This is a genomic window from Streptomyces rubellomurinus (genome assembly GCF_000961885.1).
In the GTDB taxonomy this organism is placed as follows: Bacteria; Actinomycetota; Actinomycetes; order Streptomycetales; family Streptomycetaceae; genus Kitasatospora; species Kitasatospora rubellomurina.
On sequence record NZ_JZKH01000013.1, the window covers coordinates 1 to 112461 of the forward strand.

General features: G+C 73.6%; 105 protein-coding genes and 4 pseudogenes (1 of these 109 only partly in view). 46 read left to right on the forward strand and 63 right to left on the reverse strand.

The window, feature by feature from the left end; all coding sequences use genetic code 11:
* The 3 genes and pseudogenes from VM95_RS44215 to VM95_RS08975 form a co-directional block, all read left to right on the forward strand.
* Positions 1-97 (forward strand): annotated as a pseudogene (locus tag VM95_RS44215) (peptidase); the annotation flags it as partial.
* Positions 98-239: 142 nt separating this feature from the next.
* Entirely contained in the window at positions 240-1640 is a 1401-nt protein-coding gene (locus tag VM95_RS08970; protein WP_052707227.1) for a serine hydrolase domain-containing protein, read from the forward strand.
* A 59-nt stretch (positions 1641-1699) separates the two neighbouring features.
* On the forward strand, positions 1700-2230 hold the full coding sequence (locus VM95_RS08975; protein ID WP_045693843.1) for a gamma carbonic anhydrase family protein: 531 nt from the start codon (positions 1700-1702) through the stop codon (positions 2228-2230).
* Positions 2231-2262: 32 nt separating this feature from the next.
* Here the strand turns inward: VM95_RS08975 and VM95_RS08980 are convergent, their stop codons facing one another.
* On the reverse strand, positions 2263-3252 hold the full coding sequence (locus VM95_RS08980) for an MFS transporter (protein WP_341845995.1): 990 nt from the start codon (positions 3250-3252) through the stop codon (positions 2263-2265).
* 380 nt (positions 3253-3632) lie between these two features.
* Here VM95_RS08980 and VM95_RS08985 point away from each other — a divergent pair, with 380 nt between their 5' ends.
* Positions 3633-3920, forward strand: coding sequence for a DUF2277 domain-containing protein (locus tag VM95_RS08985; RefSeq protein WP_045693845.1), 288 nt, complete (start codon positions 3633-3635; stop codon positions 3918-3920).
* Between the two features lie 56 nt (positions 3921-3976).
* A complete protein-coding gene (locus VM95_RS08990) occupies positions 3977-4213 on the forward strand; it encodes a DUF6296 family protein (protein ID WP_045693847.1) in 237 nt (78 codons plus the stop codon).
* A gap of 15 nt (positions 4214-4228) precedes the next feature.
* Here VM95_RS08990 and VM95_RS08995 read toward each other — a convergent pair whose 3' ends face one another.
* From VM95_RS08995 to VM95_RS09005, 4 genes are all read right to left on the reverse strand, one after another.
* Complete coding sequence (locus tag VM95_RS08995) at positions 4229-4567, reverse strand: hypothetical protein (RefSeq protein ID WP_045693849.1); 339 nt, start codon at positions 4565-4567, stop codon at positions 4229-4231.
* A gap of 100 nt (positions 4568-4667) precedes the next feature.
* Positions 4668-4832 (reverse strand): hypothetical protein, encoded by a 165-nt coding sequence (locus VM95_RS42315; protein ID WP_157882018.1) that lies wholly within the window; start codon positions 4830-4832, stop codon positions 4668-4670.
* A gap of 131 nt (positions 4833-4963) precedes the next feature.
* Positions 4964-6184 (reverse strand): cytochrome P450, encoded by a 1221-nt coding sequence (locus VM95_RS09000; protein ID WP_107072894.1) that lies wholly within the window; start codon positions 6182-6184, stop codon positions 4964-4966.
* An 89-nt stretch (positions 6185-6273) separates the two neighbouring features.
* On the reverse strand, positions 6274-6498 hold the full coding sequence (locus tag VM95_RS09005; RefSeq protein WP_063773472.1) for a ferredoxin: 225 nt from the start codon (positions 6496-6498) through the stop codon (positions 6274-6276).
* A 506-nt stretch (positions 6499-7004) separates the two neighbouring features.
* Here VM95_RS09005 and VM95_RS09010 point away from each other — a divergent pair.
* Together VM95_RS09010 and VM95_RS09015 are read left to right on the forward strand one after the other, a co-directional pair.
* Positions 7005-7535 (forward strand): hypothetical protein, encoded by a 531-nt coding sequence (locus VM95_RS09010; protein WP_045694016.1) that lies wholly within the window; start codon positions 7005-7007, stop codon positions 7533-7535.
* Between the two features lie 224 nt (positions 7536-7759).
* Positions 7760-8401 carry a nucleotidyltransferase domain-containing protein gene (locus VM95_RS09015; protein ID WP_045693850.1) on the forward strand — a complete coding sequence of 214 codons (642 nt, stop codon included), beginning with the start codon at positions 7760-7762 and terminating at the stop codon, positions 8399-8401.
* A gap of 21 nt (positions 8402-8422) precedes the next feature.
* Here the strand turns inward: VM95_RS09015 and VM95_RS45580 are convergent.
* Positions 8423-8731 (reverse strand): annotated as a pseudogene (locus tag VM95_RS45580) (DUF4158 domain-containing protein); the annotation flags it as partial.
* Positions 8732-9012: 281 nt separating this feature from the next.
* On the opposite strand from VM95_RS45580, the gene VM95_RS09025 reads away from it, so the two are divergent.
* Positions 9013-10113, forward strand: a complete 1101-nt coding sequence (locus VM95_RS09025) for a hypothetical protein (RefSeq protein ID WP_045693851.1) — start codon at positions 9013-9015, stop codon at positions 10111-10113.
* Between the two features lie 12 nt (positions 10114-10125).
* On the opposite strand, the gene VM95_RS09030 is transcribed toward VM95_RS09025, so the two are convergent.
* Positions 10126-10554, reverse strand: coding sequence for a DUF6262 family protein (locus VM95_RS09030; RefSeq protein ID WP_045693854.1), 429 nt, complete (start codon positions 10552-10554; stop codon positions 10126-10128).
* Entirely contained in the window at positions 10544-11086 is a 543-nt protein-coding gene (locus VM95_RS45120; protein WP_425265292.1) for a tyrosine-type recombinase/integrase, read from the reverse strand. The genes VM95_RS09030 and VM95_RS45120 overlap by 11 nt, the downstream gene beginning before the upstream one ends.
* 83 nt (positions 11087-11169) lie before the next feature.
* Between VM95_RS45120 and VM95_RS41320 the strand changes: the two genes are divergently transcribed.
* Positions 11170-12002 (forward strand): IS5 family transposase gene (locus VM95_RS41320; protein ID WP_167352906.1). Its coding sequence is split into 2 segments (ribosomal slippage): positions 11170-11527 and positions 11527-12002, totalling 834 coding nucleotides; the frame shifts between segments, so codons are not numbered across the junction.
* Here VM95_RS41320 and VM95_RS09045 read toward each other — a convergent pair.
* The 11 genes from VM95_RS09045 to VM95_RS09100 form a co-directional block, all read right to left on the reverse strand.
* Positions 11994-12476 (reverse strand): hypothetical protein, encoded by a 483-nt coding sequence (locus tag VM95_RS09045; protein ID WP_045693859.1) that lies wholly within the window; start codon positions 12474-12476, stop codon positions 11994-11996. The genes VM95_RS41320 and VM95_RS09045 overlap by 9 nt on opposite strands.
* 284 nt (positions 12477-12760) lie before the next feature.
* Entirely contained in the window at positions 12761-14101 is a 1341-nt protein-coding gene (locus tag VM95_RS42320) for a hypothetical protein (RefSeq protein WP_157882019.1), read from the reverse strand.
* 235 nt (positions 14102-14336) lie between these two features.
* On the reverse strand, positions 14337-14969 hold the full coding sequence (locus VM95_RS09060; protein WP_045693866.1) for an HAD-IA family hydrolase: 633 nt from the start codon (positions 14967-14969) through the stop codon (positions 14337-14339).
* Complete coding sequence (locus tag VM95_RS09065) at positions 14966-15250, reverse strand: hypothetical protein (protein WP_045694020.1); 285 nt, start codon at positions 15248-15250, stop codon at positions 14966-14968. Before VM95_RS09065 ends, VM95_RS09060 begins: the two co-directional genes overlap by 4 nt.
* A 220-nt stretch (positions 15251-15470) precedes the next feature.
* Entirely contained in the window at positions 15471-16628 is a 1158-nt protein-coding gene (locus tag VM95_RS09070) for a serine/threonine-protein kinase (protein WP_078859720.1), read from the reverse strand.
* Positions 16629-16750: 122 nt separating this feature from the next.
* Complete coding sequence (locus tag VM95_RS09075; protein ID WP_078859721.1) at positions 16751-17554, reverse strand: tyrosine-type recombinase/integrase; 804 nt, start codon at positions 17552-17554, stop codon at positions 16751-16753.
* Positions 17555-17897: 343 nt separating this feature from the next.
* Positions 17898-18467, reverse strand: a complete 570-nt coding sequence (locus VM95_RS09080) for a YrhB domain-containing protein (RefSeq protein ID WP_045694028.1) — start codon at positions 18465-18467, stop codon at positions 17898-17900.
* 78 nt (positions 18468-18545) lie between these two features.
* Positions 18546-18986, reverse strand: a complete 441-nt coding sequence (locus VM95_RS09085; protein ID WP_045693867.1) for a hypothetical protein — start codon at positions 18984-18986, stop codon at positions 18546-18548.
* Positions 18973-19518, reverse strand: coding sequence for a hypothetical protein (locus tag VM95_RS09090; protein ID WP_244178686.1), 546 nt, complete (start codon positions 19516-19518; stop codon positions 18973-18975). The genes VM95_RS09085 and VM95_RS09090 overlap by 14 nt, the downstream gene beginning before the upstream one ends.
* 306 nt (positions 19519-19824) lie before the next feature.
* Positions 19825-20112: a helix-turn-helix domain-containing protein gene (locus VM95_RS44225; protein WP_244178687.1), complete on the reverse strand. Its 288-nt coding sequence runs from the start codon at positions 20110-20112 to the stop codon at positions 19825-19827.
* A 360-nt stretch (positions 20113-20472) separates the two neighbouring features.
* Positions 20473-20952 carry a DUF6194 family protein gene (locus VM95_RS09100; RefSeq protein WP_045693870.1) on the reverse strand — a complete coding sequence of 160 codons (480 nt, stop codon included), beginning with the start codon at positions 20950-20952 and terminating at the stop codon, positions 20473-20475.
* 87 nt (positions 20953-21039) lie between these two features.
* Here VM95_RS09100 and VM95_RS09105 point away from each other — a divergent pair, with 87 nt between their 5' ends.
* A complete protein-coding gene (locus tag VM95_RS09105; RefSeq protein ID WP_045693872.1) occupies positions 21040-21777 on the forward strand; it encodes a MerR family transcriptional regulator in 738 nt (245 codons plus the stop codon).
* Here the strand turns inward: VM95_RS09105 and VM95_RS39630 are convergent.
* From VM95_RS39630 to VM95_RS09120, 3 genes are all read right to left on the reverse strand, one after another.
* Positions 21765-22796 (reverse strand): Tn3 family transposase, encoded by a 1032-nt coding sequence (locus VM95_RS39630; protein ID WP_063773473.1) that lies wholly within the window; start codon positions 22794-22796, stop codon positions 21765-21767. The two genes, VM95_RS09105 and VM95_RS39630, sit on opposite strands and share 13 nt — an antisense overlap.
* Before the next feature lie 16 nt (positions 22797-22812).
* Complete coding sequence (locus VM95_RS09115) at positions 22813-24354, reverse strand: ATP-dependent DNA ligase (protein ID WP_045694034.1); 1542 nt, start codon at positions 24352-24354, stop codon at positions 22813-22815.
* Positions 24355-24584: 230 nt separating this feature from the next.
* The gene (locus VM95_RS09120; protein WP_045693874.1) at positions 24585-25496 is read right to left on the reverse strand and encodes an alpha/beta hydrolase; all 912 of its coding nucleotides are present in this window, start codon (positions 25494-25496) and stop codon (positions 24585-24587) included.
* A 67-nt stretch (positions 25497-25563) separates the two neighbouring features.
* Here VM95_RS09120 and VM95_RS09125 point away from each other — a divergent pair, with 67 nt between their 5' ends.
* The 3 genes from VM95_RS09125 (at position 25564) to VM95_RS09135 (ending at position 29349) form a co-directional block, all read left to right on the forward strand.
* A complete protein-coding gene (locus tag VM95_RS09125; RefSeq protein ID WP_045693877.1) occupies positions 25564-26040 on the forward strand; it encodes a MarR family winged helix-turn-helix transcriptional regulator in 477 nt (158 codons plus the stop codon).
* Positions 26041-26480: 440 nt separating this feature from the next.
* Positions 26481-27485 (forward strand): CAP domain-containing protein, encoded by a 1005-nt coding sequence (locus VM95_RS09130; RefSeq protein WP_052707228.1) that lies wholly within the window; start codon positions 26481-26483, stop codon positions 27483-27485.
* Between the two features lie 166 nt (positions 27486-27651).
* Entirely contained in the window at positions 27652-29349 is a 1698-nt protein-coding gene (locus VM95_RS09135; RefSeq protein ID WP_045694038.1) for a sigma-70 family RNA polymerase sigma factor, read from the forward strand.
* Between the two features lie 34 nt (positions 29350-29383).
* Here the strand turns inward: VM95_RS09135 and VM95_RS09140 are convergent, their stop codons facing one another.
* From VM95_RS09140 to VM95_RS09160, 4 genes are all read right to left on the reverse strand, one after another.
* The gene (locus VM95_RS09140) at positions 29384-29620 is read right to left on the reverse strand and encodes a hypothetical protein (protein WP_045693879.1); all 237 of its coding nucleotides are present in this window, start codon (positions 29618-29620) and stop codon (positions 29384-29386) included.
* 410 nt (positions 29621-30030) lie between these two features.
* On the reverse strand, positions 30031-30906 hold the full coding sequence (locus VM95_RS09145) for a hypothetical protein (RefSeq protein WP_045693881.1): 876 nt from the start codon (positions 30904-30906) through the stop codon (positions 30031-30033).
* The gene (locus tag VM95_RS09150) at positions 30893-31414 is read right to left on the reverse strand and encodes a SigE family RNA polymerase sigma factor (protein ID WP_045693882.1); all 522 of its coding nucleotides are present in this window, start codon (positions 31412-31414) and stop codon (positions 30893-30895) included. Before VM95_RS09150 ends, VM95_RS09145 begins: the two co-directional genes overlap by 14 nt.
* 303 nt (positions 31415-31717) lie before the next feature.
* Positions 31718-33340, reverse strand: coding sequence for a M1 family metallopeptidase (locus VM95_RS09160; protein ID WP_063773474.1), 1623 nt, complete (start codon positions 33338-33340; stop codon positions 31718-31720).
* A gap of 292 nt (positions 33341-33632) precedes the next feature.
* Here VM95_RS09160 and VM95_RS09165 point away from each other — a divergent pair, with 292 nt between their 5' ends.
* Entirely contained in the window at positions 33633-34580 is a 948-nt protein-coding gene (locus VM95_RS09165; RefSeq protein ID WP_045693884.1) for a carbohydrate kinase family protein, read from the forward strand.
* A 179-nt stretch (positions 34581-34759) separates the two neighbouring features.
* On the opposite strand, the gene VM95_RS09170 is transcribed toward VM95_RS09165, so the two are convergent.
* The gene (locus tag VM95_RS09170) at positions 34760-35290 is read right to left on the reverse strand and encodes a GNAT family N-acetyltransferase (protein ID WP_045693887.1); all 531 of its coding nucleotides are present in this window, start codon (positions 35288-35290) and stop codon (positions 34760-34762) included.
* Between the two features lie 127 nt (positions 35291-35417).
* Positions 35418-35666, reverse strand: a pseudogene (locus VM95_RS09175) (response regulator transcription factor); the annotation flags it as partial.
* Positions 35667-35772: 106 nt separating this feature from the next.
* Here VM95_RS09175 and VM95_RS09180 point away from each other — a divergent pair.
* Together VM95_RS09180 and VM95_RS09185 are read left to right on the forward strand one after the other, a co-directional pair.
* Entirely contained in the window at positions 35773-35958 is a 186-nt protein-coding gene (locus VM95_RS09180) for a hypothetical protein (protein WP_045693889.1), read from the forward strand.
* A gap of 145 nt (positions 35959-36103) precedes the next feature.
* Positions 36104-37156: a polysaccharide deacetylase family protein gene (locus VM95_RS09185; RefSeq protein ID WP_244178688.1), complete on the forward strand. Its 1053-nt coding sequence runs from the start codon at positions 36104-36106 to the stop codon at positions 37154-37156.
* Positions 37157-37183: 27 nt separating this feature from the next.
* Here VM95_RS09185 and VM95_RS09190 read toward each other — a convergent pair whose 3' ends face one another.
* The 4 genes from VM95_RS09190 to VM95_RS09205 form a co-directional block, all read right to left on the reverse strand.
* The gene (locus VM95_RS09190; RefSeq protein ID WP_045693893.1) at positions 37184-37630 is read right to left on the reverse strand and encodes a YchJ family protein; all 447 of its coding nucleotides are present in this window, start codon (positions 37628-37630) and stop codon (positions 37184-37186) included.
* Positions 37631-37719: 89 nt separating this feature from the next.
* Positions 37720-38376, reverse strand: a complete 657-nt coding sequence (locus tag VM95_RS09195; RefSeq protein WP_045693896.1) for an NADPH-dependent F420 reductase — start codon at positions 38374-38376, stop codon at positions 37720-37722.
* A gap of 176 nt (positions 38377-38552) precedes the next feature.
* Positions 38553-40154: an FAD-dependent monooxygenase gene (locus VM95_RS09200; RefSeq protein ID WP_078859724.1), complete on the reverse strand. Its 1602-nt coding sequence runs from the start codon at positions 40152-40154 to the stop codon at positions 38553-38555.
* A gap of 28 nt (positions 40155-40182) precedes the next feature.
* The gene (locus VM95_RS09205; protein ID WP_045693899.1) at positions 40183-40797 is read right to left on the reverse strand and encodes an acyl-CoA-like ligand-binding transcription factor; all 615 of its coding nucleotides are present in this window, start codon (positions 40795-40797) and stop codon (positions 40183-40185) included.
* 311 nt (positions 40798-41108) lie between these two features.
* Between VM95_RS09205 and VM95_RS09210 the strand changes: the two genes are divergently transcribed.
* On the forward strand, positions 41109-41426 hold the full coding sequence (locus tag VM95_RS09210) for a hypothetical protein (protein WP_045693902.1): 318 nt from the start codon (positions 41109-41111) through the stop codon (positions 41424-41426).
* A 76-nt stretch (positions 41427-41502) separates the two neighbouring features.
* Here VM95_RS09210 and qcrB read toward each other — a convergent pair whose 3' ends face one another.
* Complete coding sequence (gene qcrB, locus VM95_RS09215; RefSeq protein ID WP_045693905.1) at positions 41503-43158, reverse strand: cytochrome bc1 complex cytochrome b subunit; 1656 nt, start codon at positions 43156-43158, stop codon at positions 41503-41505.
* Positions 43159-43533: 375 nt separating this feature from the next.
* Between qcrB and VM95_RS09220 the strand changes: the two genes are divergently transcribed.
* The 4 genes from VM95_RS09220 to VM95_RS09235 all read left to right on the forward strand — a co-directional run bounded on the left by VM95_RS09220 (position 43534) and on the right by VM95_RS09235 (position 48098).
* A complete protein-coding gene (locus VM95_RS09220; RefSeq protein ID WP_045693907.1) occupies positions 43534-43854 on the forward strand; it encodes a hypothetical protein in 321 nt (106 codons plus the stop codon).
* A 254-nt stretch (positions 43855-44108) separates the two neighbouring features.
* Complete coding sequence (gene efeU / locus VM95_RS09225; RefSeq protein ID WP_045693908.1) at positions 44109-46157, forward strand: iron uptake transporter permease EfeU; 2049 nt, start codon at positions 44109-44111, stop codon at positions 46155-46157.
* Positions 46157-47488 carry an iron uptake transporter deferrochelatase/peroxidase subunit gene (gene efeB / locus VM95_RS09230; RefSeq protein WP_045693909.1) on the forward strand — a complete coding sequence of 444 codons (1332 nt, stop codon included), beginning with the start codon at positions 46157-46159 and terminating at the stop codon, positions 47486-47488. Before efeU ends, efeB begins: the two co-directional genes overlap by 1 nt.
* A 148-nt stretch (positions 47489-47636) precedes the next feature.
* Positions 47637-48098, forward strand: coding sequence for a hypothetical protein (locus VM95_RS09235; RefSeq protein ID WP_052707229.1), 462 nt, complete (start codon positions 47637-47639; stop codon positions 48096-48098).
* A 26-nt stretch (positions 48099-48124) separates the two neighbouring features.
* Here VM95_RS09235 and VM95_RS09240 read toward each other — a convergent pair whose 3' ends face one another.
* Positions 48125-49504 (reverse strand): sensor histidine kinase, encoded by a 1380-nt coding sequence (locus VM95_RS09240; protein WP_045693910.1) that lies wholly within the window; start codon positions 49502-49504, stop codon positions 48125-48127.
* Positions 49501-50181 (reverse strand): response regulator transcription factor, encoded by a 681-nt coding sequence (locus VM95_RS09245; RefSeq protein ID WP_045693912.1) that lies wholly within the window; start codon positions 50179-50181, stop codon positions 49501-49503. Before VM95_RS09245 ends, VM95_RS09240 begins: the two co-directional genes overlap by 4 nt.
* Positions 50182-50430: 249 nt before the next feature.
* Between VM95_RS09245 and VM95_RS09250 the strand changes: the two genes are divergently transcribed.
* Positions 50431-51909: a glutamate synthase subunit beta gene (locus VM95_RS09250; protein WP_045693914.1), complete on the forward strand. Its 1479-nt coding sequence runs from the start codon at positions 50431-50433 to the stop codon at positions 51907-51909.
* A 25-nt stretch (positions 51910-51934) separates the two neighbouring features.
* Here the strand turns inward: VM95_RS09250 and VM95_RS09255 are convergent, their stop codons facing one another.
* Positions 51935-52501 carry a hypothetical protein gene (locus VM95_RS09255; protein WP_045693916.1) on the reverse strand — a complete coding sequence of 189 codons (567 nt, stop codon included), beginning with the start codon at positions 52499-52501 and terminating at the stop codon, positions 51935-51937.
* A 234-nt stretch (positions 52502-52735) separates the two neighbouring features.
* Positions 52736-53995, reverse strand: a complete 1260-nt coding sequence (locus VM95_RS09260) for an MFS transporter (protein ID WP_045693919.1) — start codon at positions 53993-53995, stop codon at positions 52736-52738.
* Positions 53996-54153: 158 nt separating this feature from the next.
* Between VM95_RS09260 and VM95_RS09265 the strand changes: the two genes are divergently transcribed.
* Positions 54154-54795, forward strand: coding sequence for a TetR/AcrR family transcriptional regulator C-terminal domain-containing protein (locus tag VM95_RS09265; RefSeq protein WP_045693922.1), 642 nt, complete (start codon positions 54154-54156; stop codon positions 54793-54795).
* Between the two features lie 45 nt (positions 54796-54840).
* On the opposite strand, the gene VM95_RS09270 is transcribed toward VM95_RS09265, so the two are convergent.
* Positions 54841-55440, reverse strand: a complete 600-nt coding sequence (locus VM95_RS09270; RefSeq protein ID WP_045693924.1) for a DUF3995 domain-containing protein — start codon at positions 55438-55440, stop codon at positions 54841-54843.
* Between the two features lie 137 nt (positions 55441-55577).
* Here VM95_RS09270 and VM95_RS09275 point away from each other — a divergent pair, with 137 nt between their 5' ends.
* A complete protein-coding gene (locus VM95_RS09275) occupies positions 55578-56090 on the forward strand; it encodes an isochorismatase family protein (protein WP_107072902.1) in 513 nt (170 codons plus the stop codon).
* A gap of 6 nt (positions 56091-56096) precedes the next feature.
* On the opposite strand, the gene murQ is transcribed toward VM95_RS09275, so the two are convergent.
* The gene (gene murQ, locus VM95_RS09280; protein ID WP_045693929.1) at positions 56097-57023 is read right to left on the reverse strand and encodes an N-acetylmuramic acid 6-phosphate etherase; all 927 of its coding nucleotides are present in this window, start codon (positions 57021-57023) and stop codon (positions 56097-56099) included.
* 44 nt (positions 57024-57067) lie between these two features.
* Positions 57068-58651, reverse strand: coding sequence for an FAD-dependent monooxygenase (locus VM95_RS09285; protein ID WP_045693931.1), 1584 nt, complete (start codon positions 58649-58651; stop codon positions 57068-57070).
* Positions 58652-58755: 104 nt separating this feature from the next.
* On the opposite strand from VM95_RS09285, the gene VM95_RS09290 reads away from it, so the two are divergent.
* Complete coding sequence (locus tag VM95_RS09290; protein WP_045693934.1) at positions 58756-59295, forward strand: CGNR zinc finger domain-containing protein; 540 nt, start codon at positions 58756-58758, stop codon at positions 59293-59295.
* A gap of 191 nt (positions 59296-59486) precedes the next feature.
* On the opposite strand, the pseudogene VM95_RS45585 reads toward VM95_RS09290, so the two are convergent.
* The 3 genes and pseudogenes from VM95_RS45585 to VM95_RS09300 form a co-directional block, all read right to left on the reverse strand.
* Positions 59487-59817 (reverse strand): annotated as a pseudogene (locus VM95_RS45585) (aldo/keto reductase); the annotation flags it as partial.
* Between the two features lie 579 nt (positions 59818-60396).
* On the reverse strand, positions 60397-61077 hold the full coding sequence (locus VM95_RS09295) for a DUF6445 family protein (protein WP_045693937.1): 681 nt from the start codon (positions 61075-61077) through the stop codon (positions 60397-60399).
* Positions 61078-61170: 93 nt separating this feature from the next.
* Positions 61171-61896: a TetR/AcrR family transcriptional regulator gene (locus VM95_RS09300; RefSeq protein ID WP_045693939.1), complete on the reverse strand. Its 726-nt coding sequence runs from the start codon at positions 61894-61896 to the stop codon at positions 61171-61173.
* Between the two features lie 171 nt (positions 61897-62067).
* Here VM95_RS09300 and mca point away from each other — a divergent pair, with 171 nt between their 5' ends.
* From mca to VM95_RS09315, 5 genes are all read left to right on the forward strand, one after another.
* Positions 62068-62964, forward strand: a complete 897-nt coding sequence (gene mca / locus VM95_RS09305) for a mycothiol conjugate amidase Mca (RefSeq protein WP_045693941.1) — start codon at positions 62068-62070, stop codon at positions 62962-62964.
* Positions 62965-63110: 146 nt separating this feature from the next.
* Positions 63111-63335, forward strand: a complete 225-nt coding sequence (locus VM95_RS42325; RefSeq protein ID WP_157882020.1) for a hypothetical protein — start codon at positions 63111-63113, stop codon at positions 63333-63335.
* A gap of 87 nt (positions 63336-63422) precedes the next feature.
* On the forward strand, positions 63423-63686 hold the full coding sequence (locus tag VM95_RS41335; protein ID WP_107072898.1) for a hypothetical protein: 264 nt from the start codon (positions 63423-63425) through the stop codon (positions 63684-63686).
* A complete protein-coding gene (locus tag VM95_RS09310; RefSeq protein WP_045693943.1) occupies positions 63677-63892 on the forward strand; it encodes a hypothetical protein in 216 nt (71 codons plus the stop codon). The genes VM95_RS41335 and VM95_RS09310 overlap by 10 nt, the downstream gene beginning before the upstream one ends.
* A gap of 14 nt (positions 63893-63906) precedes the next feature.
* Positions 63907-64575 carry an adenylate kinase family protein gene (locus VM95_RS09315; RefSeq protein ID WP_045694051.1) on the forward strand — a complete coding sequence of 223 codons (669 nt, stop codon included), beginning with the start codon at positions 63907-63909 and terminating at the stop codon, positions 64573-64575.
* Between the two features lie 590 nt (positions 64576-65165).
* On the opposite strand, the gene VM95_RS09320 is transcribed toward VM95_RS09315, so the two are convergent.
* The 3 genes from VM95_RS09320 to VM95_RS09330 all read right to left on the reverse strand — a co-directional run bounded on the left by VM95_RS09320 (position 65166) and on the right by VM95_RS09330 (position 67273).
* On the reverse strand, positions 65166-65903 hold the full coding sequence (locus tag VM95_RS09320) for a VOC family protein (protein WP_045693945.1): 738 nt from the start codon (positions 65901-65903) through the stop codon (positions 65166-65168).
* Between the two features lie 173 nt (positions 65904-66076).
* Positions 66077-66541 (reverse strand): DUF6228 family protein, encoded by a 465-nt coding sequence (locus VM95_RS09325; protein ID WP_208615427.1) that lies wholly within the window; start codon positions 66539-66541, stop codon positions 66077-66079.
* 195 nt (positions 66542-66736) lie between these two features.
* On the reverse strand, positions 66737-67273 hold the full coding sequence (locus VM95_RS09330) for a winged helix-turn-helix transcriptional regulator (RefSeq protein ID WP_208615429.1): 537 nt from the start codon (positions 67271-67273) through the stop codon (positions 66737-66739).
* A 98-nt stretch (positions 67274-67371) separates the two neighbouring features.
* Here VM95_RS09330 and VM95_RS09335 point away from each other — a divergent pair, with 98 nt between their 5' ends.
* Entirely contained in the window at positions 67372-68157 is a 786-nt protein-coding gene (locus tag VM95_RS09335; RefSeq protein WP_045693947.1) for an SDR family oxidoreductase, read from the forward strand.
* 26 nt (positions 68158-68183) lie between these two features.
* Positions 68184-68543 (forward strand): nuclear transport factor 2 family protein, encoded by a 360-nt coding sequence (locus tag VM95_RS09340; protein WP_045693949.1) that lies wholly within the window; start codon positions 68184-68186, stop codon positions 68541-68543.
* A 48-nt stretch (positions 68544-68591) separates the two neighbouring features.
* Here VM95_RS09340 and VM95_RS09345 read toward each other — a convergent pair whose 3' ends face one another.
* The 11 genes from VM95_RS09345 to VM95_RS09395 all read right to left on the reverse strand — a co-directional run bounded on the left by VM95_RS09345 (position 68592) and on the right by VM95_RS09395 (position 82976).
* The gene (locus VM95_RS09345) at positions 68592-69590 is read right to left on the reverse strand and encodes a YdcF family protein (RefSeq protein ID WP_045693951.1); all 999 of its coding nucleotides are present in this window, start codon (positions 69588-69590) and stop codon (positions 68592-68594) included.
* Between the two features lie 111 nt (positions 69591-69701).
* Complete coding sequence (locus tag VM95_RS09350) at positions 69702-70175, reverse strand: hypothetical protein (protein WP_045693953.1); 474 nt, start codon at positions 70173-70175, stop codon at positions 69702-69704.
* A gap of 184 nt (positions 70176-70359) precedes the next feature.
* Positions 70360-71559 (reverse strand): beta-ketoacyl-[acyl-carrier-protein] synthase family protein, encoded by a 1200-nt coding sequence (locus VM95_RS09355; RefSeq protein ID WP_244178689.1) that lies wholly within the window; start codon positions 71557-71559, stop codon positions 70360-70362.
* A gap of 255 nt (positions 71560-71814) precedes the next feature.
* Positions 71815-72657 carry a lysophospholipid acyltransferase family protein gene (locus VM95_RS09360; protein WP_045693957.1) on the reverse strand — a complete coding sequence of 281 codons (843 nt, stop codon included), beginning with the start codon at positions 72655-72657 and terminating at the stop codon, positions 71815-71817.
* On the reverse strand, positions 72654-73538 hold the full coding sequence (locus VM95_RS09365) for a GNAT family N-acetyltransferase (RefSeq protein ID WP_045693959.1): 885 nt from the start codon (positions 73536-73538) through the stop codon (positions 72654-72656). Before VM95_RS09365 ends, VM95_RS09360 begins: the two co-directional genes overlap by 4 nt.
* A gap of 293 nt (positions 73539-73831) precedes the next feature.
* Complete coding sequence (locus tag VM95_RS09370) at positions 73832-75211, reverse strand: serine hydrolase domain-containing protein (protein ID WP_045693961.1); 1380 nt, start codon at positions 75209-75211, stop codon at positions 73832-73834.
* Positions 75212-75312: 101 nt separating this feature from the next.
* A complete protein-coding gene (locus VM95_RS09375) occupies positions 75313-76656 on the reverse strand; it encodes a M1 family metallopeptidase (RefSeq protein WP_045694057.1) in 1344 nt (447 codons plus the stop codon).
* Positions 76657-76703: 47 nt separating this feature from the next.
* On the reverse strand, positions 76704-80576 hold the full coding sequence (locus tag VM95_RS09380; RefSeq protein ID WP_045693963.1) for a Pls/PosA family non-ribosomal peptide synthetase: 3873 nt from the start codon (positions 80574-80576) through the stop codon (positions 76704-76706).
* A gap of 371 nt (positions 80577-80947) precedes the next feature.
* The gene (locus tag VM95_RS09385) at positions 80948-81814 is read right to left on the reverse strand and encodes an NmrA family NAD(P)-binding protein (protein ID WP_045693965.1); all 867 of its coding nucleotides are present in this window, start codon (positions 81812-81814) and stop codon (positions 80948-80950) included.
* On the reverse strand, positions 81811-82335 hold the full coding sequence (locus VM95_RS09390; RefSeq protein ID WP_052707232.1) for a hypothetical protein: 525 nt from the start codon (positions 82333-82335) through the stop codon (positions 81811-81813). The genes VM95_RS09385 and VM95_RS09390 overlap by 4 nt, the downstream gene beginning before the upstream one ends.
* Before the next feature lie 119 nt (positions 82336-82454).
* Positions 82455-82976, reverse strand: coding sequence for a MarR family winged helix-turn-helix transcriptional regulator (locus VM95_RS09395; RefSeq protein WP_045693967.1), 522 nt, complete (start codon positions 82974-82976; stop codon positions 82455-82457).
* A 135-nt stretch (positions 82977-83111) separates the two neighbouring features.
* On the opposite strand from VM95_RS09395, the gene VM95_RS09400 reads away from it, so the two are divergent.
* A complete protein-coding gene (locus VM95_RS09400; RefSeq protein WP_045694061.1) occupies positions 83112-83879 on the forward strand; it encodes a class I SAM-dependent methyltransferase in 768 nt (255 codons plus the stop codon).
* A 108-nt stretch (positions 83880-83987) separates the two neighbouring features.
* Here VM95_RS09400 and VM95_RS09405 read toward each other — a convergent pair whose 3' ends face one another.
* On the reverse strand, positions 83988-85160 hold the full coding sequence (locus VM95_RS09405; RefSeq protein WP_045693969.1) for an FAD-dependent monooxygenase: 1173 nt from the start codon (positions 85158-85160) through the stop codon (positions 83988-83990).
* A gap of 175 nt (positions 85161-85335) precedes the next feature.
* Between VM95_RS09405 and VM95_RS09410 the strand changes: the two genes are divergently transcribed.
* Positions 85336-85917 carry a TetR/AcrR family transcriptional regulator gene (locus VM95_RS09410; protein WP_045693971.1) on the forward strand — a complete coding sequence of 194 codons (582 nt, stop codon included), beginning with the start codon at positions 85336-85338 and terminating at the stop codon, positions 85915-85917.
* A gap of 39 nt (positions 85918-85956) precedes the next feature.
* Here VM95_RS09410 and VM95_RS09415 read toward each other — a convergent pair whose 3' ends face one another.
* A complete protein-coding gene (locus tag VM95_RS09415; protein WP_045693974.1) occupies positions 85957-86631 on the reverse strand; it encodes a TetR/AcrR family transcriptional regulator C-terminal domain-containing protein in 675 nt (224 codons plus the stop codon).
* A gap of 136 nt (positions 86632-86767) precedes the next feature.
* Here VM95_RS09415 and VM95_RS43200 point away from each other — a divergent pair, with 136 nt between their 5' ends.
* Together VM95_RS43200 and VM95_RS09425 are read left to right on the forward strand one after the other, a co-directional pair.
* Positions 86768-87100 (forward strand): hypothetical protein, encoded by a 333-nt coding sequence (locus tag VM95_RS43200; protein ID WP_045693976.1) that lies wholly within the window; start codon positions 86768-86770, stop codon positions 87098-87100.
* Between the two features lie 214 nt (positions 87101-87314).
* Positions 87315-88928: an alpha/beta hydrolase gene (locus VM95_RS09425; protein ID WP_045693977.1), complete on the forward strand. Its 1614-nt coding sequence runs from the start codon at positions 87315-87317 to the stop codon at positions 88926-88928.
* A 420-nt stretch (positions 88929-89348) separates the two neighbouring features.
* Here the strand turns inward: VM95_RS09425 and VM95_RS09430 are convergent, their stop codons facing one another.
* Positions 89349-90077, reverse strand: coding sequence for an ABC transporter ATP-binding protein (locus VM95_RS09430; RefSeq protein WP_045693979.1), 729 nt, complete (start codon positions 90075-90077; stop codon positions 89349-89351).
* 392 nt (positions 90078-90469) lie between these two features.
* Here VM95_RS09430 and VM95_RS09435 point away from each other — a divergent pair, with 392 nt between their 5' ends.
* From VM95_RS09435 to VM95_RS09445, 3 genes are all read left to right on the forward strand, one after another.
* Positions 90470-93832, forward strand: coding sequence for an ABC transporter permease (locus VM95_RS09435; RefSeq protein ID WP_045693982.1), 3363 nt, complete (start codon positions 90470-90472; stop codon positions 93830-93832).
* Positions 93829-96627 (forward strand): hypothetical protein, encoded by a 2799-nt coding sequence (locus VM95_RS09440; protein WP_045693985.1) that lies wholly within the window; start codon positions 93829-93831, stop codon positions 96625-96627. Before VM95_RS09435 ends, VM95_RS09440 begins: the two co-directional genes overlap by 4 nt.
* Before the next feature lie 127 nt (positions 96628-96754).
* Entirely contained in the window at positions 96755-97747 is a 993-nt protein-coding gene (locus VM95_RS09445) for an ABC transporter ATP-binding protein (protein ID WP_045693987.1), read from the forward strand.
* 10 nt (positions 97748-97757) lie between these two features.
* Here the strand turns inward: VM95_RS09445 and VM95_RS09450 are convergent, their stop codons facing one another.
* Entirely contained in the window at positions 97758-98084 is a 327-nt protein-coding gene (locus VM95_RS09450) for a hypothetical protein (protein WP_045693989.1), read from the reverse strand.
* Positions 98085-98154: 70 nt separating this feature from the next.
* Positions 98155-99699, reverse strand: coding sequence for an AMP-binding protein (locus VM95_RS09455; RefSeq protein WP_045693992.1), 1545 nt, complete (start codon positions 99697-99699; stop codon positions 98155-98157).
* Between the two features lie 155 nt (positions 99700-99854).
* Between VM95_RS09455 and VM95_RS09460 the strand changes: the two genes are divergently transcribed.
* From VM95_RS09460 to VM95_RS09490, 7 genes are all read left to right on the forward strand, one after another.
* Entirely contained in the window at positions 99855-100538 is a 684-nt protein-coding gene (locus VM95_RS09460; protein WP_045693994.1) for an AAA family ATPase, read from the forward strand.
* Between the two features lie 34 nt (positions 100539-100572).
* Positions 100573-101133: an O-methyltransferase gene (locus tag VM95_RS09465; RefSeq protein ID WP_045694064.1), complete on the forward strand. Its 561-nt coding sequence runs from the start codon at positions 100573-100575 to the stop codon at positions 101131-101133.
* An 87-nt stretch (positions 101134-101220) separates the two neighbouring features.
* Complete coding sequence (locus VM95_RS09470) at positions 101221-102459, forward strand: serpin family protein (protein WP_045693996.1); 1239 nt, start codon at positions 101221-101223, stop codon at positions 102457-102459.
* A 107-nt stretch (positions 102460-102566) separates the two neighbouring features.
* Positions 102567-103322 (forward strand): thioesterase II family protein, encoded by a 756-nt coding sequence (locus VM95_RS09475; RefSeq protein WP_045693999.1) that lies wholly within the window; start codon positions 102567-102569, stop codon positions 103320-103322.
* Positions 103323-103427: 105 nt separating this feature from the next.
* Positions 103428-104666 (forward strand): styrene monooxygenase/indole monooxygenase family protein, encoded by a 1239-nt coding sequence (locus tag VM95_RS09480; protein ID WP_045694001.1) that lies wholly within the window; start codon positions 103428-103430, stop codon positions 104664-104666.
* Between the two features lie 79 nt (positions 104667-104745).
* Positions 104746-105195: an archease gene (locus tag VM95_RS09485; RefSeq protein WP_045694003.1), complete on the forward strand. Its 450-nt coding sequence runs from the start codon at positions 104746-104748 to the stop codon at positions 105193-105195.
* Between the two features lie 24 nt (positions 105196-105219).
* On the forward strand, positions 105220-106647 hold the full coding sequence (locus VM95_RS09490) for an RtcB family protein (RefSeq protein WP_045694006.1): 1428 nt from the start codon (positions 105220-105222) through the stop codon (positions 106645-106647).
* Between the two features lie 77 nt (positions 106648-106724).
* Here the strand turns inward: VM95_RS09490 and VM95_RS09495 are convergent, their stop codons facing one another.
* Positions 106725-112461: the 3' portion of an RHS repeat-associated core domain-containing protein gene (locus VM95_RS09495; protein WP_157882021.1), read on the reverse strand. 1025 nt of this gene lie beyond the right edge of the window; the window shows 5737 of its 6762 coding nt (coding positions 1026-6762); its start codon lies off the right edge, out of view; its stop codon occupies positions 106725-106727.

Consider the following 112461-nt stretch of genomic DNA (forward strand, 5'->3'; position numbering starts at 1 on the left):
CGACGGCCTGGTCGTCTCGGCCCGCGCCTGGCCCGACCACCCGGCCTGGCTGCGCGCCTTCCTCGACATCCTGCGCGACAAGGCCCCGCTGTCCTGACCGCCCGGCGGACCGTACCCCGAGAGGCCTCGGGGTACGGCCCCGGAGGCCGATCGGGGTCGTCCCCCTCCCCAGGGCGGAGACCGGCCCGCCCGCACGGTTGACGACCGCGCGAGGGCGGCCTGCCATGGTGTCAACGGCCATGGAAATCGCCGTAGTCGACACCTCCGGCGACCGCACCAGGGAGAACGGCATGACCGTCGCCGACTCGACCACCCGATTCCACCCACCGGGCCTGCGCGCCGCCGTCGCGGCCGTCCTGGGCGCCGTCCTGCTCGTCGCCCTCGCCCCGGCCGCCGCCGCCCGGCCCGCCGAACGTCCGGCCGCCGCCGGCTGCCATACCGTCCACTACTCCCTCAACGGCCTGCACATCGACGACAGTTACGAGACGGACCCGGACGACGACACCGCCGGGGACGACGCGGCCCCGACACACGGCGTCGACCGGCCGGCCGCCGACGCCGCCCTGGCCGGAATGACCGACACCGGCCACGCGACCTCCGCCCTCGCCGCCGTCCGCGACAACGGCCGCCTGGTCTGGCGCAACGCCGGCGGCGTCGCCGACCTCGACACCCTGGCCCCCGCCGACCCCGGGGGCCGCTTCCGGATCGGCGGCGCCACCGAGACCTTCGTCGCCACCGTCCTGCTCCAACTGGTCGGCGAAGGCCGGCTCGGCCTCGACGACCGGCTGGAGTGCCTGCTGCCCGGCGTCGTCCCGAACAGCACCCTGATCACGGTCCGGAACCTGCTCGACCACACCAGCGGCGTCGCCGACTACGCGAAGGACCCGGCCTTCGCGTTCCACGAGCCGGACTGGCTGACCACCCGCCGCTACACGTCCTACCGCCTGCGGGACCTCGTGGACATCGCGAACGGGTACCCGCCCGCGTTCGCCCCGGGGCAGGACTGGAAGCCCTCCGGCACCGACGACGTCCTGGTCGCGATGATCATCGAGAAGCTCACCGGCCACCCCTGGACCGACGAGGTCACCCGCCGGATCGTCCGCCCGCTGCGCCTCACCGGCACCTCCGCCCCCGGCGACTTCCCGCTCGTCCCCGGGCCGCACGCCCACGGCTACGTCGAACTGGCCACCGGCCCGGTCGACGTCACCGTCCTCAACCCCTCGATGGCCGGCCCCTCCGGCGGCCTCGTCTCCACCACCGCGGACCTCACCACCTTCCTCCGGGCCCTGCTCGGCGGCCGCCTGCTGCACCCCGCCGAACTCGCCGCGATGCGGCAGACCACCCCCCACGGCGAGGGCCGGACGTACGGCCTCGGCCTGCAACGCGTGGACACCCCGTGTGGACCCTTCTGGGGCCACACCGGGGACATCCCCGGCTACCGGACGACGATGCTGTCCTCCCCGGACGGGCAGCGCCAGGTCGCCGCCGCCACCTCCCCGTACGACGTGCCGGACGCGACGCCGGGCCCGACCCCGGACGCGACCGCGGCCCGGGCTGCCATGGACCGGGTGACCGTCACCGCCCTGTGCGGCGCCCAGCCCGCCGCGGCCGTACCCGACCTCGGCCGCACGGCGCCGTAGCCGGAGCCCTACGCTGACCGGCGGCAGGTACGGCACACCGTCACCAGGAGGACGAGACCATGGCAGAACCGCTGATCGCCGGCATCGGGGGCCTCACGCCCAGCGTCGACCCCACCGCCTTCCTGGCGCCGAACGCCGTGGTGGTCGGCGACGTGACCATCGGCGCCGGCGCGAGCGTCTGGTACGGCGCGGTACTGCGCGCCGACGCCGGGCCGATCACGGTCGGGGCGGGCAGCAACATCCAGGACAACTGCAGCCTGCACGCCGACCCGGGCTTCCCGCTGGTCGTCGGCGAGCGGATCACCGTCGGGCACAACGCCGTGCTGCACGGCTGCACGGTCGAGGATGACGTCCTGGTCGGGATGAGCGCCACGGTGCTCAACGGCGCCCGGATCGGCACCGGTTCGCTGATCGCGGCCGGCGCCGTCGTCCCGCAGGGCACCGTCGTGCCGCCCGGCTCGCTGGTCGCCGGCGTCCCGGCCAAGGTCCGCCGGGAGCTGACCGAGGAGGAGAAGGCCGGCATCAAGGCCAACGGCGAGGGCTACCTGCTGCTCGCCGAGGCCCACCGGGCCGCCTTTCATAACGACTAGAACGACGAGACGAGCTGGGCCGGCTGGCCCGGTTAGAGCGGCGCGCCCGCCAGGACGGCCGGCTCCGCCTCGCGCACCGCGGGCGCGGCGGGCCGGCGCCGGTCGGCCGCCCAGGCGAGCACCGCGATCAGCGCGCCCGAGGCGGCCAGGACCGCGCCCACCAGCGTCGGGGCCGTCCAGCCGAGGCCGGCGTCCAGCGCCAGCCCGCCGAGGTACGCCCCCTGCGCGTTCGCCAGGTTGAACGCGCCCTGCACCGTCGCCGAGGCCAGCGTCGGCGCGCTGCGGGCCTTCCGCATCACCAGGGTCTGCACCGCCGGGACGATCGCGAAGCCGAACAGCCCGATCAGCACCACCGTGACGGCCGCCGACCAGCGGGCGTGCGCGGTCACCGCGAACAGCGCGAGCGTGGCGGAGAGCAGCACGAAGGACGCGCAGACGGTCGGGCGCAGCGCCCGGTCGGCGGCGAATCCGCCGAGCACGTTGCCGATCGTCATGCCCACCCCGAACAGCGCCAGCACCACGGTCACCGAGCCGGTGGCGTAGCCGGAGACCTCGGTGAGCAGCGGCGCGATGTAGCTGTAGCAGGCGAACATGCCGCCGCAGCCGAACACCACGGTGGCCAGCGCCAGCCACAGCTGCCCGCTGCGGAAGGTCCGCAGCTCGTGCCGGAGCCCGGTGTGGCCGGGGGAGGGCAGCGTGGGCACCAGCCGGGCGATGGCGAGCGTCCCGGCGGCGGCGATCAGCACCACCACCAGCATGGTGGCCCGCCAGCCCAGGTGCTGGCCGAGCAGGGTGGCGGCCGGGACGCCGACGATGTTGGCGACGGTCAGCCCGGAGAACATCACGGCCACCGCCCGGGCCCGCCGGTCCGGCGCGACCAGTTCGGCCGCGGCCACCGCCCCGGCCCCGAAGAAGGCGCCGTGCGGCAGCCCGGTGACCAGCCGCGCGGCCGCCAGCGTCCAGAAGTCGGGGGCCAGCGCGCACAGCAGGTTCCCGGTGGCGAACAGGCCGGCCAGCGCCACCAGCACCGCCTTGCGGGCCGCCCGGCGGCCAGCGCGGTGAGCAGCGGCGCGCCCACCACCACTCCGAGCGCGTAGGCGGAGATCAGCCAGCCGGCTTGCGGGATGGAGACGTGCAGGCTGTCGGCGACCTGGGGGAGCAGCCCCATGGCGGCGAATTCGGTGGTGCCGATGGCGAACGCGGTGACGGCCAGCGCGACCAGCGCGAGAGGCAAGGCGGTGCTCCGGGGTGCTGCCCGCGCCGGGGGCGCGCGTCGGGGCGCGCGCGGGGCGGGTGGGGAATTGGTTCGACCGGCATCCTAATCCGCCCGGGTGATGCCCTCGTGAGACGGAGGTGACGGGAGGGGGTCGCCTGCGCGGCGTCCGCGCGCGAGACTGGGGTCATGTGCCGCAACATCAAGACGCTGCGACCGCCCGTCACGCCGGACGCGGGGGAGGAGGACTTCCACGCCGCCGCGCTGCAGTACGTCCGGAAGGTCTCCGGCTTCCGCGCCCCGGCGGCGCACAACCGGGAGGCCTTCGACCGGGCCGTGGCGGCGGTCACCGAGGCCACCGCCCGGCTGCTCGGCGAGCTGGAGGTGCGCGGCTCGCACGCCCGGGCCGCCGTCGAGCCGGTCGCCGTCGACGGCGTCATGGCCGAGCCCGTCGTGGTCGAGGCCGCCGCCCGCTAGGGCGCGGGAGCCAGGGAACCGGGGATCCGGGGAACCGAGAGAGCAGGAGACCAGTGATGGGACCAGTCGACCGCTACGCGCTCACCTTCCCCGGCACCCCCGGCACCCAGGCCCCGCAGGACGTGGTCGTGGTGGTGCGCACCAGCGCGACCGGCCCGGGCGGCCACCCCGTCTACGAGGACGAGAGCGGCATCGTCCGGGCCGAGATCAGCGATGCGGGCGAGGTCCGGATGCTGGCCAGCGGCGGCCACCAGAGCCCGCACCTGCCGGTCCACGCGCACCCGCTGCCCTGAGCGGACGGCCCCTGCTCAGCCGGCCGGCGGCGCCGGGGCCGTCGCGCCCCTGCCCGCCTTGACGCCGTTCACCATCGCCTGGTGGATCGCCCGCGCGGTCGTCTCGTCGGCGGCCGGCACCGGGCTGCCGGCGACCGTGTACCAGTCCAGCGCGCCGGTGTACTGGACGGTCAGCCGGGTCTCGCCGTCCACCCAGGTGGTGTGCACGGTGAGGTCGCCGGAGATGGGGCCGACCTCGCTGGTGGTCACCCCGCCCGGGCCGCTGATGATCGACTGGGTGGTCCAGGTCGCCCACGAGGTGCGCGGGTCCGCCGGGGGTCGGGCGTGCGGGCCGTTCTGGTCGTGTGGGGTCATGCGCCAGTCCTTCCTCGCCGGTGCGCCCCGCCAGGGCGGCGGCACCCGCGGTCGCGGCGACCGCCCGGTCGGGCCCGGGCGGTCGTGGTCTCGGCGAACCTCAGCCGTTGCGGCCGGGTTCCTCCAGCATGTCCTCGCCCTCGGCCTGGGAGGTTTCCTGGGCGTGCAGGTTCTGCATCGAGGTGATGCCCTCCTCCGGGTCGGCGGCGCGGACGTCCTCGTCGCGGTCGGTGCTCGGCTCGAACCGTCCGCTCATGTCGGTCATCGCGGGCTCCGTCTCCTCGGCCGGTCCCGGGCGCGCCCGAACGGAGGCACGGCGGGGCCGGATCCTTTGTGCCCCTCAAGCCTGCCTCCGCCCCGCCGCCCCGGCCAGCCGGGTGAGGTGCGCGCCGCCCGTCACCAGGCCACGGGCAGCGACGGCATGCCGTGGATCAGCGTGTCGGCGCGGAACTCCAGCTCCTCGGCGGGCACGGCCAGCCGCAGCCCGGGCAGTCGCCGGAACAGCGCGGCGAGCGCGATCTGCAGCTCGGCCCGGGCCAGCGGCTGGCCGAGGCACTGGTGCACGCCGAAGCCGAAGGCCAGGTGCCGGCGGGCGTCCCGGGAGAGGTCGACCTCGTCGAGCGGCCGCCGGTCGGGGCCGCCGAAGACCGCCGCGTCCCGGTTGGCCGTGGAGAGCAGCGCGAGCACGCCCTCGCCGGCCCGGATCAAGGTGCCGGCCAGCTCGACGTCCTCCAGCGCCACCCGGGGCAGCCCGCTGTGCACGATGGTGAGGTGGCGCAGCAGCTCCTCGACGGCCCCGGGCAGTGCGGCCGGGTCAGCGAGCCGGGCGATCTGCGCGGGCCGGCCGAGCAGCAGCGCGGTGGACAGGGCGAGCATGTTCGCGGTGGTCTCGTGCCCGGCGATCAGCAGCAGGAGGCCGGTCCGGGCGGCCTGGCGCGGGGTGAGGTCGTCCCGGGCGGCGAGCCGACTGAGGATGTCGTCCTCGGGCCGCTCCCGCTTGCGGTCGGCGAGGTCGCCCAGGTAGTCCAGCAGCTCCTGCTGGGCGGCGGCGACGTCCGCCACCGCGCTGTCGCTGCTGAGCAGCGTGCGGCTGAGCCGCTGGAAGTGCTCGCGATCCTCGTACGGGACGCCGAGCAGCAGGCAGATCACCAGCGAGGGGACGGGCAGCGCGAACTCGGCGACCAGGTCGGCCGAGCTGCGGCCCTCGGTCATCCGGTCCAGGGCCGTCTCCACGATCTGCTGGATGCCGGGGCGCAGCGCCTCGATCCGCTTGACCAGGAAGTCGCCGGTGACCATGCGGCGCAGCCGGGCGTGCTCGGGGTCGTCGAGGCGCAGGAAGGTGGGGTTGGAGGCGAGGATCTCGCGCCGCCCGGGCAGCAGGAGCGGGAGGGCCGGGTGGCGGATGTCCGCGCTGAAGCGGTGGTCGGACAGCACGGCGCGGACCTCGGCGTAGCCGGTGACCAGCCAGCAGGTGTCGCCGCCGGGCAGTTCGGCGCGGGTGACGGGGCCGTCCGCGGCGGCCTCCAGGTAGGCGGGCGGCGGGTCGAACGGGCAGCGGGCGGAGTGGGGGGACGGCATCGGCACGGCAGGGCGGGCGGGTGCGGGTGAAGTGGTCACGGTGGGGCCTCCTTGGTCGGCGGGGTCCTCGGAGTGGGTGGTCGGTGGAGCGGGGGACGGGTGGCTCGGGGCGCGGGACGGACGGCCGCTCAGCGGCGCGCGGCGTCGTCCTCGACGGCGTCCTCGACGACGCTGATCGCGCCACCCGGGCACAGGTCGGCCGCCAGCCTCAGCTCGGCGAACTGCTCGGGACGGAAGGTGGATTGACGCAGCATCACCAGACCGTCGCGGTCGTCCTGGTCGAAGATCTCGGGGGAGTTCGTGACGCACATGCCGGAGCTGCAGCACAGCTCCCGGTCGACCTTGACCTGCACGGGTGGAATCCTCTCGACAGCGCGGCGCCGACAGCCCGGCGGCCGCGTCTCGTTGTCATTGCCAACTTTGTAGCCAACCTGACCGCCGATATTCCGCCCCCGCACGGCGTGTTGGCCGGATCGTCGAGAATGGCCGATTCGTCCCGCTCCGAAGTGGACGGACGCGCGGGGGATTTGACTTCACGCTCCTCCACGGAGCAGCGGGCGGTTGGGTCGAGGACCGGCCAGCGGCCGTGATGAGGACGGGTCTGCAGCCGGGTGATCCGGTGTTCGTCTCGCCGGATTCCAGGGTGGATCCGGATCCTCACCCTCGGCATCCACACCGACGTCGCCGTCGCCTGGCAACGTCTCTCCGCCGGCGACTGGGCCAACTACGCCGCCGAAATCAGCCGACGCACGACCTCGTGAACTATGCGTTCTCCCAGCCCTGAACATGGTGACTGTCAGGGAAAGCTGCTGGTCAGCCCAAAGATCGCAGACGGATCGAAGACATGGCGCGACCTACGATGACGAGCATCGAACCAGTGCCCACCCTCGTCCACCTGGACAGCCCCTTCATCAACTTCCGAGACTTCGACTTCTGCGAGGGTTCCCATGGCTACCGCTGGGTCGATGCCAAGCAGTTCCAGCTGCCGTCCGAGGTGCTGGACGACCGAGAAGTACTGGCGGCCCTGATCTCACACCCTCGGTTTCGGGACACGTACGACGGAGCCGGCGTTCAAGACTGGCCGCGGCACGGCCAGTGGTGGCTTGACCGCATCACCCCTGACACCTACGAGGCCGTCGATGCCACGACAGCGGTCGACGTCATCCGCTCCTGGGCCAACCAGCACGGAAACGTCCCAGAGCCGCTCGCATCACGCCTGTACCAGGAGATTTACACGCCAATGTGCAAGGCAACCAGCACATATCTGCTGGGACAGCTTCCGGAGGACGCGCTCCACGACTACGGGCCCATCCACATCGACTACCACGAACTCGTCCTCATCGACCGCTCTGCGGGGACGCTCACTCTCCTCGTCGCAGCCGACGACTGACGCCACCGGCGCTCGAGGAAGGGGCATTCGGATGGTGCCAAGACCCGACGTCACCATGACGGCTTCGGTACTGGTGGGCTCTCGTATTCAACTGTCGCCAGTTCCCCGTGGAGTCCAACTGCCGGTGACCTCGTGTGATCGTCAGCGGCGTACGGCCCCAGGTCCCGCTGGTCTCCTTCGTCGGACGCGGCCGGGGGCCTTCGAGACGCTGATAGATTCCTGCGGTGAGCGAGCAACTGCCCAGCGGCGGCATCGAGCTGTCACCCGACGAGATCGAAGCCCTCCAAGCCAGGTGGTCGTCCTGCTGGACCCCGAGTGAGGTCGCGCAGCAGTTGGCCGGGATCAGCACGCCCTGGTACGTGGCCGCGGGCTGGGCCCTGGACCTGTTCCGCGGCAGGCAGACACGCGCTCACGGGGACATCGAGATCGCGATTCCGGCCGCGAGCTTTCCCGAGATCCGCTACCGCTTCCCGGGGCACGTCTTCGACGCGACAGGCAGCGGCCGGATCTGGGAGGACGTCACACCGGAGGTGCTGGCCGCCGTACACCAGACATGGCTTCGCGATCCGGACACCGGAAACTACCTGCTCGACGTGTTCCGCGAACCACACGACGGCGACACCTGGATCTGCCGACGCGACGAGAGGATCCGGCTTCCCTACAGCGACATCATCCTCCGCACGCAGGACGGCATCCCGTATCTGGCACCCGAACTGGTCCTACTGTTCAAGGCCAAGCATGTCCGCGGAAAGGATCAGTCAGACTTCGATGCGACCGTCCCGCACATGACCCTGGCCCAGCGCGAGACCCTGACCGAACTACTCGCCCGCGTGCATCCGGGGCATCCGTGGAGTGCGGGCCTGTAGCAGCCCCTCTACCGGTGGGTCGACCGCCTGGTTGAACAGCGCCACCGGCCCTTCGGCGTGCGTCCAGGCCCGCCCGTGCAGTAACGTGCGGAACTTCCGGCCCCACTCGTGGTCCTCGAACTGGTGGTAACCGTAGGCGTCCCGGATCTCTCAGGCGTGGTCGTACGCGGTCTGCCGACGCTCGGCGTACCGCTTCACCACCGAGGGATCCTCGATCCCCAGCTGCACGGCCAAGTGCTCGACCACCGACCACGGCACGTCCAACGGATCGGCCACCAGGAACCGGCCCACATACCGGACAGTGCACATCTGCACCGCGAAGCTTATCTTCAGTCGCAGGCCGGGAAAGGGCTGCGACCTGGTCCTTTGCCTGATGTCCGGTGTCGCTGACGGACTCGATCAGGAGGGGCTGATGGGCTTCGTCAGTCGGTGGCCGGTGCCGCTCCTTTCACTCGAAGAGGTGGCTTCACACGCGAGTCGTAGTGCTTGCTCAACTTCTGCGGGCTGCACACGCTGAGTGTTGGGTGACCGCCTCTCAGGCCATTCTGGAAACCGATTGGCTGGCCGCTGCCGAGCTGCGAGGATGCCTCTGTTTCCCAGACGGAGGGCACTTGTTCGTTTTTGTGTGCAAGGGGTGCGGTGCCGAGCTGACCACCTCGCTGTCTCAGGTCGCCCTTCCGGTCCATGCCCATCAGAAGTATGGAAACGGGATTCAGCTGCCCGTGCTGATGGAACCGGGGACGTTCGCCGTGGACCCGGAGCCCTGGGGGCCGCCGTGGCGAAGGTGGGATGAGATCCATCCGGACGAGGCGGCCGCTCGCGGTGTCTACGCGCCGGTCTATGGTCTGTCCGACGGCGCGCCGGGCGCGATCGTGATCGCGCCCGGCGACGTCCGCAGCACCCTGCTGATCCCGGAGAAACGTGGCGGCGCCTGTTGCGGCCTCGACGGGGGAGATGGCCCCAACATGGCCTGCGAGGCGTGCGGCCTGCCCGTGGCGAGCCGGATCGACGACTGCTCGCTCTGGCAGGCGGTGTGGCTCGCCCCGGACGCCGTGCGGCGTGTTCCCGTCAGCGGCGCCGAGAGCGCACCGCGGTCCTGGCCGGAGCTGATGGCAGATGGGAAGGGCGCGCCTCCATTCGAGCCGATCGCGACGTGGGGGTCGCGGCTGGGGTCCAACTACTTTTGGTCGTGGAGCCCGCAGTGGGAGGCTGCTGCCGGCCGGGCACTCGCCCATCTACTGGTGGCCTCGGAGGGCCAGCCGGTGACGGTCCCGGACGGGCTGATCGGGGAGGTGTTCCAACGTGCGCTCGACGCCCTCCTTCCCGCCGGCCCGCTGGCTCGGCATGCCGTCCTCGCCGGACCGGGACTGCCCGCCCCCGACACCGACATCCTCCTCGTGCCGACCCATCCGCAGACGGGGGAAGCCTGGGCTCCGACCGGCACTGCCGCCTCGGTACACCTGGTGCCGTTGCCGCTCGGGGTGTGGCTGTGGCTGGCCTTCCCCGAGCCGCACCTGCCCGTCCCCGCGTCGGGCGGCATGCCCGACGGCGTCCTCCGCGATGACCCACCCGCTCCGCGCGCCCACCACCTGTTCCGGGCCGACTCGGGAGCGTTCCAGCACACGCTCGTCCGGCTGCCGGCCGTCCGCAGCCGGTGGCTGAGAGAAATCCTCGAGAACCTCACGCAGCACATGCGCGCCGGCCTCTTTTAGCAAGCGCCCCGGTCACCTCGTCGGCCAGGCCGACGCCTCCGGGGCAGCCGAAGAAGTGATTGCGGCGGCCCGCTGCCGACCGAGCGCACGGGCGAGCTGGTCCCTCAGCTCGCGCACTTCTGCCTCAAGTTGGCGGTTGCGGGCCGTCGCGGCCTCCAGGCGCCGGAGCAAGGACGCGTCCGAGGCGCGCTGCCGGGCGGGGATCTGGGGTGTTGAGGCCGTCGGACCGTGCCGCTCGCGCAGGATGGCGATCTCGGCCCGAAGGTCGGGCTGGCTGTAGAGCCAGGACCGTGAGACGCCCGCCTCGCGGGCGACGGCGTCGAAGGTGACGGGTTGTCCGGCGGTGTCCATGCGCCGCAGGGCAGCAATGGCCCGCTCCCTGGTCGCTGCGGCCCGCTGCCGGGCGGCGGCGATGATGTGCGGGGAGTTGTCAGCTCGCACCAGCGGCCTCCTGCGGCCCGTCGGCTTCGAGTTCGGTGATCATCCGGTCGAGGTTGGTCAGGACCTGTTCGTTCATCTCGGCCACCCGCTGGTGGCCGCAGCATTTGGCGTTGTCGATGAGCGTCAGCGTCCGCCCCGGCTGGGCCTGGAGCTCGGGCAGGAACTCTGGTCCGGTGAGGAAGACAGGGCAGGTCAGGCAGGCGTTGGCGTGCGGGCAGGTCTTCTGAACGGGCAGTCCGCAGTAGCCGTTGGCGAGGGTCTGGGTGGCGAGGCTGTAGCGGGTTTTGGCCCACTCAGCCTGGGCCAGCGGTCCGTCTGGGGCGATGGTCACCCGCTCGCCCGTGATGTTGACCTTGGTGGCGGCCTCCCAGCGGCGCCGAACGGTCTGGTCGGTGATCCGCGCGTAATGGGCCGTCATCTGGTGCGAGTCGTGGTCGAGGAGGACCCGGACGACCTCCTGCGGGACGTCGCGGTTGATCAGCCGAGTGGCGAAGGTGTGCCGCCACTGGTGCGGAGTCAGGTGGACGGGCAGCCCGTTCTCGTCCCGGACATCGCACTCGGTGAGCCAGCGCTTAAGACATCGTTTCTTTTGGTGCCAGCGGTCGTTGAGCGGTCGTGGAGAACCTTGTTGAGCGCCTGGTTCCGGATGAGCTGTGGGAGTTGTTTCGACGGGTGGTGCCGCCGACGGTCGTTCACCGTCCGCAGGGCGGCGGTCGGCGGCGGGCCGGTGACCGTGAAGTGCTGGCCGCGATCGTCTTCGTGGCGACCTCAGGCTGCACCTGGCGCCAGCTCCCGCCGACCTTCGGTGCCTGCTGGCAGACGGTGTACCGGCGTTTCGCGAAGTGGAGCCACGAGCGGGTCTGGGCCCGGCTCTACCGGGTCATCCTGGATGAACTCGGCGCCCAGGGTGAGCTGGACTGGTCGCGGTGTGCCATCGACTCGGTGAGCATCCGCGCCCTCAAAGGGGGCCACTGACCGGACCGAATCCGACCGACCGCGGAAAGAACGGGTCGAAGATCCACCTGATCTGCGACCGCAACGGGCTGCCGATCTCGCTCGCCATCTCCGGAGCGAACCTGCACGACAGCCAGGCCCTGGAGCCCTTGGTGCTCGGCATCCCGCCCATCCGCTCCCGCCGAGGACCACGCCGGCGCCGACCGGCCAAGCTCCACGGGGACAAGGGCTACGACTACGACCACCTGCGGCGGTGGCTGCGGTCACGCGGAATTGTCCCGCGCATCGCTCGTCGTGGAGTCGAGTCCTCCCAACGTCTGGGCCGCCACCGCTGGGTCATCGAACGCACGATGTCCTGGCTCAGCGGGTGCCGTCGCCTGCACCGACGCTACGAGCGCAGAGCCGAGCATTTCCTTGCCTTCGCCGGCATCGCGGTTGCCCTGATCTGCTACCGCCGCCTGGGCCGCGCCAGCGGGCGGGACCGGTCAGCGTGAGACCGGTCCGACGCTGCAAACCCACACGGGAAAAGGTGCGGCCTCCGGCCCGGGCACGCTCTGCTCAGACTGATCGTGCACCTCCTCAAGATCCGACCAGGCGACCATGCCAGGCTCCTGGGCACTCAGGAAGCCCTCGATCACAGCACCGAGATCGCCGGAAGGCGCGTAGGCACCGCCAAAGGGCAGCTCGTCTGCAGCCACCGACCCGGTTGAGCACCGGAGCTGCCCAGCCTGCTCGTCGTGCCACACGTAGAACGTCGCCACGCCTGCGAAGCCCAGCTCGCGGATGCGGAGTCGGATGCCTTCGGCGGTGCGCTCAAAGGCTGCGGCCACCTCGGACACGGACAAGGCCCGCCGGTCCTCATCCTCCGCACCCAGCCACCAGGTGTTGGTCTCCCACTCCGCCCGCCGGTCGGTCGGCTCCAGCACCAGCGGTTCGTCCGCTACCTCGGCAATCCACGTCAACAACACCCCAGAAGTATCCGACACACCTCAGGTACCAGGAACCGCCAAAAGAAACGTGGTCTAAGCATCTGCCGGTAGCTGTCCGGAGGGAAGTGGTGCTTCCCGCTGGCGTTGCCCTTCGGCCGGGGGAAGAGGTGCGGGTTGCCGCCCGGCCAGCGCTGAAGGACGGCTGCTGCTGGTTGCGGATCTCAGCCTCGATCTCCTCGTTGATGGGGACGGCGGCCTCCCGGCTCATCTTGTTGTTGAAGTAGCGCAGGCAGGGGGCGCGTTGGCCGTCGTGGAGCAGGCAGTCAAACTGGATGGTGCAGGCGTCGGAGACCCGAAGGCCGCAGCGGATCAGGATGAGGGTGATCAGCCGGGCGGACGGATCGGACCACCGGTCGAGGTTCGCCGGCTGCTCGACCTGGGTCATGATGTGCTCGGCCAGGTGGCGGGCCAGCCGCGTGCGGCGCCGGGGGCCGTCGCCGGTGAAGAACGCGGCACTGGTCGGCAGCGAGGTGTCCCAGCCGTGCTGGCGGATGGCCTGGAAGAACAAGTGCAGGCCGTTGACGCGGCCCTCGTTCGCGCTGAGCCCGCCCTGGAGGTCGGTGAGCCAGGCCAGGTAGCGCTCCAGCAGGGGCCGCTCGACGTCGCCCAGGCCGCGAATCCGGACCGACTGCGCTGAGGAACTCGCTGAACCGGGTCAGGGCATGCATGTCGCCGGTGACCGTGTTGACGTTCCGGCCGGACGACAGCCGCAGCCGGATCCAGCGCTTCGCCAGAACACGCAGCCAGGGCTGGGCTATGCGGTCGAACCGCAGCTCGCTGCGGGGACAGGGCCGGCTGGCGCTGCGGTTGAGCCCGGCGAGCTTGCCCAGCCGCCATACGTCGCGGGCGTACTCGACCTCCCACCCCGCGCCGTCGCGCAGGGTCTCGACCGTGTCCCGGGCGTAGAGCAGGAACGCCACCAGGCGCTTGCCGTAGCCGCCGGAGGCGCCGCGGTGCTGGTAGGGGTCGGCGATCCGTTGCCACCGCTCGGTGGAGTAGTCCAGCAGAGAGGCGACCTTCTCGTGCTGGGCCCTGAGGATGGCGGCCTGGATCAGGCGGGCCGGGGCGGTGACGGTCTGCTCGTCACGGCGGGCTTGGACCGCGTACTGGAACTCCAGCTTGAGCTGCGGCGCGGGAGCGCGGAAGTCCACGCGGGGCCGGCCGAAGGAACGGCACTCGACGATGAAGTCCTCGATGGGCGGATCGCCGTGCTGCCGCCACCGGATGTAATGGCTCTTGCAGAATGCGTTCGCCAGGTTCTCCGACCACAAGGTGCACCAGGGCAGGGCGCATTCGGCGCGGTCGGTGCCCGGCAGGGGCGGGGCCAGGGCCGCCCAGGCGGCGGGGTCGGTGCTGCCGGAGCGGGACCACTTGTCGCGGTGCCGCGCGCACAGTCCTTTGCCGGACGCCCCGAAACGGCAGTCTGGGACGGTGCAGTGGGTGAGCTCGGCCAGCCCGCGCAGCGGCGGTCCCGGGTCGGCCAGGAACACGGCGATCTGCGGGCGTCCGATCCGGCGCCACCGCTGGGCGTGACCGGTGCACATACCCTGCTCGTGCGCGGCGCGGTCGCAGCCCGGCACCGGGCAGCGCTTCCAGCCGAGCACCAGGTCCTCCGGGGCGGGGACCAGCGCGTCGACGCGGACTCCGGACGGACTTCGGCCTGTAGCTTCCCCAACAGGCCGGGCCCACCGATCGGGCCTGTACGCAAGGGCGTGATGGTCACAGCCGCACCTCCCGCCCGGTGAACCAGCCCGGGGCCTCCAGCGTGCGGCGGGAGTCCTCGACGGTGAGGTGTAATGGTGACGTCGGGTATTGGAACTGTCCGAATGCCTCTGGATGTCACGTGTGCTGTGCGTCTGGTGCTGTGAGGAGGGGCGCCAGGGCTGTGCGGAGATCTTCGATCTGCTGGTAGTGCACGGCGGTCATGCCCACTTCGCTGGCTGCGATGACGTTGGCGGCAGTGTCGTCGATGAAAAGACAGCGGTGGAGCGGGGCGCTGGCGTGTTCGGCGGCCATGAGGTAGACGCGGGGATCCGGCTTCATGACGCCGACGCGGGAGGTGTTCACCACGATGTCGGCGAGGTCGTCGAGCCCTTGCTGGGCGAGATCCCACTCCAGCCGGGTGGTCGCGTTGGAGACCAAGGCGACGGTTGCGACGGTGCGGGCCTGGGCGAGGAGGGACACGACCTCGTGATCGACGCGGGGCACGAGGTTGGACCAGTCGGTGACCGCAGCGTGGGCGCGGTCGCTCGATCCGCAGATTTCAGTGAGGTCCGCAGCCACTGCAGCGCGCCACTGCGCGTCGGTGATCTCTCCGGTGATCGCGGGGTGCAGGCGTGACGGGGCGAAGGCCGCCTTCGCGAGTGTGCCTGCGGGAAGCCTGTGGCTGCGTTCGATGTCATCGGCGTCGGGCCAGTGCCGGAGCACGCCGTCGATGTCACAGAGCACGGCGTCGTAGGGGCGAGCGGTCATGGTGAGGACTCCTTGGTGGTGGTGTTTCGCGAGCTCACTTCGGCTGCGTAGCTGGTCCAGTCACCGGCGGAGAGCCGTTGCCAGGCGACGGCGACGTCGGTGTGGATGCCCAGGGTGCGGGCGAGGATCGCGGCGGGGATCTCGGTGGCGAGCTGGAAGAGCGCGGTGCTGCGGGCCTGGTTGGGCCGGATCCCGAGCTGGTTCAGGCGCTGTGTCAGCTGCGTGGTGCTTATCGGCCGTCCAGGCTGGCCGCCGGGGAAGAGCCACGGAGACGGGGCCAAGACCCCGATGGTCGCGTGGCCCTTGCGATTAGCAGCGACCGCGCGGGCCAGCTGGGCGACGGGCTCGGGCAGCTGGACGGGAGCATCGCCGAGGTGAAGACGTACTTCCTGGGCACTGACCTCGACGTCCTCGGTGGTCAACCGGGCGATCGCCGAAGGCCCTTGGGCATGGGAGTGGTTCCACTAACTGGGGAATGCGAATGATCACGGACTGTGCGCGTTAGTCGCAGTAGTGATTCAGAACGTACGGCAGGTGCCGAGCCCATCGGTCGTACGTCACGTCGTCGGGCGCGGTCAGCGTGCAGTCGTACGGAACGTCGTCGGTGCACTCGATGAACAGGGTGCACCGCAGGCTGGCTTTCTCGAGGGCGTGGCCGATGCTCGCGATCTCGCTCCAGGGGAAGTCGATGCTGATGCCGTTGGGTCCGAGCAGCCTGATCTCGGCCCCGTAGGCATCGATGACCATGGCACGTTCGTCGTCCTCGGCGTGGAAGAACTCGGCATCCTCGGAGGTGAGTTCCTGGGCCTCTCCAAGGCGGTCCTCGGTGGGCATTGCCACGAGGGTGGGTGGTGGCACCACGAGCGTGGGTGGGTGCGAGGCGTCCACGACCCCGGTGAACGCGTCGAGCAGTTGCTCCGTGGTGGGCCGCCGTGCAGGGTCCTTCTCCAGGCAGGCCCCGACGATCCCGTATATGCCCTCCGGAACCGGTGAGAGGTCCGCTTCCGCGTGCACCGAGCGGTACATCAGCATCATCGGTGTGCCCTCGCCGAAGGCGCTGCCGCCCGCAGCCGCCACGAGGACAGCGCCGAGGGCGAACACATCGGCGGCGCCCGTCACTTCCCGGCCCTCCGCCTGCTCGGGCGCGAGATAGCCAGGGGTGCCGAAGGCGTGTCCCGTGATCGTCAGCCGGGTGGACTCGACGGCCCGGGCGATGCCGAAGTCCACGACCCGGGGACCGTCCGGCGCCATGATGATGTTGCCCGGCTTCAGATCGCGGTGGACGAGCCCGCACCCGTGCACCGCCTGCAGCGCCTCCGCCAGCGCCGCGCCGAGTTGTCTCAACTCACCCTCGGCCATGGGCCCTTCGGCTGCTATCAAGTGGGCGAGCGTCGGGCCCGGTACATACGCCGTGGCCAGCCAGGGCGGCTCTCCGTCCGGATCGGCATCCACCACCTGCGCCGTGTGGAAGCCGCCGACCCTGCGCGCCGCTTCCACCTCGACACGGAACCGGGCCCGGAAGGCCGTGTCCGCGGCCAGCTCCGGCCTGGCCACCTTCACCGCCAGCAGACGCCCGCCGCGCGACCGGGCCAGATACACCGTGCCCATCCCGCCCGCACCGAGTTCCCGCACCACGGCGTACGATCCGATCCGATCCAACTGATTCTCCCCCGCTCGCACTTCACGTCTTCTTGTAACTACCGCGTCCCATCCGTACCAGCCTTCGGGGTCTCCCCGCAGGACTGGCCGTGCACAGGAATTATTTACCCGAGCCCACCGCGTCAATGAGGTGAAGACGATGCGAGCGGGCTACCGCCACCTAGGCGTTCCGCGCTGGCCGGGACCTCCCGGGACCGGCCTGCCTTCGCCCGGGCGCGGTTGGCGTTCGGGCGCGGCACGACGCTCACCTGCCGCTCGGCCAGAGCGATGTCCTTGTGCCGAAGCCCCAGGGCCTCGCCGATCCGCAGCCCGGTGTCCAGCAGCAGTGCGAACAGCAGCCGGTCCCGCAGGTGCTCGCACCCGTCCAGCACCGCCTGGGCCTCCGCGGCAGACAGCACCCTCGGCTGTCGCCGGGACTCTCGCAGCCGGATCGTGCGGGTCTTCTGCGGTCCGCTCTTGGCGATGTGCTCCAGGAACGGCTTGAACGAACCACCGCGGCCGCGGCGGCCGGCGGGCCGCATCGTCACCATCAGCCCGCCGAGCGGAACCCCGTGGCGGGCGCGGAACTCGCAGAACGACGACAGCGCGGCGAGCTTGCGGTTCACGCTGGACTCCGCGCAGTGGTGCTCCACTGTGGGCAGCACTGCGACCTTGCCGGTCCGGGCCTGTGGTGGCAGCCGCAGCCAGGCCACGAACCCGGCGACGTCCTCCAGCGCCACCGACCGCCAGTCCAGCCCCCTCCCGGCGAGGAAGACGAACCAGTCCTTCAGGTCGTGGGCGTACGCCTTGACCGTGTTCGGGGACTTCTCGACGGCGGCCAGGTAGGCCAGGTAGCGCTCGATCGGCGCGACCGGTACGTGGCCGTCCCCCAGCACCGTCCACGACTCGGTCGCCGAGTCCGGCATCAGCACGCGCTGCACCCGCATGGAACCTCCCGCTCATCCGTGGTGGATGACGGAAGGTAATCCCATCCAGAACGGGACGAAGGCGTCTTCACCCGTACGCCTCAGCCCGCTCATCAAGAACTCCACCGGCACGGGCGGAGGGTAGTCGGACTGACGCCCGATCGGTGAGCCGCGACCCGAACCCCTGCGCGAAGACTATTACCCGTGGTAAAGGCGCCCACCATGATCCATCTCACCGATAACCTCGGTTCCATTGATCCCCGAGGCCGCAGAGCCCCGCGAGTTCGCGGAAACTGAAGGTTCCTCAAGGCGAACCCACGGGCCGACCACCCCGATTTCTCGCGAAAGGACCCGCGAGTTCACTTCAAGACACGGGCCCACCCTCAGCTGACTCCACAACCGGCGCCGCCTCCGCACGGTGGATGGTGCGGACGCTGAGCACGGGATCGAGGGCAGGAACGAGCGCCTTGGTGGCGATGTCCACCAGGTGCGGTGGTGCGGTGCCAGCCTGCAGGGCGGTGACGTACTCGATGACCTGCGCGTGCGTGAGCGTCTGGACCCGTTGTCGCAACAAGTGCATGGCGACGATTCGTCCATCGGCCGCCGCTGTCCGGCGGATGTTCTCGTGCAGCTCATCCACTGCGGTGCGTGTGGTCATCTTCCTGATGCGGGTCCGGTAGTCCAGCTCCCACTCGCCGGTGACCGCGGCGACCGGTCCGATCTGGTGAAGACCCCCATCGAGGCGATCCACGAGGTAGGGGCCGTTGCCTCCCAAGACCTGACCTGGGTCTCCCGTGCGTAGGTATTCCGCGGTTTGGTAGTAGACGATCCAGACGAGTTCGTGCTCCTTAGCTCCAGCCACCACCAGCCGTCCCGAGTACTTGCGGTCCAGATCTTCCTGGGCCACCCGGATCGCGAAATCACGGTCGATCATGTCCGGCAGCATCTCGCATGCCGAGGGACATGAACAGGAGTTTTTTCGCCGGGTTCGCTTCGTCCCCAGGCAAGGGATTCAGGCATCTGCTATGCGGAGATGCACTTCAACCGGACCCAGGTGCTGGTCATGGGCCAGGACGATCTCGTCCGCGAGGTTCAGGACGCGGATGGTGCCACCGGGAAACTGGGCGGTGATGCCGATGGCGAAGTCGTAGTTGCCGTCCTGGTACCGGATCTCTCGGACGGAGAGGATCTGCTGGCCGATGAACCGGGTCATCGGGAACCCTGGCAGGTCGTCCTCGACCGTGGTGTGGCCGTATTCGTCCATGTCGTAGGGGCCGTGGGGCTGGTCGATCTCCAAGGACAACCCGTCGCCCGGCGTGTGGAATCGGACGGGGCCAAGGCCGTCCATGTGCAGCCACATGTGCAGTAGGGAGGGCTCAGTTTCCTGGTAGTGGTGCCAGGACGTCGTCACCTTCTGAAGGCGCCTGCCGACCAGGTCCTCACCGTTGATCATCCGTCGATGCTGCCATGACGCTCCACGATTCGGCACTGGTTTCCAGGAGACGCCGGGCCGAGTCCGCGTAACGCATGGCGGTCTTCTCGTCGAGCCCGAAGACCTCGGCGAGGTGGAGCGGGTCGGGGCCATGGACCATGGCCTCTTCGAGCTGCCGGTCGACGCGGAGCCGCTCCAGCGTTGCGGCCTGTCCCCGCATCGAGGCGCTGATCCAGTGGTTGCTGGCCCGGATGGTCCGATTCGCGGTCTGGTTGTTGATCAGTAGGTGGAGGTTCGTGGTGTTCGGCCAGCGGGTGCGCCGGTGCTCCAGCCAGTCCAGCAGCAGCTTCAAGGTCAGGTCGTCGAGGGGGCGAATGCGGCCGGCGATGGTCAGCCGCCGGTTGCCGATGTCGACGTCGTCGAGCATGAGCGTGCCGATCTGGGCAACTCGGGCGGCGTGGACCGCGGCGAAGGTGAGGATGAGTCGTGTCGCCGGGGTCGTGGCCGCCGCGACGGCCCGGTCGACCTGGTCGGGGACGAGTGGCTGCAGCACGGCGTACCGCGTTCGACCGGACCGCAGATCGGTCGAACGAGCTGAGAACGCTTCAGGAATCCCGAAGTTACGTCATCGCCCGGCGGAGCACTCGAAGGAGGAAGAAGCCCCTGGCCACGGCCTCGGGCACTCGGCAGGGCTCAAGAGAGCTCGCGGGATGTCGCACATTGGTGCCAGTCTCGCGCCTGCATCTGGAGTCGATCCTGGCGGCGGCAGCCGCGGACGGGCCGGCCTGTGGGGAGTAGCGGAACGAAAATTAGCGGTGGGCCCCGGGCTCCTATCTCCAACCCGCCCGCAAAGTAGCGGTCAGGGCTTTGTGACCGTGGCCTTCTTCGACTGCCGGGGCACGGTCTTGTCCCGGTCGAGGTGTCCGTAGACCGTGGAGCGGGGGACACCGAAAAGCTCGGCGATCTGTTGGACGGTCTTCTCGCGGGCGCCGTAGAGCTGCTGGGCGAGTGCGGCCTGCTCTGAGCTGAGCCGGGGGCGCCGGCCGCCGACGCGGCCGCGGGCCCGGGCGGAGGCGAGGCCGTCCATGGTGTTGGCCACGATCAGCTCGCACTGGAGCTCGGCGAGCACCGACAGCATGCCGAACATCGCGCGGGACGAGTTCGAGCTTCGGGCGGGACGCCTTCGCGCCGCTCGCGGTGTCGACGTGGATGTCGCTGCGGTCGACTCCGTGCCGCAACAGCCCGTCGATTTGGTGATCGGGGTTCTGGTCGGCGGTCCGAGACGCGCGCGTAGCCGATGAGCATGTGTCGGAATCTGGCGAACCGTTCTCCGACGTTGATAGTCGACGCGAGTTGCCGACACCGCCCGCCTGCGGGTTCGTGATCGCGGTGCCGAGTGTCGACAGACGGTCGTTTCTCGACACTGGTCATCGGCTTGTCGCGCGTGCATAGGCCCCGTGCGACAAGCCGATGATGCACGGGACACGCGCCGCCGTGAGGGCGTCTGTCAATCCGTGCAAGCCGATTGGGCGCGTCGCTCATAGCGTGCGCGTGCGAGGTGGTGGGCCGCACGCAGCAGCTCACGAGTTGCCGCTTCGGTGCGCCCCGCCGGGTTGACCACCGCCAGCCAGCCGGCGGTGCCGTAAACGGGGTGGACCATCAGGGTGTCCGTGGCGCTGGGGTCAACCTCGGCAGAGGCATCTTCGCGTGGTGCGTGGCCGGTCCATCGGATGAACGCTTCCTTGCCGGCGGCGACGTTCACGCGGAAGGTATCCGGCCGGTCCAGATGCGATGCCTCGTCGCCGGGATAGTCCTTGGTCACAACCGTCGCGAACGGTTGGGCCGTCGTCGCGATGGTGCCGTCAGGCGCGTAGTAGAAGAACGTATCGCCCCAGCTGATTTCCGGCGTGCCGTCGCCGGGTGCCGGCCTCATTGTCAGGACGCCGTCGAAGCCGCCTACGAAGCTGATGATCTCGTCCATGGTCATGTGCTCTAGCGTTACATTCAAGTGCTTGTGGAGACTTTGAGGCTGAGATAGAGGGATGTCACGGTGGTAAGTCTCAAATCGGGGGGTATGCGCATCGCGGATGTCGCGCGGTGCGCCGCGTACTCCGTTCAGCAGGTTCGCAATCTTGAGCGCGATGGTGTCCTCCCGCCCGTGGCACGCACGCCCAAGGGCTACCGGATCTATGAAGAGGTGCATCTGCAGTCCGCACTGGCCTACCGAGCCCTCGCCGCAGGCATAGGGCCGACCGAGGCCAAGAAGATCGTTCGGGCCTTCCACCAGCTCCCCGCCTCGCAGGCGCTAGCCCGTCTCGACGCGGCGCACGCCCGCCTGGACGCAGAGCGGGCGGAACTGCGGCAGGCCGAGGAGGCCGCCCAGGCGATCTCCAGCGAGCCAATCGAAGACGTACGAGTGTCGGACTCAATGAGCGTGTCGGAACTCGCCGCCGCCCTCGGTGTGCGCACCTCGACGTTGCGGCACTGGCATGCGGAGGCTCTCGTCGTCCCGGACCGCGACCCCGTGCGAGGAACGCGGCGGTACACGCCGGCGCAGGTGCGGGACGCGCGGATCGTTCACCAACTACGCAAGGCTGGATACCGCATCACGCCCCTTCGGGCCCTCATGCCGGTGCTGCGGCATGAGGGTCGATCGGATGAGGTCGCAGCGGCCCTGACCGCCCGGGATGCGAGCATCGCTGTCCGGTCCAAAGCCCTCCTCGACGGTGCCGCCGCACTCAGCGCCGTGCTGTCGTTGCACGGGTCAATGGCCTACGCGCACCACGTCAGGCAGTCGGTTCACCCGTCGTAGACGTCGTCTTCGCTCGTGTGGGGGTCGCCCAGCGGGCGCATGCCGGGGGCCGGGATCCGGGTGAAGGCGTAGCGGCCGAGGAAGTTGATGTGGTCAAACTGGATGGGTGAGAGGCGGGGGAGCAGGTCGTCGGTGACGGGAAAGCCGTCGGCGGCGAGCTGTTTGACGGCGGTGTCGATGTAGAGGGTGTTGAACAGCACCATGGCGTTGAGCGCGAGTCCGAGGGCGCCGAGCTGGTCTTCCATGCCTTCGCGGTAGTGCTGGCGCAATTCGCCACGCTGGCCGAAGAAGATGCGGCGGGCGAGGCGGTGGCGGGCTTCGGTGACGTTGAGCTGGGCGCCGATCATACGGCGGTAGCCCTGGTCGGAGACGAACTGCAGCAGGTGGAGGGTCTTGAAGATCCGCCCGTCATGGGCGAAGGCGTCGCCCAGGCCGGTCGGGTTGCCGTCGCGGGAGAGCATCCGGATCAGGTCGTAACCGCGGATCTCGCCGGTGGACAGGGAGCCGGCGACGCGGAGCATGTCGCCCCAGTGGGCGCGGATGCGGTCCAGGCGGATGGTGTGCTTGGAGACCTGCTGGAATGGGCCGTAGTCGGCGGAGGCGACCAGCCCGCCGCCCCACGCGCGGGCCACGTCGATCGTCGACTGGGCCTCGATGAACGACCCGTTGGCCATGGAGATGTTCTCGGAGCGGAAGTAGCCCTGGTCGACCTGGACCAGCCGGGCGCGCGTCAGCGCGGGCACGTCCGGCTTGACCACCGGGGTCAGGCCGACGTTGCACGCCTCGGACAGCCACACCGCGCACAAGCTGGTGGTGAAGTCGTCCATCGTCGGCATCGCGCCGGAGATGTGGGTGAAGGCGTCCGGCAGACCGGTCAGTTCGGCGACCTCCAGCAGCAGCTCGGGGAAGTCCACCTTGGGCAGCATGCCGTTGACCAACTGGCGGAAGGCGGGCATCAGGCCGGGCTCCTCCGCCCGGCCGAGCTTGGCCAGCTTCAGCCTCCCGCCGGCCACCTCCACCGCGGTGTTCCCCGGCTCACAACCCCTCGGCAGCCGCGATCTCCCGGACGGTCGCCACGGTGTCCGCCTCGCCCGCGCCCTTGTCCGGTCGGTAGCGCACCACCCGGGCGAAGCGCAGCGCCAGCCCGGCCGGGTAGCGCGGACTGCGCTGGACACCGTCGAAGGCGATCTCCACCACCAGTTCCGGACGCACCCGCACCGTCCAGTCGTCCCGCTCCGTCTCGCGCGCCAGCAGCTCCGCGGTCTGCCAGGCCAGCGTCTCGTCGGTCAGCCCCTTGAAGGTCTTGCCCAGCATCACCCACGGGCCGAGCCCCGGCTCGCCCGCCGCCCGCGCCCCCAGGTGCAGGTTGCTCAGGAACCCGCGCCGGCGCCCGCTGCCCCACTCGGCGGCCAGTACCACCAGGTCCAGCGTGTGCCGCGGCTTGACCTTGATCCAGCCCGCGCCCCGGCGCCCCGCCGCGTACCCGGCCGACCGGTCCTTCACCAGTACGCCCTCGTGGCCGAGCGCCAGCGACTCCCGCAGGAACGCGGACGCCCGCTCGCGGTCCCCCGTCTCGGTGCGCCCCACTCGCAGGCCCGGCGGGACAGCCTCGGCCAGCGCCGCCCAGCGCTCCAGGCCCGGACGGTCCACCAGGTCCGCGCCGTCCCGGTGCAGCAGGTCGAAGAAGAAGACGCTGAGCGGGACTTCGGCCCGCAGCCGATCCGGGTCCCGGCGGGACGCGGCGCGTGCCGCGGTCTCCTGGAACGGGCGCGGCCGCCCGTCCAGGCCGAGCGCGATCGCCTCGCCGTCCAGCACCGCCGACCGCAGCGGCAGGGCCAGCGCCGCCTCCGCCACCTCCGGGACCCGCCCGGTGACGTCCTCCAGACCGCGGGTGAACACCGCCACCTCACCGCCGTCCCGGTGCACCTGCACCCGGACGCCGTCCAGCTTCCACTCCAGCGCGGCCGGCCCCGTCCGTTCCAACGCCGAACCCACGTCCGGTGCGGAAGCCGCCAACATCGGCCGCACCGGCCGCCCCACCTCCAACCGGAACGCCGCCAGCGCCGGCTCGCCACCCGCCAACGCCGCCTCCGCCACCGCGCGCGCCGACCCCCGGAACATCAGCGCCCGCCGCACCGCCGCCACCGGCACCCCGGCCGCCTGCGCCACCGCCTCCCCGACCAGCGCGTCCAACGCCCCCTGCCGCAGGTCCCCCACCAGCACCGCCCGCAGGAACTCTTGCTCCACCGCCGTCGCCCGCGCGAACAGGTCCACCAGCAACCGCCGCCGCTCCGCCCGCGCCCCCGCGCCGTGCACCCCGGCGATCCGCTCCAGCTCCCGCTCCGCCTCCCGCACCCCCAGCGAGGCCTCCGCCGCCGGCCCCGGCAGGTCCCGCAACCCCGCCGGCCCCACCCCCGTGCGCAACCGCTGCGCCTCCCCGGACAGCAGCACCACCGCCGCCGGGCCCTCCTCCGGGCCCAACTCCCGCAGGCAGTCCGCCAACAGCGCCGTCTTCGCCCGCCGCCCCGACTCACCCGCGACGGCCCGCGAAACCAGCGCCACCCGCCGCAACCCCATCGGGCCGGTCATCTCCACGCCACCAGCATCGACGACCACCCCCGCCCCCGCGCGGCGAGCCCGGGCCGGACCGGGCGGACCCGGCCCGGCAGCCGGCAGGGCCCGGTTCTGGCCATGGGAGATCAACTGGGCCCGATCAAGGGGCTCCAGGGAGACGGTCGGCGCAGCGGTTGCGCACGGGGGTGGGCCCGGCGGTGTCCGGCAGCCTGCTGGAGGTTCGCCCGGAGTGCTCAGCGATGGTCGCGGGGCCGGCGGACCTGCTGCGTGAGGAAGAGGGCTGCCCGGTCCAGTGCCTGGTCGGCCTCGTCGAGAACGCCGGCGAAGGACTGGAACACGTGGGGCACGTCGGCGGTGATGTCGAGGACGACGTCCACTCCGGCGGCCCGGGCGCGGGCGGCCAGGCGGGTGGAGTCGTCCAGGAGCACTTCGTTGGTGCCCGCCTGGAGGAGCATCGGTGGGAAGCCGGTCAGGTCGGCGAGGACGGCGGGGCTGAGCACGGGCTGGTGCGGGTCGGCTCCCGCCAGGTACATGGCCCCGGTGTGTCCCAGGCTCTCGCGGGTGAAGAACGGGTCGATGCCCGCCTTGGTGTCCATGCTCTCGCCCGTCCGGGTGGCGTCGAGGCCGGGGGAGAAGGCCACGATGGCGGCGGGCATCGGGAGGCCGGCGTCGCGGGCGGCGAGGCAGGTGGTGACGGTGAGGCCGCCACCGGCGGAGTCCCCGGCGAACGCGATGGTCGAAGGGTCCTCACCGCTGTCGAGGAGGGCGCGGTAGGCGCCCAGGGTGTCTTCGATCGCGGCCGGGAACGGGTGCTCGGGGGCGAGCCGGTAGTCCAGCGAGTACGACCTGAAGCCGGTCCTGGCCACGAGCTGCCCCGTCAGTGACAGTGCGGTCTCGGGCGAGCCGAACACGAAGCCGCCGCCGTGGAAGTACAGGATCGTCCCGGTGCGCGGGCCGTTGTCCGGCTCGATGTGCAGGGAGGGCCGGCCGCCGAGCGTCGTCCGGGTGATGCGGATGCCGTCCGGGACGGCCATCCGGGCCATCATCGCCTTGAATCCGGCTCGGAGCGCCTCGACCGGCTGGGGGCCGTCAGGTCGGGGCTGCCGCAGCATCGCGTCGACCTGCGCGCGCTGTTCCTTGCTCATGTGTGCTCCCACCGTAAGTAGGTTCCCAAGAACTATATTCCTCGGCATGTAATGTAGGCTACATGCCATGGCATCCACAGCGGGCGATGAGACGGTCGACCTCCCGGGCTTCTTCGCCGACCTCGTCCGATGCGAGACGCGCCTCTACAACGCCCTCAACGACCGACTTCGAGAGCGGCACGGGATCGCCACCTCGCAGTTCGAATTCCTGCGCTACCTCCGCGACCGTCCCGGATCCCGGGTGGCAGACCTGGCCGCCGAGTTCGCTGTCGGCATCGGGGCCACCAGCAAGGGCGTCGACCGCCTGGAGAAGCAGGGGTGGGTGGCCCGCCGGCCGAATCCGTCCGATCGCCGGTCGTCACTGCTGGCCCTGACCGACGACGGCCTGCAGGTGGTCGACGCGGCAGAACGGACCTTCACGGAGCGGTTGGCCGAGTTGATCCCGGACGCGCTCAAGGCGTCGCCCCTCGCGACCGCCGCGCAGGCCCTCTCGGAGCTGCGTTCGCTCCTGGAGCGCGACCAGATCGGCACACCCACGGGCTGACGCGTTCCACCACCGGTCGAACCGGCCGCGTCGTGGTCAACCCCGGCGCGCCATCGGCATCGGCTCGTCCAGGACTTCGGGCCCCGAGGCGATGAGCGCGTCCTGGACGTCCTCCGCCACCTCGGCCGCATCCGTGCCGAGCTCGCCCACCCGCCGAACCGGCCCGGGCCCGTCCACCAGGACCGGCAGGACCAGCCCACGGTCCCCTCGCCGCGCTCCGCGCGCTCCTCGGTCCGCCGCACGGGTGGCGGGGCGCCACTTCGGGCGGTGGCGGCCGTTCTCCCAGGGGCGGCCCGAGGGGGTGTCAGAGGTGGGTGTCAGGAGCTGGGTGTCAGGAGGTGGCGGACATTCGTTCGGAGTTTTTTGTTATCGCCCTCCGGCCCACGGGTCTCCTGGGTGTCGGCACCCGATCGGCCGGCCCGGACAGAAAGCGTGACCAGGTGAACAGCGACGACAGGACGACCATCCTCCCGGCGAGCGGCAACGGCGGAGCCGACCGCGGCGCCGGTGGCCGGGCCGCGCGGCGGGCGGCCCAGCGGAACGCGGCCCAGCGGCACGCGGGCCGGGGACGGCGGGCGCGGCGGCGTGGCGGGCTGACGCCCGTGACGGCGGCGGTCGCGGCGGTCGCGGGCACGGGGCTGCTGGCGGCACTGGCCGGGGCCGGGTACGCGGCGTACGGGGGGAAGCAGACGGACCGGGACATCGCCGCGCAGTCGGTGGCGGCGGACGGCCTGATATCCGCCGAGCTCGGCACGCACGACGGCATCCAGGTGCCCGGCGCCGGGGGAGTGACCCGGGTGGTGCCGGCGGCGGGCAGCCCGACCGGGACCCCGACCGCGACGGACACCCCGACCGCCACGGCGACGCCGTCCCCCACGGCCACCGCCACCGCGACGCCCTCGGCGACCGCGACTGCCACGGCTTCCGCCAAGGCCACCCCGACCGCCGCCAGGGCCACCGCGACCGGCGCCCCGAGCGCCGCCCAGCGCACGGCCGGCGGCACCGGCGGCAGCACCGGCGGCGGTTCGGGCAGTGCGGGCAGCGCGGGCGGGGGCCCGGCCTCGGGGTACGCCCAGCAGGTGGTGGACCTGGTGAACGCCGAGCGGGCGAAGGCCGGCTGCGGGCCGGTCACCGCCGAGTCGCGGCTGGCCAGCGCGGCCCAGTCACACAGCGACGACATGGCCGACCGGAACTACTTCGACCACGCCAGCCCCGAGGGCTACCACGCCGACCACCGGATCGAGGCGACCGGCTACCGCTGGAGCACCTGGGGCGAGAACATCGCCCGCGGCCAGAAGGACCCGGCCGCCGTGATGGACGCCTGGATGAACAGCCCCGGCCACCGCGCCAACATCCTGAACTGCGCGTTCAAGCAGCTCGGGGTGGGCGTGCGGACCGGTGCGGACGGCCCGTGGTGGACGCAGGTGTTCGCCACCCCGTCCTGAGCGGGGCGCGAGTCCCCGGGTCGAACCTCCGGGTCATGACTCCGGGTTGAAGCTCCCATCCGAGCCGATTTTCCGATTCGGTGCACATTGTTGTTATCTGATCACTCCCCACGGGTCTCCCAGGAGGCAGCGGCGGACGGATACACGGCAAGACGGAGTGCGGACCATGAACGCTGACGTGCACGGCAGGGACCTGCGGAACGGGACCGGGACCACCCTGGTCCGCGAAGCCCAGGGCGGCGACCGGCAGGCCCAGGAGGCGCTGGTCGCCACCTGGCTGCCGCTCGTCTACAACGTGGCGGGCCGCGCGCTCGGCGGCCACGCCGACGTCGACGACGTCGCGCAGGAGACCATGATCCGAGCTCTGGACGGCCTGGACGGGCTGCGCGACCCGTCGTCGTTCCGGTCCTGGCTGATCGCGATCACCATGAACCAGATCCGCCGCCGACACGCCGCCGGCCAGCAGCAGCCCATCGTCGGCGGCCTCGACGAGTCCTGGGAACTCGCCGACCCCCGGGGCGACTTCACCGACCTGACCATCCTGCGCCTGGGCCTGTCCGGTCAGCGGCGGGAGGTCGCCGAAGCCACCCGCTGGCTCGACCCGGACGACCGCGAACTGCTCTCCCTGTGGTGGATGGAGGCCTCCGGCGAACTCACCCGCACCGAACTCGCCGAGGCCCTCGACCTGACCCCGCAGCACACCGCCGTCCGCGTGCAGCGGATGAAGAAGCAGCTGGAGGCCGGACGGATCGTGGTCCGGGCCCTCAGTGCCTACCCCCGCTGCCCGGAACTCGCCGAGGTCACCGCCGGGTTCGACGGCACCCCGAACTCGGTGTGGCGCAAGCGGATCGCCCGCCACATCCGCGGCTGCGCCGACTGCGACCGCCTCGGCCGTGACCTCTTCCCCGCCGAGGGGCTACTGGCCGGCCTCGCCCTGGTGCCGATCCCGCTGGACCCGCCGAGCGTGCTGCAGCTCCAGCAGGCCGCGGCGACCGCAGCCGGGACGCCCGCCGCACCCACCGCGCCTGCCACGCCCAGCCCGAGCGGCACCGGCACCGGAACCGGAGGCGGTGCCGACCACGGAACCGGCGCCGGGAACGGCAGCGGCGCGGGGAACGGCAACAGCGCGGGGAACGCGGGCGGCACGAACACCGGCCACGGTGGCCACGCCAGCCGGACGGGCACCGCGACCCGGAAGGCCGTGCTGGCCGGGAGCGCCGCAGCCGTCCTGGCCGTCACCACCCTCGCGTTCGTCTGGCCGCAGCACGAGCAGCACGACGAACCGCCGAGGAGCACGCCGCCCGCGCCGACCGCCCCGGACACCCCGACGACCCTCGCCGTTCCGGTCTCCGCCGCGCCCGCCCCGATCGTGGCCCCGACCCCGACTCCGACCGCGGAGCCCACGCCCACGGCCACCCCCACACCGACCGCCTCGGCCACCTCGACGGCCACCGCGCGGCCGAGCACCCCGCCGGCGCCCAGCCCGGAGCGCCAGCTGATCGACCTGGTCAACGCCGAGCGCGCGAAGGCCGGTTGCGGCCCCCTGCGGATCGACCCCCGGCTGCACGCCGCCGCCCAGAAGCACACCGACGACATGGTGGCCCGGGGCTTCTTCGACCACGTCAACCCCGATGGCGCCCGGGCCGACGCCCGGATCACCGCAGCCGGCTACCGCTGGTCCCAGTGGGGCGAGAACCTCGACCGGGGCCCGAGCGCCCCCGCCGTGGTCCTCTCCGACTGGATGGACGGCGGCATCCACCAGTCCAACATGCTCGACTGCGGCTTCAAGGACGTCGGCGTCGGCATCGCCACCACCCCGTCCGGCACCTACTGGACCCAGGACCTCGGCGCCCCGCAGCCCTGAGCCGAGCGCGGGGAGTGCCGGCAGGCCGGTCGGGCTACGCCGGGGTGACCCCGACCAGCCCGTCCGCCGAGCCGGTCACGTACCCGGTGGCGTGGCCGACCACCCCGCCGGCGTCCCCGACCTGGCCGGGCACCACGTCGGGGGCGCTGCTGAGCGGCCCGGGCAGGCCCTCCTGGCCCCCGACCGCACTGGCGTGCGCGGAGGGAGCGGTCAGGGAGGCCACGACGCCGACGGCGAGCGAGGCGACGGCGAGCATGCTGCGCTTCTTCATGGCCGGTCCAACGAGCGTTCCGCCGCCCGGGTTACGGAACGCCGCCGAATCCGGCGTGAAGCAGCGCACGGGGAGGCCGCGTCAGGCCCGGTGGACCGTTCGCCCACCGGGGCCGGGGATGACCGGCCGCACCGCGGTTATCAGCCCGCCGGACGGCCACGGGACGTCCGTGCCGCTCACCGCCGTCCACCGGTCGTCCACCTCGACGCCGCCCGTCCGCGGTCCGCTCCGCGCGAGCAGTTCGACACCCATGAGAGAACCCCCGTTCGTGTTCCGACCGTTCCTCGATCGTGCTCGGGACGCTAGCAGCACCCACTGACAGTCGAGCCCGGCCGAGCCCCCTCACCCGGCGGGCCCGCCCACCCCGGCGTGGGCGGGCCCGCCGTGGCGGCCCCGGGAGCGGCCGCCGCTCAGCCCCGCGCGGGCGGCGCGGCCGGCACGGACGGCGAGGACAGCGCGGACGGTGTGGACGGAGAGGACGGCGAGGCGACGGCCGGCTGCGGGTACCGGATCGACTCGATGACCTGCCGGATCTGCGCGAGCGTCCGCCCGGACGGCTCCCGGAGGCAGCCCGTCAGCTCGATCCGCACCGGCTTGCCGAGGGCGTCGATTCGGCGGTGGCCGACGAGTTCCCCGGTACCGCCCCGCGCGGCGCACACCGTCCCGGCGGGGACGGTGGACAGGGACGTCAACGCACTGGGCTCGCCGGGGTCGGGTTCCGTCGGCCCGCCCAGGCGCACGGTGAGCACGGCGCCGTCGACCGGCAGCGCCTCGACCGGCAGGCAGCCGGGGTCCGTGGCCCTGCAGAGGGACGAGCGGTCGAACGGCACGTTGGCCAGGTGCTCGACGCCGTCCCGGGGCGCGTCGGCCGAGGTCCGGGCGCTCCAGCCCGGCGGCAGGTCCCCGATCAGGCCGTAGATCGGGAACCGGGTCGCGATCGCCGTCTCGACGCCGGGCGAAGCGGACACGGAGGCCGACGGCGCGACCCCGGCCGGTCCCCGGCCCGCGGCGGCGTCGGCCCCGGGCGACGGGGCGAGGGCCGGCGCGGCGGCGAGCACCGCCGCGAGCAGCCCGGTGGTCAACCCGCCGGCGAGTCCGGCGGTCCGCTTGCGGGCACGCGTCCGGTCGGCGCGCGCGAGCACCCGCTGCATCCGGTCCTCCGGCGTCGGCAGCGGCGGTACGGCCTGCTGGAGCAGGTCGCGTAGCTCCCGTTCCTGCCGTTCCTGCCGTTCCTCCAGCTCCGCCTGCCCCTCCGGCTCGTCCCAGCGGAATTCAGACGCGCTCACGAGGCCCCCCGGTCAGCAGCAGCTCGCGGTCCGGCAGCCGTCCGCGCAGCGCGGCGAGCGCGCGGTGCGTCTGGCTCTTGACCGTGCCGGGGGAGCAGCGCAGCACCTCGGCGGTCTCCTCGACGCTCAGGTCCTCGAAGAACCGCAGCACCACGACGGCCCGTTGGCGCGGCGGCAGCCCCCGGACGGCCTCGGCGACGACCTGGCCGAGCACCACCCCCTCGTACGGGTCCGCGTCCGTCGGCGGCTCCGGCAGGTCGTCGTGCGGCAGTTCGCCGGTCCAGCGGCGGCGCCACCAGGAGACGTGCGAGGTGACGAGCACCTTGCGCAGGTACGCCTCGGGCCGGTCGAGCGCGATCCGCCCCCAGCGCGGCCAGAGTTTGGCGAGCGCGGTCTGCAGCAGGTCCTCGGCCTGGTGCCGGTCCCCGGTCAGCAGCCAGGCCACGCGCAGCATCTTCGGGCCGCACGCGGCGACGAACTCGGTGAAGTCCGGTGTCGCTTCGCTCATCCCGCCGTTCCCGCCATGGTGTCCGTGCCGTTCCTGTCAGCCGTGGCGGCCGGGTGGGCCGCGTCGTCGGTGAAGCTCTCACGGCTGGTGAACGCGGTGGGGGCCGGTCCGGGTTGCCTGCCCGGGCGGGAAATCTGCGCACGAACGTGGACGGCCCGCGCGCCGGCCGGGACTCGGCCGGGCGGCGGGCGGGCCGTGGGCACCATGATCGCCGCCCGGACCGGGCCCGGCCAGGCGTACGCACGGGCGCCCGGAAGCGGACCGGCGCGCCGGGGCGTACGTCGGCGGGCCGGGGCGGCGCCGTCAGAGCGTCCCGGACCCCTGCGTCGCGCCCGCCCGGCCCCGCACCGCCGAGCCCTGCGCCGCGGAGCCCTGCGCCGCGGAGCCCTGCGCCGCGGAGCCCTGCGCCGCCGAGCCCTGCGCCGCCGAGCCCTGCACCGCCGAGCCCAGCGCCGCCGCACCCGCGCCCGACCCCACCGGCGCGACCGTCCAGTCCGGGTGCCCCGGCATCGGCGGGGTGCGCCGCCCGTACAGCCAGTCGTCGAGGAAGCCGCCCAGGTCCTGCCCCGACACCGCGGAGGCGGTGCGCTCGTAGTCCCGGGTGGTGGCGATGCCGTGGCGGTGCTCGCGCAGGAAGGTGCGTTCGATCCGGTCGAAGGTCTCGGCGCCGACCTTCTCGCGCAGCGCGTACAGCACCAGCGCGCCGCCGAGGTAGCGCTGCTCGCCGAAGAGGTCGGCGGCGGTGGGGGTGGCGACCGGCCCCGAGTCGTGGCGCCACTGGTCGCCCAGCTCGTAGACCTCGCGCATCCGGTCGGCCAGCGTGGTGTGGCCGGAGGCGTCGGGCCAGCCGCGCTCGTAGCGGTACATCAGCCCGTAGAGGTCGGCGTGGCCCTCGTTGAGCCAGAGGTCGGCCCAGGTGGCGGGGGAGACGCTGTCGCCGAACCAGGAGTGGACCAGTTCGTGCATCATGTGCGAGCCGATCGCGGGCTCGGCCTGGCGCAGGAATCCGGGCTTGTAGAGGGTCAGGGTCTGGGTCTCCAGGCCGGTGAAGCGGAACGCCTCCGGGTCGTCGGTGTCGGCGGGCAGGATGCCGTAGGTCTCGAACGGGAACGGCCCGAGGCGTCGTTCGGCCCAGGCGAGTTGGTCGGCGGTGAGGGCGAGGGCGGGTTCGAGTTCGGCGGCGCGCGCGGTCGGGACGACGTCGCGCAGCGGCAGGCCGTGCGGGCCGGTGCGCTCGCGGACGGTGTACCGGCCGACCGAGACCTGCAGCAGTTCGGTGGCCAGCGGCTCGCGGGAGGTGTACCTGCGGGTGGTGCGGCCGTCGTCGTGGTGCTCGGTGTCCGTCAACTCGCCGGTGGCGACGCCCAGCAGGTCGTCGGGCGCGGTGACGGCGACGGTGAAGCGGGCCTTCTGGCTGGGGTGGTCGTTGCAGGGGAACACGGTGTGCGCGGCGTCCGGCTGCCCGGCGACCGCGAAGCCGTCCGGGGTGGGCACCCAGGCGGTGTGGGGGAGCGCGGCGCGCGGGTCGGCGGTGTACTCGACGGTCAGCCGGGCGGTGCTGCCGCGGTGCAGCGGCCGGTCCGGGGTGACGACCAGCTTCTCGTCGCGGGCGGCGAACCGGGCCGGCCGCCCGTCCACGCGCACCGACCGGACGTCCAACCCGAGTGCGTCGAGCCGCAGTTCGGCGAGCGTACGGGTGAGCCGGGCGGTGACGGTGGTGTCGCCGCGCACCGTGCGGGAGTCGGCCCGGTAGTCGAAGGCCAGGTCGTAGGCGAGCGCCTGGTATCCGGGATTGCCGAGGGCGGGGAACACGGGATCGCCCAGGCCGTCCGCCGCGGTGGCCACCGGGGCGCTGGCGGACAGCAGTGCCGCACCGAGCACGAGCGACAGGGCGAGGGCGGCGCGGCGCCCGGGCAGCGGGATCACCGTCGGACGATAGCGGACCGCCGGGCCGGGCCGGGCGGGATTCCCGACGGCCCGTCGACGACACGCGGGGCTCCCCCGGACGGCCCAGCGTGCTGGCGGGGCGGCCGGGGCCCGCCTAGTGTCGGAGGTGCTTCGTCCCCTGACGGACGGGGCCACGGCCGCCGGAGCTCTGGCCAGATCCGGCGGCCGTACTCGTGTGCCCTGCGGTGCCCGGCGCCCGGCGCCCCCGCGTAGGCTGGCGGCCGAGACGACGCGCCGAGACGACGCCCCGTACGGATGCCAGGAGCCCGCCGTGACCAGCCCCGAACCACCCGTCCTGGTGATCGGCGAGTGCGTCGCCGACATCGTCCGCACGGACGGCGCCCCGGACCGCGTGCACCCCGGCGGCAGCCCCGCGAACGTCGCCTACGGCCTGGCCCGCCTCGGCCGCCCCGCCACGCTGCTCACCGAGCTCGGCCCGGACGCCAACGGGCGGCTGATCCGCGCGCACCTGGAGTCGGTCGGGGTGGTGGTCCGGGCGGCCGAGGCGGCGCGGACGCCCTCGGCCGTGGTGCGGCTGGACGGCCTCGGGCGGGCCGAGTACACCTTCGACATCGGCTGGACGCTCCCCCCGACCGACCCGACCGACCCCTATCCGACCGAGCCCGCCGTGGCGCCCGCCGCGATCCACCTGGGCTCGATCGGCGCGGTCGCCGAACCGGGCGCGGCGGCGGTCCTCGCACGGGTGGAGCGCTGGCGCGGCCGGGCGCCGGTCAGCTACGACCCCAACGTGCGCCCCGCGCTGATGGGCGAGCGGGCCGAGGCCGTCCGGCGGGTCGAGCGGTGCGTCGCGCTGAGCGACGTGGTCAAGGCGAGCGACGAGGACCTGGCCTGGCTGTACCCGGACGAGCGGCCGGAGGCGGTCGCCGAGCGGTGGCTCGCCCTCGGGCCGGCCGTGGTCGCGGTCACCCTGGGCGCGGAGGGCGCCTTCGCGTTGACTGCCGAGGGCGGGTACGTGCGGGCGGCCGCCGTGCCGGTGCCGGTGGCCGACACGGTCGGCGCCGGGGACTCCTTCACGGCCGCCTTCCTGGACGCCCGCGCGGCGGGCACCGGCCTCCCCGGCTGCCTCACCCGCGCCGTGACGGCCGCCGCCCTCACCGTCTCCCGCCCGGGCGCCAACCCGCCCTCGGCCGCCGAACTCGCGGCGGCCCTCGCCCGCTACGACGACCACGACGACCACGACGACGCGGGCGCCCGGTAGACCCGGATCGTCGTGGCGACGGCCTCCGGCGGCGCCGGGCCGGCGATCGCCGGCCGGACCGGCTCCGGCCGCCCGGCGAACCGGACGACCGGACGACCGGACGACCGGGTGGCCCTCGGCGCCCTCCGGCCGCGGCGCGGCGGCGCTCGAAGGCGCTGACGACCGCTTTCGTGACGTCCTTACCGACCGAGGCCGGTGAGCTCCTTGCCGTACCAGACCTCGGCGTACGGGCCGCCGCTGTAGGCGGGGATCTCGCGGTAGCCGCTGCGGAGGTAGAGGGCGCGGGCCTCGACCAGGTCGAGGCGGGTGTCGAGGAGGATCCGGCGGACGCCGAGGCCCCGGGCGGCCTCGTCGACGGCGGCCATCAGGCGGGCGCCGCCGCCGGTGCCGCGCACGTCCGGGCGGACGAAGACGCGGGTCAGTTCCGCGGTGCCGTCGTCGCTCAGCCGCAGGCCGGCGCAGGACTGCGGGGCGCCGTCGTAGCGGCCGATCAGGAAGACGCCGCTCGGGGCCACGAGGTGTTCGCTGCCAGAGGCGGCGAGCCCGGTCTCCAGTTCCTCGGGGGTGCACTCGCGGGCGAAGTGGAGGCGGTAGTAGCGGTTGGCCACGTCGTAGTAGTACTCGCGCAGGAGCTGCAGGGCCTCGGGGGAGTTCACGTCGGCCGGGGTGACGGTCCAGAGGTCGGAGCGGCGGGGCGCGGGGTTCGTCATGCGCGCATGATCCACTTCGCCGCGGCCCGGACGCAATCGGGTTTCGCGGAACGGCGGAGGACAGACGGGCCGGGCCGCAGCCCGGTCGCGGGGCCGGAGGGGAGCACTCGGGCGGTGGGACACGGGCTCAGCCAGCACCGGTGCGGTGTGGTTCAGCCGTGGCTGCCGGGTGGACCAGGCGGGAATCGTAGGCGGCGATGACGAGTTGGGCCCGGCCGCGGGCGCCGAGATTCATGAGCAGGCGTCCGACGTGGGTCTTGGCGGTGGACAGGCTGACGTGCGGCCGGGCGGCGATCTCGGAGTTCGACAGGCCGAGGCCGACCAGGGTCAGGACTTCCCGCTCCCGTTCGGTCGTCTCCGCCAGTGCGGTGGAGGGCCGGCGGATCGGCGGCATCTCCCTCCCCGGCGCCGGGGTCGTGTCCGCCGGCCACGCGGTCGACTCGACCGGTCGACCACCCGGCGCCGAGAGGATCGATGACTGCGTGCGGCCGGGCCGGTTCAGCCAGACGGTCGACTGCCTGGCCGGACAGGACCTCCACGTGACCGCCACCTACCGGCCGAACTCCCGCTACTGGCCCTTCCAGCTGATCGAGGCAGCGCTCTACACGGCCATGACCGCGGCACTCTCGGGTCTCTGCTTCTTCTGGATCCGACGCCGCACGACCTGAAGGAACGGCCGGGCCGCGGCAAAGGAACGGCAAGGCGCTCGGCGCGTCGTTGCCCCGCGCGGGTGACGGGGGGATTGGCGGGGGCGCAGCACGGGGGAGCAGTGCCCTTATGACCAGACCATCAGATTGTCGGATTAATGGGGGTTTGAGGGGGAGTCGGCAGAACCGGCAGGGCCGGCGCCCGGCCCGCACCGGCCTGCTCGCCACCGTCTGCCTCTCCGCCGTCGTGGCCGGCTGCGCCGGGCCCGCGGGCCCCGCCCGGCCCGCGCCCGAGCGCCCGGCCGCCAACGCCGCCAACGCCGCCGCCAACGCCGCCGCCAACGCTGCCAACGCTGCCAACGGCGCCAAGGCCGTCAACGCCGCGACCGCCGCCGCCGAGGGCACCGCCGCGAACGGCACCGCCAACGCCGCGCCGCCGCAGCTGCCCGGCCTCGCCCGCAAGGAGGAGGAGACCAGCAGCGAGGCGGCGGCCCGTCAGGAGGCGGCCGTCCGGGCGGCCTTCGAGACCGCGCAGCGCTGGGGCCTGGAGCGCCCGCCGATCAAGGCCCCGCAGCGCCCGGCGACCAGGGCGGCGCTGACCCCGATGACCGGCGTCAAGATCAAGGACGGCCTGCCGCCCGTGGTCTACCGCGTGCCGACCGACGACAAGGTGGTCTTCCTGACCGTCGACGACGGCTGGGAGAAGGACCCGGAGTTCAACCGGATGGCCGAGGAACTGGGCATCCCGCTCAGCGCCTTCGTCTCCGACTACCTCGCCCGCGAGAACTACGGCTACTTCCGCGATCTCCACGCCCAGGGCGTGGAGATCAACAACCACACCATCAACCACCGCAACCTGAAGGTCCTCGACTACGAGACCCAGCGCGGCGAGATCTGCAACCAGCAGGACCAGCTGGAGCAGCAGATCGGCGTCCGCCCCCGGCTGTTCCGGCCGCCGTACGGCGAGTACAACGACGACACGCTGCGCGCCGCCGCCTCCTGCGGCGTGCAGGCCGTGCCGCTGTGGAACGAGGAGGCCTTCCCGGACCACATGGACTACCGCTACGACGACCGGGAGTTTCACCCGGGAGACATCATCCTGACCCACTTCCGGGGCACCGACATCTGGAAGGCCACGATGCCGGACCTGCTCCGCAAGGTGGTCAACGACGTCACCGCGGCCGGCTTCTCGCTGGGCCGGCTGGACGACTACCTGTAGCCGCCCGCGGGGGACCGCCGGCGCGGATCAGCCGATCGAGAGGGCATCGAGGTACACCCAGGCGCCCTCGTGCCGGACGAAGCGGCTGTGCTCGGCGAGCACGCCCCGCTCGCCGCCCTGCGTCCAGCTCGCCCGGAAGGCGACCGTCCCCTCGGCGTGGAAGGCACCGCCGTCCGAGGTGGACACCACCTCCAGGCCGGTCCAGCGCAGGCCCGGGTCGAAGTCCACCTCGGCGGGCCGGGTGTCCGGGTGCCAGGTGCGCAGCAGGTAGGCCTCGTCCTGGGCGACGAAGGCGCTGTACCGCGAGCGCATCAGCGCCTCGGCGGTGGTGGCGGCGGCCGTGCCCCGGTGGTAGCGGCCGCAGCAGTCGCCGTAGCCGGCGGGCAGGCCGCACGGGCAGGGGGAGGAGGGCAGCAGCCGGGGCGCGGCGGGGCGGGGCGCGGCGGGGCGGGGCTCGGAGCGGCGTCGGGACATGCGGCCCATTCTCCCCCAACGGCCGCCGGCGGACGCGCCGGGCCCGCCCCTCGCGGCGGTGCGCGCGCGGAGGGGCGGGCCCGGTCGGGTCACTTCGCCTGCTGGATGCGGTAGTTGAACTCGGCGGTGCCGAATTTCCGCATCAGCCGGAGCCAGAGCGGCATCATCATCTCGGTCGCGCGGGCGGCCGTGATGTCCCCGAGGTCGATGATCCACTCGGCCGGCCAGCCGAACCCGCCGAGCAGGGCGACGGTCTCGGCCTTGGCGTCCGCGTCGTTCCCGGCGATGAAGAGCTGGTGCTCGCCGGCCAGCCGGTCGGGGGCCACCATCAGGGCGCAGTTCACCGTGTTGAGCGCCTTCACCACCTTCGCCTCGGGGAACTCGCGCTGGATCCGCTCGCCGATGCTGTCGGTGTTCGCCGGGTCGAGCGTCACCTGCCCGTCGGCGTCGAAGACCAGCGGGTTGGCCAGGTCGATCAGCAGCTTGCCGCCGAGGTGCTCGGCCCCGGCCGCGCGCAGCGCCGCCAGCGACACCGTGCCGCCGGTGGCGTTCAGCACCACCTCGCCGAAGGCTGCCGCCTCGGCGAAGGTCCCGGCGTGCCCGTCCGGGCCGGCCTGTGCGGCCCAGGCGAGTGCCTTCTCGTTGTCCTTGGTCCGCGACCCCAGTGTCACCTGGTGGCCGAGCGAGACCAGCTTGCTCCCCAGCGTCTGGCCGACCATGCCCGTGCCGATGATTCCGATGCGCACAGCTTCCCCGTCTCGTCCGGTGGCGGCCCGCCCCCGGTGGAGCGGGTCGGCGACGACGATAGTTGACGGTGCGTCAGTGGCAGCGCGTGTCCGGATCGCGTGTCCGGATCGCGTGTCCGGGTCGTGTGTCCGGGTCGTGTGTCCGGGTCGCGGGTCCGCCACTCGGCGGCGGACGCTCAGCCCCGGGGCGCGCCGAACCAGGTGCGCAGCGCCCGCTCCAGCCCCTCCGGGTCCGCCGCGCCGGCGTCGCAGGCCCAGGTGACGTACCCGTCCGGGCGCAGCAGCAGGGCGCCGGCGGGCGCCTCGGGGCAGTCCGCCGCGACGGCGTCCACCCGGTCCTTCCAGCCCGCCGCGCGGTCCGCGAGACCGGCTTCGCCGCCCGTCAGGTCGACCAGCAACGGGCGCGCGCCACGGGCGAGTTCCGCCAGGCGGACGGCTCCCTGGGAGGTCCGGACGGTGAGGTCCGGGGCGAAGCGCCCGGCCAGCGGGTGGGCGCAGTCGACGGCGTAGCGGACGTCGCCGCCGGCCATCAGCGCGGCGATCCGGCCGAGGTTGTCCGGGTGGGCGAGCAGTTCGCGGAACAGGGCGCGGATCGCGGTGATCCCGGGGCCCGGGGACATCAGCGCCATCTGGGCCTGGGTGTGCATGTACACCCGCGCCCCGATCGGGTGCCGCTCGCCGTGGTAGCTGTCGAGCAGGCCGTCCGGTGCCCAGCCCCGTACGTCGGCGGCCAGCTTCCAGCCGAGGTTGGCGGCGTCCTGGAGGCCGAGGTTGAGGCCGGGCCCGCCGACGGCGGCGTGCGCGTGCGCGGCGTCGCCGACCAGGAGCACGCGGCCCTGCCGGTAGCGGTCGGCGAGCCGGGTGTTGTGGCCGGCCTGCCGGCGCACGCCCTGCGGGAAGGGCGCGGGGGCCGGGGCGAGCGCCAGGTCCGCGCCGGTCACCCGGAGCAGGCTGGCCCGGAGCTCGTCCAGGGTGGGCGGCGCGGCCTCGTCGGCGGCCGGGCGGCCCCACTCCATGGTGGCGAGGATGGTGGCGTCCGGGCTGACCGGGGCGACGACGACCACGCCGTGCTCGGTGCGGGTGTGGGTGAACGGCGCGATCGGCGTCGGGCAGCCGGGCAGCAGGAACGCGCCGGTGTCGGTGGTGCGGACGGTGTCGGGCAGGACCGCGTGGGTGGTCAGGGAGACCGGGTCGGGGGCGGTGACGCCGGGGAAGCCGATCCCGGCGAGCTTGCGGACGGTGCTGCGCCCGCCGTCGGCGCCGACCAGGTAGCGGGCGCGCAGTCGGCGGTCGCCGTCCGGGCCCCGGTACTCGACGGTGACGCCGTCCGGGGTGTCGGTGAAGCCGGTCAGCTCGCAGCCCTGGCGGAGGTCGATCCCGAGCTCGCGGGCGCGCTGTTCGAGCACCGCCTCGATCCGGTGCTGCGGCGCGAGCAGGGTGTAGAGGGCGTTGTCCTCGACCTCCCGCAGGTCGAGCGGGAAGGCGCCGAAGACGAAGCGGGGTACGGGCTGCGGCGTGCCGGTGCCGCCGAGCGGTTCGTACAGGCCGCGCCGGTCGAGCAGCCGGACCACCTGGCCGGCCAGCCCGTTGGCCTTCTGCTCGGTCGAGCGCTCGGTGAGGCGGTCCAGCACCACCGGCCGGACTCCGGCCAGGGCGAGCTCGCAGGCCAGCATCAGGCCGACCGGGCCGGCTCCCGCGATGACGACATCGGTGTTCGGTACGGAGTCCCGCGCTTCGGAGTCGCGCGCTTCGGAGTCGCGCGTTGCGGAGTTGCTCATCTCGAATCCCCCCTCAGGGACGGTGAGTTCAGTGCGACGAGGGGTCCGGCAGCCCGGCCGCGACCTGCCGCAGCGCTTCGGTGAGCAGCGGCTGGTACGGCACCACCGGATCGGCGGCGAGGTAGTGGTCGTCGGCGGTCTGGAGCGCGGCCAGCGCCGCCGCGGCGACCAGCTTCGGGTAGAGGTCGCGGGTGGCGTCGGTCCCGGTCCGGGCGGCCACCGCGGCCGCGAGCCCGGAGCGGACCACGACCGCGCCACGGGTCAGTTCGGCCTGCAGCGACGGCTCGCGCAGCAGCAGCCGTACGGCCGCGGTCCAGTTCGGGTCCGGTTCCTCGGTCGCGCCCTCGAACCGCGCGAGCAGGGCGTGGGTGAGTGCCTCCCACAGCGGCTCCCCGGCCGGGCGGGCGCGCAGTTCCTCCGCCGCCTGCCGGATCCGGTCGTGCTGCCGGGAGACGATCGCCTCGGCCTTGCTGGAGTAGTAGTTGTTGTAGGTGCGCGGCGACACCCCGGCCCTGGCCGCGATGTCCTCCACCCGCACGTTCTCCAGTCCCCGCTCGACGGCCAGGCACAGTGCGGCCCAGCTGATCGCGTCCCGCGTCGCAGCCTTCTTCCGTTCCCGCAGTCCGGGCTGCCCCTTCGTCATGGGCCCACTCTCGCCGGAAAGTTGCGTGTCGCGCAAGTCGGCGTGGCACGCAACTTCCGAACTGCCGGTTCGGTCGGATCGCGCCGTCCCTCCGGAGGGTCGGCGAGTCGCCCCGGGGCCTGCGCTTGGTCACTGGTAGTAGTTGCCTGGTCGCGCGGCGACCCACCGCAGGAGCGAGGTCCCGCCCGGCGAACCGGGCGGGACGACCCGACAGCACGTGAGGAGCGGTCATGGCTGGCAGACGGCGTCCGCCGAGAACGCGGGCCCCCCGGCAGGACAGGCCCGCGGGCGTCGGCCGTACGGAGTCCAGGGTGGGGATCGCCCGGCTGGAGGGCCTGCTCGCCTGGGAGGCGGAGATCGCGGCGGCCGAACGCGACGCCCGGGCCTTCGCCGAGCAGTTCCCCTGGCTGCCCGCTGCCGAACGGGAGAACCTGGAGCGGGCCTACGCCGCGGACCGGCTGCGCTACGCCGAGGAGGTCGTCGACCGTGCCGTCGAGCGCTGCCGCCGCCTGGCGGCCCGCTACCGCTCCGAGTGCCGGCGGATCTGCGCCCGCTGGGCGGCGCTCTGCCTGTCCGTCACCCTGGCGGCGGCGCTGTTCGCCGTCGTCCCGGCCGCCCTGCGGGGCTGAGTCCACGAAGAGGCCCGCCGCGCCGGTGACGGCGCAGCGGGCCTCCGTGCTGCCCGGGGGTTCCCCGGGGCGGGGATCAGTGGTGGCCGTGGCCGCTGCTGATCTCCCGGTGCTCCTCGACGGTGGGCTTGGCGATCTGGCTGCCCTCGCCGTAGAAGCCGCGGGAGAGCTTCACCCGGGCGCGGGTCCACACGTTGGTCTTGCGGGCCACCCCGTTCTCGTCCACCGCGGGCGGCAGCTCGGCCGGCTCCGGCTGGTCGTGCGAGGTGAGCGTGTACAGCCGGCCGGGCGGCAGCGGCGCGTGCACCTCGACGAACTCGCCGTGCTGGAGCCGCTGGATGACACCGGACTCCCGGCCGTGCAGCACCTTCTCCTTGTCGCGCCGCTGCAGGCCGAGGCACCAGCGCTTGGTGATCACGAAGACGACCACGGGCACGGCGAAGAAGCCGATCCGCACCGCGTAGGTGATCGCGTTGATCGACAGGTGGAAGTGGGTGGCGAGCAGGTCGTTGCCGCCGCCGGCCAGCAGGATCAGGTAGAGGCTGATCCAGGCCGCGCCGAAGGCGGTGCGCACCGGCGCGTTGCGCGGCCGGTCGGCGATGTGGTGCTCGCCGCGGTCGCCGGTGACCCAGGCCTCCAGGAACGGCCAGCACCAGATGACCAGCAGCACCGTCGGGAAGACCATCAGCGGGATGAACACCCCGAGGTTCAGGGTGTGGCCGCCCCAGACGCTGATCTCCCAGCCGGGCATCACCCGGATCAGGCCCTCGGAGAAGCCCATGTACCAGTCCGGCTGGGCGTCGGTGGACACCTGGTCCGGCCGGTACGGGCCGTACGCCCAGATCGGGTTGACGGTGGCGATCGCCGCCATCGCCGCGACCACGCCGAAGACCAGGAAGAAGAAGCCGCCGGCCTTGGCCATGTAGATCGGCAGCAGCGGCATGCCGACCACGTTCTCGTTGGTCCGGCCGGGCCCGGCGAACTGGGTGTGCTTGTGGTAGAAGACCAGGATCAGGTGCGCCGCGAGCAGGCCGAGCATGACCCCGGGGATCAGCAGGATGTGGACGGTGAACAGCCGCGGGATGATGTCGTGGCCGGGGAACTCGCCGCCGAAGATGAACATCTGCAGGTAGGTGCCGACGATCGGCACGGCGAGCACCGCGCCCTCCATGAACCGGATGCCGGTGCCGGAGAGCAGGTCGTCCGGCAGCGAGTAGCCCATGAAGCCGTCGAACATGCCGAGGAACAGCAGCAGCGCGCCGAAGATCCAGTTGATCTCGCGGGGCTTGCGGAACGCGCCGGTGAAGAAGACGCGCATCATGTGCGTCAGCATCGCCGCGATGAAGACGATCGCCGCCCAGTGGTGGATCTGGCGCATCAGCAGGCCGCCGCGCACCTCGAAGCTGATGTTGATCGTGGAGGCGTAGGCCTCCGACATCTGGATGCCCTTGAGCGGCACGTAGGAGCCGTCGTAGACGACCTCGCCCATGCTCGGGTTGAAGAACAGGGTCAGCCAGACGCCGGTGAGGATGATGATGACGAAGGTGTAGAGCGCGACCTCGCCCAGCATGAAGGACCAGTGGTCCGGGAAGATCTTGCGCAGGTTGGCCTTGGCCAGGGAGTAGATGCCCAGCCGCCCGTCCGCCCAGTCGGCGAGGGCCTCGGCCTTGTTGGCGGGCTTGGCGCGGGTGCTGGTGACCGGTCCCGGCCGCGACTGCTGGTCGGTGCTCACGACGGGCTCCCCGGCGTTCGCGGCGTGCCGAGGTGCAGGCCCGCCGGCGGGAACCCAGGCCGGCGAAGTGTTGTGATCATGGGACCTCTCGATACGGGCCTGCCGGTCGCACCGGCGTGCGGATCGGCCTGATCCGCTGGACCCGCTGCTCAGAGTGATGGATCGCTTACTCTGTCATGCTGTCGGCAGGGGGCCGACTGTGCACGTCCATCGGCCCGTCCGGCGGCTCGTGTCGGGCCGGACGGGGGGTCCTGACGCCCGATCGGTCGACCGCCGGACGGCCGAACGGTCCGCGCTGCTGCGCCCGGGTGCCGCTGAACCGATTCGGCGCGCGCCGTGCCCGCCGGTCGCGCGGCCGGCGCCTACGCTGCGCCAATGGTGGAACACCGTGAACTCTGCGCGTCCGTCACCGAGGCCCTGGCCGGCGCCGGCTTCGACACCGCGCCCGGCGCCTCCCCGCTGCGGATCGGCCCGGGCCCCGAGGGCGTCCTGGTCGACTGGCCGTCGGACGGGGAAGGCGGCGGGCCGCTCTCCGGGGAGGTCCGCGCGGCGGTGAGCGGCGCCGCCGCGGTGGTGCTGCGCGAACGCGGCCACCTGGTCGCCGAGACGGCCGGGGGCGGGCTGCTGGTCACCGCCGCCGAACCGGTGGCCGTCGCGGCCGAGTCGGAGGCCGTCCCCGAGCAGTGGTGGGGCTGACCGGCCCGGGAAGCGGCAGAAGTGCCCGCCGGCGCGCCGTTTTGACGTGCGCACAGGCATCCTCATACCGAACCCTTACCTTTCCGAGGGGTTCAGTTGACCTCGACACCTCTAAGGTTTGCCTAAGCTAAGCCCATGCGCCCCGGACCGTGCGTCCGGGGCGTTCGGCTGTGCCGCCCCGCCCGCCGCCGGCGTCCGGGGCGTCCAGAACAGGTACGACCGGCCCGGGTTTCCCGGGGGGAGGAGCCCGCTGCATGTGGGATGAGGCGTTTCCCAGCTTTCTGATCGGGCTACGCGAGGGCCTGGAAGCCGGACTGATCGTGTCGATCCTCGTCGCCACGCTCGTCCGCTTCGGCCACAAGGCCCGGCTGCCCCAGGTGTGGACGGGCGTCGCGGCGGCCGTCGCACTCAGCCTCAGCTTCGGCGCGGTGCTCACCTTCACCGCCGCCAACCTCTCCGGCCACGCCCAGGAGGCGTTCGGCGGCGTGCTGAGCCTGATCGCGGTCGGCTTCGTCACCGCGATGGTGTTCTGGATGCGCCGCTCGGCACGCACCCTCTCCGCCGAGATCAAGGAGAAGGTCCAGGCCTCGCTGGCGATGGGCGCCGGCGCGCTGGTGCTCACCAGCTTCCTCGCGGTCGCCCGCGAGGGCCTGGAGACCTCCCTCTTCCTGTGGACCAACGTGCGCACCGCCGGGGAGTCCACCGGCCCGCTGATCGGCGCCGCGGTCGGCCTGGTGCTCTCCACCGGCCTGTGCTGGGGCCTCTACCGCCGCGCGCTGAAGATGAACCTCACCCGGTTCTTCACCATCACCGGCGCCGGCCTGATCGTCGTCGCGGCCGGCGTGCTCGGCTACGGGCTGCGCGACCTGCAGGAGTCCGGACTGGTCGGCGGTGGCAGCACGTACGCCTTCGACCTGAGCGGGCACCTGGACGCCTCCTCCTGGTACGCCACGCTGGTGCAGGGCACCCTCAACCTGACCGTCACCATGACGGTCCTCCAGGTCGTCGGCTACGTCGCCTACCTGTGCGTCGTCATGACGCTCTTCATCGAGGGCGTCCGGGGCGGTCAGCCCGCCCCGGCCAAGGCGGCCGAGGTCAAGGCCGCCGGCGCCGACGCGGAGAAGGCCGCCGCGCCCGCGCGCTCCGGCCGGCCGCGCTGGGTGCTGCCCGCCGCGCTGGTCGCCGTCCCCGCCGTGGTGGCCGGCACCGTGATCGCGGTCAGCGACGGCAAGCAGGACAGCTCCTCCACCGTCGCCGTCTCCGAGGACGAGTGCGGCAGCGGCTTCAAGGCCCCGCTGCCCGGCCAGCAGGTGTTCCAGATGCACAACACCGGGGACAAGGTCTCCGAGGTGTACCTGGTCAACCCGGGCACCGGAGCCGTCTACGGCGAGATCGAGGGCCTGGCCCCCGGCACCACCCGGGCGCTCACCGCCACCATCGGCTCCGGCGACTACGCCTGGCGCTGCGTGCCCACCGGCGGAAAGGCCGTCACCTCCTCCGCCGTGCACGTCGCCGGCGGCGTCGAGGTCAAGGCCGTCAAGCCGGTCGCCGAGGACGACCTCAAGGCCCCGCTCGACGCCTACAAGGACTACGTCAACAAGGGCCTCGCCACCCTGGTGACCGAGACCGCGAAGCTGCAGGCCGACGTCCACGCCGGCGACCTCGCCGCCGCGAAGGCGGACTGGCTCACCGCCCACCTGCAGTACGCCTCGCTCGGCGCCGCCTACGGCACCTTCGCAGACCTCGACGGCAAGATCAACGGGCGCCCGGACGGCCTCGCCGACAAGGCCAAGGACAAGGACTTCACCGGCTTCCTGCGCCTGGAGTACGGCCTCTGGCACGGCCAGTCCGTCGACGAGCTGACCCCCGTCGCCGACCAGCTCACCGGCGACGTCACCAAGCTGCAGCAGGACTTCCCCGGGCAGCAGTTCGACCCGGGCGACCTGCCGCTGCGCGCCCACGAGATCCTGGAGAACACCCTCCAGTTCGAGCTCACCGGCGACACCGACCAGGGCAGCGGCACCAACCTGGCCACCACCCAGGCCAACCTGGCCGGCACCCAGGAACTGCTGACCGTCCTCAAGCCGCTGCTCGACGAGCGCGACCCGCAGGTGCTGGTGCGCGCCGACGCCGGGATGAAGCGGGTCGGCGACCTCGTCGCCGCCGCCCACAAGGCCGAGGGCTGGACCCCGCTCGACCAGCTCCCCGCCGACACCCGCCGGCAGCTCAACGGCGCCACCGGGCAGCTGCTCGAAGACCTCTCGCCCATCCCCGCCCTGCTCGAGATCCGGAAGGCCGCCTGATGACCGACCACACCGCAGCCGCCGGAGGCTCCTGCCCGTTCCCGCACGCCGCCGCGCCGGTCGAGGCCGCCGAGGCGGGCGGCTGCCCGGCCGGACCGGCCCGGCGCAGCTTCGTGCGCGCCGCGCTCGGCGCGGGCGCCGGGGCCGCCGTGATAGCCGGCGGGACGTCCCTCGCGCTCGGCGCGGCCCCGGCCGCCGCCGGGGACGGCAAGGAGGCCAAGAGCGGGGCCGTACCGTTCCACGGCGACCACCAGGCCGGCATCACCACCCCGCAGCAGGGCTACGCGGCCTTCGTCTCCTGCCAGGTCATCGCCCCGGACCGCAAGGGCCTGGAGGACCTCCTCAAGACCCTGACCGAGCGGATCCGCTTCCTCACCGCCGGCGGCACCCCGCCCGACCTCGGCGTCGGCGCCCCGCCCTCCGACAGCGGCATCCTCGGCCCGACCGTGACCACCGACAACCTGACCGTCACGGTCGGGGTCGGCGCCTCGCTCTTCGACGACCGCTACGGGCTGGCCAAGGCCAAGCCGGCCAAGCTGACGCCGATGAAGACCTTCCCCAACGACAACCTGCAGGCCGCCGAACTGCACGGCGACCTCTCCCTGCAGATCTGCGCCGACCAGCAGGACACCGTCCTGCACGCGCTGCGCGACATCACCCGGCACACCCGCGGCGCGATGCAGATCCTCTGGCGGATCGACGGCTTCCAGAACCGGTCCCGCCCGGACGGCAGCCAGCGCAACCTGCTCGGCTTCAAGGACGGCATCGTCAACCCCGACACCAAGTCGGCCCGGGAGATGGACCGGCTGATCTGGGTCACCGACGGCATGGGCGAACCCGCCTGGGCCACCGGCGGCAGCTACCAGGTGATCCGGATCATCCGGATGCTGATCGAGTTCTGGGACCGCGTCACCCTCGCCGAGCAGGAGAAGATGTTCGGCCGCCGCCGCGACACCGGCGCCCCGCTGGACGGCCACCTGGAGACCGACGCGCCGGACTACGGCAAGGACCCGGACGGCAAGGCGATCCCGCTCAAGGCGCACATCCGGCTCGCCAACCCGCGCACCGCCGACACCGACAACTCCCGCATCCTGCGCCGCGGTTACAACTACGACCGGGGCATCGACAAGGCCGGCAACCTGGACATGGGCCTGGCGTTCTGCTGCTACCAGCAGGACGTGGCGCGGCAGTTCGAGGCCACCCAGACCCGGCTCGTCGACGAGCCGCTGGTCGACTACATCTCGCCGACCGGCGGCGGGTACTTCTTCGTCCTGCCGGGCGTGAAGGACAACGCCGACTGGCTCGGCCGCGGACTGCTCGCCGCCGTCTGACGGCCGATCGCGCGCACGGGCCCCCGGCGATTCCCCGCCGGGGCCCGTGCGCGTTCTCCTGTCGGCCGTCCGGCGTCATCGGCCGACTTCCGGTGCGGCGTCCGCGCGGCAGCCGCGGAGCGCCACCGAGGGCTCGCAGACTGGGCGCATGATTCGACTCCGAACCGCCGCCCCGGCGGTCCTCGCCCTGTCCCTGTCCCTCGTCGGCCTGCCCGCCGCCGCCCCGGCCCCGGCCGCCGAACCGCCGCGCGCGGCGCAGAGCCAGCGCAGCCTCACCCCGGCCGAGCAGCAGGTCGACAGCTTCTTCTCCCAGTACCGCGGCGACATCCTGCGCGGCGACCTCCAGGGCGCCCGTGCGGTCCGTCAGCGGTACCTGACCGCCCACCTGAACGCCGTGCTCGACGCGTGGGCGCGGGCGCACGACGCCGACCCGGTGTTCCGGGCCCCGAACGTGCCGACCGACTGGAGCCTCACCCAGGGCGACAGCGGCGCCGGCCACACCCGGGTGAACCTCACCGAGCGGTGGGGCGACGGCTCCCCCACCGAGGTCGTGTACGAGCTGCGGCTGGCCACCCTGGTGATCGACGACCTGCAGGACGCGCCCGCGTAGCCGCGGCGCTTCGGCCCCGCCCGTCGTCAGGGAGCGCCTAGGGTGAAGCCGATCACGGCGCCGCCGCCCTCGCGGTTGGCGGCGAAGGCGGCGCCGCCGTGGGAGCGGGCGACCTCGTGGACGATGGCCAGGCCGAGGCCGGAACCGGGCAGGCTGCGGGCGGCCGTCGCGCGGTAGAAGCGGTCGAAGACCCGGTCGAGGTCGGCCGCGTCGATGCCCGGGCCGCGGTCGCGGACCTCGACCCGGGTGCCGCGCACCACCACCTCGATCGGGGCCGTGCCGCCCGGGTCGAACTTGGCGGCGTTGTCGAGCAGGTTGCCGACCGCGCGGGCCAGCGCCTCCGGCCGGGCGGTGACGACGGTGTCGTCCGCGTCCACCACGACCTGACGGCCGGTGCGTCGGCGGGTCTGCGCGGCGGCCGTCCGGACGAGCTCGGCCAGCGCGACCTCGGCGGGCAGCTCGTCCGCCCGGTGGTCCGCGGCGAGCGCCACCAGCTCCTCCACCAGCTGGGTCAACTCCCGTGCCTCGTGGGCCAGATCGGCCATCAGGGCGGCGCGCTCGGCGGGCGGCAGGCGGTCCAGGCTGGGCAGCACCGCGAGGTTGGTGCGCAGGCTGGTCAGCGGGGTGCGCAACTCGTGCCCGGCGTCCTGGACGAGCCGGCGCTGGTTCTCCTTGGCCGTCGCCAGCCGGACCAGCATCCGGTCGAAGGCGCGGCCGAGCCGGCCCACCTCGTCCGTCCCGGCGGCCGGCACCGGGACGTCCAACCGGCCGCTGGCGGCGACCAGTTCGGCCGCCTCGGTGAGCCGGACCAGCCGACCGGTGATCCGGCCCGCGACCAGCCGGCCGGCCGCGCCCGCCACCACCACGACGACCGCCACCACGGCCACCATCTCGTGCCGCAGCATCTCCAACAGCTCCTCGACGTCGTCGAGTTGCTGCACCACCTGGACGGCGCCGCGGCCGCCGCCGAGCGAGACCACGCCCACCCGGCAGGTGGTGCCGCGGACGTGGCGCAGGCCCGTCGCCGTGCGGGCCGGGGCGGCGGCGCGGGCGAGCTCGCGGTCGTCCGGGGTGGTCGGCAGGTCGAGGCTGGAGGTGCCCGGGAGGACGGCCCCGTTCGAGTCGAGGGCCTGGGCCGTCACCCGGACCGGGTGCAGCAGCTGCTCGCTGAGCCCGCTCGGGCCGTTGAAGTCCCCCGGGAACAGCTGCTCGCCCGCGACCTGGCCGCTCACCGCGCGCATGGCCGAGGTGAAGTCGTCCCGCTCGTCGTCCCGGATCAGGCCGGCCGCGGCGTGGTAGCCGAGCGTGCCGATCAGCACCGCGACCAGGGCGGCCATCGTGGCGAAGACGAGTGCGACGGTGGTGCGCAGGCCGGGGCGGGGCAGCCGGCGGCGCGGGCCGGTCACGGCTCGCGCAGCGTGTAGCCGACGCCGCGGACGGTGTGGATCAGCGGGGACAGGCCGGGCAGGTCGAGCTTGCGGCGCAGGTAGCCGATGAACACCGCGAGGTTCTTCGAGCCGGGGCCGAAGTCGTACCCCCAGATCCGCTCGTACAGGGTGGCCTGGTCGAGCACCGCGCCGGCGTGCCGGGCCAGCAGCTCCAGCAGGTCGAACTCGGTGCGGGACAGCTCCAGCTCGCGCCCGGCCCGCCAGGCCCGGCGGGCGGGCGGCTCGATGCGCAGGTCGGCGACGGTCAGTACGTCCTCGGTCCGCTCCGGCGGGTGGCGGCGCAGCAGGGCGCGCAGGCGGGCGAACAGCTCGTCCACGTCGAAGGGCTTGACCAGGTAGTCGTCGGCCCCGGCGTCGAGCCCGGCGATCCGGTCCGGGACCTCGACGCGGGCGGTCAGCATCAGGACGGGGGTGCGGTCGCCGGCGGCGCGCAGCCGGCGGCAGACCTCCAGGCCGTCCGGCGCGGGCATCATCACGTCCAGGATCAGCACGTCCGGGCGCTGCTCGGCGAGGGCGGCGAGGGTGCGGGCGCCGTCCGGGGCGGTGCGCACCACGTAGCCCTCCAGGGTGAGGGCGCGGGTGAGCGAGTCGCGGATGGCCCGGTCGTCCTCGGCGATCAGCACGGTGTGGCTCATGGGGAGTGATTCTCCCCGGGGCGGTGGCGGCGGTGTCGGGCGGGGCGGCAGCTGGGGCCCGGCGGGCGAGGGCGGGCTCGGGGCGCGGGCCGGGCCGGACCCGCGGGCGGTGGTTCGTGGCCCCGGTCCGGGGGCCGGCGGGCGCCCCGCCTTTTGCGTCCTGCCGTGGGGGCGTACGGTGGCTTCACGGTGGCGCGCCCGCCGGGTGCGCGCCGGGCAGAACGTCGGCACGCCCCGCCGGAGGCCGCGATGGCAGACCGGATGGCCTTCCTCACCACCCCGCGCAGCGAGCGGGAGCGGCGGGACGCGCGGGAGCGGCTGGGGGACCGGCGGGAGGTGTACCGGCCCGGGGAGCCGTTGCCGGTGGTGGGTGGACAGGCCGGCCGGTGCATGGACTGCGGGCTGCCGTTCTGCCACAGCGCCTGCCCGCTGGGGAACCTGGTGCCGGAGTGGAACCGGCTGGCCGCGGACGGGGACTGGCACGCGGCGGCGGACCGGCTGCTGGCGACGAACAACTTCCCGGAGTTCACCGGGCGGCTCTGCCCGGCGCCGTGCGAGAGCGCGTGCGTGCTGGCCATCGACGGGGCCGCGGTGGCGATCAAGAACGTGGAGCTGGCGATCGCCGACCGGGCCTGGGAGCAGGGCTGGGACCGGCCGCAGCCGGCCGACCGGTGCTCGCGGACGGGCGGTGGACGGCGGGTCGCGGTGGTCGGCTCGGGCCCGGCCGGACTGGCCGCCGCCCAGCAGCTGACCCGGGCCGGGCACGCCGTCACGGTGTACGAGCGGGAGGACCGGGCGGGCGGCCTGCTGCGCTACGGCATCCCGCCGTTCCGGCTGGAGAAGCACCGGCTGGACCGGCGACTGGGCCAACTGCGGGACGAGGGAACGGAGTTCCGTACCGGGGTGCGGGTCGGGCGGGACGTCCCCGGCGAGGAGCTGCGGGCCGGGTACGACGCGGTGGTGGTCGCGGTCGGGGCGGCGGCCCGCCGGGAGCTGCCGGTGCCGGGGCGCGCGCTGCCCGGGGTGCACCAGGCGATGGACTACCTGACTTGGGCGAACCGGGTCGACGAGGGCGACCGCCCGGTCTCGCCGCTGTCCGCCGAGGGGCGGGACGTGGTGATCGTCGGCGGCGGGGACACCGCGGCCGACTGCCTGGGGACGGCGCTGCGCGAGCGCGCGGCGACCGTCGTCCAGCTGGACATCAACCCGCGCCCGCCGGGCCGCCGGGCGCCCGGGCAGCCCTGGCCCGTCCACCCGAAGGTCTACCGGGAGACCACCTCGCACGAGGAGTCGGGAGCGGCGGAGGCCGGCCCCCGGGTGTTCGCGGCGACCACGCTCGGCTTCGAGCCGGGCCCGGACGGCCGGCTGGCCGCCGTCCGCTTCGCCGAGGCCGATCCGGCCGACCGCAGCCCCCGGCCGGGCACCGAGCGGTGCGTGCCGGCCCAGCTGGCGCTGCTCGCGCTCGGCTTCACCGGGCCGGAGCCGGACGGGCTGTTCCCCCAACTGGGGCTCGCCCTCGGCCCGGACGGCGCCCTGGAGCGGGACGACGGCTTCGCCTCCGGCGCGCCGGGCGTGTTCGTGGCCGGGGACGCCGGGCGCGGGCAGTCGCTGGTCGTCTGGGCGATCGCCGAGGGCCGGGCGGCGGCCGCGGCGGTGGACCGGTACCTGCGCGGGTGGACGGAGCTGCCCGCGCCGATCGGTGCGTCGGCGCGGGCGCTCAGCCTGTGAACCGCTCCCTTGGGCGGGGCCTTGCTCAGCCGAGGCCGAGGACGGACAGCGCGGTGGTCCAGTCGGTGGCGATGGCGTTCTGGGCGGGCGCCAGGTCCACCTGGTGGTTGCAGACGGCCCGGTAGAGCTTGTACTCCACGGTGTCCTTGTCGGTGGAGGACTGGCTGGCCGAACCGGTCGCGTAGCGGGGCTCCGGCCAGAGGTTGCGCGGGTCGGTCGGGTTGCCGCCGAGCGACAGCGGGATGAAGTGGTCCTCCTCGTAGTCCGCCGTGTTGGTGTCGGCGTAGCCGTACTGGGCGATCTGCTGGACCTTCAGCCGGTTGGTGTACGTGGTGGACGGGCGGATCGAGGTGCTGTAGCCGGAGACGCAGATGGTGTCGTCGATGGTGTCCTGCGTGACGTCCGGGTTGAGCGCGCCCGGGGTGCAGGCCGGGTCGGGCAGCGGGAGGTAGGCCTGCGAACAGGTCGCGGCGAGCGCGGTGCGGGCGGTGTGCGCGGCGGGGGCGGCCTGGGCGGCGCCGGTGGTGGCGACGGCGGCGGCCGTCAGCGCGACGGTGACCAGGACGGGGGCGATGCGGTGGGGGCGACGCATGGTGTGGGGGCTCCTAGGCGCGGCCCGGGCTCGGTGCGCCGGGCGATGTGTCCATGGCACCACCGGAGGGGTCTATGCGGGTAGACCGTGGACGGTTAACGATTGACGAAGGGTCAGTCAAGGAATCGGAGGCAAGTCTTCGCTTGACGTGGTCGCGGCGAGTGGGCTCGCGCGGGTGCGTGCGTCGGGCGCGCGGGGCGAGGGGCGCGGAAGTCTTCGGGGGGCTTCGGGGGCTCATGGGGTGGTGGGCGCGGCCGGTTCCCCGTGCGCCCGGGCGTCGTAGCGCCAGAGCGAGGGCAGCGCGGCGGAGAGCACGGCGGAGCTGCCGAGGCAGAGCAGGCCGCCGGTGCGCAGCGCGGCCCGGATGCCCTGGCGGGCGGCCAGTCCGCCCGCCCGCAGGTCCCCGAGGGCGGGCCCGGCGGAGCCGATCAGCATCTCCAACCCGGCGGCGCGGCCCCGCAGTTCGTCCGGGATGGACTGGTTCCAGATGGCGCTGCGGAAGGTGTCGCCGGCCCAGTTGGCGGCGCCGGCCACGGCCAGGCAGAGCAGCACGGCCCACAGGCCCGGGGCGAGCGCGGCCCCGGCGGTGGCCGCCCCGACCACGGCCGCGGCGAGCAGCACCAGCCGGCCGTGCCGGTGCACCCGGTCCGTCCAGCCGCCGGTCGCGGCGGCCAGCAGGCTGCCCGCGGCGGCCGCCGAGTAGAGCAGGCCCAGTGCCCACACCGCGTCCAACTCCTCGGCCAGGAACGGGAACAGTGCGGTGGGCAGGGCGAAGACGGTGGCCGCGAGATCGGCCAGGTAGGTGCCGAGGAGGTCCGGCCGGCCGGCCGCGTACCGGGCGCCGTCGACGAACTCGCGCAGCACCGGCGCCTCGGCGTCGCGCTCGGACGGGACGGGCCGGACCCGGGCGAGCAGGGCGATCGAGACCAGGAAGGTGGCGAGGTCGACCAGGTACGCGGCCCGGACGCCCGCGCCGGCGATCAGCAGCCCGGCGGCGGCCGGCCCGGCCACGCCCGCGATGCTCCAGCGCAGCGACAGCAGCGAGCCGGCCGCGACCAGCTGCTCGTGCGGCACCAGCCGGGGCACCATCGCCTCGACCGAGGGCTGCTGGACGCCCTGCAGGCCCGCCGCCACCCCGGCGGCGACGTACAGCGGCCAGACGGCCGGCGCGCCGAGCAGCGCGTTGGCGAGCAGCAGGGCGGTGAGCGCGGCCAGCGCGATCTCGGTGGCCAGGGCGACGGTGCGGCGGTCGGCGCGGTCGGCGAGCACGCCGCCGTACAGGCCGAACGCGATCGCGGGCAGGAGTTCGACCGCGCCCACCGCGCCCACGGCGAGCGGCGAGTCGGTGAGGTGGGCGATCTGCAGTGGGATCGCGGTCATGGTGAAGATCGAGCCGAGCAGGGTGACCGTGCCGGAGGTCCAGGTCAGTCGGAAGTCCCGGGAGGACCGCCAGGGTGCGGTGTTCGGCAGCAGCCGGGACAGGGTCGAGGTCATGCGGGGGTGGGTCCCTTCGTGGCCGTCGACGGCGCGACGACCTTCCTTATCGCTGATAAGTTCCAGCTCGGGAACTTATCGGCGATAAGGTGGGCTGGCAAGGGGATTTCGGCAAGCTCGGGAGTTCGGGGGCCCGGGGGCTCGGAGAGGTGGATCGGATGGCGCTGCAGCGCGACGAGGTGGTGCGCACCGCCCTGCGGGTGCTCGACGAGGAGGGCATCGACGGCCTCACCACCCGCCGGCTCGCCCGCGAACTCGGCGTCCAGTCACCGGCGTTGTACTGGCACTTCAAGAACAAGCGGGAACTGCTCGACCTGATGGCCGAAGCCATGCTCGCCGAGGCCCTGCCACCCGACCGCGCGCCGGACCCGGCACACTGGCCGGACTGGATCGCCGCCGACGCGCGCGCCAAGCGCACGGCCCTGCTCGCCTACCGCGACGGCGCCCGGGTGCACGCCGGGACCCTGCCCACCGAGGCCGAACTGCCGGCCGTCGAGGCGCAGTTGAGCGCCCTGTGCGGGGCCGGGCTGCGGCCGCGGACGGCGCTGCGGCTGCTGCTCACCGTCGACCGGTACGTGATGGGCTGGGTCACCGAGGAACAGGCCTGGCGGCAGGACGCGGCGGACCGCGACCGGCCCGCCTTCCCGGACGAGGCGCTGAGCGAACTCCCGCTGCTGCGCGAGGCGGTGGACGTGCTGCGGATGACGGACCACGACGCGGACTTCGAGTACGGGCTGCGCGTGCTGATCGAGGGCTTCCGGGCCGAGATCGCGCGCGAGGGCGGGGCGGCGGCGGGGTAGCGGCGGGGTAGCGGCGGGGCGGGGGACGTGCCGGGCTGCTGCCGGTCAGCCGGTGGAGGCCTCCCGGAGCGCCCGGGCGGCCTTGGCGGCCTTGGAGGCCTTGTCGGCTTTGTCGGTGCGGAGTGCGCGCAGCCCGATGGCGCCCAGGACGAGCCCCCAGACGAGGAACCACGGCGAGTAGAGGAACAGCGACCAGCGGGCCACGGTGTCGGCCTCCGCGCCCGTCACGTCCGGGTAGTGCGAGGAGATCGCGCCGGTCAGGTACAGGCTCTCCTGGACGATCCCGGCGATGCCGCGCAGCACGGTGAACGCGCAGCCGATCCCGATCGGCAGCTCCAGCATCCACCGCGGCACCACCGCCCCCCACGGCTTCACCAGCGCGAAGGGGATCAGCGCCCCCAGGGCGGCGAGCAGCACGGTGCCCCAGAGGCCGAGCAGTTCGAAGAGCGGATCGTGCCAGAGGTCCTCCGAGAAGCCGATGGTGGACTTCAGGCCGTCGCCGCCGAACGCCCAGTACAGCTTCAGCGCCGCGTACAGCGCCGCCATGGCGGCGGCCACCCCCTCCACCCACAGCCGCCCGGAGCGCGGGGCGGACGGGAGGGCGGCGGGACCGGGGGCCGGCGAGGCCGGGATGCGGCTGCTCATTCGGGGTCGAACTCCTTCGTGAGGTCGTCGATCTCCAGTGGGGCACAGCTTAGTCCCGTGGAGTCACCGGAGTTGACGGTGCGTCACCGTGGCTGGTCCCTGGCTCTCCGGGGTGTGCGGGCGCTAGCGTGATCGCCGTGATCACTCTCGACCCTCGCCGCACGGCCCTCGTCCTGATCGACCTGATGGACCGGATCGTCGCCAACCAGCTCGCGCCGTACCCCGGTTCGCAGGTGCTGGCGGCCTCCCTCGACCTCGCCCGGACGTTCCGGGCGGCCGGTGCGCCCGTCGTCGCGGTGCGCGTCGAGCGGCCGAACGTCGCCGAGCAGCCGCCCGGCAGCGACCTCGCGGCCGAGGTCGCGGCGGTGGCCGACGAGGTGGTGGTCAAGCGCACCATCGGCGGCTTCCACGGCACCGGCCTGCACGAGCTGCTGCGGGCGCGCGGCGTGGACACCCTGGTGTTCGCCGGGATCGCGACCAACCTCGGGGTGGAGTCGACCGCCCGGGCGGCGGGCGACCACGGGTACCGGCTGGTGTTCGTCGAGGACGCGATGACGGCGCTCACGGCGGAGGAGCACCGGGCGTCGGTGGAGCTGGACTTCCCCCGGCTCGGCGAGGTCGCGGCGGCGGGGGAGCTCCAGCTGAAGTGACCTCCGTCAGCTGAGGCCGGCGGCGCGCAGCGCCTCGCGCAGCCGTCCGTCCGAGGCGGCGAGCAGGCGGGCGGCGGTGGCGGCGTCGACCCCGGCGAGGAGGGTCAGGATCGCGTCCTTGGCCCGGCCGCCGGTCGCCCCCAGCGCGCGGCGGACCGCCGCATCGTCCGCGCCGCTGGCCTCCGCGACGATCCGGTGGGCGCGCTCGCGGAGCTTGGCGTTGGTGGCCCGGACGTCGACCATCAGGTTCCCGTACGTCCGGCCGAGGCGGACCATGACGGCCGTCGACAGCAGGTTGAGCACCAGCTTCTGCGCCGTGCCCGCCTTCAACCGGCTCGACCCGGCCAGCACTTCGGGCCCCACCTCCACCTCGACGGCCAGCTCGGCGGCCTCCGCCAGCGCCGAGCCGCGGGTGCAGACGAGCGCGACGGTCAGTGCGCCGGCGGCGCGGGCCGCCCGGACGGCGGCCACGGTGTACGGCGTCCGGCCCGAGGCCGACACGCCCACCACGGTGTCGGCCGGGGTCGGGCCGAGCGCGGCGAGGTCGGCGGCCGCCAGGTCGGGGCGGTCCTCGGCGCCCTCGACCGCCGCCGTCACCGCCGCCGGGCCGCCCGCGATCAGCCCCACCACCTGCGCCGGGTCGGTGCCGAACGTCGGCGGCCACTCGGCGGCGTCCAGGACCCCGAGCCGGCCGGCCGTCCCCGCGCCCGCGTAGACCAGCCGGCCGCCGCGCGCCATCCGGGCGGCGACCGCGTCGACCACGGCGGCGATCCGCTCCACCTCGGCGGCCACGGCGAGCGGGACGGTGCGGTCCTCGGCGTTCATCAGCCGGAGCAGGTCGAGGGTGGGCAGGTCGTCGATCCCGGCCCAGGCGGGGTGGACCGCCTCGGTGGGCGGGACGGCGGGGCCCTCGTGCGGGTGGGTGCGGTCCATGGGGGGAGCGTCCCCGGGCGCGGCGGCGGCGAACCAGGAGGCGGTCAGGAGGAGAGGACGCTCCGGAGGACGGCTCGAAGGTCCGTCGCCGGGTCGGTGCCGCGCCAGGCCACGTGTCCGTCCGGGCGGACCAGGACCGCGGCTGCCGCGCCGACGAGGCGTTCCCACTGCCCCGGGGTGGCCTCCCGCTGTCGGCCGCTGCCGAGCGCCCGATAGGTGACGGGGATTCCGGCCTGCCGCGTGGCGTCGGCCTGCCGTCGCCACGCCGGGCTGTCCGTCGCGGTGAGCAGGGTGAAGCCGGGGCCGAGGAGGTCGAGGGTGGACGTCACGCGTGCGGGTCCGCCGGTGAGGCGGACGTGCGGCAGGCGTTCGCCGGGGCGGGCGCCGGGGCGGTAGCCGTCCGGGCGCAGCCCGGTGGGTTCCGGAGCCGTGCCGGGGCTCCGGGGGGCGGCGGTCGAGGGGAGGACGGCGGTCGAGCGGTAGACGGCGGTCAGCAGGAGTTCGTCGTCGATGCGGTAGCCGGCGCGGTTGCGGGCGTTGGCCGTGGAGATGCCGATGACCTGGCGGGCGACGGGCCGGCGTTCTGCCTCGTAGGTGTCCAGCAGGGCGTCGCCGGCGTACCCGGCGGTGACGGCCGCGAGCTTCCAGGCGAGGTTGTCCACGTCGCCGATGCCGGTGTTCATGCCGTGCCCTCCGGTCGGCGGGACGACGTGCGCCGCGTCGCCGGCCAGCAGGACGCGGGAGCGGCGGTAGGCGGTGGCGAGTTGCGCGTCCATGCGCCAGGTCATCGTGTCGCGGACCGTCACGTCCAGGTCGGGGATGCCGGCGGCGGTGCGGATGAGGTCGGCCAGCTGCCCGTGGTCGGACGGGTCCGAGGCGGGCGTGTCCGGGGTGAGCGGGTACTGGTAGATCCAGTGGCGGTCGTTGTCGACCGCCATGAACCCGCCCCGACCGGGCGCGGTGAGGAAGTAGGACGCGCTGGCGCGATCGGCCACCACCGGGCCGAGCGGCGCCTCGAAGCGGACGCTCAGGTAGCGACCCAGCCCGGTGGGGCCCTCCATCGCGATGCGCGCCCCGGCACGGACGGTGCTCGCGGAGCCGTCGCAGCCGACCAGCCAGTCCGCGCGTACCCGGTACCGCTCACCGGTGGCCGCGTCCGCCAGGTCGGCCAGCACGCCGAGGCCGTCGTCCGTGAACCCGAGCAGGCGCGTGCCGAAGCGGATCCGGGGGCCGGCCGGCGTCTCGGCGTGCCGCAGCAGGACGGGCTCCAGCGCGTCCTGGGAACAGATGACGCCGGGCGCGGGCGTGTGCTCCGCGCTCTCCGCGTCCTCCTCGGGTTGTTCGGGGAGGCCGGTGCGGACGAAGTCGGGATCGACGAGGTCGCGGCCGCGGTAGAAGCGGACCTGATCGGCCGGCAGACCGGCCGAGCGGACGGCCCCTTCCAGGCCGAGGCGCCGGAAGATCTCCATCGAACGGGCCGAGACCCCGCGGGCCTTGGGGTGGCGGGAGGTCGTGGGGTGGGCCTCGACCAGCACGTGGTCCACGCCGTACCCGGACAGCAGGGCCGACAGCGTCAGGCCGACCGGCCCGCCCCCGACGATCAGCACGGACGTCTGCGACACGGTCATGGCGAATCCCTTGCGCTGCGATCGGCGTTGTAACGGCTAACATCCGTTTTGACGTTACCATGGGGCTGGCTCGGCGAGCCTTCGATCGGCGACGGGAGACGTGCATGCACCAGGGATTCGACGAGGACAATCCGCGCGGCCTGTACTTCCTGGCCGACCTGGTCAACACCGTCCAGGACCGGCCCGGGGCCGACGCGGCCGAACTGGAGGCCGTGGTGGAACGGCACGGCGGGCCGCCGCTGCGCCTCACCGCGACCACGGCGCTGGAGCTGCGCGAAGCCACGGCCACCGTCGCCGGCATCCTGGACCTCGCGGACGAGGACCGGGCCGCGGACGCCATCAACGCCCTCCTCGACCGGTACCCCGCCCGACCCCGGCTGGTCCGCCTGCCGGAGCGCCGCTGGTCGGTCCACGCCCGGGCCTCGGACGGCGCGTCGCCGGCCCACTGGCTGCTGTCCACCGCCGCCCTCGCGCTGGCGCTCTGGCTCGGCGAACGCGGCTACTGCGCCTGGGGCCGCTGCGCGGCTCCCGGCTGCGAGCGCTACTTCATCGACACCGGGCGCCGCACCCCGCAGCGCTATTGCTCGACCCGCTGCGGCACCCGGGTGCGGGTCTCCGCCCACCGGCTCCGCAGCGGGCGGTGAGCGGCGGGTGGTGAGCGGCTGGGCGTTCGGCGGGGGCGTTGGCTGCCCCCGCCGTGGCCGGCGCCGCTGTTCGAGGATCCACGGCGCCTGAGGTGTGGTGACCGCTGAGGTGGTCACGCAGTGAACGGGAGGGTGTCCGCGGCTGGAGGGCCCGCGGGCACCCCTCCCGTTCAGTTGGCCGTTCCCGAGCTCTACGCGGGCGCTTCCGGGTGGTCGACGGGGCTCGTGCCGTTTGTGGCGTTCGTGGCGTCCAGGCCGTCGAGGGCGTCCAGGTCTGCTCGGGACAGTCGCAGTGCGCCGGCGGCGATGTTCTCGACCAGGTGGGGGGTCGGAGGTTCCCGGGATGGCCAGCACGTTCGGCCCGCGGTGCAGTGTCCAGGCCAGTCGGACCTGCGCCGGCGTCACGCCGTGGGCGTGCGCGATCGCCTGGAGCCGGTCGTCGTGGGTGTCGGCGGCGGGCGCCTCGCGTTGCCGGCCGGAGATCGCGAAGAACGGCACGAAGGCGATGCCCTGCCGCCGGCAGCTTGGTTCACCCCGTGCTCGACCGCGCTGCGCGGGAGCCGGACGGCGAGCTCGCGGTCGATCGGCTCGCCATCGGAGTTGCCGCGCATCCCGTTGCCGGTCAGCCGCATCGTGCCGAACCCGAGCCGGTTCACCTCCAGGTCGCCGAGCTTCCAGGTGCCCGCAGCCGCTGCGGTGGCCGTCGATGCGGTGACCGTCGCTGATTCCACCGTGACCCACTCCCCGTGTTCTCGCGCCGCCCGCCTCCCGGCCGGGTGCTGGTACCTGCCGACCGGTCGACCGTCGCGGCCGCCGTCGGGTTCGAGCCGGGAGTATGGGGTGGCGGCTGCCGTGCGGGGAAGGCGCGAACGGTCGGCGAAAGGTCACACCGAGGACGGGAACTCGCGCTCGGCGGCGAACCGTTGGAAGGGGCGTACGGACTCACCGGTGCGGTGGCTTCAGCTGTGCTTTCAGAGCGTTGGGCCCGAGACATACAGGGTCGCGTTGTCTTCCTAGATGTCGAGGCCGGACGTCCGAAGTCGGCCCGGGTGCGGGATGTGAGGGGTGCTCACGAGCCCCGGGCGGACTCCGGTACGGGTGTCAGGCCATCCAGAAGAAGACCGCCGTCATCCGGCGCTCGGGCAGCTCGGTGCCGTAGTAACTCGTGGCACTGTGCATGAGGTTGGCGTGGTAGAGCAGCAGCTGGTTGTAGCGGTTGGGGACGCGGACGTCCTCGGTGAAGTGGTCGGCCGGCACGTGCCGGGTGCCGAGTGCCTCGACCAGGTTGTTGTGCGGGGCGTTGACCAGGTTGCCGCCGAGGCGGCCGCCGGGGAACTGCTGGCGGTAGAAGCTGGTGCCGGCGTCCTTGGGCGCGCCCGGGCTGAGGTAGAGGACGGCGGCGTAGCGGCAGAGCGCGCGGGAGTCGGTGTGCGGGCGGGACTCCGACTCGCCGGCGCCGACGAGCTGGACGCAGTTGTGGTTGAGTGTGCCGCCGCCCGGGGTGCTCTGGACCCAGAGCCGCGAGGCACCGGTGGCCTTGCGGACCAGGGACTCGACGCGGGCCAGCTCGTCCGGTTCGAGGCCGGGCATGGTGCGCAGGCCGGGCCAGGCCTCGGGGCGGTAGGGGTATCCCTCGGTCCAGTCGCCGCGGGCCAGGACGCGCTCGCGGACGGCGTCCGGGTCGGGCAGGACGTTGTCCAGGACCCAGTAGTCCCGCCCGCGAGTGGGCTTGCGGTACGGCAGAACCGGCAGGGTGGTGGGCCTGATGGGCTGTGAGGGCATGCGCTGACGATAGGGGCGGGATGCTTCAACCTTCTGCCGTGAACAGGTCAACCTTTCGTCAAGTGCGAGGTCGGGTGGGAGGGTCGGTTCGGATCACCGGCCCCGGTCGGTGCGGACGGCGAAGTTGCCGAGGGCGCCCTCCAATCGGTCGAAGGCCCGGATCGCCGAGGGCCGGACGGCGGCGGTGACGGCGGCGTGCTCCTCGCCGGCCAGGACTCGGCGGAACACCTCCGTGAACACCGCCCGGTCGACGGCGGCGAGCAGAGCGGCGGCGACCCGGCTCTCGAAGTCGACGGGGGCGGTCGCGTCGTCGGCGGGAGCGGGGCGGTCGGCCTCGGTCAACGCCCGGGTCAATGCCTCGGCCAGGGCGGCCTCGCCCTGCTCGTGCAGCTCGCGCAGCCGGGCGAGGAGGGCGGGGCTGTCCGCGACGGTGCGGGCGAAGGCCTGCCCCGCGAAGCCGAGCCGGGCGTCGTGCCGGTCGAGCGCGGCCAGGCAGTCGCGGCGCAGCGAGGCGAGGGCGGACTCGTCGGGGGCGCGGTCGGCGACCGTGCGGGCGAGCCGGCCGGCGAGCTCCTCGTGCAGGTCGAGCAGGAGGTCCTCCTTGCGCGGGAAGTGGTTGGTGACGGTCATCTTGGCGACGCCGGCGGCGGCCGCGACCTCGGCGATGGTGGTGCGGTCGAAGCCCTGGTCGATGAAGAGCCTGGTCGCGGCGTCCGAGATGGCCTCGCGGGTGCGGCGCTTGTTCAGCTCGCGGAGCTTGGGGGCGGGGGTGTCGGCGGTGGATGCGGCGTCGGTGGCGGCGGGTCGGGGCTTCGTCATGCGGGGAGCCTAGCGCAGTTCGATGGGTCGGGCACATGAATTATGCCCGACCCAATAAATTGGCTTGACCCAATCGCTAGGTCCGTCCTAAGTTCCTGTCCGGCGGCCGGGGAGGCCGCGGACGGGCGGTCGCCGATCGCCGGTCACAACCGATCGACCGTGGAGGCAAGCATGTTGACCCAGTACTCCGGCCGCCTGCGCCTGCTCGCCGTGCACGCCCACCCGGACGACGAGTCCAGCAAGGGCGCGGCCACCCTCGCCCGCTACGCCGCCGAGGGGGTGGACGTCCTGGTCGCCACCTGCACCGGCGGCGAGCGGGGCTCGGTGCTCAACCCGGCGCTGGACCGGCCCGAGGTCCGGGCCGATCTGGCCCGGATCCGCCGGGCGGAGATGGCCGCCGCCCGGGAGATTCTCGGGGTGCGCCAGCAGTTCCTGGGCTTCCTCGACTCCGGCATGCCCGGCCCGGACGAGCCCCTGCCCGAGGACTGCTTCGCCGCCCAACCGGTGGAGGTCGCGGCGGCGCCGCTGGTCGCGCTGATCAGGGAGTTCCGTCCACACGTCGTGATCACCTACGACGAGACGGGCGGATACCCGCATCCCGACCACGTGATGACCCACCAGGTCACGGTCGAGGCGTTCGCGGCCGCGGCCGATCCGGACCGCTATCCGGAGGCGGGAGAGCCCTGGCAGGCGGCGAAGCTCTACTACCACCTGGCCCTCTCCCGGGCCTGGTTCCAGACCCTGCACGACGCCATGACGGAGCGGGGCGTCCCCTCGGCCATGGGCGAGCTGCTGGCCGGCTGGCCCGACACCCCTCCCGCTCTCGCCACCACCACCCGGATCGCGTGCGCCGAGCAGTTCGCGGTACGGGACGCGGCGCTGCTGGCGCACGCCACCCAGGTGCAGCCCGGCGTGGCGTTCATGGCCCACCCCAGGAGCATCGAGCGCGAGGTCTGGCCGACCGAGGACTACCACCTGGCCCGCTGCCTGGTACCGACGCCCTGCGGCGGCGGGCAGATCGAGACCGACCTGTTCGACGGGCTGCGCCCAGGGGAGGAGCGTGGATGATGCGGGTGTAGAGGGCGGTTGCATGCCGCCCTGCTGACCGAGTTGCGCGGCGCAGATCTGTTGGACCTGGACAATGGCGCGGTCTATGGCTCGCACGTCCGGGTGCTCAAAAAGGGCGGACCACCTCGGCGCTAGGCTCCCGGCACATGACCTCTCCTCAGCGCAGGAGCAGTGAGCCGCAGCTTGCGATGGATCACGCCCAGTCGGGTGTCCGACCCGGGAATGACGACGAGCTGATCGACAAGCTGCGCACTCGTGCCTGGGATCCGGGCCTGCGGTTCGACAGGGCCGAGGTTCCGCTCGCCTGGATCGAGGAGCGCTACGGCCAAGACGGGGCCGGATCATCTCCAGCAGCAGCTCCGGGAAGGTGACGCTCGACGCCCGAGCGGAAGAGATCGCTTCGCGGACGCTCCCCGAGAGCCGTTGTTCGCACCGACCTCGACGCCGTCGTCTACGGCATGAGCACCGACTGGTCGTCCGGGCCGGTCGAGGGCCGCGTCAACGACCTCAAGGCGCTCAAACGCAGCATGTTCGGCCGAGCGAAACCACCGCTGCTCCGCAAGCGGCTCCTCCTGACGCGGCCAGCCGCCGACCACAAACCGTCACGGCTCGCTGATCGACTTCACCGCATCCATGCCCAACCCCAGTTCAGCCGCCGCCGACAGGCCGAAACCAGTCGCGGCGGCACCGGCCCCTGCGGGATGCTTGGTTCGTGCGCCTGAATATCGACGGGACTACCCCGGCCCTGCGGATGCTCTTGCTCAGCGAGTTCCTGCTCCACGCCGACTTTCAGGTCGAGCTGGACGCACCAGTGTTCGTCGCGGCGGGCGACCGGGTCTCCTACGAGGACGGCGGTGTCGTGGTGACTCGCTCGACCGGTGAGCAATACAAGCACCCGATCCGCGACAGCTACTGGATCTGCCGCTGATGGCGACGGGTTCGATGCGCATCGCCATCTTGCAACCACCGGCCTGGTGGCGGGAGACGCCAAGCGATTCGCTGGCTCGGGCCCTGGCAGTGCCACGCATCAACTTCAGCGATCTCATACGCGCTCACCTCCGCCAGGGCACCGACCTGGGAATCCGGTCCGCCGAGATCATGAACTCCGGCAAACCGCTCCCGGACGAGATCATCAATGCGATCGTCCGCGACCACCTGCGCCAGGCGGCCCCCGCAGCCTTCCTCCTTGACCGGCACCCGCTCAACGCCGCCCAGGCGCTCGCTCTGGACGAGTTGCTCCACGAACTCAGCACGCCCCTGAACAGCGTGTTGCGCCTGCACCTTCCCGAGAGGGAGGTGGAGGGCCGCGTCCGCCGCCAGTCCGCCCGTCGCCTCTGCCGTAACGACTCAACCCACGTCTACGAGCCGGCGGTGGACACCCTCGACGTCGACGGCGCCTGCAACGTCTGCGGCGGTGAGCTCTATCAGCGTGAGAACGACAAAGAGAAGAGCATCCGCAGTCGGTTCAGCAGCTACGAAGCGATGGTGGAGCCCATCATCCAGCACTACGCAAGGCAGGGGCTCCTCGTCACGGTCGACGCGGCTGGCACACCCGACGAGATAGCCAGCAACGCGCTCACCGCGCTCCGACAGCATCAGGCATCCACCTGAATATGACGGGGCGTCACCGTACGCACAGAAGCACGATCGACTTCACGAAATCCGTGCCTGAACCCATATGACCCGACAAAATCAGAGGGGCTGCCTTCATCATGGCTGTATCTCGTGCCAGGCGGCTGCACGATGGAGTGGCACGTTTCGTTGCTTGCCGTGGACAACTCAGTGCTGCTCTTTGACGTGGACGGATGGGAGCCCAGCTGGGGCGAAGACCCACACGATGGCCTCCGCAACGCGAGCCCGTCACTACGGCACTGGCTGTGGACTTGGGCCTGCGGTGGCGACGTCTGGGCTCACGTGCACGATCACGCCTGACTCACAGCTGCGTAGCCACAGGCCGACTGCCAAGCTCTTCATCCTCAAACGATCAGTTATCCGAACCAGATCAGCCCGGGGGCTTTCAGGGCAGAAGGCCGACGAGCTCCCCGGGCGTAGACCCCAGAGGTCTCGGCCATCGTCGAATGCCTGGTGACAGAGTCTCGCTTACCCCTTCGGCGCTTCTCGCGCGGCCACACACGGACCCAAGCTCCTGGGCTCCCGGGCCGTCCGATCGGACGGCCCGGGAGCCCAGGTGGTGGGCCGGGCTAGCGGGGGCTGAGCAGGCAGAACTCGTTGCCCTCCACGTCGGTCAGGATCCGCCACGAGATGGCGGACTGGTCGATGCCCGGGTCGGAGGCGCCGAGAGCGCGCAGCCTGGCCTCCTCGGCTGCCGGGTCGTCACCGCGGTAGGGGCTGATGTCCAGGTGGACGCGGTTCCACCCGCTCTTGGTGTCGGGGGTGCGGATGAACTCCAGGTAGGGGCCGACGCCGTGGGCGGATCGCATGGTCGCGTAGTCGTCGGCGACCTCGTGCACCGTCCAGTCCATCGCCTCGCCCCAGAACCGGGCCATCGCCCGCGGGCTGGTGCAGTCGACCACCACTGCGGCGATCGGCCCGGTGTCCCGGTAGATCTCCCGGGGCTCCAGGACGCAGAACTCGTTGCCCTCCGGGTCGGCCATGACCGTCCAGGGGACGTCGCCCTGCCCCACGTCGGCGAGTGTCGCGCCGAGGTCCTTCAAGCGGGCGACCAGCTCCGCCTGATGAGCCGTCGAGGTGGTGGCCAGGTCGAGGTGCACCCGGTTCTTCACCGTCTTGGGTTCTGGGCGGGCGACGAGGTCGATGCAGACGGCCGCGGGGTCGGGGTAGGCGAAGCCGACCGGTTCGAGGTTGGTCACGCCGGGGCCCTCGCTGTCGACACCCCAACCGAGTGCCTCGGCCCAGAACCGGCCGAGCGCAGCGTCGTCCCGGGCCTTCATGTTGATCTGCACGAGTCGTGTTGCCATGCCGCAGATCCTAGATCCGGAGTCGGCCGGTTTCAGCGGAGTTCCAGGGCGTCGAGCCCCCGCCGGTAGGTAGCAGCGGGGAAGGCGATCCGTTGACCGGTTGGTTCTGGCGGGTTGAAGTGGAGCCGGTAAGGCGGTGGTTCAGCCCGCTACAGCAAAGTCGACGGCGAGATTCAACGGGTTCCAGCTGGAGTGCCGCGGTCGAGAAACTGACGGATGTCTGCGGCAAAGGCCGTCAGTTGTTCCCCGCCCTCCAACCAGGTGGTGACCGAGGCTTCCCAGGAGTCTTCCCGGGTGGTCCATGGCCGGAGAGTCCAGGTCAGGCCGACGTGGCCACCGGATCGAAAGACTGCCCGCAGGGCGAGGTGGTGGGTGCTCCAGGCGCGCTCGCCCTCCCAGCCGCGGAAGTCGGCAGCGAGCTTGTCGAGGAAGTCGGCCAGGTACTCCGGCCCCCAGACCCAGGTGAGGACCGAGTCGAGCCGGGCTTGGAGGCCTTCAGCGTGCACGTCCACCGCGAAGCCGGTTCCGTACTCGTCAGGGAAGTAGCGGTCGGAGAACCTGACCTGGGTGGTCGGGTCGTCCTGGGAGCGGACGATGACAGCTGGCGTGTCGGTGGGATCGGTGTCCTTGACGTTCATTCGCCGGACAGTAGACGGCTTCGCGCCCGAAAGTCACTGCGATTCTGTTCGACCGGGCGGGCGGGTGGTGTCGATGTGACCGGCCAGATGGATCAGCGTGGCTTGCGGGTCGATCACTTGGGGGGAGCAGGTGTCACGCCAGCGACAAACCGGTGCTGCGAGGCGGTCAGGTGCAGCCCGTGCGCGTGGCCCTGCTCAAGGCTGTACGAGGCTCTTCGCCTCCTCTGCGGGAATGGTTGGCCGGGCCGCGTAGCGGCTGCGCATCGCGTCGCTGGCTGCGGGGCCCGCGGTGAAGACGTAGGCGGTGCTGTCGTCGAGTCGGCGGCCGGTTTTGGCGTCGACGACGACGGGCTCGACCTCCTCGCCGCTGTGCGCGTCGACGAGGATCATGCTGCGCTCCGCCGCCGGGAGGCGGGCATTGCCCCACGCGGCCAGGGCGACGATCACCGGGCGCAGCGAGCGCCCGAGTTCGGTGAGTACGTACTCGTGCCGGACGGGGCCGGTCTGGTAGGGCCGGCGCTCCAGGAGGCCGTCCGCGACCAGGGTCTTCAGCCGGGTGGTGAGCATGCTGGAGGAGATGCCCAGGCTCTCCTGGAACTGGTCGAAGCGGGTGTAGCCGTCGAAGGCGTCATGGAGGATCAGCAGCGTCCACCACTCGCCGACGTGTTCCACCGTCGTGGACAGCGGGCACTCCCGGTCCTCCAGCCTGATCCGGCTCGCCACGGCGACCATCCCCTCGGTTACTGCTAAAGTCAAAGTTAGTGGCTTCTATTTTAGCAGTCGAGACGGGGCGGCGCCTCGTGCGCCCGCGCCCGGGAACGGGGCACACCGTGACCACATCCATCAGCGAATCCCTCGAAGGCCGGCGTGCTCTGGTCACCGGCGGCACCAAGGGCACCGGAGCCGCGATCGCCCGACGCCTCGCCGAGGCCGGCGCGACCGTGCTCGTCACCGCCCGCAGCCGGCCCGACGACGTGGAGGAGAAGACGTTCATCACGGCTGACCTGTCCACCGCCGAGGGCGCCGCCGACGTCGCCTCCGAGGTGGACGCCCGTGTGGGAGGCGTCGACATCCTGGTCAACACCCTCGGCGGCTCCACGTCGCCGGCAGGAGGATTCGCCGCGCTCGGAGAGGACGACTGGGCCCGGGAGCTGAACACGAACCTGCTGGCCGCCGTCCGCCTGGACCGCGCGCTCCTGCCGCACATGATCGCCAACGGCAGGGGCGCGGTCGTGCACGTCACCTCGATCCAGCGCCGCATGCCGCTGTGGAACGGCACCCTGGCCTACGCTGCCGCCAAGGCCGCCCTGACCACGTACAGCAAGGGCCTGGCCACCCAGGTCGCCCCGCACGGAGTCCGCGTCAACACCGTCTCGCCCGGCTTCGTCCAGACCTCGGCCGCCGACGACCTCGTCGCCCGGATCGCCCACGAAGCCGGTATCAGCCAGGAAGCGGCGCTGGGCCGGCTGATGGACTCCCTCGGCGGCATCCCGCTCGGCCGGCCCAACCGGCCCGAGGAGGTCGCCGAGCTCGTCGCCTTCCTCGTTTCCGACCGCGCCTCGGCCATCGTCGGCGCCGAACACGTCATCGACGGCGGCACCACCCCCACCGTCTGAACCCGCCGTCACCATCAGGAGCCGTCATGCACGACCACCAGCCCCGGACCATCACCCCGGACGACCTGCCCGAGGTGATCACCCGCTACCTCGCAGCGCACCGCGCCCACGACACCGCCACCGCGGTCACGGCGTTCACCGACGACGCGACAGTGATCGACGACGGCAACACCTACCAGGGCGGCGCCGCGATCGAGCGGTGGCTGGACCGATCCGCCACCGAGTTCACCTACACCATCGACCTGACGAACGCTCAGGAGATCGACACGGCCCACTACATCGCCACCCACCACCTCGAAGGCGACTTCCCCGGCGGCACCATCGATCTCCGCTATCGGTTCACGCTGCGCGACGACCTCATCGAACACCTCTCCATCGAACCCTGAGGCCGCTCCCACGCGCCCACCCGGCCACTGCCGGATCCGGGGGGCTGTTCAGAGGGCCGCGAGCACGCCGCAGAGGGCGAGGAGGCCGCAGATGCCGAAGTTGACGAGCTTGTGCGAGAGGAACACCGCGGCGAACTCGCGGATGGTCGCGCTCGGCCAGTAGTACGCGGCGGTCGGCGAGCCGAAGACGTGGCCGTTGACCCCGGTCTTGCGGGCGGTGAGCGCGGCGCGGAAGGCGTGGAAGTTGTTGGTGACCACCACGCAGTGGTAGCCGGTCTTGGCCTGCTCCATGATCGCCTTGCTGAAGAGCAGGTTCTCCTCGGTGGTGCGCGAGCGGTCCTCGCGCGCGAGGTGCTGGGCCGGGAAGCCGCGCTCGGTCAGGTAGTCGGCCATCGCGTGGGACTCCGGCAGCTTCTCGTCCGGGCCCTGGCCGCCCGAGGTGATCAGCACCGGCGGGTTGCCGCGCGCGGCCTGCTGCTCGTACACCTCCCGGCCTCGGTCCAGCCGGCTGGCGAGCAGCGGCGGTACGCGATCGCCGCCGATCAGGCCGGAGCCGAGGACGACCACGAAGTCCACGTCCCGGCGCGGCCGGTGGCGGCCGTAGAGGAAGGCGTAGCCCACGAAGCAGACGAACAGGAAGGAGATGTAGCCGACCACCAGCAGGGCGGTGCCGGCCAGGATGGCGAGTCGGTGCGAGCCGGTGACGACGGCGGCGGCCATCAGCGCGAGGAGGGTGATGATGCCGAGGCCGGCGAGCAGGGACAGCAGATTGGCGGGTCGTCGGCCCTCCTTGCGGATCATGGTCAGGCCGTTGGCGAGCAGGAACCAGACCAGGGCCACCGTGCCGATGGCCGGGAGCAGGACGATGGCGACGGCCACCAACTCCACCACCAGGGTGGGCGCCTTGCGCAACTCGGTGAGCAGGGCGAGGGAAAGGAGCGATACGGCGATGCCGAGCAGCACGGCGTTGCTGAACCGGCGGCGGTCGCGCAGTACCCCGATACCGAACAGCAGGAAGAACAGGGCGGCTGGGGCGTAGACGATCATGTTCCTCATCGTAGGTGCGAAGGAGTGGGACCAACGGGCTGCTGACGGACGGTCGGGAGCCTCTCCGGCGCCGTGTGCGGCCGACGGTGGCCCGCGCTCAGAGGCCGATGTTCAGAGGCCGATGTTCAGGCCGAAGGCCGCGTCGAAGGACGCGTACCCGACGCACGCGGCCAGCCAGCCGCCGAGGACGGCGGTGACGGCGGCGGTGATCCGCCCGATCCTGCTGCGCCGCTCCTCGGGGCGGCGCAGGTGTCGGACGCCGTGGACCAGGGCCAGCAGGCCGAGGGCGGCCAGTGCGTAGGCACCGGGGGCACTGGCGCGGTGGAGGGCCTGGGCGACGTAGAACGTCGCTGCGAGCGAGAGGGTGGTGAGGGCCATGAGGAGGATCCCGCCGACCGTTTCGACGACCAGCTCGCCGAGGCAGCCTCCGGCCTTCTGGACGGCGAAGGTCGCCGGGCCGACCTGGCCGCCGGGGACGGGTGTCGGGTCCCCCGGCCGGTGGGCGGTCGACGGTCCGCCGTCCGCCTCGGCCGCCTCGACTGCCTCGGACGCGTCCGTGTGCGCGTTCGCCCGGTCCCCGGTCATGCCCGCCCCCACCGCCACTTTGCCTGCTCTTTGCGTTCCGGGGCATCGTAGCGGTGGGCGGAGCGTCGTCGCAGGCCAGGGCGGGGTCGGGCCCACGGAGGGGCCGGCGGTGCGGGGCGGCAGGGGCCTCCCGGCTGCCTGCGGACGGACGTCCGCCGACACCCGGGAGGTGCGGATGGGACGGTCAGGCCCGCTCGGCGGTGAAGACGAGCGAGGCGTTGTGTCCGCCGAATCCGAAGGAGTTGGTGAGGGCCGCGCCGAGCGTGCCGCGTCGCGGCCGGCCGGCGACGACGTCGAGCTTCACCTGCGGGTCGAGGTCGTCGAGGTTCCGGGTGGCGGGGATGACCCGGTCGCGGAGGGAGAGGATCACGGAGACGGCTCCGAGGGCGCCGGCGGCGCCGAAGAGGTGGCCGGTCATCGACTTGGTGGCGGTGACGGCCGGGTGCAGGCCGATGGCCTCGGCGATGGACTCGGCCTCGGTGAGGTCGCCCTTGGGGGTGGAGGTCGCGTGGGCGTGCACGTGCTGGACGTCGAGCGGGCCGAGCCCGGCCGACGCCAGGGCGAGGCGCATCGCGCGGACCTGCCCCTCCGGGTGGGCGGAGGTGATGTGGTGCGCGTCGGAGGTGACACCGGCGCCCGCCAGGACCGCGTGCACCCGGGCGGCGCGGGCGGCGGCGAAGTCGGCGCGCTCCAGGACGACCAGGGCCGCCCCTTCGCCGATGACGAAGCCGTCCCGGTGGGTGTCGAACGGCCTGGACGCCTGCTGCGGCGCGTCGTTGCGGGTGGAGTGCGCCTTGGCCTGCGCGAACCCGGCCAGCGGGAGGGGGTGGATGCAGGCCTCGGCCCCGCCCGCGACGACGACGTCCGCGCGACCCAGGCGGATCAGGTCGAGGCCCATCGCGATGGCCTCGGCGCCCGAGGCGCAGGCGCTGACGGGAGTGTGGGCGCCGCCCTTGGCGCCGAGCTCGATGCTGACCCAGGCCGCCGGCCCGTTGGCCATCAGCATCGGCACGGTGTGGGGCGAGACCTTGCGGACGCCGGAGGCCTCCAGGACGTCGTCCTGGCCGAGCATGCTCAGCGCGCCGCCCGTGCCGGTGCCGATCACCACGGCGAGGCGTTCCGGCTCGACGTCCGGCCGCCCGGCGTCGGCCCAGGCCTCGCGGGCGGCGATCAGCGCGATCTGCTCGCACCGGTCCAGCCGCCGGGCCTGCACGCGGTCGATCACCTCGCTCGGTTCGACCCGCAGTCGGCCCGCGATCCGCACCGGCAGTCCGGCCGCCCAGTCCTCCTCGATCGCGCTGATCCCGGAATCCCCGGCCAGCAGCCCGGCCCAGGTCGACGGGACGTCGCCGCCGAGCGGCGTGGTGGCACCCAGCCCGGTCACCACGACCTTCGTCGCACCGGCTGCACCGGCCGCACCCGTCGTCCCGGTCGTTCCGGTCGTACCCGCAGTATCCGTAGCCATCGAACAGCCCCCTTTGTGGATGAGACACACCTCACGTCCATCGTGGTGGCGGGAGGTGATCACGACATCTGCCACTCTGCCAGCGGAGTTACGGGCCATCAGGTGCCGTGATCAACGGAGCCGCGTGCCGGGAATTGTGGAGTTCGCACAATGACAGGAGGTCGGAGCAGCGGGTCAGCGGATGCCTTCGACCGCCGCCTGCGCCGCGCGGGCCAGCTCCCGGCGGGCGCCCGCCCGGGTGGGGTGCGGCGGGGGCGGGGGGATCGGCGGACGGAACGTCACCTCCGCGACCAGGCCGCGCACCGCGACGACCCGGGCGAGCGAGGTGAGCAGTCCGTCGTCGCCGACGAAGGCGGGCACGCTGGTGGGCCGTCCGTCAGCCAGCCGGTAGCGGATCGTCACCGGCTGGACGAGGGCGCCGGCGTCCACCGCGGCCTGGAACAGCGCCGGGCGGAACCGCCCGCTCTCCAGCCCGCACCACGTCGACCCCTCCGGGAAGACGATCACTGGCTGCCCGCCGCGCAGCACCTCGGCCACCGCCGCCACGGTGGCGGGCAGGGTCCGCAGCCGGTCCCGGTCCAGGAAGACGGTGCCGCCCCAGGCGACCAGGGGCCCGAGCACCGGCCACTGCCGGACCTCGGTCTTGGCCAGCGACCGCCCGGGCCGGCCGGCCGCGAGCAGCGGGATGTCCAGCCAGGACACGTGGTTGGCGACCACCAGCACCCCGCCGCCGGCCCCCGCCGCACCGGCTGCCCCGGTACCGGCTGCCGTGCCGGCCCCGGTCAGGTACACCGTCACCCCGAGGGCGCGCAGCACCGTCCGGGCCCAGAACCGGACCAGCCGGTCCCGGGTGCCGTACGGCAGCAGCCGCACCGGCAGGGTGAGCGCCACCCCGGCCAGGACGACGGCGAGGCAGGCGGTCAGCCGCAGCGCCCGCCGGGGGTGGGAGACCTCCGGCGCGCGCTCGGCCAGGCAGGTCTCCGGCCGGCAGGGCGCGGTCGGCAGCCAGACGCTCATGAGGAACTGCCCAGGGAGGCCGCCCCGGAGAGGAAGTGCCGCAGGTAGCGCGGGTCGGTGCGCTCCAGCGAGAGCAGCACGTACAGGTCGGCGCAGCCGAAGTCGGGGTCGTAGGCAGCCTCGCCGCAGACCCAGGCGCCGAGCCGCAGGTAGCCGCGGAGCAGGGAGGGCAGGGCGCCCTGCGCGGCGCGCGGCACGCCGGTGGCGTCCCAGCGGCGGCGGGGGGTGACGCGGTACTCGGCGGGGGCCAGGTACTTGGCGCTGACGGTGTCCCAGACCCGGGCCGCGGTGGCGCCGCCGTCCGCCAGGTCGATGGAGCAGCAGCCGCCGACCCAGGTGTTGCCGGTGTCGGCGAGGTAGCGCGCGATGCCGCCCCACATCAGGTTGATGACGGCGCCGTTGCCCCGGTGGTCGGGGTGGATGCAGGAGCGGCCGAGTTCGACCAGGCCGGGGCGCAGGGGGGCGAGCGCGGAGAGGTCGAACTCGCCGTCCGAGTAGAGCCGGCCGGCCCGGCGGGCGGCCTCGGGGCGCAGCAGCCGGTAGGTGCCGACGACCGTGCCGTGCTCGCCCTCGCGGACGAGGAGGTGGTCGCAGTACTCGTCGAAGGGGTCGACGTCGAGGCCGGCGAGCGGGCTGTGCAGGACGGCGCCGAGTTCGGCGGCGAACACCTGGTGGCGCAGCCGCTGGGCGGCGCGCACGTCGTCCTCGTCCCGGGCGAGGGAGACGGTGTAGGCGGCCGGGGCGGCTTCCGGGGCCGAGGCCGGGACGGGGGCCGGGGCCGACGGCCGGCGGGGCGCCGGGACTGCCGAGGCCGGGGCCGGGGCCGGGGCCTGGTGGGTGGGGGCGTCTGCGGTCGGAGCGTACGTGGGGACGGTGGTCATGGCGGACCCTCCAGGGCAGCACGATCGGCGGTGCCCGGCGTCGCGCCGGGGCACCGTCCCGGTTCGCAGGAGGTGGAGCGGGGAGGCGAACCGGTCACCGTATGTCTGTCCGAGCCGGTTGGCATCCACGTTGCCGCGCGGCGGAGGGCAGATGTGCAGCTGCTGAATGGGACCACCCGTGGCCTGGTGGCCATCTGCCGGGCACCGGACGCTCGTTCGCCGGGGGTGGACAACGCCCGGGAGCGTGGTGCACGGCAGGGGCGCGCGCGGCGGATGCGCGCCCCGCCGGAGGCTCAGAGTGCGCGCCAGCCCTGCGGGTCGACGCCGCCCGGGACCGCCCCGCCCGGGCCGTACGGTTCGCGGGTGTAAACGAAGGAGCCGACGTCCAAGTGCCCGACCGTGCCGTCGGAGTTCCGGACCACCCGCAGGGTCTCGCCCGCGTAGTAGCGGTCGAGGCCGAGCCAGGTGCCGTCCGGCTGCGGCCGGAACCGCGCGGCCCGGCCGTGGTCGGCCAGCGGGGTCAACTCCAGGACGCGGCCCGGCCGCAGCCGCAGGACGTTGGGCATGGCGCCCCAGTACCAGGGGCCGGTGAGCGCCAGCAGGTCCTCGTCCACCTCGGGCAGCGGGCGCCAGGGCTCGGGCAGCCGGGGCTCGTGTTCGGCGGTGAGCGCGATCAACCGGGCGGCCAGCTGCGGGGTGTTGGCGCCGCTGGTGGCGTTGGCCAGGGCGAAGGCGGCCAGGCCGTCCGCCTCGCTGATCCAGATCCCGGCGGTGAAGCCGGGCATCGAGCCGGAGTGCCCGTACAGCACCCGGCCCTCGTGGCGGCGCAGTTGCAGGCCGAGTCCGAAGGCGGAGGTCCAGTCGGCGTCCTCCGGGCCGACGGCCGGGCGGCGCATCTCGGCGAGCGAGTCGGCGCCCAGCACCTTGTCGTCGCCGGCCGCGAGGAAGGCCGCCCAGCGGGCCAGGTCGGCGCCGGTGGACCAGAGTTGGCCGGCCGGGCCCATCAGCCCGGTGTCGGTGAGCGGTTCGGGCAGCATCACGTCGGCCCACGGGTGGACGGCGAAGCCGCCGGCGTGCGGGTGCTCGGGCAGCAGCGTGGTGCGGTCCATGCCGAGCGGCGCCAGCACCTCCCGCCGCAGCACCTCGCCCCACGGTTCGCCGCGCAGCCGCTCGACCAGGGCGCCGAGCAGCGCGTAGCCGGGGTTGGAGTAGTGGTGGCGGCGCCCGGCCGGGTGCTTGACCGGGCTCTCGGCGTCGAGCAGGTCGGCGAGTTCGGGCCGCAGCGCGCCCTCGGTCCGCTCCCACCACGGCGGGGGCGTCTCGGCGGCGAGCCCGGCGGAGTGCGCGAGCAGCTGGGCGACGGTGGCCGCGTCGGCGGGGGTGCCGGGCAGGTGGCGGCCGAGCGGGTCGCCGAGGTCGAGCAGGCCCTCGTCGCGCAGCCGCAGCACCAGGACGGCCACGAAGGTCTTGGTGAGCGAGCCGATCCTGAACTGCACGTCCGGGGTGGGCGCGTGGCCGTCGATCATGCTGCGCGCGCCGCTCCAGACCAGCTGCCCGTCCCGGACCACGCCGGCCACCACGGCGGGCGCGCGCCCCTCGGACTGGGCCAGCGCGACCTGGTGCAGCAGCGCGCGGCGGGTGCCCGGCAGCAGCTCGGCGGGCAGCTCGGTCATGTGTTCTTCGAAACTCGTCGGCATGGGACCGGACAGTAGCCCAGCCCGGCCGGGGAGTCGGCCGATTAACCGTCAGCCCCGCCCGGCCGGGGGCCTGACCGTCAGCCCGGCAGCGGCGGCAGCTCCGGCCGGTGCAGCCAGGCCTCGAACAGCGGGCCGAGCGGCACGGCGGTGTACCGGGCCGCGTGCGCGAGCAGGTCCTCGGTGCCCACGACGCCGTGCCGGTGCACGGCCGTCCAGTCCCGCAGCATGGCGAAGAACGCCTCGTCGCCGAGCGCGCGGCGCAGCGCGTGCACGGCGAGGCCGCCGCGCTGGTACAGCCGGTCGTCGAACATCAGCCTGCGGCCCGGGTCGGCCAGCCGGAGGTCCTGCGGCAGGCCGGCCAGCAGGCGGTGCGCGGCGGCCGCGTGGACGGCCGCCGCCGGGCCGCCGGCGTGCTCGGACCAGAGCCACTCCGCGTACTTGGCGAAGCCCTCGTTGAGCCAGATGTGCCGCCAGTCGGCGATCGACACGCTGTTGCCGAACCACTGGTGGGCCAGCTCGTGCGCGATCAGCCGCTCGCGCTCCCAGCCGCCGCCGAGGTGGTTGGTGCCGAAGGTGGCGACGCCCTGCGCCTCGACGGGGACGTCCAGCTCCTCGTCCGCGACGACCACCGCGTACTCGCCGAAGGGGTACGGCCCGAACGCCTCGCCGAAGTAGGACATCATCGCGGGCTGCCGGGCGAAGTCCCGGGCGAAGTCGGCGGCCAGCCGCTCCGGCACGAAGCCGGTCTGCGGCACGTAGCCGGCCTGCGGGGCGGCCGGCCGTTCGGTCAGCGGCACCGGCCGGTACGGCCCGATCGAGACCGTCACCAGGTACGGCGAGGTCGGCGCGCTCTGCTCGTACACCCAGGTGGTGCTGGACGCCCGGGTGGTGCGGGTCAGCAGCCGGCCGCTCGCCACCACGGTGAACGGGGACGGCGTGGTGACCGACAGCTGGTAGGAGGCCTTGTCCGCGGGCCGGTCGTTGCACGGGAACCAGGACGGCGCGCCGACCGGCTGACTGGCCACCAGCGCGCCCTCCGACAGCTCCTCCCAGCCCAGGCCGCCCCACGGGCTGCGCACCGGGCGGGGGTTGCCGGTGTAGTGCACCTCGACGGTGAAGGCCGCGCCCGCCGCCAGTGCCTTGGCCGGGCGCACCCGCAGCTTGCCGCCGCGGTGGGTGTAGCGGGCGGCCTTGCCGTCGACGAGCACCCGGCCGATCCGGAACTCGGCCAGGTCGAGCGCGAACTCGGCCAGCGCGATGTCGGCCACCGCGGTCAGCCGGGCCGAGCCGGCCAGTCGGTTGGGCCCGGGCCGGTAGTCGACGACGAGTTCGTAGCGGTGCACCCGGTAGCGGTGGTCGCCGCTGGTCGGGAAGTACGGGTCCGGGGCGCCGGCGGCGGCCGGGGCGGGCTTGGGCTTCACGGGGGCGTGGGCTTCCTGCGGGCCGGGACGGAAGGTCTCGGGGGTGGTCACGACGTGGCCTGCCACGCCTCGATGGGGTTGCCCAGCCACCGCGTGTCGGCCGGGACGGACTCGGCGCGCATCACCAGCGAGGCCGGGCCCAGCGTGCTGCGCGCGCCCACCGTGCTGCCGGGCAGCACGATCCCGCCCGGGCCCAGGGTGGCGCCCTCGCGGAGGACCACAGTATCCATCCGCATGATCCGGTCGTGGAAGAGGTGGGTCTGCACCACGCAGCCCCGGTTGATGCTCACGCCGTCGCCGAGGGTGACCAGGTCCGCCTCCGGCAGCCAGTAGCTCTCGCACCAGACGCCCTGCCCGATCCGCGCGCCCAGCGCCCGCAGCCACAGGTTCAGCACCGGCGTGCCCGGCACCGCGCCGACCAGCCACGGCACCGCCAGCACCTCGACGAAGGTGTCCGCCAGCTCGTTGCGCCACACGAAGCCGCTCCACAGCGGATGCTCCACCGCCCGGAACCGCCCGACCAGCAGCCACTTCGCGGCCACCGCGACCAGGCAGGCCGCGCCGCCCGCCGCCAGCAGCACCAGGCCGGAGAGCAGCGCGGCGAGCAGGACGGAGCCGTCCGCCAGCCAGGACAGCGCCGCCACCGTCAGCAGGCCCAGCGCCCCCGAGGCCAGCACCGGCAGCAGTCGGGCGAGCTCGACCAGCCCGCGCGCCCACAGCAGCCGGGTCGGCGGCTCGTACGTCAGGCTCTGGTCCGCCTCGTCGGCGGCGCGCGGCAGCCGCACCGGAGGCATGCCCAGGTACGAGCTGCCCTTCTTCGCCTTCGCCGGCGTCGCCGACAGCACGCCCACCAGGCCCCGCTTGGGCACCGAGCGGCCCGGCGCGGTCATCCCCGAGTTGCCGAGGAAGGCCCGCTCGCCGACCTTCGCCTCGCCCAGGCGCATCCACCCGCCGCCCAGCTCGTAGGGCGCGATCAGGGTGTCGTCGGCCAGGAACGCGCCGTCCCCGACCGTGGTCAGGCTGGGCAGCGCCAGCACCGTGGACACCTCCGCGCCCCGGCCGACCCGCATCCCCAGCGCCCGCAGCCACCACGGCGTGACCAGCCCGGCGTACAGCGGGAACAGCACCTCGCGGGCCCGGTCCATCAGCTGGGTGACGGTCCACGCCTGCCAGCTGACCCGGCCCTGTAGCGGGTGCACCCCGGGCACCAGGCCGATGCTCAGCAGCCGGACCAGCGCGACCAGCTGCGCCGCGTACACCGCGCCGTACGCCAGGGTGGCGGGCAGCAGGCCGAGCAGCGCGCCGCCGAGCGCCGGGCCGAGGCCCGCGCCCTGGTCGACGAAGCGGGAGAGCACGGCCAGCGCGGCCGTGGCGGGCAGTACCGGGAGCAGGCCGAGCAGGGCGTCGCCGGCGCCGTACACCGCGGCCCAGGCGGGCCGGCGGACCGGGGGCTCCTTCGGCCAGGACCACTCGGCCCGGCCCAGCTTGCCGGCGGGCGCGCCGCCCCAGCGCTGCCCGGTCGGCACCTGGCCGGTGACGCTGGAGCCGGGCAGCACCTGGGCGCGCTTGCCGACCCGGGCGCCGGGCAGCAGCGTCGACCGGGTGCCGACCACCGCGCCGGCGCCGACCTTGAGCTGGCCGACCTCCAGCCGGTCGCCGTCCAGCCAGTAGCCGCACAGGTCGACCTCGGCCTCGACGGCGCAGCCCCGGCCCAGCTTGAGCATGCCGGTGACCGGCGGCAGCGAGTGGAGGTCCACCTCCTTCGCGACCTTGGCGCCCAGCAGCCGGGCGTAGGGGACCAGCCAGGCGCCGGACAGCTCGGTGGCGCCGCTCAGCTCGGCGAGCCGCTCGGCCGCCCACAGCCGCAGGTGCACGGCGCCGCCGCGCGGGTAGCTGCCGGGGCGCAGGCCGCGCAGCAGCAGCCGGGCGCCGCCGGCCCCGATCGCCAGCCGGCCCGGCGCGCTGTACAGCGCCAGCGCGCCCGCGCCGACCGCCCACCAGGAGGCGGTGGGCGCCCACGGGTAGTCGCCGAGGTGGGAGAGCAGGTTCCCGGCGGCGAGCAGCGCGACCGTCCAGCGCAGGCCGACCACCGTGAACAGCGGGATCAGCAGGAGCAGCTGCAGCAGCTTCGCCCTGGTCGGCACCAGGGTGACGGTCCGGGCCTCACCGCTGTCGGCGGCGGTGCGCTCCAGGTGGCGGGCCAGCTTGCGCAGCGTCGGGTGCTGGTAGACGTCCAGCACGGCGGCGTTCGGGTAGCGGGTGCGCAGCAGGGTGGTCAGCCGGGCGGCGGCCAGGCTGCCGCCGCCGATCGCGAAGAAGTCGTCGCGCGGGCCGCCGACCTGGACGCCCAGGATCTCGGCCCACTGCTCGGCCAGCCAGGCCTCGGTGCCGTACAGCCGTTCGCTCGGTCCGGCGGCCTCCAGCTCGGGCAGCGGCCAGGGCAGGGCATTGCGGTCGACCTTGCCGGAGGTGCGGGTGGGCAGGGTGTCGACGGGCGCGAGCAGCGGCACCAGGGCGGCGGGCAGCTCGGCGCGCAGCCGCTCGACGGCCTGCTCGCGGTCGAAGCCGTCCTGCACGACCAGGTAGCCGACCAGCAGCTGGTTGCCGCCGCGCGCCGTCCGCACGGCGGCGGCCGCGCCGGCCACCCCGGGCAGCGCCTGCAGCGCGGCGTCCACCTCGCCGAGCTCGATCCGGCGGCCGCCGAGCTTGATCTGCTCGTCGGTGCGGCCGAGGAACAGCAGGCCGGCCGGGTCGGCCTGGACCAGGTCGCCGCTGCGGTAGGCGCGCTCCCAGCCGAGCGAGGGCAGCGGCGCGTACTTCTCGGCGTCCTTCTCCGGGTCCAGGTAGCGGGCCAGGCCGACGCCGCCGATCACCAGCTGCCCGGCGGCGCCGGGGGCGACGGGCTCGCCGGCCTCGTCGACGACGGCGAGGTCCCAGCCGTCCAGCGGCAGGCCGATCCGGACCGGGCCCTCGCCGGTCAGCATGGCCGCGCAGGCGACCACGGTGGCCTCGGTCGGGCCGTAGGTGTTCCACAGCTCGCGGCCCTCGGTGACCAGCCGCTGCACGAGTTCGGGCGGGCAGGCCTCGCCGCCGAAGATCAGCAGCCGGACCTCGTTCAGCGCCTCGGCCGGCCACAGCGCGGCCAGCGTCGGCACGGTGGAGACCACGGTGATCTCCTGCTCGGCCAGCCACGGGCCGAGGTCGGCGCCGCTGCGGACCTGGGAGCGGGGGACGGGCACCAGGCAGGCGCCGTGCCGCCAGGCCAGCCACATCTCCTCGCAGGAGGCGTCGAAGGCGACGGACAGGCCGGCCATCACCCGGTCGCCGGGGCCGATCGGCTCGTCCTGGAGGAACAGCGCGGCCTCGGCGTCCACGAACGCGGCGGCGTTGCGGTGGGTGACGGCGACGCCCTTGGGCTTGCCGGTCGAGCCGGAGGTGAAGATGATCCACGCGTCGTCGGTCGGGGCGGGGCGGTGCTCGGCGGCGGGTTCGCGGGTGCCCGTGGTGGTCAGGGCGCGCTCGGCGCCCAGGACGGCGGCGACCTCGGCCTCGCCGAAGACCAGCTGGGCGCGCTCCTCCGGGTCCTCGGCGTCCACCGGCACGTAGGCGGCGCCGGCGGCGAGCACGGCGAGGATCGACACGTACAGGTCGTTGGTGCCCGAGGGCACCCGCACGCCCACCCGGTCGCCCTGCCCGATCCCGGCGGCGGCCAGCCGGCGGCGCAGCCGCTCGACCTCGGCGGCCAGGGCGCGGTAGCTGAGCACGGCGCGCCCGTCGTCCAGGGCCGGCTCGTCGGGGTGGGCGCGCACGGTGGCGTCCAGGACGTCCACCAGGGTGCGCGGCGCGGCGGCCGGGCGGCCCGGGAACAGGGCGCGCGGCCCGGTGGTGTGCTGCTGCTCGTGGTGCGGTTCAGCGGTCATGGCGGACCCTGCGCTCCTCGTCCTCGCCCGGTGCGATCGATGCCCGGCCCGTGGGGACGGTGGGAGCACTCTCCGTGACGGGGTGACCCCACTCCGGGGCCGGAGCGGACAACCCGACCGATGGTAGACCCGGCCTGCGGGCCCGGCAGGAGCGGGAACTCGGCCCAACTCGGCCCGGAACGGCCGAATCTGACGACGCATCAGTCAACAAGTGATGCCGGGTTACTCCGATGTGACGAAGCATCAGTCGAATTGACGGATCGTCAGGTCGAAATCCGGATCGTGATCCATCCCACAGCGAATGCTGCTCCTTTCGGGTGGCGGGCCCGGCGTTTCGGCCATCTGCCGGGCCCGCCACGCCGCGGCGGCGATCAGCGGAAGTGGTGCACGTGCTCGCCGAGGAAGGCCTCCAGGGTGCGCGGGGAGCGGCCGGTGAGGCGGGTGAAGGTGCCGTCCGGCGCCTCCGGGCGGGCCACCGCGAGCTGCTGGATCTCCACCACGTGGGAGGCCAGCCAGTCCGGCATCCCGGCCCGGGCGACCAGGTGGGCGTGCAGCGCGGACGGGCTCAGCGCGAGGTGGTGGACCGGGCGGCCGAGCAGCTCGCCCAGCAGCGCCGCCAGCTCCGGGTGGCTGTACGCCTGGCCGCCGGTGAGCGGGTACGCGCCGCCGGCGAGCTCCGGGCGGGTGAGCACCTCGGTCGCGGCGTCGCCGACGTCCCGGACGTCCACGTAGTTGCACCGGGCCCCGCCCGTCGCGCTGGGGATCAGCCCGGAGGCGGCGATGCCGGGCGCCTGGAGCAGCAGCTTCTGCATGAAGGCGTACGGCCGCAGGACGGTGGTGCGGATGCCGGAGGCGCGCAGCCGCTCCTCGACCAGGTGGTGGCCGCGGGAGACGGCGACGGGGGAGTCCGGTTCGGCGGCCGGGGCGGAGATCTTGACGACGTGCTCCACGCCGCAGGCGACGGCCGCGTCGATCGCGTTCAGTTCGTACCGCACCTGCTGCGGGCCGTTGGCCATGGTGAGGAGGAGCTGGTGCGCGCCGCGGAAGGCCGCGCGCAGGGAGGCCGGGTCGGCGGCGTCGGCGGGGACGGTCTCGGTCCGGGCGAGCGTGCCGTCGTCGAGCGCGGCGGCCAGCCGGGCGGGGTCGCGGCTGAGGGCGCGGCTCGGTGTGCCGAGGGCGGCGAGGCTGCGCAGGGTGGCGCCGCCGGTGGCGCCGGTGGCGCCCATGATGACGATCATGCGGACCGCCTTTCGGGTCGGGTGGTGCTTGCGGCTGAGATCGGGCTCGGGCTCGGGGTCGGGCTCGGGGTCGGGTGCGGTGTGCGGTGGGTCGGCCGGGTGCCGCGCCAGCGCCAGGTGACGACCGTGCCGGCGATCGCCGCGGAGACCGGCAGGTCGACCGGCAGCCGGCGGGGCCAGGGGCTGTCGGCGAGGGCCGGCAGGTGCGGGAGCCAGTGCGCGGCCGCCAGCCCGGCGGCGAGGCCGAGGGCGGCGGCGACCAGGCCGAGGGTGGCGGCCGCGAGCGCGCGCGGGGTCCGGGGCGGCCGGGCACGGACCGGTCGGCGGCGCAGGACGGCGCCGAGCAGCGCGGCCACCAGGGCGGAGGTCCCGCCGATGGTGGTCAGCGCGGCCACCGCCAGCTGGTGCTGTTGGCTGACGGCGCCGCCGAGGCCGGCCGTCACGGCGGGCATGGCGTAGGAGGCCAGGACCTCCCGCCAGAGGACGAAGCGCGGGGGCGCGCCGGGGGCCTTCTTGCTCATGGTGCTCCTCTGGTGAGCTCAACTGATTAGGTGCCTAAGTATTTGTGCTTAGGTGCCTAACTATTGGGGTGAAGGAGAGGCGGGCCGTCCGGGGGCGGCCCGCCACGGGTTCGGTCGGATCAGTCGGTGGTCAGTGCGTCGATGCCCGCCACCACCCGTGCCAGCAGGTCCAGGAAGGTGGCGCGCTCCTCGGTGGAGAGGCCGCCGACCATGGCCTGCATCCGGGCGAAGTGCTCGGGCGCGAGCTCGCGCAGCCGGTCGGCGCCGCGCGCGGTGAGGATCACCACGTTGCCCCGCCCGTCCTCGGTGGACGGCCGGCGGGCCACCAGGCCCTCCCGTTCCAAGCCGTCGACCAGGCCGGTCACGGTCGCGCGGGAGACGCCGAGGCTCGCCGCGAGCTGGGACGGCGACTTCTCGCCGCCGTGGTCCTCCAGGTCGGACAGCAGCCGGTAGCGGCCGGTGGAGAGTCCGAAGCGGCCGAAGTGCACCTCCCCGGCCTGCCCGATCCGGGCCCCCGCCGTCATCAGCCGGGCCGCGACCAGGACCGCCTGCGGGTCGGCCGTCAGGCCGTAGCGGGCGATCTGGCGGCGGGCCTGATCGAGGCTGGGTGCGGCCGGATCGGCCCCGGGGTGCTGCGTCATGGAAGTACTATGGCGCCTAATCAGATCCTCGGCAAGTGGCGCCCACCGTTCCCCGCCCCCGCTAGGGTGTCGGCAGGATCCGGAACAGGGGGAGGGCGGACCGTGACGGGTGAGTTCGACGCGCACGAGCGGCGGATGTGGGCGGGCGCGGCCGAGGCGTACGCGGGGAGCTTCGCCGCGCTGTGCGGAGCGACGGCCGAGGCCCTGCTGGACGCGGCCGAGGTCGGCGCCGGGACGCGGGTGCTGGACGTCGGCACCGGGCCGGGAACGGTCGCGGCAGCGGCGCTGGCCCGGGGCGCCGAGGTCGTGGCCGTGGACGCCGAGCCGGGCATGGTGGCGCTGGCCGCCGCGAACGCCCCGGGGGCGGAGGTCCGGCACGCGGTGCTCCCCGGGCTCCCCCTCCCGGACGGCTCGTTCGACGCGGTGGTGGCCAACTTCGTGGTCAACCACGTGGAGGACCCGGGGGCGGCGCTGACCGAACTGCGCCGGGTCGCCCGACCGGGCGGGCGGCTCGCGGTGACGATCTGGGCCCGGACCGGCAACGAGGGGATGTCGCTGTTCGACCGGGCGCTGGACGAGGCCGGTGCGCAGCGTCCGGTGTTCGCGTCCCGGCCGGTGGACTTCGACCGGACCGTCGAGGGCCTGCGCGGGCTGCTGGAGCGGGCGGGGTGGGCCGATGTGGCCGGCGGCGAGCTGGCCTGGACCCACCGGACGGACCCGGAGGTCTGGTGGTCCGGGCCCGCCGGCGGCGTGGCCAACATCGGCCTGGTGGTGACCGGGCAGACGCCCGAGGTGTTCGCCCGGATCAAGTCCGCCTACGACCGGCTGGCGGCCGAGCAGGTGGCGGAGGACGGCCTGCTCGACCTTCCGGCCCTGGCACTGCTGGCCTCCGGCCGGGCCTGATCCCCTCTTGGCCGCCCGCCTGACCGCCGATCACCTGACCGCCCTCCGGGCCGCCGGACGCCCGGAGGGGGCCACCCGGCTCGGGCGGCCCTCTCCGAGGGACCGGCCTCAGGCGGCGCGCTCCCCGATCCGGGGCGGGGTCCAGTCGGCGTGGCGCAGGACGGTGCGCATCATCGCGCCGGGCGGGGTGAGGCGGATCGCGGCGTTGCGCAGGCCGACCGCGAGCGGGTTGGTCAGCTGCTGGCCCATCCGGCCCGCGCGGCGGGCGTCCCGGGCCACGGTCTGGCTGCGCGGACGGCGCTGTGCGTCGTAATGGACGAGCCCGCCCTCGACCGTCCGGCTGTCGGCGACGGCTGCCGCCAGGGTCACGGCGTCCTCCAGGGCCTGACAGGCGCCCTGGCCGAGGAACGGGGTCATCGCGTGCGCGGCGTCGCCGAGCAGGGCGATCCGGCCGACCGCGTACGAGGGCAGCGGGGTGGCCAGCTCGTGGATGTCGTGGTGGAGCACCGCCTCCGGGAGGGTCGCGGCGAGCAGCGCCGGGACGGGCTCGTGCCAGCGGGCGAAGCGGCGGCGGAGCACGGCGAGCGGGTCCGGGTGGCGGAGCCCGGCCGGGGCGTTCAGGACGGCGTGCCACTCGGCCCGGCCGTCCGGGAAGGCGATGTGGCCGAACTCGGCGCCGTGGCCCCAGGTCAGCTCGAAGTCGCTGGTCAGGCCCTCGATCGGGCGGTCGGTGATCGCCCGCAGGACCGTCGAGCCGCTGTACACCGCGCCCGGGTGGCCGGGGAAGAGCCCGCGCCGGATGCGGCTGTGGATGCCGTCCGCGGCCACCACGAGGTCCGCGTCGAGGGTCGTGTCGCCGAAGCGGACCCGGGGGCGGTCGGGAGTTCCGGTCACCTCGGCCGGCTCCCCGCTGATCACCAGGGCCCCGGCGGGCAGGGCCTCGCGCAGGATGCGGTGCAGGTCCGCGCGCGGGATGCCGACGATCGGGGCGCCCAGTTCGCGCTCCAGCGCCCGGCCGTCCATCGCGGCCAGGCGGCGGCCGTCCGGCGTGCGGGTGCCGCCGGTGTACTGGCGGCGGGAGGCCGCCTCGATCCGCTCGCCGACCCCGAGGGCGGCGAGCGCGCGCATCCCGTTGGCGGCCAGCGAGATGCCGGCGCCCGCGTCGTCCAGGACGGCGGCCCGCTCGACCACGGTGACGTCCCACCCCGCCAGGCGGAGGCCGATCGCGGCCGCCAACCCGCCGATGCCGCCCCCGACCACCACCGCGCTGCTGCTGCTCATGCCCGGTCCTTCCCGTGTTGCGACGCTTGTTTTCTACAGCTGTAGAAGCTGTGGAAGGAGCGTACTCCGGGCTTACCGGCCGGTGATCGAGGGGGTGGGGTCGAGCGGAGCCGCCGGCTCCGCGGCGTCGGGGGCGGGTTCCGCAGGGGGCAGGCGGTGCCGGTAGAAAGGGGGCATGCGGCGAGACGAGGTGCGGGGTGCGGGGCGGGCGGACCGGCGGACGGTGCTCGCGGACGCGGCGATCGGGGTGCTGGCCGACGCCGGTGTGCGCGGACTGACCCATCGGGCCGTCGACGCGGCGGCCGGGCTGCCGATCGGCACCACCTCGGCCTACCTGCGGACCAGGCAGGCGCTGCTGACCGCGCTGGTGCGGCGGCTGGTGGAGCTCGACCAGGGCGAGCTGCAGGCCGCGGGGGAGCGGGTGGCGATCCGCTCGGCGGAGGAACTGGCCGGAGGCATCGGCGAGTTGATGCGGCAGCGGCTGACCGGCGAGGGGCGGCGCCGCTCGCTCGCGCGCTACGCCTGCGCGGTGGAGAGCGTGCGGGATCCGGAGCTGCGGGAGATCCTCGTCCCCCGGGAGAACGCGGGGCGCGCCGCCGTCCGGGCCTTCCTCGCCGGGCAGGGGGTGGCGGACCCGGACGGACGGACCGCCACCCTGCTGGCGTGCGTCGACGGCCTGGTCTTCGACCGCCTGGTGGGCGGGGGAGAGGTGCGGGCCGAGGAGATCGAGGGGCTGGTGGCGGCCGCCTTGCGGTAGGGCCCGCCCCGCCGGGCGCCGGCCGAACCGCCGGACGGTTCAGCCGGCGTCACCCCGGGCGCGGCCGAACTCGGCGGCGTAGCCCGCGAGCAGGATGGCCAGGGTGCGGTGGAAGCGGGCCTCCTGGTCCAGGCCCGCGCCGGTGCTGAAGGCGCGGGCGAGGTGGGGGTGGGTGTCCGCGTCCAGGGTCGCGAGCTGTTCGGGGGCGGGCTCGGTGCCCTCGTGGTACGGGGTCCGGCCGGCCTCGGCCAGGGTGTGGCCGAGGGTCCACTGCACGACGGAGTTCAACACGTCGACGGCGTCGGCGAGTTCGACACCGCTGTCGACGAGCACGGTGATGCCGCGTTCGAGCAGGGCCGTCGCGGCGGGGGTGGCGACCGGTCGGGTGGCGAGGACGGTGAGCATGCCCGGGTGGGCGAGCAGCATCCGGCGCAGGGCGACGGCGAAGTCCCGGACGGTCTCGGTCCACGGGCCGGCGGGCTCGGTGAACAGGTCGCCGGCGGACAGCTCCAGGAGGCGTTCGGCCATGCCGTCGAGCAGGGCGGCCTTGCTGGGGACGTAGTAGTAGAGCGTCATGCCCTCGACGCCGAGCGCCGCGCCCAGTTTGCGGTTGGAGAGCGCGGCGAGGCCGTGCTGGTCGACGTGGGCGAGGGCGGCGTCGATGATCTTCTCGCGGGTCAGCCCCGACCGGGGGCGGGTGCGTCGGCCGGTCATCTGCGGTGTCTCCTCGGGTCGGTGACGGCCCCTCGGGTCGCGACGGAAGGGATCTTGACAAGTTTTGCACTGCAAGAGAACACTAGTCGACGTCAGCTTCTTGCAGTGCAAGAAGTTCAATCGGGGAGGAAGCGACATGCGACTGATCGCCGTGATGGTGCGCAAGCTCAACGAGGGCGTCTCGTACGAGGAGTTCCGCAAGGCGTGGATCCCGGACGAGGTCATCGCCGACGACCCGCGCACCAAGGTGATCTCCGCCACCGCGCTGGAGGACTCGCGGGAGCTCATCACCGTCGCGCTGATCGAGGGGGACCACACTCCGGAGTCCATGGGGGAGTGGATGGAGAAGATGGCTCCGATCGAGGCGCGCCGCTACGAGCGGATCAAGGACCTGGTCGGCCCGCCGACCCTGAACGCGGTCTACCAGGTGCAGGCCGAGGACAACCTCTCGCAGCAGATCACCGCCTGACGGCGACTCAGTAGACGGTCGGCCGGCGGGCGTTTCGGATGAGCTCGACCCGAATGAGCGCCCGTCGGGTCAATCACCCGTCAAGCCCGGTCATTCACAGAATAATCAGGTTCGTTTAAGACTGCTCATAGAAGGATTTGCTAGGCCGCAAGGTCTTCACACGGAGATCTTCGACTGACAGGCTGGGGCCGCCCTTTCCCACGGAGGAGGTTCCTTGTCCCGCATATCCACGGTGGCCGGCGCCGTCGCTGTCGCGCTCGCCCTCGTCACCGGCACCGCCGTCGCCGCGTCCGCGGCGCCGATCGACCAGGCGCCGGGCACGGCCGAGGCGAAGGTCGACCCCGTCGACTGGAAGCCGTGCAACCCCGACCCGACCAAGCCGGACCCGGGCGGTTACGACTGTGCCGTTTATCCGGTGCCGCTCGATTACGACAACCCGGACGGCGAGAAGGTCGGCATCGCCATGATGCGGCACCGGGCGAGCGACCCGTCCAAGCGGATCGGCTCGCTGTTCATGAACCCGGGCGGCCCGGGCGGCAGCGGGTACCTGTGGGCCACCACCACCCGCTTCGGCGACGAGGTGCGCTCGAAGTTCGACCTGGTCGGCTTCGACCCGCGCGGGGTGGCCCGGAGCAACCCGCTCAAGTGCTTCAAGACGCAGGAAGACGCCGACGCGGTCAACAACCGCATGGTCGGCGTGCCGGTCACCAAGGCCGAGATCGCCGACACCCTGGACGCCGACCAGGACTACACGGACGCCTGCAGCAAGAACGCCGGCCCGCTGATCGAGCACATGTCGACCATCAACGTGGTGCGCGACCTCGACCGGATGCGCCGCGCCGTCGGCGACTCCCAGCTGACCTTCGCGGGCTTCTCCTACGGCACCCTGATCGGCGCGACCTACGCCAACATGTACCCGAACAAGGTGCGCGCGATCATCGTCGACGGCAACGTCGACCCCAACCTGCGCCTGCACAACGGCCTGGAGTACGACCGCCAGCGCGCGGGCGGCTTCGAGCTGGCCCTGGACGAGTTCCTGAAGCGCTGCCAGACCGCCGGCGCCCCGCGCTGCGCCTTCGGCGAGGGCGACACCCGGGCCAAGTTCGACGAGCTGCGCGACCACCTGCGGACCAGCCCGGTCACGCTGCCGAGCGGCAAGAAGGTCACGCTGAGCAGCTTCACCAGCGAGGTGGCCAGCGCGCTGTACTCGCAGGCCAAGCTGGCACCGCTGGCCAAGTCGCTGCAGGCCTCCTACCAGGCGATGAACCCGGCCCCGGCCGCCCTGGTGGCGCCGAAGGCGGCCGCCGCGGACGCCGACGCCGACCTGCTCTCCGTCGAGGTCCCGCGCGCGCTGCGCGAGGCCCCGGCCGACTCCGAGTACGCCGGTGACGACTCCTACATGGGCGTCAACTGCCAGGACAAGCCGTACCCGTCGAACGACAAGGTGTTCGCGAACGTCGCCAAGACGTGGGAGCAGGAGGCGCCGACCTTCGGCCGCTACCAGGCCTTCGACGCGCCGGCGTGCGCGAGCTGGCCGGCCCCGGCCCGGGACGCCGAGCGGTTCAAGGGCCCGTGGAACAAGAAGACCTCGAACACCGTCATGGTGATCGGGAACCTCTACGACCCGGCCACCCAGTACAAGTTCGCCCAGCGGATGCAGCAGGAGCTGGGCAACGCGGTGCTGGTCAGCGTCGACTCGATCGAGCACTGCGCGGTCGGCCGCAGCAAGCCGCTGAACGCGCTGGTCACCCGCTACCTGGTGGACGGCACCGCGCCGCAGCCGGGCCAGCTGCTGAAGCCGGACCTGGAGATCTTCCCGGCGGTGTGACGGACGACGGCGTGAAGCGGGCCCCGCTCGACCGGGGCGCGTGAGGACGGATGTGGTGGCCGGCGGTACTGCCGGCCACCACATCGGCGTTTTCGGGGGCACGGCCGAGCGGAATGCGGAGCGGATCCATCGGAAGATCGTCATCGAACCTCCTGGGTGCGGTGAACCGTCGACGGATTTCCATCCGTTGTCGGCGGGCTTTCGGTGAGTTGTTTTGGCAAGTTGTTCGGCGAGTTGTTCGGCGAGTTGTTCGGCGACCATAACAAGGGCCACTGACAATCGACCTCCCCGAGGACCGCGGAACGCTTCACCGCCGGAACGCGAATGTCCCGGCCGCGACGGCGACCGGGACATTCGCGAGGAAACGAGGAAACGAGGAAGCGAGGGCGTGCGGAAAGCCGGAAAAGCGAACGCGCCGGCCTAGGCGGCCCGTTCCGCGGGCTCCTCCTCGACGATCCGCCCGTCCCGGAGCTCGATCACCCGGTCGGCGAGCCCCATCAGCGTCGGGTCGTGGGTGGCGACCAGCACGGTCACGCCCTCGCTGCGCACCACCGCGCGCAGCAGCTCCATGATCGAGCGGCCGGTCTCGGAGTCCAGCTGCCCGGTCGGCTCGTCGGCGATGATCAGCGCCGGCTCGTTGGCGAGTGCCCGGGCGATGGCGACGCGCTGCTGCTGGCCGCCGGAGAGCTCGCCCGGGCGCTGGTTGGCGTGGTCGGCCAGTCCGACGAGGGCGAGCAGGGTGTGCGCGCGCTCCTCGCGCTCGGCGGGCGCGACCTTGCGCAGCCGCATCGGCACGCCGACGTTCTCGGCGGCGGTGAGCATCGGGATCAGGCCGAAGGACTGGAAGACGAAGCCGATCCGCTCCCGGCGCAGGGCGAGCCGGCCGTCCTCGTCGAGCCCGGCGAGGTCGGTGCCGTCCAGGGCGATGCTGCCGCCGGTCGCCGTGTCCAGACCGCCGACCAGGTTGAGCAGGGTGGTCTTGCCGGAGCCGGACCGGCCCTTGAGCGCGGTGAGTTCGCCGCGGCCGATGGTGAAGGAGACCCCGCGCAGGGCGTGCACGGCCCGGTCGCCCGTACCGAAGCTGCGCCGGAGGTCGGTCACGGTCACCATCGGCGTGGTGCTGGCGTCGGCGGCCTGGTCCTGCGTCATGCGGCGTCCCCCTGTGGGCGTGTCTGTCCGGCTCTACGGCTGGGGCGGCTCCGCGGGTTCACGCGCCCGGGAGGGAAATCCGCGGAGGCGTGACGCCCCCTCCCGGGGAGGGCGGCGGGGCCGTACTTATGAGGTGTCCATGGCGTATTGGCGGCGGCCCTGCGCGAGGGTGCTTCCAATGAAAGGAATTTGCTCACTACTTACTTGCTTCGCGCAAGTCCCTTCCGTTTCCGGATCACATCTGACAGCATCGTCCGCTATCCGGTGATCAAATGCCGGAGTTCACCGCATCGGTATGCCCGAAGAGTGTCCATCTGTGGCCGAGTCGTGCTCGGATCGGATCGATGGGCGGGCCGGGATCGTTACCGGAGAAGTCCCGGGGGAGGAACCTGATGCTCGGCTTCGTCGTGCGTCGACTGCGCGGGCGACTGCCGCTGGCCGCCGCCGTCCTGCTCGCGGTCCTGATCACCACGGCCGTGCTGACCGCGCTGGTGGCGTTCAACGCCAGCGTCGGCCAGGCCGGTCTGCGGCAGTCGCTGCAGGGTCAGGGCCACACCCGCACCACCGTCGTGGTCACCGCGGAGCACGGGCTCGACACCCGGGCCAAGGACGAGCAGGCGCTGGCCGACTACCGCGCCGCCCTGTTCGGGGACCTGCCGGTCCGCACCGACACCCTGCTGCGCAGCCGCTCGTACGGCCTGCCGGCGGCCGGCGGCGCCGCCGACGCCGCGCCCGCCGCGTCCGCCCCCGCGGCCCCCGCCGCGTCCACCCCCGCGACCCCCGCCGGTCCGGGCCGCGACGCGCAGCCCGACCTGACCGTCCTCGCCGACCTCGACCGCGCCAAGGTCCGCCTGGTCTCCGGCGCCTGGCCCGCCGCCGCCACCGCGCCCGTCCGCTCCGCCGCCCCCCAGGCCGCCGTCCCGCAGGCCCTGCTGGCCCGGCTCGGCCTGACCGAGCGGTCCCTGCCCGCCGACGTCCCCCTCGCGGACCGGCTGGGCGGCGACCAGCTCACCGTGCGGATCACCGGCGTCTACCGGGCGATCGACCCGGCCGACCCGTACTGGCGCACGGACCCGGTCGGCGGCCGCGAGGTCGACATCCGCGCGTTCACCACCTACGGCCCGGTGATGGTCGACCAGAGCGCCTTCACCGCCGCCGGACTGGTGCAGAGCAGCCGCGGCTGGGTGCTCGACGCCGACTTCGGGGGCATCGACCAGCCGACCGCCGGGGCGATCGGCGACCGCGCCCAGCGCCTCGGCGACGAGCTGCGGACCCGGGCCTCGCTCAACTCCCAGACCGAACTGCCCGACGTCATGCACGAGTTGTCCTCCGGCATGATGGTCGCCCGGACCACCCTGCTGATCGGCGCCCTGCAACTCGCCGTCCTCGCCGCGGCCGCCCTGCTGCTGGTCGTCCACCTGATCGCCGCCCGGCAGGAGGGCGAGAACGAACTGCTCGCCGCCCGCGGCGCCTCGGGCGCCCGGCTCGGCGCCTTCACCGGCCTCGAATCGCTGCTGCTCGCCCTGCCCGCCGCGCTGCTCGCGCCGCTGCTGACCCCGCTGCTGGTCCGCGCCCTGGCCGGCTTCGGCACCGGCCACCAGGTGCACCTGGACACCGGCGTCAGCTGGACGCTCTGGCCGGTCGCCCTGCTCTGCGCGCTCGCCTCCATCACGCTGGCCACCGTGCCCGGCCTGCTGCGCGGCGCCGGCGCCGCCCTGCGCCGCAAGGCCGGCCGCCGCCAGGCCGTGGTCTCCGGCATCGCCCGCAACGGCGGCGACCTCGCCGTGCTCGCCCTGGCCGCGCTCGCCTACCAGCAGCTCAGCCAGTACGGCAGCGGCATGTCCGCCGACTCCTCCGGCGACCTGGGCGTGGACCTGCTGCTCGTCGCCACCCCGACCCTCGCGCTGTGCGCCGGCACCCTGGTGGTGCTGCGCCTGCTGCCCTTCGCCGCCCGGCTCGGCGCCCGGACGGCCGCCCGCGGCCGCGGCCTCGGCCCCGCCCTGGTCGGCTGGCAGCTGGCCCGCCGCCCCGCCCGCGCCACCGGGCCCGTGCTGCTGCTGGTGATGGCCGTGGCCACCGGCGTGCTCGCCCTCGGCCAGCACGCCACCTGGACCGGCTCGCAGCGCGACCAGGCCGCCTTCGGCACCGCCGGCGGCCTGCGGATCACCGGCTCGCACAACGCGGTGATGGGCCAGGGCGGCCGCTACGGCGCCCTGCCCGGCGGCGACCGGATCGTCCCCGTCGTCCGCGAGGAGCAGTCGCTGCCGAACGGCAAGGGCCAGCTGCTCGCCGTCGACGCCAAGGCCTTCGCCGAGCGCGTCCCCGTCCGCGACGACCTGCTGGACGGGCACGGCCGGGACGAACTGTTCGCGCCGCTCGCCGAGCCCGCCCCCGCCGGGGCGGCCGCCGGACTGCCGCTGCCCGGCCGCCCGCTGCGGATCGACGCCGACCTGACCGTCAGCCAGGCGGAGCGGCCCCAGCAGGGCTTCGGGTCGTTCTCCCTCGCCGTCCACCCCGAGGTCCGGCTGCTGCTGCGCGACCGCTTCGGCTTCGTGCACAAGGTCCCGTTCCCCACCCTGCCGTTCGACGGCGACGTGCACGCCTCGGTCGCGCTCGGCCCCCTGGTCGACGCCCCGGTCGGCGCGGCCGCCGCGCCGCTGACCGTGGTCGGCGCGACCGTCACCTTCAGCGACCGGATGGACGGCGTCGTCACCGTGCACCGCCTCGCCGTCTCCGACACCGCGGACGGCCCCGCCACCGCCGTCCCCGTCCCCGCCGGCTTCGGCTGGACCGCGACCTCCCCCGCCGTCCGCGCCTCCGGCGCCACCGGCGGCGCCGCACCCGGCCCCGCCGCCCGCCTCGACCCGGAGACCACCGACGCCGACCGGCTGTTCAGCCTCCGGTACCGCTTCGCCAACGGCGTCGGCAGCAGCCTGCGGGCCATCCTCGCCCCGGCCGGCGCGACCGCCCCGACCGCCGTCGGCGGCGTCGCCACCCACGACTACCTGCGCACCATCGGCGCCGGCGTCGGCGACACCGTCCAGGTGCCGTTCTCCGGGGCCGTGCTCCCGGTCAAGGTCACCGCCGCCGTCGAGGCCGTGCCGGTGGCCGGCCGCAGCGCCCTGGTCGTCGACCTCGGCACCGCCGCCCGGCTGCTCGCCGCCCAGGGCAACGACCTGCCCACCCGCACCGAGTGGTGGCTGCCCGCCACCGGCCCCGGCGACCGGACCCCCGCCGAGGCCGCCGCCGCCCTGCGCGCCGCCCCCGGCGCCCAGGACCTCCAGCTCGACGACGAGACGGCCGCCGCCCTGCTCGACGACCCGGTCGGCGCCGCCCCGCAGAGCGCGCTGCTGGTCATCGCGATCGTCACCGCCGTGCTCGCCGCCATCGGCTTCGCCGCCGCCGCGGCCGGCTCCGCCCACGAGCGCTCCCGGGACTCCGCCCTGCTGTTCGCCCTCGGCGCCCCCCGCCGCCAGGTCGCGCGCACCGTCGCCGCCGAACAGGCGCTGCTGGTCGCCCTCGGCGGCGCGGTCGGCCTCGCCCTCGGCGCCCTGCTCGTCCGCCTGATCGTCCCGTACGTGGTGCTCACCTCCGCCGCCCGCCGGCCCACGCCCGAGGCGCTGGTCGAACTGCCGGTGGGCCGGACACTGCTGCTCACGGCCGCGATCGCCGTCGTCCCGCTGCTGTCGGCCTTCCTCATCGGACGCCGCCGTCGAGACGTGGCCGCCCGGCTGCGCCACGTGGAGGAGATGTGACCACCGAGGCCGGCACCACCGTGCCCACCCCCCGGGCCGACCACCGGCCGGCGCCCTGGGTCCGCACCCGGCTGCGCGCCACGCCGCTGGCCGCCCTGCTCATGGCGGCGCTCGCGTTCGTCACCGTCTTCCTCGCGGCCGCCTTCCCGCGGCTGTCGGACCGCAGCACCGACAGCGCGCTGCGCGAGTTCACCCGCAGGATCGGCGTCAACGCGACCAGCCTGGAGGCCGTCGCCCAGGCCGCCCCCACCGAGGCCGCCGCCGACCTGCGGGCGACGCGGGACCGGCTGGTCGGCGAGATCGGGCCGAACCTGCGGCTCAGCCAGGACGGCCAGGTCCACGGCATCCGGGTCAAGCAGGACCGCGGGATGTGGAACAAGGGCTACGCCCGGCTCTCCGAGGACTCGCCGCCGGTGCTCGGCCTGCTCTACCTGAACGGCCTCACCGAGCACGCCGCCCTCACCGCCGGCAGCTGGCCCGCCGCCGGCGCCGGGCCCGTGCAGATCGCGGTCAGCGCGGAGTCCGCCGCCACCATCGGCATCAAGCTCGGCGACGTCGTCGACGGCGGGAACCTCGGCACCGGCCCGATCACGGCCACCGTCGTCGGCCTCTACCGCGTCGACGACCCGCAGGACCCGCTCTGGGAGAACCTCGGCTGCCCCGTCCGGGCCTGCCTCGACGGGACGCCCAGCAAGCTGCACTGGCGCACCACCGGCTTCGTCGCCGGCGACGCACTGCCGCAGCTGCTCAGCTGGGGCGGCGGCGGACAGGACTTCTGGCGGCTGCCGGTCGACACCGGCGCGCTGCGCGCCGACCAGCTCGACCGGACCCGCGACACCGTCGCCTCCTACCTGGCCGGCCGGGGCGCCGGCACGCTCGCCCGGGTCACCAACCGGGCGGACCTGCACGTCGTCTCCCAGCTGCCCGACGTCCTCCAGCGGGCCCGCGCCCGCCAGCAGGCCGTCGCGCCGCTGTCCGCGATCGGGCCGGTCGGCGTCGCCGGTGTCGCCACCGTGGTGCTCTGCCTCGCCGCCGCCCTGAGTGCCGACCGGCGCACCGGCGAGATCCGGCTGCTGCGGGCCCGCGGCGGCTCGCGCGGCGGCGTGCTGCTGCGGCTGCTCGGCGAAGGCGCGGTCACCGTGCTGCCCGCCGCCGCGCTCGCCACCGCACTCGCCCTGGTGCTGCTGCCCACCCCCCGGTGGGGCAACGCGGTGCTCGCCGCGCTGGCCGCCACCCTGCTCGCCCTGCTGGCCTTCCCCGCCCGGGCCGCGCTGCTCCGGTCCCGGCCGCGGGCGGCCGGCGGCCGGCGCCGCCTGGTCGGCGAACTCGCCGTCCTCGCCGTCACCGCGGCCGCCGTGGCCGAGGTCCGCCGCCGCGGGGTCGCCGCGAGCGGCGCCGACCTGGACCCGCTGCTGGTGCTCGCCCCATTGTTGCTCGCGCTCAGCGGCGGCCTGGTGCTGGCCCGCGTCCAGCCGCTCCTGGTCGGCCGGTTCGCCGCGCTCGCCCGGCGCGGCCGGGGCCTGATCGGCTTCCTCGGGCTCGCCCGCGCCGCCCGCGACAACGCCGGCCGCCGCCGGCCGTCCGTGCTGCCGCTGCTCGCCCTGCTGATCGCCGTCACCACGACCGGCTTCGGCGCCACCGTCCTCGACACCGTCGACCACGCCCGCACCCGGGCCGCCCGGCTCGCCACCGGCGGGGACGCGGCCGTCACCGTCCCGATCTACGCCACCCTGCCCGAGGCCTTCACCAAGGCCGCGGGCGAACTGCCCGGCGTCGACGCGGCCACCGGCCTGTGGGTCGAGCCGACCGCCCTGTTCATCGGCGGCGACGGGGACACCACCAGGGCCGTCCTGGTGGTCGCCGAACCGACCGCCTACGCCGAGATCGCCCGCAGCCTCGGCGCCGGCGCCTTCGACCCGGCGAAGCTCGCCGGCACCCCCGGCGGTCCGGACACCCCGGTGCCCGCCCTGTTCAGCCGCGACCTCGCCAAGCGGCTCGCCACCGGCCCCGCCCGGGTGCGCACCCCCAACGGGGGCCAACTGCGCACCACCGTCGCCGGAACGATCGCCCGCACCCCCGCCCTGCCCGACCCGGGCCAGCCCTTCGTGGTCGTCCCGGCCGGCCCCGCCGCCGAGCGGCTGCCCGAGCTGAAGCGGACCAACAAGTGGATCGCCACCGGCGACATCGACCCCGGGCAGCTGCGCGGCCTGGTCGCCGAGCACGGCCTGACCGCGGCCACCGGCATGGCCAAGCTGATCGGCGACGTCGCCCAGGCGGCCGGCAAGTCCAGCGACGGACTGCCGCCCGGCTACGCCGTGCACAGCAGCCGGGAGGCCGCCGCCGCGCTCGCCGACGACCCGCTCCAGCGCGCGGCCGGGTCGATGTTCTGGTACGCGGGCCTCGCCGGCGGCGGATTCGCTCTGCTCGCCGTCCTGCTGACGCTCCTGCGGGCCGCCCCCGACCGCACCGCGCTGCTCGCCCGGCTGCGCACCATGGGCCTGCGGCCGCGCCAGGGGCTGGCGCTGATCGTCGCCGAGACGCTGCCGCAGACGCTGGCGGCGGCGGTCGGCGGCGGGCTGGTCGCCCTGGCGGCGGTCGCGCTGATCGGGTCGGCCTTCGACCTCTCGGCCCTGGTCGGCGCCAAGGTCGCCGAGACGCTGGAACCGGTGGTCACGCCGGTGCTGCTGCCCACCGCCGGACTGGCGCTGGTGGTCTGCCTCGGCGTGCTGCTGGAGACGGCGATCTCCGGGCGGCGCCAGATCGCCACCGAACTGCGGGCGGGGGAGCAGGCATGAGGCCCGCTCGGCCGTCCGGCCCGAGCGGACGGACGGCCCCCCACGAGATGAAACGCAAGCGCAAGCGGACAGTGCCGACAGCGCGGACAGCGCGGACAGCGCGGACAGTCGAGACAGGAGACGCCAGGTGAGGACCACCCCCCAGGAGGAGCGCCGGGCCGCCGAGGCCCCCAGCCTGCAGGAGCTCCGGCAGCGGGCCCTCGCCGCCGCCGCGCCCAAGGCGCACGGCGCGGACGCCGCCATCGTCTGCGACCGGCTGGTACGGATCTTCAGCGCCGAGGGCGTCGAGGTGCAGGCCCTCCAGGGCCTCGAACTGACCATCCAGCAGGGCGACCTGGTGGCCCTGGTCGGAGCCTCCGGCAGCGGCAAGTCGACCCTGCTGACCATCCTCGCCGGGCTCGACGTGCCCACCGCCGGCACCGCCACGGTGGCCGGCCGCGACCTGCTGGAGATGTCCGCCAAGGAGCGGCTGCGCTACCGGCGCGAGGTGGTCGGCTTCATCTGGCAGCAGACCGCCCGCAACCTGCTGCCCTTCCTCACCGCCGCCGAGAACATCGCCCTGCCCATGCAGCTGCGCGGCCGCCGCTCCGGAGGCCTCGGCGCGAAGCAGCAGACCGCCCGGGTCGCCGAGTTGATGGAGGCGCTGGAGATCGGCGACCTCGCCCGCCGGAAGCCCGGCGAGCTGTCCGGCGGCCAGCAGCAGCGGGTGGCGATCGCGGTGGCGATGGCCAACAACCCGCCGGTGCTGCTCGCCGACGAGCCCACCGGCGAGCTGGACTCCGAGACCGCCGGGGTGATCTTCGAGTCCTTCCGCACCGTCAACCGGGAGCTGGGCGCCACCGTCGTCATCGTCACCCACGACCCGATGGTCGCGGGCGAGGTCCGCCGCACGGTCGCGATCCGGGACGGGCGCACCAGCAGCGAGGTGCTGCGCCGCACCGTGACGGACGAGCACGGCGAGGAGTCGATCAACGAGCGCGAGTACGTGATGCTGGACCGCACCGGGCGGGTCCAACTGCCGGTCAAGTTCCTGGAGGCGCTGGGGATGGAGCACCGGGTCGCCGTCGACCTCGCGGCCGACCACATCGAGGTCCGGCCGGACGACCTGGCGGGGCACTGACCGCTGACGGTCAGTCCTCGCCGCCCGTCCGCGGGAAGAGGCCGCTGCCCTCGGCGTCCGTACGGAGGCCGAGGGCGTCGCGGTCGGCGCGCGGGGTGTGCGGAGTGCGCGGGGTGTCGGGGGTGCGCCGGGCGTACGGGGTGCGCCGCGCGCGGGGGGCGTGCCGGGTGGGGGAGGTGCAGTGGGCGAAGACCAGCAGGGCGCCGGCCGCGCCGGCCAGGATGCCCAGCGCGGTCAGGACGCGTAGCCAGGTCATGGTGGTGCCTCCGGGGGACGGTGCGAGGGAACGCCGCCGCAGCTGTATCGGCAGTTCGGCCCGCACGGTCGAGCTGTCCACGCCGGTTCTTCCCGCGGGCTGCCGCGCGAGCGGTCGTCCGCGCGGGCGCTCGACGCGTCCGAGGGGCGCGTCATGCCCCTTCGAGCGCCCCCAGGGTGGCGACCGCCCGTCCCCCGGGAGCCTCCACCAGCGCCCGCAGTGCCGCCAGGTCCGGCTTCCCCAGGCCGGTCAGCGGGATGCCCGGCAGCACCAGGACGCTGTCCGGAGCACTGCGCCCGCCCCCGCGCTCCACGCTCCAGCGGCGCAGCTGCTCCGCCGTCACCGCCGAGCCCGGGACGACGCACACCGCGGCGTGCACCCGCTCCAGCCGGTCCGCGTCGGTGGCGGCGAACATCACCGCCTCGCGCACCTCCGGATGCGCCCGCAGCGGCTCCTCGACGTCCCGGGGGAACACGTTGTGCCCCTCGACCACGGCCATCGGGGCCCGTCGCCCGGCCACCGTCAGATAGCCGGCCGCGTCCAGGCCGCCCAGGTCGCCGGTGCGCAGCCAGCCGTCCGTCAGCACCTGCTCGGTCAGCTCCGGATCGCGCCAGTAGCCGGCCATCGCGGTCGGCGTGCGCACCCGGATCTCGCCCGTCGCGCCCGGCGGCAGCGGCGCGCCGTCCTCGTCCGTGATCCGCACCCCGGTGTCCGGGAACGGGCGCCCGGCGGTGGTCAGCAGCCGCGGATCGAGGTGCTCGTCCGGGCCCAGCCGGGACACCGGGCCGCACTCGGTCAGGCTGTACGTCTGGTGCAGCACCCGGCCCAGCCGCCGCGTCCCCTCCGCCAGCCGCCGCGGCGAGGGCGGACAGCCGGTGTACGTGACCCGGCGCAGACTGCCCGTGTCGGCCGAGGACAGCAGCGGATGGTCCAGCAGCCGGTAGAGCAGGTGCGGCGGCAGGTACGTCCGGGACACCCGGAACCGCTCGACCGCCGCCAGCACCGCCCCCGCCTCGAACCCGTCCTGCAGCACCACCGTGCCGCCCGCGGCCAGCGCGAGGTCGGCCGTGGTGCCGCCGCCGTGGCAGAGCGGCGTGCACAGCAGGAACACCGCGCCGGACAGCAGCGGCGGGCGCGGCGGCCGGGCGAAGCGCCGCATCACGGCCTTCGGCCGGCCGGTCGTGCCGCCGGTGAACTTCAGCGCCATCACGTCCTCGGGCCGGTAGCGGGGCTCCAGCGGCGCGGGGGAGCAGGACGCGGCGAGGTCCAGGAGGTCGGCGCCGAGGGCGGTCGGCCCGAGCGCGAACAGGCCGGCCGAGGGCAGCGCCCCGGCCACCGCGACGGCCGCGGGCAGGCAGCGGCCGGGGTCGAAGACGAGCGCCGCCGTGTCGGCGAACCGCGCCAGCTCGACCAGCTCCGGGACGGGCGCGTCCGGGAACGGCATCGCGACCCGGCAGCCCAGCAGGTTCGCGGCCAGCCGCACCAGCAGCGCCTCCGGACGGTTCCCGGCGAGCACCGTCACCCCGTCCCCGCGTCCGAGGCCCGCCCGCTCCAGGGCGCGGGCCAGCCGGTGGACGGCGTCCAGGCAGTCCTGCGCGGTCAGCGCCGCCCCGCCGTAGCGCACCGCCACCCGGCCCCGGTCCCGGGCCAGGCCGGCCAGCACCAGCGCGGTGTACGTGGGCTCCTCGCCGGCCATGCCCCGCCCTCCCTCCGGCCCTGCGGGCCTTCCCGCCCCTCTCCGGGCTGACGGCGCGTCAGCGTAGCGTGGTCGGGGACGGTGCGGTGCGGCGGGGCGGGCGTGGTTGTTGTTAGGGTTCCCGGTCGGACGGGCGACAGGGGCGGGCGAGCCGGGTGAGCAGCGGGGTGGACGCGGTGGTGACGCCGCGCGGCGTGGTGGACCTGCGGGGCGCGGGCGGGGCGGAGTTCGCCGTGGCGTACCCGGACGGGGCCGTGGTCGTGGTCTCCGGACTGCCCGGCGCCGGGAAGAGCACCCTGCTGCGCCGCTGGTCCGGGCCGCAGCCGGGCGCCGTCGCCCCGCGCACCGTCGACCCGCGCACCGTCCACGAGGCCTGCGAGGCCGTCATGCCCGCGAGCCTGCCGTACGCCGTGTACCGGCCGTGGGCCCGGCTGGAGCACTTCCGGCTGCTGCGCGCCTCCGTCCGGCGCGGCGGGCCGCTGCTGGTGCACGACTGCGGCAGTCGGGCCTGGATGCGCCGCTGGCTGGCCCGCGAGGCGGCGCGCCGGGGCCGCGAACTGCACCTGGTGCTGCTGGACGTCGGCGCCGCCACCGCGCTCGACGGGCAGCGCGCCCGCGGCCGGCACGCCCCGGCCCGGGTCTTCGCCCGCCACCGGCACGGCCTGGAACGGCTGCTCGCCGCCTTCACCCGCCACCTCCGGGCCGGCGCGCCGTCGCCGGCTCCGGAGGCGGCGTCCGTGCTGCTGCTGGACGGCGCCTCCCGCTCCCGGGCGCGGGCGGTGCGCTTCGGGACGGGGCCGGTGGGCGCGGCCATGGGATCATCCCGTCAAGGGAGTTGAGCGTTCGACCAGGGGGAAGCACGTGACCGGATCGATGGAGCGGCCCGTCCCGGCGGAGGTGCTGGCCGCCGAACGCGCCGCCGCCGCACGCGGGTTCACCAAGAGCAGCCGCCGGGAGGTCGGCCGGCTGCTCGCGCTCGCGGCCGCCGCCAAGCCGGGCGGGACCGTCGCCGAGAGCGGCACCGGGGCGGGCGTCGGGACGGCCTGGCTGCGCAGCGGCCTGGGGCCGGACGGGCGGCTGGTCACCGTCGAGCGGGACGCGGAACTCGCCGACGCCGCAGCCGAGTTGTTCCGCGACGACGCACGCGTCCGGGTGCTGCACGGGGACTGGCGGCTACTCGCCGAGCACGCGCCGTTCGACGTCTTCTTCTGCGACGGCGGCGGCAAACGCGACGACCCGGACGGCGTCGTGGACCTGCTCGCCCCCGGCGGACTGCTCGTCATGGACGACTTCACGCCTTCACCGCACTGGCCGCCGCGCTTCGAGGGCACGGTGGACGAACTGCGGCTGCGGTACCTGACGCATCCGGCGCTGGAGGCCGCCGAGGTGCTGACCACTCCGACCAGCTCCGCCGTCCTCGCCACCCGGCGGTAGGACGGGGGCTGAAATCCGTTCGCCTCCGCTCGCGGTCGGGCCCTACGCTCGGCGCGCACGCGCGGACAGCGAAACGCAGGGGGACGGATGAGCAGGGCCGAGGCCGTACGGGCCGCCAACGCGCTGGGCGCACGCTGGGCCGAGCGGGTCGACACCGGCGCCGGCACGGTGCTGATGCCCGCCGGGGTGTGGCCGCTGCTCGGGCTGCTCGCGCCGACCGGCAGCCCGCAGGTGCGGGGCGAACTGGCCGAGGTGCTGGGGGCGTCGCCGGAGGCGGCCGCCGAGCGGGCCCGGGAGCTGTTCGGCCTGCTGCGCGGCGCGCCGGGCGTGCGGGCCGCGCTCGGGCTCTGGTCCTCGCCGCTGCTGCGCCCGCGCCCCGAATGGCTGGCCGGCCTCCCGATGGACGTGCACGGGCGGCTGACCGGCGACGAGGAGCGGGACCGGAAGGAGCTCGACGGCTGGGCCCGGCGCTGCACGGACGGCATGGTCGACGCGATGCCCGTCCCGCTGGACCCGACGACCCGCCTGGTGCTCGCCGCCGCGCTCACCGTGCGCACCGACTGGATCCGGCCGTTCAGCGACTTCGGCGGCCCGCCGGAGGGCGCGGACGAGGTCTGGCCCCGGCCCGTCCACTACCTCTCCCGCCTCACCCGGATGCTGGACCGGGCCGCCCTGCTGGAGACGCCGGACGGCCCGATCACCGAACTGCGGGTGCTCGGCGACCGCGACATCGACGTGCGACTGCTGCTCGGGGAGCCGGACACCGCGCCCGGCCGGGTGCTGGCCGCCGGCATCGAGGCCCTGGCCGGCCGGCACCGGCGGACCACCGCCGACCGGCTGCCGCTGGGCACGACCGGCCCGGGCCTGCGGATCGGCGAGGTCCGCTCCTACGACCCCGAGCCCGAACTGTACGTCACCGTCCCGCAGTTCACCGTCGAGGCCGACCACGACCTGCTGGAGCGGCCCGACCTCTTCGGCCTGCGCACGGCGAGCAGCCCCTCCGCCACCGAGCATCGGCTGCCCGGTCTCGCGGACGGCGAGCCGCTGTACATCGGCAGCGCGGCCCAGCGCGCCACCGCGACCTTCGGCCGGCTCGGCTTCCGCGCCGCCTCGGTGACGGCCTTCGGCGTCGGGGCCGCCGGCGCGCCCGTGCCGCCGCCGTACCGGGTGCGCGAGGCGCGGGTCCGGTTCGCCCGGCCCTTCGGCTTCCTCGCCGTGCACCGCACCTCCGGGCTGGTGCTGGCGGCGGGCTGGGTGACCGAGCCCGACCCGTACGTCGACCGCTTCGCGAGCTACGGGGACCCGGACGAGGAGGACGACTTCTGATCGCCTTCTGATCGACGGCTCCTGGCCCGGACAGTGAGGCGCGACCCCCCCGGGGCTGGAAGACTGGGAGCACCAGCGCCCGCCCCGGAGAGAGGCCCCACCCCCGCATGCCCAGTCGCAGCGCCGCCGTCGAGAGCCCGTGGTTCCGCCGGTTCCAGCCGAACGACGACGCCCCCGCCCGGGTCGTGATCTTCCCGCACGCGGGCGGGTCGGCCGGCTACTACCTGGACCACGTCAACGCCCTCGCGCCGTACGCCGACGTGCTCGCCGTCCAGTACCCGGGCCGGCAGAACCGGCTCGCCGAGCCGGGCATCCGCTCGGTGCCGGAGCTGGCCGAACGCGTCTACCAGGAGCTGCGGGCCTGGGCGGACCGCCCGCTCGTCCTGTTCGGGCACAGCATGGGCAGCGCCGTCGCCTTCGAGGTGGCCCGGCGCTTCGCCCGCGACGGCGTGCCCGGCCCCCGGCTGCTGTTCGCCTCGGCGGGCCGCGCGCCCTCGCTGCCCCGCGACAGCGAGACGCACACGCTCTCGGACGACGGCCTGCTCCGGGAGATCACCCGGCTCGGCGGCACGGACGAGCGCATCCTCGCCGTCCCCGCGCTGCGCGAGGTGATCCTCCCGTCGCTGCGCGCCGACTACACCGCCATCGAGACCTACCGCTGCGAGCCGGACGCCACCGTGCCGCAACCGATCATCGCCCTGGTCGGGGAGAGCGACCCGAACGCGACCGTCGACCAGGCCGCCCCGTGGGCGCGGCACACCACCGGCGGCTTCGACCTGCGGGTCTTCCCGGGTGGCCACTTCTACGTGGCGGAGCAGGTCGAGGCGGTGGCCGCGCTGATCACCGCCTGCCTGGACGCGTGATCGCGGCGAGCCCCTCCGCCCTGGTGACGGGCCAGGCCCGCTCGGCTACTGTGCGAGGCTGACGTTCCGTCAGAACTGATCGGAAGAGCCCTCGGGAGGCCGCCCATGCGCCGGATCGCCGTCGTCGGAGCGGGCCAGGCCGGCCTGCAGCTCGCGCTCGGGCTGGTGGCGGACGGGTACGAGGTGACGCTGGTCGCCGAGCGGACGCCCGAGCAGGTGCGCGGCGGGCGGGTGCTGTCCACCCAGGCGATGTTCGGCCCGGCGCTGCGGATCGAGGCGGCCGCCGGGCTCGACCTGTGGGCCGACCGGGCGCCCGCCGTGCACGCCGTCCGCTCGGTGCTCGCCGCCCCGCCCGGGGTGAAGGCGCTCGAATTCACCATGACCCTGGACGACCCGGCCCAGTCCGTCGACCAGCGGCTCAAGCTGGCCCACTGGCTGGAACTCCTCGCCGAGCGCGGCGGCCGGATCGAGTACCGCTCGCTCGACCGCGACGGGCTGCGCGCACTCGCCCGCCGGCACGACCTGACGGTGGTCGCGGCCGGGCGCGGCGAACTCGCCGGGATCTTCGAACGCGACGCCGCCCGCTCGCCCTTCGACCGGCCGCAGCGCACGCTGTCCTGCCTGTACGTGCACGGCGTCGGCTCGCCGGATCCGGCGACCGAGCCCAGAGCTCGGATGCACGCGCTGCCCGGGCTCGGCGAGTTGTACCTGCAGCCGGCGCTCACCCTGTCCGGCCCGTGCGACATCCTGCTCTGGGAGTCGCTGCCCGGCGGCCCGCTCGACGCCTTCGGCGACCACCCCGCGCCCGACGTCCAACTGGCCCGGATGCGGGCGCTGTTGGCCGAGTACCTGCCCTGGGAGGCGGAGCTCTGGAGGCAGGCCGAGCCGACCGACGCGCTGGCCGGGCTCTCCGGGGCCGTCACCCCGGTCGTGCGGCGGCCGGTGGCGGAGCTCGGCTCCGGCGTCGACGGCGTCCACGTGCTCGGCCTCGGTGACGCCGTCGTCGTCAACGACCCGATCACCGGCCAGGGCGCCAACAGCGCCGCCCGCGCGGCCGAGGCCTACCGGCGCGCCATCGTCGAGCACGGCGACGCGCCCTTCACCGCCGACTGGATGTGCCGCACCGCCGAGCGGTTCTGGCAGCGGCACGCCCGGCACGGCGTCCGGCTCACCGCCGACCTGCTCGGCATGCCCGACCACCTGCAGGCCGTGTTCGCCGCCGCCGCCGAGCACCGGGCGGTCGCCGACCGGTTCGCCAACACCTACGCGGAGCCGAGCGACCACGAGGCCTGGCTGGCCACGCCCGAGCTGACCGCGGCCTACCTGGCATCGGTGCGCGGCTGACCGCGGCGGCTTGCCCCGGACCGGCCCGCAGGACCACGCTGGGAGGGGACGGATGCCCGCCCCTGGGAGGCGAGGACGGATGGACGGCCCCGGCCCGACCGGCCGCAGCGGCCACCGGAGCGTGCCGCACACCGCTGACCTGCGGGTGGAGGCGTGGGCGCCGACGCCCGAGGGCTGCATCGGCGAGCTGGTGCGCGCCGTGGTGGGCAGCTTCGCCGACCTGGAGGGCGCCCGGATCGTGGGGGAGCGCGGCTGCACCGTCTTCGGGGCGAGCGACGCCGACCTGCTGGCCGGCGTGCTGGAGGAGGTGGTCTACCGGATGGACGCGACCGGCGAGCTGCCCGCCGCGCTGGCCCTCGGCCCGATCCGCGGCCTGGACGGTGCCCGCAGCATCGAGGTGCGCTTCCGGATGGCCGACGCCGCCACCGCCGCCCTGGTGGGCGCCGTGCCGAAGGCCGTCTCGCTGCACGACCTCGACCTGAGCGGCGGCCCGGACGGCTGGACCTGCCGGGCCACCGTCGACGTCTGAACAGCCGGAAGCCGGGTGAGCGCGATGGAGATCGTCCTGGCCGAGGCGGGCCGCAACCGCTGGCGGATCGAACCGCGCCCGCCGATGCGGGTGCCCGGCGTCGTGTTCGCCACCGGCGCGCTGCTGCCGCAGGCCGCCGGGGACAAGGCGCTGGAGCAGGTCGCCAACGTGGCGGCGCTGCCCGGCATCGTCCGTGCCTCCTACGCGATGCCCGACGTGCACTGGGGCTACGGCTTCCCGATCGGCGGGGTCGCGGCCACCGACGTCGAGCGGGGCGGGGTGGTCTCGCCCGGCGGCGTCGGCTTCGACATCTCCTGCGGGGTCCGGCTGCTGGCGGCCGGCGTGACCCGCGAGGAGGTCGGCCCGGAGCGGATCGCCCGCCTGATGGACCTGCTGGACCGGATGGTCCCGCGCGGCCTCGGCCGGGGCGGCCTGTGGGAGCTCGACGGCCCGGCGGAGCTCGACGACCTGCTGCTCGGCGGCGCCCGCTACGCCGTCGAGCACGGCCACGGCGTGCCGCGCGACCTGGAGCGCTGCGAGGACGGCGGCGTGCTGGCCGGCGCCGCCCCCGCCGAGGTGAGCACCCGGGCCGTCGAGCGCGGGCTGCAGCAGGTCGGCAGCCTCGGCTCGGCCAACCACTTCCTGGAGGTGCAGGCCGTCGACCGGGTGCACGACGCGTCGACGGCCGCCGCTTTCGGGCTGCGGCCGGGCCAGGTCTGCGTGATGATCCACTGCGGTTCGCGCGGCCTCGGCCACCAGATCTGCACCGACCACGTCCGTGCCATGGACCGCGAACTGCACCGCCACCGGATCGAGCTGCCGGACCGCCAACTCGCCTGCACCCCGGTCGACTCCGCACGCGGCCGCGCCTACCTGGGCGCGATGACCGCCGCCGCCAACTACGGCCGGGCCAACCGCCAGCTGCTCTCCGAGGCGGCCCGCCGGGCCTTCGCCGCCGCCCTCGGCGTCGGCCTGGAGCTGGTCTACGACGTCTCGCACAACCTCGCCAAGCTGGAGACCCACGAGGTGGACGGCGTCGCGCGCACCCTGTGCGTCCACCGCAAGGGCGCCACCCGCGCCCTGCCGCCGGGCGACCCCGAACTGCCGGCCGACCTGCGCGCGGCCGGCCAGCCGGTGCTGGTGCCGGGCACGATGGGCACCGCCTCGTACGTGATGGTCGGCCTGCCCGGCAACGAGGCCTTCCGCTCCGCCTGCCACGGCGCCGGGCGGGTCTGGAGCCGCCACCAGGCGCTGCGGACGGTGCGCGGCGAGCAGCTGAAGCACGACCTGGAGGCGCACGGGGTGGCCGTCCGCCCGGCCTCGCTGCGGGCGCTCGCCGAGGAGGCGCCGGAGGCGTACAAGGACGTCGACGCGGTGGCCGCCGTCACCGAGGCCGCCGGCCTCGCCCGCCAGGTGGCCCGCCTGGTCCCCCTGGGCGTCGTCAAGGGCTGAGCCGGCGCCGGCACCGGGAGCCCGACGCCGGGCGGCCGTGCCTGCTGCTCGCGCAGCAGGCACGGCCGGAACGGTGATCAGTCTCCGGGGGCGAGGATGGTTCGATATCCCCACTCGAAGTGGTTCTCGACCGGGTTGCCGAGCTTCAACCCGGTCCACCAGGGCGCGGGCGAGGGCGCGCCCCTCGGTAGCACCTTGCTTGCCGAGTTCCAGTCCCAGTGGTCGTCCACGGTGAAGGTCATGTTCACGACGCGGTAGCCGTCCCGTGCCGGTTCGACACTGGTGATTCGTCCGTGCACCGTGAACGATCCCATCACCGACTTGGCTTCGCCGTTGGTGCCCAACAATCCGTCGGTCAGCGTACCGGCGAGGTCGTTGGCGGCCCCGATCAGCACGTTCTTCCAGTGAGGCAAGGTCTTGAACTGGGGGCCGACGTCCTCGTAGGACTCGGTATCGTCCTTGCCGATCGCATTGTTTCCATTCTCTTGATAGTTCTTGAGCAGTCTGTCACTGAGGGTTTTCACCTGGGACTGCTTGGCGAGATCGTTCACCAACGGGTCGCCCGCGCCGAAGTTCACCTTGTCGGTTCCGAACTGGTTGAGCAGCCACATCCCGAGGATGTTGTGGGCGTCGGCGCCGTTGGGGGGATAGGACGTGGTCCGGTAGACGCCGCAGCCGACTTCCTTGCAGATGCTCGTGTGTTTCTCCGCATACCTGAAGAAGTCGCAGATCTTCGCCTCGTTGTTGCAGATGTTGGGCTTGCGGGAGGAGTGGCTCGCCCCGACGCGCAGCCACAGCGGGGTCTTGCGGATGGTGTCGGTCCATACCCCGTGGTTCGAGGTCCAGGTCTCCTCGACGAGGGTGCCCTGCGGGGTCTCGCAGGTGCCGAAGCCGCCGCAGGTGCCCTCGGGGCGCAGGCCGGTGGGGTCGCTGAGGTTGACGGGGTTGTTGTTGCTGTAGCCGTACCCGTTCCACTGCTGTGGGGACGCGAGGTCGACGACGGGGTCGGGGCTGAGGAAGCGCCCGTGGACGGGGTCGTACTGGCGGGCGCCGAGGTTGGTGAGGCCGGTGGCGTCGTCCTTGGTGCCGCCGACGTAGCCGTGGTCGCCGGCCCAGGTGGTGGGCTGGGTGCCGCGGGGGTTGCCGAAGGGGTCGGAGGGGCGCCGGGTCTCGGTGAGGGTGGTGCCGTCGAGGGCGAGGGTGCCGGTGCCGTGGTGGTCGGCGATCTGGTAGGTGGACTTGCCGCCCTGGCGGACCAGGGTGGTGCCGCCGGGGATCTGGTAGGAGCGGACGCCGGTGACGCTGTTGGCGGTGCTGTCGTAGACCAGTTCGTCGTTGCCGAGCGTGATGGTGGTCTTGCCGGGGTCGCGGCGGATGAGCTGGTTGCCGGTGGCGTCGTAGAGGTAGGTGGTCGGTCCGGCGGTGCCCGTTTTGGTGTAGGAGGCGAGCTTGCTCTCGCTGTTCCAGGTCAGGGTGGCGGTGCCGGAGGTGTCGGTGACGGTGGTGGTGTTGCCCGCCGCGTCGTACTGGGCGCTGCTGCCGGTGGTGCCGGTCGGCGTCGTGGTGGTGGTGCCGGTCAGGGCGTGGGTGCCGCCGGTGCCGCCGCCGGTGTTGGGGGCGGTGGTCGGGGTGTTGACGGTCCCGGGGGCCGGGAAGGTCTGGTTGGTGGTGGTGTCCTTGGTGGTGTCACCGGCGGGGTCGTGCTGGACGAGCTGGGTGCGGTTGCCGGTGAGGTCGTAGCCGTAGCTCTGCCAGTACGCGGCGGGGCCGCCGACCGTGGTCTTCAGCGGGGCCTGGGCGCCGCTGGTGGGTGTGGAGTTGGCGCAGGCGCCGATGCCGCCGACCGTGGGTTGGGCGGCCTGGGTGAGTGTTCCGGTGTCCGTCCAGGCGTTGGTGAGGCGGCCGAGGTAGTCGTAGCCGAAGCACTGGAGGTCCGTGGAGGTCGGGGTGTTGTCCGGGATGTTCCGGACCGCCGTGATCTGCCCCGCCGCGTTGTAGGCGTAGGTGGTCTGCTGGACGGCGCCGGTGGCTGCGGTCTGCTTGTCGACGAACTGCGACAGCTGGCGGCCGGTGGATTCGTCGTAGGTGTTGGTGACGACGATCTGGGTGCCCCACGGGTTCATGGTGGAGCGGATGTTGCGGCCGTAGGCGTCCCAGTCCGAGGACAGGTCGTACGTGGTGGTGCCGGTGCCGTAGGTGCGCAGCGGGCCGTTGGTGTCGTACGTGTAGTGGACGACCTCTTCGGCGATGTCGCCGACGGCCGAGCGCTTGTCGTCGGTCAGGGCGCCGGTGATCGGGTCGTAGATCGCCTGGTAGGTGTAGGTGAAGGGAGTGGTGCCCTGGCCGATCTCGGTGCCGGGGATGGTGGTGGTGGTCTTGGTGGGGTGGTAGGCGGTGTCGTACTCCAGTACGGAGCTGGTGTAGGCGGTGCCGGAGGCCCCGTTGACGTAGCGGGTCGAGGTCGCGGGCTGGCCCTTGAGGACGGTGTCGTAGGTGGAGCCGGTCAGCTGGTTGGCCGGTGCGACCGTTCCCGAGTAGGTGCCGGTGACGCGGCCGAGCAGGTCGTAGGTGTAGGCGATGCTCTGCCCGCGCGCGTCGGTGGTCGATGCCAGTCGGCCTGCGGTGTCGTAGGTCTTGGCGCTGGTGCCGGTGTCCGGGTCGGACAGCGCGGTCTCGCGGCCGCGCTGGTCGTAGCTGCGGGTCCAGGTGTTGCCCGCGGCGTCCTTGTGGGTGGCGAGGCGGCCGTCGGCCGTGTAGGTGAAGGAGGTCACGTCCGCGTCGGCCTGGTTGCCGGTGGCGGTGGCCGTCTTGTACTGCCAGAGTTGGGTCTTCTGGCCGCGGGTGTCGGTGACGGTCGAGGTCGGTGTGGCGCCCGCGGGCGGCGTGACGTCGGTGCGGTCGGCGCCGGGATAGGCGGTGGTGGTCGTGGACTGGACCACGCCGTAGGCGACCAACTGCTGCGTCACCGGCCGGCCGAGGCCGTCGTAGACGGTGTAGGTCTGGGCCGGGGCCTGCTGGGTGGTGGTCAGGTACGGCGTGGTGCTCGGGGCGGCGTCGTTGTTGTACCAGGGGCTGTTGGCCCGGGTGACCCGGCCGTGTGAGTCGTAGACCGTGTCGGTGATCAGCCGGCCCTTGTAGGCGGACAGTGCGGGGGTGGACTGGGTCTGCACGACCCGTCCCGTGCCGTCCATGATCTGGATGCTGACGGCGTACGCTCCGTTCGCCAGCAACTTGGAGCTGGTCACGGTCGGGGGGACCGTGGTGCCGTTGACGACGCCGGGGGTCGAGTACGCGAACGTGGCGTTGGCAGCAGCAGTGGTGTCACGGCCCGGGAGCCACACAGCGGTGGCCCGTCCCAGTTGGTCGTAGGCCCGGTTGGTGGTGCGGCCGTTGGGGTCGGTCACGCTGGTGGGGATCAACCGTGCCGGGTCCACCTTGGTCGTCGTGGTGCGCCCGGAGGCTGCGTCACTGGCTCCGGCCGGGGCCGGGGCGGTGACCGTGAGGGTGTTCGGCAGTTCGCCGGCCTTCGCCGCGGTGTACGCGGTCGTCGTGGTGGCACCGTTCGGGTGCGCGCTGTCGGTGGCGTTCGGGTCGGTCGCGGAGGTCAGGCGCCCGTAGCCGTCGAAGGTCCGGCTCTCCGAGGTGAACTGCGGAGTGCCGGTGGAGTCGAAGTGGTCGAGCGTCTGCACGGCCGTCACGTCGTGCACGGCACCGAACCGGCCGATGGGCTGGCCGTCGTAGGCCGTCCTGGCCCAGGAGACGGTGTTGGCGGCGGTCGGTGCGGCGGTGCAGGCGTTGGCGCCGGACACCGTGATCACCTCGGACGGCAGTGCCAGGACCTGGGGGTCCGAGCCGGCCGCGTAGGTGGTGCGGGCACAGATGTCCGGCAGGCCGTCCGCGGTGTCGATCGAGGTGGTGGTGCGGTTGCCGTGGGCCGGGTCGGTCGTGGTGCTCTTGGTGGTCGTGCGCCAGGTGCCGTCCGCCTTCAACGAGCGTGACGTGGTGGTCGCGTTGGTGCTCGCGTACCGGGCGACGAGGGCGGGCATGCTGCCCTGGTTGTGGGTGGCGGTGGTGACCGGGCCGCTCGCGGTGTTCACCGTGGAGCCGGTGATGCTGCCGCCCGCCTGGGTGTAGGTGTCGGACTCCAGGGGCTGGCCGGAGAGCCAGTCGGAGTCGGTGACCTGGCCGCTCGTCGGGCCCGAGGCCGAGACGCTTCGGCGGGTGCCGTTGGCAAGGACGTCACCGTCCATGCCCTGGTAGAAGGTGGTCGAACTCTGCGACTGGGGGCCGTCGTTGCCGCTTCCGGTCACGGTGGTGACGCTGGCGTAGCCGCGGAACTGGTCCCAGGTGCGGTTCTTGTCCTGGGTGGCCGGCGAGTCGTTGCGGTGCCAGGCGGCCTTGCCGTAGGTGTACGTGGTGGTCTGCGGTACCGAGCCCGGGGTGGCCGGGTTCACGGTGACGGTGGCGACCGGGTACTTGAGGAACCAGTCGTCCACCGGGTCCGCGCCGGCGACGGAGCCGGGCGGGTTCCACTTCACGTTGTAGCAGGAGAGGGTGTCGCTGTCGGCGGAGGCCGGCATGACCTTGTTCGCGCGTGAGCAGGCGGCGCCGGCGTAGTTGACGCCGGTGGTGCTGCCGGTCTCGGCGGTGATCAGCTGGATGCGGGGCCGGTTGTAGGCGGGCGGCGCGGGCACGAGGTTGGTGCCGTCGACGCGGTTGGGCAGCAGCTGCGGGGTGAAGGACACCGGCGGGAGCGTGACCTGGCCGCCGGTGGCCTGGGGGTCCTGGCCGGTGCGCTGGACGGAGGCGAGCCAGGGGACCTGGGTGTTCTCGGTGGCGTTCTGCACGTTGATGAACGTGTGGTTGAGCGCGTACGAGTCCACGGTCTGGTAGGCGCCGTTGACGCGGACCTGGGTGGCGATGGACGCCAGCCACTTGGTGGTCCAGAACGTCGGCCCGTAGACCGAGCACGTGCTGGTGGCGTCGCACTGCTGGTCGAGTGGGACGTCCGGCCAGTTCGCCGCGTTGGCCGCGGTGCGCTGGGACGGGTCGCAGGCCGTGGTGGAGGTGACGCAGCGCTCGGCGGTGTTGAAGACGATCTTCGCGGCGGGGCTGTAGGCGCCGTTGTTGTTCAACTGGTCGGAGAGGAGCTGGCCGTAGCCGATGGTGGCGGGCGTGCCGGCGCGGGTGTAGGCGGTGCGGGTGCCGTTGCCGTTGTTCTGGGCGCCGCCGCGGGAGTAGTAGTTCGTCTCGGGGGTGTACGTGTAGGTGGTGAGGTTGCCGTGCGGGTCCACGACGAAGTCGAGGTTCCAGCGCCAGGCGGTCTGGCACCAGGAGCCCTGGCCCTTGGCGGGGTCGTAGCACGGGTCCCCGCTGTTGGGGGAGTAGACCGGGACGGTCCAGGCGGAGCCGCTGTCCGCGCCGAGGGTGGTGGGGTTGCCGTTCGCGTCCGGTACGTGGTTCAGGCCGAAGTAGGCCACGGTGCCGGCGGTGTCGGTGACCTTGAGGTAGGAGCCGTTCCAGGTGCCGTTGGTGGCGCCGGTCAGGAACTGGACCTTGGTGCCGTCGTCGCCCTTGAGCCGCCAGGTGCAGGCGGCCTGCTCCATCGCGGCGGGCGCGCCGGACTGGCAGGAGGCGTCGTCCGGCACGAGCTGGCCGGAGTGGCCGCCGAAGGACATGGTCAGGTTCGCGCCGCCCCAGCACTGGTCACCGGAGCCGGTGATCCCGGCCTGGGAGCAGGGCTTGAAGGAACGCTCGACGAAGCCGGCACCGAGGTCCCAGCCGTCGCCGATCCAGGAGGCCTGCGCGTTCGTC

Coding starts and splice junctions, on each gene's coding strand:
- VM95_RS08970 (WP_052707227.1), top strand. CDS start 240: ATGGAAATCGCCGTAGTCGACACCTCCGGCGACCGCACCAGGGAGAAC.
- VM95_RS08975 (WP_045693843.1), top strand. CDS start 1,700: ATGGCAGAACCGCTGATCGCCGGCATCGGGGGCCTCACGCCCAGCGTC.
- VM95_RS08985 (WP_045693845.1), top strand. CDS start 3,633: ATGTGCCGCAACATCAAGACGCTGCGACCGCCCGTCACGCCGGACGCG.
- VM95_RS08990 (WP_045693847.1), top strand. CDS start 3,977: ATGGGACCAGTCGACCGCTACGCGCTCACCTTCCCCGGCACCCCCGGC.
- VM95_RS08995 (WP_045693849.1), bottom strand. CDS start 4,567: ATGACCCCACACGACCAGAACGGCCCGCACGCCCGACCCCCGGCGGAC.
- VM95_RS42315 (WP_157882018.1), bottom strand. CDS start 4,832: ATGACCGACATGAGCGGACGGTTCGAGCCGAGCACCGACCGCGACGAG.
- VM95_RS09010 (WP_045694016.1), top strand. CDS start 7,005: ATGACGAGCATCGAACCAGTGCCCACCCTCGTCCACCTGGACAGCCCC.
- VM95_RS09060 (WP_045693866.1), bottom strand. CDS start 14,969: ATGACCGCTCGCCCCTACGACGCCGTGCTCTGTGACATCGACGGCGTG.
- VM95_RS09075 (WP_078859721.1), bottom strand. CDS start 17,554: ATGCGGGTGCAGCGCGTGCTGATGCCGGACTCGGCGACCGAGTCGTGG.
- VM95_RS09080 (WP_045694028.1), bottom strand. CDS start 18,467: ATGATCGACCGTGATTTCGCGATCCGGGTGGCCCAGGAAGATCTGGAC.
- VM95_RS09085 (WP_045693867.1), bottom strand. CDS start 18,986: ATGATCAACGGTGAGGACCTGGTCGGCAGGCGCCTTCAGAAGGTGACG.
- VM95_RS44225 (WP_244178687.1), bottom strand. CDS start 20,112: ATGTTCGGCATGCTGTCGGTGCTCGCCGAGCTCCAGTGCGAGCTGATC.
- VM95_RS09100 (WP_045693870.1), bottom strand. CDS start 20,952: ATGACCATGGACGAGATCATCAGCTTCGTAGGCGGCTTCGACGGCGTC.
- VM95_RS09105 (WP_045693872.1), top strand. CDS start 21,040: ATGCGCATCGCGGATGTCGCGCGGTGCGCCGCGTACTCCGTTCAGCAG.
- VM95_RS09115 (WP_045694034.1), bottom strand. CDS start 24,354: ATGGGGTTGCGGCGGGTGGCGCTGGTTTCGCGGGCCGTCGCGGGTGAG.
- VM95_RS09120 (WP_045693874.1), bottom strand. CDS start 25,496: ATGAGCAAGGAACAGCGCGCGCAGGTCGACGCGATGCTGCGGCAGCCC.
- VM95_RS09125 (WP_045693877.1), top strand. CDS start 25,564: ATGGCATCCACAGCGGGCGATGAGACGGTCGACCTCCCGGGCTTCTTC.
- VM95_RS09135 (WP_045694038.1), top strand. CDS start 27,652: ATGAACGCTGACGTGCACGGCAGGGACCTGCGGAACGGGACCGGGACC.
- VM95_RS09140 (WP_045693879.1), bottom strand. CDS start 29,620: ATGAAGAAGCGCAGCATGCTCGCCGTCGCCTCGCTCGCCGTCGGCGTC.
- VM95_RS09150 (WP_045693882.1), bottom strand. CDS start 31,414: ATGAGCGAAGCGACACCGGACTTCACCGAGTTCGTCGCCGCGTGCGGC.
- VM95_RS09170 (WP_045693887.1), bottom strand. CDS start 35,290: ATGACGAACCCCGCGCCCCGCCGCTCCGACCTCTGGACCGTCACCCCG.
- VM95_RS09190 (WP_045693893.1), bottom strand. CDS start 37,630: ATGTCCCGACGCCGCTCCGAGCCCCGCCCCGCCGCGCCCCGCCCCGCC.
- VM95_RS09200 (WP_078859724.1), bottom strand. CDS start 40,154: ATGAGCAACTCCGCAACGCGCGACTCCGAAGCGCGCGACTCCGAAGCG.
- VM95_RS09205 (WP_045693899.1), bottom strand. CDS start 40,797: ATGACGAAGGGGCAGCCCGGACTGCGGGAACGGAAGAAGGCTGCGACG.
- VM95_RS09220 (WP_045693907.1), top strand. CDS start 43,534: ATGGTGGAACACCGTGAACTCTGCGCGTCCGTCACCGAGGCCCTGGCC.
- efeU (WP_045693908.1), top strand. CDS start 44,109: ATGTGGGATGAGGCGTTTCCCAGCTTTCTGATCGGGCTACGCGAGGGC.
- efeB (WP_045693909.1), top strand. CDS start 46,157: ATGACCGACCACACCGCAGCCGCCGGAGGCTCCTGCCCGTTCCCGCAC.
- VM95_RS09235 (WP_052707229.1), top strand. CDS start 47,637: ATGATTCGACTCCGAACCGCCGCCCCGGCGGTCCTCGCCCTGTCCCTG.
- VM95_RS09245 (WP_045693912.1), bottom strand. CDS start 50,181: ATGAGCCACACCGTGCTGATCGCCGAGGACGACCGGGCCATCCGCGAC.
- VM95_RS09250 (WP_045693914.1), top strand. CDS start 50,431: ATGGCAGACCGGATGGCCTTCCTCACCACCCCGCGCAGCGAGCGGGAG.
- VM95_RS09255 (WP_045693916.1), bottom strand. CDS start 52,501: ATGCGTCGCCCCCACCGCATCGCCCCCGTCCTGGTCACCGTCGCGCTG.
- VM95_RS09260 (WP_045693919.1), bottom strand. CDS start 53,995: ATGACCTCGACCCTGTCCCGGCTGCTGCCGAACACCGCACCCTGGCGG.
- VM95_RS09265 (WP_045693922.1), top strand. CDS start 54,154: ATGGCGCTGCAGCGCGACGAGGTGGTGCGCACCGCCCTGCGGGTGCTC.
- VM95_RS09270 (WP_045693924.1), bottom strand. CDS start 55,440: ATGAGCAGCCGCATCCCGGCCTCGCCGGCCCCCGGTCCCGCCGCCCTC.
- murQ (WP_045693929.1), bottom strand. CDS start 57,023: ATGGACCGCACCCACCCGCACGAGGGCCCCGCCGTCCCGCCCACCGAG.
- VM95_RS09285 (WP_045693931.1), bottom strand. CDS start 58,651: ATGACCGTGTCGCAGACGTCCGTGCTGATCGTCGGGGGCGGGCCGGTC.
- VM95_RS09290 (WP_045693934.1), top strand. CDS start 58,756: ATGCACCAGGGATTCGACGAGGACAATCCGCGCGGCCTGTACTTCCTG.
- VM95_RS09295 (WP_045693937.1), bottom strand. CDS start 61,077: ATGCCCTCACAGCCCATCAGGCCCACCACCCTGCCGGTTCTGCCGTAC.
- VM95_RS09300 (WP_045693939.1), bottom strand. CDS start 61,896: ATGACGAAGCCCCGACCCGCCGCCACCGACGCCGCATCCACCGCCGAC.
- mca (WP_045693941.1), top strand. CDS start 62,068: ATGTTGACCCAGTACTCCGGCCGCCTGCGCCTGCTCGCCGTGCACGCC.
- VM95_RS42325 (WP_157882020.1), top strand. CDS start 63,111: ATGACCTCTCCTCAGCGCAGGAGCAGTGAGCCGCAGCTTGCGATGGAT.
- VM95_RS41335 (WP_107072898.1), top strand. CDS start 63,423: ATGAGCACCGACTGGTCGTCCGGGCCGGTCGAGGGCCGCGTCAACGAC.
- VM95_RS09315 (WP_045694051.1), top strand. CDS start 63,907: ATGCGCATCGCCATCTTGCAACCACCGGCCTGGTGGCGGGAGACGCCA.
- VM95_RS09320 (WP_045693945.1), bottom strand. CDS start 65,903: ATGGCAACACGACTCGTGCAGATCAACATGAAGGCCCGGGACGACGCT.
- VM95_RS09325 (WP_208615427.1), bottom strand. CDS start 66,541: ATGAACGTCAAGGACACCGATCCCACCGACACGCCAGCTGTCATCGTC.
- VM95_RS09330 (WP_208615429.1), bottom strand. CDS start 67,273: ATGGTCGCCGTGGCGAGCCGGATCAGGCTGGAGGACCGGGAGTGCCCG.
- VM95_RS09340 (WP_045693949.1), top strand. CDS start 68,184: ATGCACGACCACCAGCCCCGGACCATCACCCCGGACGACCTGCCCGAG.
- VM95_RS09345 (WP_045693951.1), bottom strand. CDS start 69,590: ATGATCGTCTACGCCCCAGCCGCCCTGTTCTTCCTGCTGTTCGGTATC.
- VM95_RS09350 (WP_045693953.1), bottom strand. CDS start 70,175: ATGACCGGGGACCGGGCGAACGCGCACACGGACGCGTCCGAGGCAGTC.
- VM95_RS09360 (WP_045693957.1), bottom strand. CDS start 72,657: ATGAGCGTCTGGCTGCCGACCGCGCCCTGCCGGCCGGAGACCTGCCTG.
- VM95_RS09365 (WP_045693959.1), bottom strand. CDS start 73,538: ATGACCACCGTCCCCACGTACGCTCCGACCGCAGACGCCCCCACCCAC.
- VM95_RS09370 (WP_045693961.1), bottom strand. CDS start 75,211: ATGACCGAGCTGCCCGCCGAGCTGCTGCCGGGCACCCGCCGCGCGCTG.
- VM95_RS09380 (WP_045693963.1), bottom strand. CDS start 80,576: ATGACCGCTGAACCGCACCACGAGCAGCAGCACACCACCGGGCCGCGC.
- VM95_RS09385 (WP_045693965.1), bottom strand. CDS start 81,814: ATGATCGTCATCATGGGCGCCACCGGCGCCACCGGCGGCGCCACCCTG.
- VM95_RS09390 (WP_052707232.1), bottom strand. CDS start 82,335: ATGAGCAAGAAGGCCCCCGGCGCGCCCCCGCGCTTCGTCCTCTGGCGG.
- VM95_RS09395 (WP_045693967.1), bottom strand. CDS start 82,976: ATGACGCAGCACCCCGGGGCCGATCCGGCCGCACCCAGCCTCGATCAG.
- VM95_RS09400 (WP_045694061.1), top strand. CDS start 83,112: ATGTGGGCGGGCGCGGCCGAGGCGTACGCGGGGAGCTTCGCCGCGCTG.
- VM95_RS09405 (WP_045693969.1), bottom strand. CDS start 85,160: ATGAGCAGCAGCAGCGCGGTGGTGGTCGGGGGCGGCATCGGCGGGTTG.
- VM95_RS09410 (WP_045693971.1), top strand. CDS start 85,336: ATGCGGCGAGACGAGGTGCGGGGTGCGGGGCGGGCGGACCGGCGGACG.
- VM95_RS09415 (WP_045693974.1), bottom strand. CDS start 86,631: ATGACCGGCCGACGCACCCGCCCCCGGTCGGGGCTGACCCGCGAGAAG.
- VM95_RS43200 (WP_045693976.1), top strand. CDS start 86,768: ATGCGACTGATCGCCGTGATGGTGCGCAAGCTCAACGAGGGCGTCTCG.
- VM95_RS09430 (WP_045693979.1), bottom strand. CDS start 90,077: ATGACGCAGGACCAGGCCGCCGACGCCAGCACCACGCCGATGGTGACC.
- VM95_RS09435 (WP_045693982.1), top strand. CDS start 90,470: ATGCTCGGCTTCGTCGTGCGTCGACTGCGCGGGCGACTGCCGCTGGCC.
- VM95_RS09455 (WP_045693992.1), bottom strand. CDS start 99,699: ATGGCCGGCGAGGAGCCCACGTACACCGCGCTGGTGCTGGCCGGCCTG.
- VM95_RS09465 (WP_045694064.1), top strand. CDS start 100,573: ATGGAGCGGCCCGTCCCGGCGGAGGTGCTGGCCGCCGAACGCGCCGCC.
- VM95_RS09470 (WP_045693996.1), top strand. CDS start 101,221: ATGAGCAGGGCCGAGGCCGTACGGGCCGCCAACGCGCTGGGCGCACGC.
- VM95_RS09475 (WP_045693999.1), top strand. CDS start 102,567: ATGCCCAGTCGCAGCGCCGCCGTCGAGAGCCCGTGGTTCCGCCGGTTC.
- VM95_RS09480 (WP_045694001.1), top strand. CDS start 103,428: ATGCGCCGGATCGCCGTCGTCGGAGCGGGCCAGGCCGGCCTGCAGCTC.
- VM95_RS09485 (WP_045694003.1), top strand. CDS start 104,746: ATGGACGGCCCCGGCCCGACCGGCCGCAGCGGCCACCGGAGCGTGCCG.
- VM95_RS09490 (WP_045694006.1), top strand. CDS start 105,220: ATGGAGATCGTCCTGGCCGAGGCGGGCCGCAACCGCTGGCGGATCGAA.